Origin of the sequence: Streptomyces sp. LaBMicrA B280 (assembly GCF_049222185.1) — a bacterium.
GTDB classification, from domain to species: Bacteria; Actinomycetota; Actinomycetes; order Streptomycetales; family Streptomycetaceae; genus Streptomyces; species Streptomyces murinus.
Window position 1 is genome coordinate 339,237 of record NZ_JBMJCT010000011.1, and the last position, 109,432, is coordinate 448,668.

A 109,432-nucleotide genomic window follows, 5' to 3' on the forward strand; every position below is an offset into this window, starting at 1 on the left:
CGCCACCTACCAGGTGCTGACGACCAAGCGGAAGGGCGTCTATCCGCACCTGGAGCTGTTCGACTCCCGGGACTGGGGACTGATCGTCTACGACGAGGTGCATCTGCTGCCGGCTCCCGTCTTCAAGTTCACCGCCGATCTCCAGGCACGGCGGCGGCTGGGGCTGACCGCCACGCTGGTGCGCGAGGACGGCCGTGAGTCGGATGTGTTCTCCCTGATCGGGCCCAAGCGGTTCGACGCGCCCTGGAAGGAGATCGAGGCGCAGGGCTATATCGCGCCCGCCGACTGCGTCGAGGTCCGGGTGAATCTGACGGAGTCCGAGCGGCTGGCGTACGCCACGGCCGAGACGGAGGAGAAGTACCGCTTCTGCGCCACCACGGACACCAAGCGGAAGGTCACGGAGGCGATCGTCCGCAGATTCGCCGGGCAGCAGATCCTGGTGATCGGTCAGTACATCGACCAACTCGACGAGCTGGGCGAGCACTTGAACGCCCCGGTGATCAAGGGCGAGACCTCCAACGCCCAGCGCGAGAAGCTCTTCGACGCCTTCCGTGAGGGCGAGATCAATGTGCTGGTGGTGTCCAAGGTCGCGAACTTCTCGATCGACCTGCCCGAGGCCACGGTCGCCATCCAGGTGTCCGGCACCTTCGGCTCCCGCCAGGAGGAGGCCCAGCGGCTCGGCCGGGTGCTGCGGCCCAAGGCCGACGGCCACCAGGCCCACTTCTACTCGGTCGTGGCCCGCGACACCATCGACCAGGACTTCGCCGCCCACCGCCAGCGCTTCCTGGCCGAGCAGGGCTACGCCTACCGGATCATGGACGCGGACGAGATCCTCACGGAGGCGGAGGGCCGGTCCGAGCCGGAGGGCTGACGGGGAGGGCCGGGGGTGCGGGCGGTGCCGTCACACCCGGCGTATGCCCGCTTCCTCGCCGTACTCGCCGAGGACGACGACGCCGAACGCCGCCTGCGCGAACACCTTCAGCGCGCGCAGGGCGCTGCCCAGGAGGTGACGCGGGGCGCCGTCCACGGCCGTGGCGCCGGTCGGGGGGCGGGGAGTGGAGGGGGAGAGGGTTGCTGCGCTCATGACTCCATGGTGGAACTCCGAGGCCCTTCGCGGTATCGGTCCACGGGTCCAATTCCGGCGGCCCCCGTCTGCACCCGGGGGTGGACCCGACCCCGGCCCGCCCCCTACACCCGGCCCGCCCGCGTCCCCTAGGGGCCGTGCGGATAGGGGCCGTGCGGAGTACCGGGCGACTCCGTTCGTATGACCTTGCCGCGATGATCGCCGCGGCCATGTGTCATCGCCGCCACCGGCGGCCCGCCCCGGCGAACATGCCGGGCATGAGCATCCTCACCCGGCGCCTGCGGGCGCTGTGTTCACGTGTGGGCGGCACCGGTGCCTCCTGGGCCGTCGTGGCGACGACCGTGCCCGCGCTCGCCCTCGGCCTCGGTGCCGTACCCGCCGCCGCGGCCACCCTCCCCGGCGGCCTCGGCCCCTGTGTCCCCGGCAGCTGCCCCGACCCGTTCCCGGGCATCAACAACGGCCCGATCGCCGGCCGGGACGCCGCGATCAACATCTTCGTCGGCCATGACTTCCTGGTGCGCGGCCGGGCCGCCGAGGCCGAGGGCCGGGTGGTCGTCCTGAACGACTTCGACCAGCAGAAGCAGGCGGGTGCCAGCGGCCAGTACAACCTCGGCATCGTCGGCGTCGGCTCGCGCGTGCCCCCGCCCAGCGGCTCGGACTTCCTGACCACCGGCGGCGATGTGACCATCGCGAGCGGCCAGCGCCTGGACACCACCGGCGGGATCATCGGCGAGCAGGGCACCGTGCGCTACGCGGGCACCGAGAGCGGCCAGGTCACCGGGCGGCTGGTGCACGACCCGGCGGCGGCACAGCCGTACACCGCCCTGCGGGGCGAGCTGACCGCGGCCAGCCAGTGCTACGCCCGTGTCGACGGGGCGCACCGGCCGCCCACCGGCACGGCGGTCAACCAGGGCTCGCAGACGGTGTTCACCGGCGACGGCACCTCCGCGCTCCAGGTCTTCGACGTGGACTTCGACCTGGCGGGCCCGAACGGCGCCCAGCAGGGCATCGTCTTCCGCGGCGTCCCGGCCGGGGCCACCGTCCTGGTCAACGTCTACGGCGCGAACCGCACCATCCGCACCTACAGCGGCGGCATCGACGACAGCACCGACCCGCTCAACGCCTACCGCGAGCGCCTGCTGTGGAACTTCCCCGACGCCACGACCGTCGATCTCGCCGGCACCGGGCAGATGCAGGGCAGCTTCCTGATCGGCGACCAGGCGTCCATGACCACGGTCACCCTGCCCGGCATCAACGGCCGCTTCTTCACGACCGGTTCGCTCACCCACACCAGTGCCGCGAGCGGGGGCGGCGGCCAGGAGTTCCACGCGTACCCGTTCAACGGCGATCTGCCCGACTGCGCGCCGACCCCGCCGGTGACCGGTGAGGTCCGCGTCCACAAGATCGACGAGGAGACGGGCGCCGCCCTGGCGGGCGCCGAGTTCCAGCTGTGGCGGGAGACCAACGGCGTCCCCGGGCTCCAGACCGGCGGCACCGACCCGGACACGCATGTCACGGACTGCACCACCGGCGCCGACGGCCGGTGCGCCGCCACGACCGACGCCGGTACCTACTACTGGCGCGAGACCGGGGCGCCCGCGGGCTACGACCTGCCCGATCCGGACGTCTTCGGCCCGCTCACGCTGAGCGCCGAGAACGCGTCGGCGGGCGTGGAGGCCACCGTCCGCGACACCCGTACGCCGGTGCCGCCGGTGCCCGGAGCCATCGAGCTGACCAAGACGGACGCGGCGAGCGGCGCCCCGCTGGCCGGGGCCGTCTTCGAGGCCTGGCGGGAGACCAACGGCGTCGACGGCCTCCAGACCACCGGCCCGAACCCGGACACCCGCACGGGCGCCGCCTGCACCACCGACGCCGCGGGCCACTGCGCCTTCGGCGATCTCCCGCTCGGCCTCTACTACCTGCGCGAGACGGCCGTGCCGAACGGCTACGCGCTACCCGCCAACCAGGTCTTCGGCCCCTTCACCGTGACCGAGGAGAGCGGCACCACCCCGGTGGCGGTCTCCGTCACCAACACCCGCCGCGAAGAGGGCGGCGAGTACGGCTACGGCTACGGCCCGGAGGACAAGAAGGGCAGGCACTGACCCCGTAAGAGCCACCGCCACCGGTCCGGCCGCCCAGCTGTGGGCGGCCGGACCGCTGTGTGCAGGCCCCCCGTCGAAGATCCCCCCGTCGAATATCCATTGGCGTTCCCCCCGCCCCCTCACTAAAATCCCCTCTCTTGCCCGCCTCCCTCGCGGAGAGCTGCCGTCCGGACGGAAACCGGGTGGCGCCGTCGTACCGCCCGCAGCAGGCCCACCGGAGGCATCCCCTTGTCCACGTCCGCCCAGGAACAGGCCATCGACCCCGCAGGGGACCCGCTCTCCCGGGAGCGTTCGCACCTCGCCGACTCGCGGGCCGCGCTGCGTGCCATGCGGGAGGACGTGGAGGCGCTGGACATCCGGGACGTCACCGCGAACTGGGTCAACGCGGCGGTGCTCAGCCGCCAGATCGACGACCGCATCAAGGCGCTGGCCGACCTCAGCGGCACCCCGCTGTTCTTCGGCCGGCTCGACTATCTGCACGCGCCCGGCGAGGACCGGGCCGAGGGCGCGTCGGGCGAGCAGTTCTATATCGGGCGCCGGCATGTGCACGACGCCGACGGCGACCCCATGGTCATCGACTGGCGCGCGCCGGTCTCCCAGCCGTTCTACCGGGCGTCCAAGAAGGACCCGATGGACATCGGGCTGCGCCGCCGCTTCGGCTACACCGGCGGGGACCTGACCGCGTACGAGGACGAGCGGCTGTCCGACCCGGCCGAGGAGGCCACCACCAGCAAGCTGCTCCAGCAGGAGATCGAGCGGCCGCGCGTCGGCCCGATGCGGGACATCGTCGCCACCATCCAGCCGGAGCAGGACGAGATCGTCCGCAGCGGGCTCGGCGGCACCGTCTGCGTCCAGGGCGGCCCCGGCACCGGGAAGACCGCCGTCGGCCTGCACCGGGTGGCGTACCTGCTGTACGCGCACCGCGAGCGGCTGGCCCGCACCGGCACCCTGGTCATCGGCCCGAACAAGTCCTTCCTGCACTACATCGAGCAGGTGCTGCCCGCGCTGGGCGAGCTGTCCGTGCAGCAGGCCACCGTGGACGACCTGGTGGCACAGGTCGAGGTGCGCGGCACGGACGAGGCGCCCGCCGCGGTGATCAAGGGCGATGCCCGGATGGCCGAGGTGCTGCGCCGGGCCCTGTACTCGCATGTGTCCCTGCCGACGGAACCGGTCGTGGTCGTGCGCGGCTCCCGGCGCTGGCGGGTTCCGGCGTACGAACTGGAGGAGCTGGTACGGCAGTTGCTGGACCGGGAGATCCGGTACGGCGCCGCCCGCGAGGCCCTGCCGCAGCGGATCGCGCACGCGGTGCTGGTGCAGATGGAGCGGGCCGGGGAGGCGCCGGACGACCGGGTGCAGGACGCGGTGGCGCGCAACAGCGCGGTGAAGGCGGCCGTGAAGGCGGTCTGGCCCGCCGTCGACCCGGCGAAGCTGGTGCTGCGGCTGCTCACCGAGCCGGAGTTCCTCGCCGAGCACGCGGCCGGGCTGCTCGACGAGGACGAGCAGAAGACGATCCGGTGGGCCAAGCCGGTCCGCAGCGTGAAGTCGGCCAAGTGGTCGGCGGCGGACGCGGTGTTGATCGACGAGGCCACCGATCTGATCCAGCGCACGCACTCGCTCGGCCATGTGGTCCTGGACGAGGCGCAGGACCTCTCCCCCATGCAGTACCGGGCGGTGGGCCGCCGCTGCACCACGGGCAGCGCGACCGTCCTCGGCGATCTGGCGCAGGGCACCACGCCCTGGGCGACGCGGAGTTGGGACGAGGCGCTGGGCCACCTGGGCAAACAGGAGGGCGTGATCGAGGAGTTGACGGCCGGTTTCCGGGTGCCGACCGACGTCATCACGTACGCCTCCCGGCTGCTCCCGCACATCGCGCCGGGCCTGACCCCGGTCGCCTCCGTCCGGGAGAACCCGGGCTTCTTCGAGGTCCGCGCGATCGAGGGCGCGGACCATGTCGTCGCCGCCTGCGCGGAGTTGCTGGCCAACGAGGGCTCGACCGGTCTGATCGCCGCCGACGCCCGGATCCCCGCGCTGGCCGAGGCGCTGACCGCGGCCGGGATCGGCTACCTCGCGCCGGGCGAGGAGACGACCCGCGAGAGGCGGCTGACCCTGGTCCCGGCCTCGCTCGCCAAGGGCCTGGAGTACGACTACGTGGTGCTGGACGAGCCGCGGGCGGTGGTCGACGGCGAACCGGACGAGCGGACCGGCCTGCGGCGGCTGTACGTGGCCCTGACCCGTGCGGTCTCCGGCCTCGTGGTGACCCATGCGGCGCCCCTGCCGGAGCAGCTGGCCGGGTCCGTGCACGTGCTGTGACCTCCTGCCCGTTGGTGCACGGGCCGCGGGGGGCTATCGTCGGAATCCTGAGGCCAGCGCGAGGAGGACGGCCGGTGATGACGCAGGACGAGGCCGTGATCGGCTGCACGGGGAAGGTCCTCATCGGAACACGTGGATCCGCGGGACCCGGGGAGGTACTGGTCCGGGTCCGGGGTGGCTCCGAGACGTTTCTCGCCTGGTCGGAGGATCCCCTGCCGCCGGGAGCGACGGTCCTCGTGATCGAATCACGGGGATGCCGCGAGGTCGGCGTCATCGAGTGGGCTGATCCATTGGACGCGCTCGGCGGCGACGCCGTCGACGCCTGCTGAGGAGTACAAGAAGATGTTCGGATACCGCGTACCCGCGCCGGACGAGGCGATGTTGATCTCGGGCGGACGACGGGGACTGGGGGGCGCGCCGTTCCGAGTGGTGACGGGCCACGGCAAGTTCGTGGTCCCGTTCTTCCGCAAGACCCGCTTCCTCTCGCTCGCGATGTGCGAGTCGGAGGTCACCGAGACCTGTGTGACCAAGCAGGGCATCGCCCTGCATGTGCGCGCCGTCATCGCCTTCAAGGTCGGCAATGACGCCGAGAGCATCATCAACGCCGGTCAGCGCTTCCTGTCCGACCAGGACCAGATGTCGGTGCTGACCGGCCGGATCTTCGCCGGTCATCTGCGCGCCATCATCGGCTCGATGACGGTCGAGGAGATCGTCACCGAGCGGCAGAAGCTGGCCGCCGAGGTGCTGGACACCTCCAAGATGGAGATGGCCAAGATCGGTCTGATCGTGGACTCGCTCCAGATCCAGTCGATCGACGACGGGGACACCGGTTACATCGACGCGATGTCCGCCCCGCACAAGGCGGCCATCCAGCGTCAGGCGCAGATCGCCCAGGCGCAGGCCACGCAGGCCGCGGTGGAGGCGGAGCAGGAGGCGGCGCGCCGCCAGGCGGAGTACGCCCGGCAGACCGCCGTCGTCAAGGCCGAGTACTCGGCCGAGGTGGACCGGGCGCAGGCCCAGGCGGCGCAGGCCGGTCCGCTGGCGCAGGCGCACGCGCAGCAGGAAGTGCTGGACGCGCAGACCGAGTTGGCCCAGCGCCAGGCCCTGCTGCGGCAGAAGCAGCTGGTGTCCGAGGTCGTCAAGCCCGCGGAGGCGGAGGCCGAGCGGGTCAGGATCCTCGCGGCGGCCGAGGCCCAGCGGATGAAGATCCAGGCGGAGGCGGCGGCGTCGTACGACCGGGTCGCGCTGGACCGGATGCTGATCGACCAGCTGCCGCAGATCGTGAAGGAGGCGGCCGGCGGTCTCGCGGGCGCCAACGTCAACGTCCTGAACGGCGCGGACGGCCTCGGCGAGATCGCGGCCGGACTGGTCTCCCAGGGCCTGACCATCCTGGACTCGGTCCGCCAGAACCTCGGCGGCCAGGACTCCGAGGGCAACCGCGACGAGCAGCAGCCCCGCGACAACGGCCTGCTCCAGCTCAGCGCCCGCCGCGAGAAGAAGTCGGACGACGGCCCGGTGGACGTCGACTAGCGGCCACCCGGCCGACCACCCGGCACCCGCACCCGACCGCCCCGCTCCCCCGCACCGAGAAATCGGCCGGGGGGCGGGGCGGTTCGCGTCGCCCCCGCGCTACGGCGGCTCGGGCGGCCGGTGTCGTACGACGGCTCAGGCGTCGCCCTCCGGGGCTCCGGTGCCGTCCCCCGCCGCCCCGGCGCGCGCCCTGCGCCGGGCGAGGACGGCGAGGAGGTTGTCGACCAGGCGTTCCGCGTCGGTGTCGGTGCGCAGCGGGTTCGCCAGCAGGGCGTGGGTGTAGGCGGGGGCGAGGATCAGTTCCAGCACGTCCTGGACGTCCAGCTCGCTGGTGCCGGCGGCGGTGAGCACCGCCTCGATCTGGCGGGTGCGGGGTTCGATGAACTGGTTCAGCCCGTCGGCGTCGAGCACCCCCGAGCGCGTCGCGGCGGCGAGGGCCCTGGCCAGCACCAGGTTCCTGTCCTCGCGCAGGTCCGCCAGCAGCCGCCGGGTGTAGACCAGCGCGTCGGCCCGCAGGTCCCCGGTGACGGGGAGCGGCGAGCGGCGGCTCAGCTCCTCGAAGAGGGTGTCGAGGACGAGCCCCTCGGGGGTGCGCCAGCGCCGGTAGATGGTCGCGGGGTGCACCCCGGAGCGCTCGGCCACCTCCGCCACCGTGACCGTGCCGTCCGGGGAGGTGTCGAGCAGCGCCCGGACCGCCGCGTGCACCGCGTCCCGCGTCTTGGCGGATCTGCCTCCCGGACGGATCGTCCCTGCTGCTTGCGTCATGCCCCGATACTACCGCGACTCGCTCGCGTTAGTGGCCGGATATCGCCCCCTAACGCGAGTGACTCGCATTAGGGGGCCTCTGTGGCGTACGCTCAAACGCAAGACATTCGCGTTAGGAAGGTAGGGCTCATGCCTCGGGTACTTGTGGTGGGTGCGGGGATCGCGGGCGACACCGTCGCGCTCATGCTGGGACGGGCCGGCTGGGAGGTCACCGTCGCGGAGATCGCGCCGGAGCTGCGCGGCGGCGGTCAGTCCGTCGATCTGCGCGGCGACTGCCGTGCGGTGCTCGCCCGCCTCGGACTGCTCGACGAGGTCCTCGCCCAGCTGGTGGACCAGCGCGGCGCGGCCTGGGTGGACGGCGACGGACGGCGGCTCGCGGAGATGCCCGTCGAGGCGTTCGGCGGCAACGGCTACGTCTCCAAGGAGGAGCTGCTCCGCTCGGACCTCGCCCGCGTCCTGCACGACGCGGCCGGCGCGCGGGTCACGCATCTCTTCGGGGAGACCGTGGAGGCGCTGGAGGACGCTCCGAACGGGGTGTCGGTACGGTTCCGCCACGCGCCGCCCGCCGAGTTCGACCTGGTGATCGGCGCGGACGGGGCGCACTCCCGGGTGCGTCGGCTGCGCTTCGGGCCTGAGGAGGTGTTCCGCCGCCAACTGGGTCTCGCGCACGCCTGGTTCACCATGGACGAGACCCCGGCGACGCCCCCGGTCGACGGCTGGTTCGTCACCCACAACGCGCCGGGCAGCCGCTCGGTGGAGGCGCGTCCGGGGCATCCGGGCCAGCAGGAGATCGGGCTCACCTTCGCGGCGACGGCGCTGCCGCCGCGGCGCGACCGGGAGGCCCAGTTCGCCCTGCTCGACCAGGTGTTCGCGGACGTGGGCTGGCGCACCCGGGAGTTCCTCGCCGCCGCGCGGCAGGCGCCCGACTTCGCCCTCGACACCTTCGACCAGATCCAGGTGCCGAAGTGGTCCGACGGCCGGGTGGTGCTGCTCGGCGACAGCGCCTGGTGCGCGAGCCCCCTCAGCGGTCTCGGCACCGCCCTGGCGCTGCGCGGCGCGGCGGCGCTGGCCGACGTCGTCGAGGCGGCCGACGCCCTGCGGCTGCCGCACCGCCTCTCGGACGCGCTCACCGCGTACGAGACGGCGATGCGTCCGCGCGTCCGGGAAGCGCAGCGGCTGTTCCCGGGGCGGGTGCGGCAGGCGGCGCCCCGTACCGGACTCGGCATCCACACCGTCGCGTGGCTGATCCGCCAGATCCAGAAGCCCCCGCTGGCGAAGACCTTCACCCGTCTGGCGGCCGAGCGCGGACAGGGGCAGCCGGCCTGAGGGCGCACCGGGACGGCGTCGGCCACGGCCGGCCCGCCCCTTCGGAAAGTCCCTGGTCAGCCCAGGTCGGTGGCGCCGTCCAGCACGCGCCGCCACTCCTTGACGGCGCCTTCCGAGACCGGTCCGTGCCAGCCCTGCGGGCGGGCCGCGCCGCCGATGTGGAAGGCGTCGAGGCCCGCGGCGAGCAGCGGCGGGACATGGTCGAGGCGCAGGCCGCCGCCGACCAGGACGGTCTGGCCGTAGCCCGGCTCACCGCGGCGGCCGTACTCGGCCAGCAGGGTCGGCAGCCCCTCGTCGACGCCGGTGGCGGCGCCCGCGGTGAGGTAGGTGTCGAGGCCGGGCAGGTCGGCGAGCTGTTTGCGCAGGGCGTCGCGGTCGGCGGCGCGGTCGATCGCGCGGTGGAAGGTCCACCGGCAGCCCTCGAGGGCGGCGGCCACCCGCTCCACGGCGGCCAGGTCCACTCCCCCGTCCGCATCGAGGAACCCCAGCACGAACTGGTCGGCGCCGGCCGCCCGCATCTCCTCCACCACCCCCAGCAGCCGGGCCATGTCACCGGCCGCGAACCCGTCCGCCAGGCGGAGCATCACGCGCAGGTCGATGTCGACGGCGGCACGGATGCCGGCGACGGTGGCGGCGGACGGGGTGAGCCCGTCGGCGGCCATCTCGGTGACCAGCTCCAGGCGATCCGCGCCTCCGGCCTGGGCGGCGACCGCGTCCTCGATGTCGAGGGCGATCACCTCCAGGACTGCACGCTTGCTCATGGCACCCCATTCGTCGCGACCAAAGATCCAGTAGAGGTCTAGTCCAATTTAAGAGTACGCGGCCGGGCGCGCCAGTACGCCACGGCCGCGACGGGCCGTGGCGCGGCTCGCACATCCAGGCGGACGGCCCTCGCGGCCGTAAGAGAATGACCCCATGGCCGACCTCGACGCCCTCCGCCTCCGTTTCGTCCGTGCCCTGGACGCCGCCCGTGCCCCCGAGGGCGGTCCGGATCCCGTGCCCTACGTGGAGAATCTCCTCGCCCGCTGGCAGGAACCCCAGCGCCGCTACCACACGCTGACCCACCTCACCGCGGTCCTGGACCGCATCGACGTGCTGGAGACGCACGCGGCCGACCCCGAGGTCGTACGTCTGGCCGCCTGGTTCCACGACGCCGTCTATCTGCCGGAGCGTTCCGAGAACGAGGAGCGTTCGGCGCGGCTGGCCGAGCGCGCGCTGTCCGAGGCCGGGATGGCGCGGGCGAAGGTCGCGGAGGTGGCCCGGCTCGTCCGGCTGACCGTCACGCACGATCCGGCCGAGGACGACCGCGACGGCCAGGTGCTGTGCGACGCCGATCTGGCGATCCTGGCCGCGCCTCCTTCGGCGTACGCCGCCTACGCCGCCGAGGTCCGCGAGGAGTACCACTTCGTGCCCAACGACGCCTTCCGGCAGGGGCGTTCCGACGTACTGCGCCAACTCCTCGCGCTGCCGCGGCTGTTTCACACGCCGTACGGCCGGGAGCACTGGGAGGCCACCGCCCGCTACAACCTCGCCGCCGAGGCGGAAATGCTGTCGCCGTGATGCCGTGCCCCGCCTAGGGTGCGCCCATGCGAGCGATGAACGGGGAACATGTGACCGAGGCCGTGGCCGGCTGCCTGGCCGTCCTGCGCGCGGCGGCCGACCGGGACATGCGGAGCGTCCGCGCCGGGCGGGTGGAGTGGGACTGCCACACCACCGCCGTGCATGTCGCGGACGACCTCGTGGCGTACGCCGCCAATCTGGCCGGGCGCGCCCGGGACGCCTACATACCCTTCGAGCTGAAGCTGGACGAGGGCACCGACCACGCGGGGCTGCTCCAGGTCCTGGAGGCCACCGGCGCGCTGCTCGCCGCCGCCGTGGCCACCGCGCCGCCGGGCGTCCGCGCCTTCCACCCCTACCCGTTCCGCGACGCCGACCGCGAGGGCTTCGCCGCGATGGGCATCGCCGAAGTCCTGCTGCACACCCATGACATGGCCGAGGGCCTCGGCCTGCCCTACGCGCCGTCCGCCGAACTCGCCGACTCCGTCCTGGCCACGATCTTCCCGCACATCCAGCCCGGCCCGGAGCCCTGGCCGACCCTGCTGTGGGCGACCGGCCGCGGTGAGCTGCCCGGCCGGGCGCCGGTCACCGAGTGGCGCTGGTACAACAACCTCGTCCTGCGGTCCGAGCGCCTCACCCTCACCGGCGTCCGCCCGGCCGCCGCCCGCGATCTCGCCCTCGGCGGCGACGGCGGCTTCGACTGGATCGGCGACGGCCCCGAGGAGGGCACCCGGGACGCCGCCAGGATGCTGCTGAAGGCGTACGAAGCGGGCGTCCACCGGCCCGAGTTCACCTCTTTCACCCTGGTGCGCACCGAGGACGGCCGCGCGGTCGGCGCCCTCGGCTTCCACGGCGCCCCGGACGAGGACGGACGGGTGGAGATCGGCTACAACGTGGTCGCGGACGTCCGCGGCCGGGGGTACGCCACAGAGGCGCTGCGCGCGCTGTCCCGGTGGGCGCTGGCCCGCGACGACGTACGGACGCTGTACGCACGGGCGCAGAAGACCAACACCGCCTCCCAGAGGGTCCTCACCCGCGCCGGATTCGCACCGGTGGGCGCGATCGACGACCGGCTCCTGGCCTACGAGCTGCACGCGTGACCGCCACCCGGTGAAGGCGCGGGGCCGGCTACGAAAGCCCCCGCCGCACCAGCCCCTTGGGCCGCCGCAGCCCCGACTGGCGCAGCAGCCGCACCAGTTCCCGACTGCCGACCTCGACCGCACCGGCCGCCACCGCGTCGGCGTACCGATGCGCGGGAAGGTCGTAGTGATCGCGCTCGAAGGCCCGCCGGGGCACCCCCAACCCATCGGCGAACAGCCGGAGTTCGCCGTACGACACATCGCTGACCAGGTGCGACCACAGGCGCCCGTGGCCCGGCCAGGTGGGCGGGTCGATGTACACCGTCACGGGCGCCTCACGAGGACGGGGTCCCACCGATGGCCGAGCCCAGCAGGCCGACGGCCGCGACCCTGACGCCCGCCTGATGGCACACCCAGTGCGGGTCGGGGCCCAGCTCCGGCTCCACGTCCAGCGCGTGCGGGTCGCCCGAGACGCAGACCGGGCACAGCGGCCAGCGGCCGTACCGCTCCAGCAGCGCGTCCTGCACGTCCTGGGCGACCAGACCGGCCACGAAGTGCACGCCGTCCGGCCACTGCTCGACCCACCAGCGCCGCTGCACCACGGAGTCCTCGACCAGCGAGACCACGTCCGCCTCCGCGACCCGGCCGGCCACGAGATCGGCGAGGACCAGGGCACGGGCCGCGTGCAAGGCCTGTTCAAGGGGACTGATGGGCTCCATGCAACCCATTGTGCGCACTCTTGACCCGGACACCGAACCGAAAATATCTTTCAGAGGTGACCCAGGACGTGAAGGAAAGTTTCGGCAGTCCGGTGGGCTCGCTCGCCGCCAAGGTGCGCACCCTCGCGCCGTCGATGACCCGGTCCATGCAGCGCGTCGCCGAGGCCGTCGCGGGCGACCCGGCCGGCTGCGCCGCCCTCACGGTCACCGGCCTCGCCGAGCTGACCGGCACCAGCGAGGCCACCGTCGTCCGCACCGCGCGGCTGCTCGGCTACCCCGGCTACCGGGATCTGCGGCTCGCCCTCGCGGGTCTGGCCGCCCAGCAGCAGTCCGGGCGGGCGCCCGCCATCACCACCGACATCGCCGTGGACGACCCGATCGCCGACGTCGTCACCAAACTGGCGTACGAGGAGCAGCAGACCCTCGCCGACACCGCCGCCGGGCTCGACACCGGCCAGCTCGGCGCGGCCGTCACCGCGCTCGCCGGGGCCCGCCGCACCGATGTGTACGGCATAGGGGCCTCCGGGCTCGTCGCCCAGGACCTCACCCAGAAGCTGCTGCGCATAGGGCTCATAGCGCACGCGCACAGCGATCCGCATCTCGCCGTGACCAACGCCGTCCAGCTCCGCTCGGGCGACGTGGCGATCGCGATCACCCACTCCGGCTCGACGGGGGACGTCATCGAGCCGCTGCGGGCCGCCTTCGAGCGCGGGGCGACCACCGTGGCCATCACCGGCCGCCCCGACTCACCGGTCACCCAGTACGCCGACCACGTACTGACCACGTCCACCTCACGGGAGACCGAGCTGCGCCCGGCCGCGATGTCCTCGCGGACCAGCCAACTGCTCGTGGTGGACTGCCTGTTCGTGGGAGTGGCCCAGCGCACGTACGAGACGGCGGCACCCTCGCTCGCCGCGTCGTACGAGGCGCTGGCGCACCGGCATCGCAGCAACACCAGGTGAGCACCTGCGCCGACACCAGGTGAGCACCGGCACCGGGGGAACACCAACCGGCATTCGAGACCGAGAGAGCCGCTCCCATGACCGCCCATGACCTGCGCAGCCAGCTGGCCTCGCTGACCACCGAGGCCTTCCGACCCGAACTCGCCGACATCGACCGCCTGCCCACCCTCGACATCGCCCGTCTGATGAACGCCGAGGACGCGGGCGTGCCCGCCGCCGTCGCCGGCCAGCTCCCCCGTATCTCCGCCGCCATCGACGCGGTGGCCGCGCGGATGACCCGGGGCGGCCGGCTCATCTACGCCGGGGCGGGGACCGCGGGACGCCTCGGCGTCCTGGACGCCTCCGAGTGCCCGCCCACCTTCAACACCGATCCCGCCCAGGTCGTCGGCCTGATCGCGGGCGGCCCGGAGGCGATGGTCACCTCCGTGGAGGGCGCCGAGGACTCGGACGAGCTGGCCCGCGCCGACCTCGACGCGCTCAAGCTCACCGCCGAGGACAGCGTGGTCGGGGTCTCCGCCTCGGGCCGTACCCCGTACGCCGTCGGCGCGGTCGAGCACGCCCGCGCCCAGGGCGCCCTGACCATCGGGCTCGCCTGCAACGAGCACAGCGCGCTGGCGGCCGCCGCCGAGCACGGCATCGAGATCGTCGTCGGACCGGAGCTGATCACCGGCTCCACCCGGCTCAAGGCGGGCACCGCCCAGAAGCTCGTCCTCAACATGCTGTCGACCATCACGATGATCCGGCTCGGCAAGACGTACGGGAACCTGATGGTCGACGTGCGCGCCTCCAACGCCAAGCTGCGGGCGCGCTCACGCCGGATCGTCGCGCTGGCCACGGGCGCGGGGGACCCGGAGATCGAGCGGGCGCTGACCGAGTCCGGCGGTGAGGTGAAGACCGCGATCCTCGTCCTGCTGGCCGATGTCGACGGCCCGGCGGCCACCCGCCTTCTGGAGGACTCCGGGGGCCATCTGCGCGCAGCGCTGGCCCGCGCGAGCGGCTGACCGCACGCTCAAGGGGTGCACACGGACCCCGCCTCCACCGCGACCGCCGTCCTGACCCACCTCGGCGGCCCCGCCAACGTCACCTCCGTGACCCACTGCATGACCCGGCTGCGGCTCACCCTCGCGGACCCGGACGCGGCGGACGGCACCGGGCTGCGGGCGGTTCCGGGGGTGCTGGGCGTGGTGGCGGACGGGGCCGCGTGGCAGATCGTGCTGGGGCCGGGCGTGGTGGAGACGGTGACGGACCAGGTGCGGGCGCGGATGCGGGAGCAGTCCCCGGCCGGAGCGGCCCTGAAGGAGGATCTGCGCCGCCGTAACTCCACCCCCCTCAAGACCGCCCTGCGCCGCGTCGCGAACGTCTTCGTGCCGCTCATCCCCGCCCTGATCGGCTGCGGCATCCTCGCGGGTCTCAACGGCGTGCTCCAGAACGCCGGTTGGCTGCCCGCTCTCACCCCCGCGCTGACCGCGGTGGCGTCGGCCTTCATGGCGCTGCTCGCGGTGTTCGTCGGCTACAACACCGCCCAGGAGTTCGGCGGCACCCCCATCCTGGGCGCGGCCGTGGCGGCGGTGGTCGTGTACCCGGGCGTGGCCAAGGTGACGGCGTTCGGGACGCAGCTCGCCCCCGGCCAGGGCGGCGTCCTCGGCGCGCTCGCGGCGGCCTTCCTCGCCACCCGGGTGGAACGCTTCTGCCGGGGCCGCGTCCCCGACACCCTGGACGTCCTGCTCACCCCGACGGTGACCGTCCTCGTCCCCGGCCTGCTCACCCTCTACGGCCTGATGTACACGGCCGGTACGGTCGCCACCGCGATCGGCGCCGCCGCGAACTGGCTCCTGACCACGACGGGCGCGCTGGCCGGCCTGCTGCTGGGCGGCCTCTTCCTCCCGCTGGTCATGCTGGGCCTGCACCAGGCCCTGATCCCCATCCACGCCACCCTCATCCAGCAGCAGGGCTACACCGTCCTGCTCCCCCTGCTGTCCATGGCGGGCGCGGGCCAGGTGGGCGCGGCCCTCGCGGTGTACGTCCGGCTGCGCCACGACCGCTCACTGCGGACGACGATCCGCTCGGCCCTGCCCGCCGGACTGCTCGGCGTCGGCGAGCCGCTGATCTACGGCGTCTCCCTCCCCCTCGGCCGCCCCTTCCTGACCGCCTGCGCGGGCGGCGCGGCGGGCGGCGCGTTCATCGGCGCCTTCGCGATGCTCGGCACGAAGGTCGGCGCGACGGCGATCGGCCCCTCCGGCTGGGCCCTCTTCCCCCTGCTGTCCGGCAACCGGAGCCTCGCGGCCACCGCGGCGATCTACGCGGGCGGCCTCCTCACCGGCTACACGGTCGGCTTCCTGGCCACCTGGCTCACCCTCTCCAGGAGCGCGCCACACCAGGGTGTACCGCCAGAAGAACCCCCGCCGCAGCCGGACCCCGGGCAGCAGCCGACGGGCCTGTCCGGCAATCTCTGAGAAGTCCATCTCCGGCCCCTTGACCGGCGCGGTCATGCCCACGGGCCGTTCCGTCGCGGCCCGCCCCCGGTTCTTCACCCAGCCGAACAGCGCGTTGAGCGGCACGGAGAGCATCCCGCGCACGTCCTCGTCCCGGGCGCACCCCACGACGACCAGCGTCCCGCCGGGCGCCAGCTCCGCCCGGAACCGGGCGAGGGTCTCGGCGAAGGGGAGGTGGTGCAGTACGGCGACACAGGTGATGACGTCGTAGGGGCCGGGCGGCAGCCCGTCGGGGGCGGCGGCCAGGGTGTACCGGACGTTCGCGACGGCCCCGCCGTGCTCCCGTGCCCGCTCCAGGATCCCCGGGTCGGCGTCGACCGCCGCCACCCGCTCCGCCCGCCCGGCCAGCAGCCGCGCGAGCTCCCCGGCACCGCACCCCACGTCCAGCGCCCGGCCGAAGCGCCGGGGCAACTGCCGTAACAGCCAGGGGTGATAGTGGGCGTTGTGATCCCAGGGGTGGGCGTCGTTGAACCGCCGCAGCCCCTCGATCAACCGCTCCGTCGAAGTCGCCATGGCCCCACCCCACCACACCCTCCCCTTGGGGAGCACCGGTGAAGCCGCGCCGGTTCCCCGGCGGCATCCTGGACACTGGGGGCGGGGAACGCGCCAGAAATTCGCCTACCGACCGGAATCCACCACCATGAATCACGCCCAGCTGACCGCCCTCGGCCGAGCGCTCCGGCTGCTCGGGGAGCACGGGGAGGCGTTGGCCGCCGACACTCCGGACGGGCGGCTCCAGGAGATCAGGACGGATCTGCGCAGGGCGCTGGACCTGCTGGAGGAGAGCGTCGGGACGAACGCGCCGGCCACCCGGTGCGCCGAGCATCCGCACGGACCGGTGGACGAGAGCGCCCCCGACCTGTGTCTGCTGTGCGAGACCCGGCGCCGGGCCGCCCGCCGCTCGGAGTACGGGGGCCGGGCGAACCCGGCCGAGCCGGTGGCCACCGCGCCCTCGCGGTACGGCGTCCGGGCCGACCGCCCGCAGCCCCAGCAGCGCTGGCTGCCGGAGCTGTGGAACGGCCAGGAGTGGCAGCTGTGCGGCACCCCCCGGCGCGACCGCCGGGAGGCCGAGGCGTATCTCGCCGCCCAGCGGCGCGGGGCGCGGCCCGCGATGGCGTACCGGCTGGTGCACGAGTTCACCGACTACGAGGTGCTCCGGGTGTGGGGCACCCCGGTACGCGTCGACATCGAGCCGCTGAACGGCAATATCGGCGGGATCTGAGCCCGGCCGAGCGTCCTCAGCTGAGCGTCTTGATCGCCGCCGCGTCGTACGGCGCCAGCTCCGACGTCCGGCCCGCGAGCACCTTCGCGGCCCACTCGGGGTCCTGGAGCAGCGCGCGACCGACCGCGATCATGTCGAACTCGTCGGCCTCCAGGCGGTCGAGCAGGTTGTCGATGCCCTGCACCGGGGAGCCCTCACCGGCGAACGCGCCGGTGAAGTCGCCGTCCAGGCCGACCGAGCCGACGGTGATGGTCTGCTTGCCGGTGAGCTTCTTCGTCCAGCCCGCGAGGTTGAGGTCGGAGCCGTCGAACTCGGGCTGCCAGTAGCGGCGGGTGGAGGCGTGGAAGACGTCGACGCCGGCCGCGGCGAGCGGGGCCAGGACCGCCTCCAGCTCCTGCGGGGTCTCGGCGAGCCGGGCGGTGTAGTCCTGCTGCTTCCACTGCGAGTAGCGGAAGAGCACGGGGAAGGTGGCCGAGACCCGCTCGCGGACCGCGGCGACGATCTCCGCGGCGAACCGGGTGCGGGCCACCGGGTCGCCGCCGTAGGCGTCGGTGCGGCGGTTGGTGCCCTCCCACAGGAACTGGTCGAGGAGGTAGCCGTGGGCGCCGTGGAGCTCCACGCCGTCGAAGCCGATGCGCTCGGCGTCCGCGGCCGCCTGGGCGAACGCGGCGATGACGTCGTCCAGGTCCTGCTGGGTCATGGCCCTGCCGGTGGGCTCGGCGCCCGCGGTGACCAGGCCGGAGGGGCCCATCGCGGGGGCAGCCGGGAAGGGGGCGTCGCCGTCCTTGCGGACCATGCCGATGTGCCACAGCTGCGGCACGATGGTGCCGCCCGCCGCGTGCACGTCCTCGGCGACCTTCGCCCAGCCCGCCAGCTGCTCCTCGCCGTGGAACCGCGGCACCCGGTCGCTCTGACCGGCCGAGTCATGGCCGACGTAGGTGCCCTCGGTGACGATCAGGCCGACGCCCGCGGCGGCGCGGCGGGCGTAGTACGAGCGCACGTTCTCGCCGGGGATGCCGCCCGGGGAGAACATCCGGGTCATCGGCGCCATCGCGATCCGGTTGGGGACGGTGAGGCCGTTGAGCGTGATGGGCCGGGAGAGTACCTGGGCCGCGCGGGGGGCGGGCGGCGTGTCGACGGTCACGTGGGGGCTCCTCAGAAGGCTGCTAACCGAGCGGTATGTGAATGCGCATTGTTGTAGCTGCTTAAGTAAGCCGCTGTACAGAGGTCAGCATTCCCGGACCCGGAAGCGGTCGTCTGTGACGCCGGACACGCCCGGGCGGGGCGAAAGCCCGGGAAAAGCCCGAGGGCGGCACCCCCTGTCCCAGACAGGAAGTACCGCCCTCGGTAAGGACGTTGATCAACCAGAGGCCGATCAGAAGTCCATGTCACCGCCCGGCATGCCGCCCGGAGCGGCCGCGGCGGCCTTCTCCGGCTTGTCGGCGATGACGGCCTCGGTGGTGAGGAACAGCGCGGCGATGGAGGCGGCGTTCTGCAGCGCGGAACGGGTCACCTTCGCCGGGTCGATGATGCCCTCGGCGACCAGGTCGACGTACTCGCCGGTCGCGGCGTTCAGGCCGTGGCCCGGGGTCAGGTTGCGCACCTTCTCCACCACGACACCGCCCTCGAGGCCGGCGTTGACGGCGATCTGCTTCAGCGGGGCCTCCAGGGCGATGCGCACGGCGTTGGCGCCGGTCGCCTCGTCACCCTCGAGCTCCAGCTTCTCGAAGACCTGGGAGGCCTGGAGCAGGGCCACGCCACCACCGGCGACGATGCCCTCCTCGACGGCCGCCTTGGCGTTGCGCACGGCGTCCTCGATGCGGTGCTTGCGCTCCTTGAGCTCCACCTCGGTGGCGGCACCGGCCTTGATGACCGCGACGCCGCCCGCGAGCTTGGCCAGGCGCTCCTGGAGCTTCTCGCGGTCGTAGTCCGAGTCGCTGTTCTCGATCTCGGCGCGGATCTGGTTCACCCGGCCGTTGACCTGGTCGGAGGAGCCGGCACCGTCGACGATGGTGGTCTCGTCCTTGGTGATGACGACCTTGCGGGCGCGGCCCAGGAGGTCCAGGGTCGCGTTCTCCAGCTTGAGGCCGACCTCCTCGGAGATGACCTCGCCGCCCGTGAGGATGGCGATGTCGCCGAGCATGGCCTTGCGGCGGTCGCCGAAGCCCGGGGCCTTGACGGCGACGGACTTGAAGGTGCCGCGGATCTTGTTGACGACCAGGGTCGACAGGGCCTCGCCCTCGACGTCCTCGGCGATGATCAGCAGCGGCTTGCCCGACTGCATGACCTTCTCCAGGAGCGGGAGCAGGTCCTTGACGGAGCCGATCTTGGAGTTCGCGATGAGGATGTACGGGTCCTCGAGCGACGCCTCCATGCGCTCCATGTCGGTGGCGAAGTAGGCGGAGATGTAGCCCTTGTCGAAGCGCATGCCCTCGGTGAGCTCGAGCTCCAGACCGAAGGTGTTGCTCTCCTCGACGGTGATGACGCCTTCCTTGCCGACCTTGTCCATCGCCTCGGCGATCAGCTCGCCGATCTGGGTGTCGGCGGCGGAGATGGACGCGGTGGAGGCGATCTGCTCCTTGGTCTCGACGTCCTTCGCCTGCTCCAGCAGGGCGGCGGAGACGGCCTCGACGGCCTTCTCGATACCGCGCTTCAGGGCCATCGGGTTGGCACCGGCGGCGACGTTGCGCAGGCCTTCCTTGACCAGGGCCTGGGCGAGCACGGTCGCGGTGGTCGTACCGTCACCGGCGACGTCGTCCGTCTTCTTGGCGACTTCCTTGACCAGCTCGGCGCCGATCTTCTCGTACGGGTCCTCGAGCTCGATCTCCTTGGCGATGGAGACACCATCGTTGGTGATCGTGGGGGCGCCCCACTTCTTCTCGAGGACGACGTTGCGACCCTTGGGGCCGAGCGTCACCTTGACGGCGTCCGCGAGCTGGTTCATGCCGCGCTCGAGGCCGCGCCGCGCCTCCTCGTCGAACGCGATGATCTTGGCCATGTGAAGTGGTCCCTCCAGGACTGGGGGTGATTCCTTCGGACCGCGCCCGCGCCCGCGACGGACGGTTCGCCGGCCTGTGGTTCCTTGCCCCACATGGCCTGCGGACCTCACCGACCCGGTCCTTCGTTGTCACTCTCACCTTCAGAGTGCTAACGCAATGATTAGCACTCGGCATGGTCGAGTGCAAGCGCCTTGGCCCTCCTCGGGCCACCTCGGCGGCCGGGTCAGCCGGAGGCGAACACGCGCGGGGCCCGGACCCGGGCACGCCGAAGGGCCCGCACCCTGTGCGAGGTGCGGGCCCTTCGGTGGAGAAACGTTCAGACGGCGACGCGAACCATGTCGGCCTGCGGACCCTTCTGGCCCTGCGAGATCTCGAACTCGACTCGCTGGCCCTCCTCCAGGGTGCGGTAGCCGTCCATCTGAATGGCGCTGTAATGGACGAAGACGTCCGCACCACCGTCGACCGCGATGAAGCCGTACCCCTTCTCCGCGTTGAACCACTTGACGGTGCCCTGAGCCATGCCTAACTCCCCTATTACTGGCCCTTGCACAGATCCGCACTTCGCGGACCCGGGTCAGACCTCGCCCCCCGATGTGTCGGGGGCGTGCGCCGGAACGCGTCGACCGCGGCTGAATGTATCTGTCCAACTGCCGTCTGCAACAGGTCAATTGGACGAGAATTCTGGACGCGAACGATCCGGAATGTGGGGAGAATTCATCCGAATGCAGGGCAAGTCGGGCCCCGTAAAAGACACAAAAGCCGCGGAAAGCCCGTGCATTTTGGCTACTTCTTATCGGGCCCGCGGAAGAGAATCGAGGGCTTACCCTCGATCACCGGAGGGCGCGTTCCCCAACTGTACCGCGCTCAATCACGCAGAATTGCCCCCTCCGCTTCTCTCACGGAGAGGGCAATCCGATGCACTTTTGGTGACCGTCATTACCTAAGGTAATGATCGATCATCCGGTCAGCAGCCGCCGGCCACCGCCGGGATGATGGAGACCCCCGCGCCGTCCGGGGTGGAGGTCTGAAGGCCCTGCTCGAAACGGACGTCGTCGTCATTGACGTAGACGTTCACGAACCGGCGCAGCTTGCCCTGGTCGTCCAGAACGCGGGCGGCGATGCCGGTGTGGTTCTTCTCCAGGTCCTCGATGACCTCGCCGAGGGTGGTGCCCTCGGCGGCGACCTCGGCCTGTCCGCCGGTGTAGGTGCGCAGGATGGTGGGGATGCGAACGGTCACGCTCATGCGAGGCCAGCCTCTCGGAAGGAGTCCAGGTTCGGGCGGATGGTGGCGGTCAGGCCGGTGCCGGCCACCGCGTCGAGGGTCTTCAAACCGTCGCCGGTGTTGAGGACGACGGTGGTCTTCGCCGGGTCGAGCGCCCCGCTCTCGATCAGCTTCCGCGTGACGCCGACGGTCACGCCGCCCGCCGTCTCGGCGAAGATGCCCTCGGTGCGGGCCAGCAGCTTGATCGCGGCCACCACCTGCTCGTCCGTCACGTCCTCCACCGCGCCGCCGGTGCGCCGGGCGATGTCCAGGACGTAGGGGCCGTCGGCCGGGTTGCCGATGGCGAGGGACTTGGCGATGGTGTCCGGCTTCTGGGGCCGGACCACGTCGTGGCCCGCCTTGTAGGCCGTCGACACCGGCGAGCAGCCCTCGGCCTGGGCGCCGAAGATCTTGTACGGCCGGTCCTCGACCAACCCCAGCTCGATCAGCTCCCGGAGCCCCTTGTCGATCTTGGTGAGCTGGGAGCCGGAGGCGATCGGGACCACGATCTGGTCCGGCAGCTGCCAGCCGAGCTGCTCGCAGATCTCGTACGCCAGGGTCTTGGAGCCCTCGGCGTAGTACGGCCGCAGATTCACGTTGACGAAGCCCCAGCCCTCGCCGGCCGGGTCGCCGATCAGCTCGGAGCAAAAGCGGTTCACATCGTCGTAGTTGCCCTCGATGCCGACCAGCTCACCGCCGTAGACCGCGGCCATGACGACCTTGCCCTGCTCCAGGTCGTGCGGGATGAACACGCAGGAGCGCAGCCCGGCGCGGGCGGCGGCGGCGCCGACGGCACCGGCCAGGTTGCCGGTGGAGGAGCAGGACAGGGTGGTGAAGCCGAAGGCGCGGGCCGCCTCCAGGGCCTGGGCGACGACCCGGTCCTTGAAGGAGTGGGTCGGGTTGCCGGAGTCGTCCTTGACGTACAGACCGCCGGTGACGCCGAGCTCGCGGGCCAGGTTGTCGGCCTTGACCAGCTTGGTCCAGCCGGGGTTGATGTTCGGCTTGTCCGCGACATCGGCCGGGACCGGCAGCAGCGGGGCGTAGCGCCAGATGTTGGCGGGGCCGTCCTCGATCCGCTTGCGCAGCTCTTCGGTGTCGTAGGCGGAGAAGTCGTAGGCGATCTCCAGCGGGCCGAAGCATTCCGCGCAGGCGAAGACCGGGCCGAGCGGGACGCGGTGGCCGCATTCGCGACAGCTGAGGGCGGCGGCGGGGCCGAGATCGACGGTGGGGGTACCGGAGGTGGCAACTGTCTGCACAGCCATGGGAGGCGAGGCCCTTTCTCCTCATCTTCCTCACGACGCACTTCGCCGTGAGACGGATTTGGCACCTTCCCTAGCCGGGAGCCTCGCTGTGATGAGAACGAGAACCGACTGGAGGGTTGCCGGGGCTTCATCGGGCCGTGTCCCTCTGCCCCTCTGGATGAGCGGTATTCGATTGTGTCCGCAGTGCTGCGGTGTGTCCGCGCGCGACCCCCGACATGCGATGGTCATCGGCGTTGCTCAAGACTGTAACCGAAGGCCTGGAGAGTTGAGATAGTCGTCCGTACCGCGAGACGAGCCGCGAGACGAGCGTGAGGAGCCGGGGACCGTGCTGGAAGAAGTCGAGCGCTGGATGGGCAACCGCTCCTGGTCCGTGCGCGATCGGCCGGCGCACCAGGTCCTGGCGGCGAAGGGGCGCACCGGCCAGACCATCAGCGTGGTGCTGCCCGCGCTCGACGAGGAGGAGACCGTCGGCGAGATCGTCGCGGCGATCCGGCGGGATCTGATGGAGCGGGTGCCGCTCGTCGACGAGGTCCTGGTGATCGACTCCGGCTCCACCGACCGCACCTCCGAGGTGGCCGCCGCGGCGGGCGCCCGGGTGGTGCACCGGGACGCGATCCTGCCCCGGATACCCGCGGTGCGGGGCAAGGGCGAGGTGCTGTGGCGCTCGCTGCTCGTGGCCACCGGGGACCTCATCTGCTTCATCGACGCGGACCTGCGGGAGTTCTCCTCCGACTTCGTCCTCGGCATCGTCGGCCCGCTGCTCACCGAGCCGGACGTGCAGCTGGTCAAGGCGATGTACGACCGTCCGCTCGCCGGTACGGCGGGGCAGGGCGGCCGGGTCACCGAGCTGATGGCGCGCCCGCTGCTGAACATGCACTGGCCGCAGCTCGCGGGCTTCGTGCAGCCGCTGGGCGGGGAGTACGCGGCCCGGCGCTCGCTGCTCGAACAGCTGCCGTTCCCGGTCGGGTACGGGGTCGAGCTGGGCATGCTGGTGGACGCGCTGCACCTGGTGGGCCTGGACGCGCTGGCCCAGGTGGACGTCGGGGTGCGCAAGCACCGGCACCAGGACGGGCAGGCGCTCGGCCGGATGGCGGCGGCCATCTACCGCACGGCCCAGCTGCGGCTGGCCCGCGGCCATCTGGTGCGCCCCGTGCTCACCCAGTTCGAGCGGGGGGTCTCCGGTTTCGAGCCGCGCACCTACGCGGTGGACACCGAGGAGCGGCCGCCGATGACCGAGATCGCGGAGTACGCCCGCCGCCGGGTGGCGTGAAAGCGCAGGTACGGCGCGTTGCGCGGATGTTCCGGAGCGGTCCGCGGGTTTGAGTGTTTCCGGGCCGGGCTAGGTTCTGGACCATGGCTTCCACGCACGGTGCTGAGGTGCTGGTCGCGTCCAATCGCGGCCCGGTTTCGTACGAGACGGGCGAGGACGGCTCGCTGCGCGCCAAGCGGGGCGGCGGCGGACTGGTCTCGGGTCTGTCGGCGATCGGACCGGAGACGAACGCGGTCTGGGTGTGCGCCGCGCTGGGCGACGGCGACCGGGCGGCCGTGCGCCGCGCGGAGGGCGGGCTGCTGCCGGAGGCGGACACCGGCGGGCAGCGGGTGCGGATGCTGGACATCGACCCGGAGGTCTTCGCCGCCGCGTACAACGGGATCGCCAACTCGGTGCTCTGGTTCGTGCACCACATGCTGTACCAGACCCCGCTGGAGCCCGTCTTCGACGCGGAGTTCCGGCGGCGGTGGGCGGCGTACGAGGAGTACAACCGGGCGTTCGCGAAGGCGCTGGCCGAGGAGGCGGGCGAGGGCGCGGCGGTGCTGATCCAGGACTACCACCTGGCGCTCGCCCCGCGGATGCTCCGCAGGCTCCGGCCCGATCTGCGCATCGGCCACTTCTCGCACACGCCGTGGGCGCCCGCGGAGTACTTCCGGCTGCTGCCGGACGACATCGCGGCACAGCTGCTGACCGGGATCCTCGGCGCGGACCGGGCGGCGTTCCTGACCCGGCGCTGGGCGGACGCGTTCACCGAGTGCTGCCACGCGGTGCTGGGGCCCGGGATCCCCGCCGGTACGCGGATCGGGGTGCACGGCCTGGGCGCGGACGCCGAGTTCCTGCGGGAGCGGTCGAACCGGCCGGACGTGGCCGAGCGGATGGCGGCGCTGCGGGCGGAGATCGGCGAGGGCCGCCGGACCGTCGTCCGGGTCGACCGCACCGAGCTGTCCAAGAACATCGTGCGCGGGCTGCTGGCGTACCGGCAGCTGCTGGACGAGCACCCCGAGTGGCGGGAGAGGGTCGTGCACGTCGCGTTCGCGTACCCCTCCCGGCAGGACCTCGCCGTGTACCGGGACTACACGGCTCAGGTGCAGCGGGTCGCCGAGGAGATCAACTCGGCCTACGGGACGCCGGGTTGGATCCCGGTGGTGCTGCATGTGAAGGACGACTTCGCCCGCTCCCTGGCCGCGTACCGGCTGGCCGACGTGGCGCTGGTCAACCCGATCCGGGACGGCATGAACCTGGTCGCCAAGGAGGTGCCGGTCGTCTCCGACGAGGGCTGTGTGCTGGTGCTCTCGCGGGAGGCGGGGGCGCACGAGGAGATGGGCGAGGACGCGCTCACGGTCAACCCGTACGACATCACGGGCACGGCCGAGGCCCTGCACACGGCGCTGACCATGCCGGCGGCGGAGCGGGCCGAGCGCTCGAAGCGGCTGGCCGCGGCGGGCACGGCGCTGCCGCCGGCCCGGTGGTTCCTGGACCAGCTGGGCGCCCTGGACGATCAGTCCAGCTGAGCCGCCAGCGCGGTGAGGAGTGCGACGACGCCCTCGGGGCCGTCGACCACCAGGTCCGCCCGCTCGGCCAGTTCGGTGACCTCCGTGCTGCCGCTGCACACGAGGAGTCCCGGGGTGCCCTCGGAGCGGAGCTTGTCGACGGCGGCGTAGGCGGGGAGGTCGCCGAGGTCGTCACCGGCGTAGAGGACGGATCCGGCGCCGGTCTCGCGGAGGTACGCGCCGAGGGCGACGCCCTTGTCCATGCCGGGCGGGCGCAGTTCGAGGACCATCCGGCCGGGTTCGACGATCAGCCCGTGGCGGGTCGCGAGATCGGCGAGGGGGGCGCGCAGGGCCTCGTACGCGGCCTGCGGGTCCTGCGCGCGGCGCGTGTGCACGGCGACGGCGCGGCCCTTCTCCTCGATCCAGGTGCCCTGCCAGGCGCCGACCCGGTCCAGCAGGCCCGGCAGTTCGGCGCGGACGGCGGCGACGCCGGGGTGCGGGGCGGGGGCGGTGACGGTGCCGGTGGTGGCGTCCCAGCGTTCGGCGCCGTAGTGGCCGAGGACGGTGAGGTGATCGAGGCCGGGGACACCGGCGAAGCCGCCGTAGCGGACCGCGACACCGGCGGGCCGGCCGGTGATCACGGCGACGTGAGCGACCTTGGGGGCGAGGGCGGTGAGCGCGGCGACGGCGGCAGGGTGAGCGCGGGCCTGCTCGGGGTCGGCGACGATGGGGGCGAGGGTGCCGTCGAAGTCCAGGCCGATCACCGCGGCGGTGGGGTTGGCGAGCAGCGCGGCGAGTCCGTCCCGGCCGGCCTGGGTGGCGGGGCTCGGCAGAGGATCCATGTACCGACACTATCCAGCGGGGGCGGTTGTCACGCCTGGCGCCGCTCCTCAGCGCTCCGCGCGTCTGGTCTCCCTGATCCTGCGCAGGCGGTTCACCGTGACCGGGTCGTGGGCCAGGGCGCGCTCGTCGTCGAGGAGGGCGTTCAGGAGCTGGTAGTAGCGGACCGGGGAGAGGTGGAGGTCCTCGCGGACGGCGCGTTCCTTCGCGCCGGGCCCGGCGAAGGACCGGCGCTCCAGTGCGAGGATCTCCTTCTCCCGCTCACCCAGTTCCATGGGGAAACCGTAGCGCTCAGTCGGCGCTGGCCGCGCTGTCCGCCGCCGTGGCCGTGGCCTGGAGGCGGGTGAGGACGCCCGCGGGGTTGCCGCCGGGCGCGACGGCCTGGCCGATGTTCTGCTTCACGGCCGCGCTGACCTGCGCCCAGGAGGTCTTGCCCACCGGATACATCTCGCTCGTGGCCAGCTGGTCCAGGAAGGGGTGCAGGGCCTTGTCGGGCGCCGCGTCCGAGGCGCTCATGGCGTTGGACGCGGAGGTGGTGACCGGGAGCAGCCCGTAGGCGCGGGAGAAGTCGAGGACGTTCTTCTCGCTGTACACGTAGTTCAGGAAGTCGCCGATCTGGTCGGCGTGGCCGTTCTGCTTGAACGCCATCATCCAGTCGGACACCCCCATCGAGGCCCGCGCCCGTCCGGTCCGGCTCGGCGTCGGCACCATGCCGAAGCGCACGCCCTTCGCCTCGGCCTGCTGGATCAGCGTGGGATGCCCGTCGACCATGGCGGCCTGCCCGTCGGCGAACGCCGCGAACGCCTGCGCCCGGTTCAGCTTGCCCGGCGCCACCGGACCGGTCAGCCCCTTGGCGACCAGGTCGTCCTTGAGCCAGGAGAACGTCGCCACGTTCTGCTCGGAGTCGATGGTGTAGGTGCCGATGTCGTCGGTGAAGCCGGTGCCCCCGGTACCGCCGTCGCCGCCGCTGAGCATCCACTGCATCGTCTCGGCCTGCGCCTCCTCGGGGCCCAGCGGCAGCGCGAAGGGGTACTTCACGCCCTTCGCCTTGAGCGCCTTGGCGTCCGCGGCCAGCTCGTCCCAGCTGGTGGGCGGGGTGGTGATGCCGGCGCTCGCGAAGAGCGTCTTGTTGTAGAAGAGCACCCGGGTGGAGGCGGCGAAGGGGATGCCGTACTGCGTATGGCTCCACTGGCCGGCGTCGGACAGCTGGGAGAGGAAGTCCGCCTGGGTGCGGATGGAGAGCAGGTCGGAGGCCGCGTAGAGCTTCCCGGCCGCCGCGTAGTCGGCGTACGCGCCGATCTGCGCCAGGTCCGGCGCGTGCCCGGCGTCGACCATCTCCTTGACCTTGCGGTCGACGTCGTTCCAGGAGTACACGCTGACCTGGACCTTCACCCGCGGGTGCGTCTTCTCGTACTCCTTGACCAGCGAGTCCCAGTACTTCTGCGAGCTGTTGCCCGCCGAGTCGCCGTAGTCCGCGGCCACGAGTCTGAGGGTCACATCGGAGGAGCCGGTGCTCCCGCAGCCGCCGAGGAACGCGGTCATGCCCATGACGGACACCGTCGCGATCATTCCTGCTGTACGCCGACGCACCGTCAAAACCCCAACCCCGCTGTCCGAACAAAAATCAGATGAACGCCTAAGGTCTACACCACGCGAGTGGACTAGACCTCTCGTGGGTCAGCGGGCCACACTGTCCCCGTGAGACATGTCATCGCCCTGGACGTGGGCGGTACCGGGATGAAGGCCGCCCTCGTCGGGGACGACGGCGCCCTGCTGCACCGCGCCCGCCGCGCCACCGGCCGTGAGCGCGGCCCCGACGCGGTGGTCGCGGGCATCCTCGACTTCGCCGCCGAGCTGTACGCGTACGGCACCGAGCACCACGGCCCGCCGGCCGCCGCCGGCATAGCGGTGCCCGGCATCGTCGACGAGGAGCACGGCACCGCCGTCTACGCCGCCAACCTCGGCTGGAAGGACGTACCGCTGCGCGATCTGCTCGCGGAGCGGCTCGGGGTGCCCGTCGCGCTCGGCCACGACGTGCGCACCGGCGGGCTCGCCGAGGGCCGGATCGGCGCGGGCCGGGGCGCCGACCGCTTTCTGTTCGTACCGCTCGGCACCGGCATCGCGGGCGCGATCGGGATCGACGGCCGGGTGGAGTCCGGGGCGCACGGCTTCGCGGGCGAGATCGGCCATGTCGTCGTACGGCCCGGGGGCACGCTCTGCCCCTGCGGGCAGCGCGGCTGTCTGGAGCGGTACGCCTCCGCGGCCGCCGTCAGCGAGGCCTGGGCCACGGCCGGCGGGGACCCGGACGCGGACGCGGCCGACTGCGCGCGGGCCGTGGCGGCGGGCGACCCCGGTGCCCGGCGGGTCTGGCAGGAGGCGGTGGACGCGCTCGCCGACGGCCTGGTCACCGCGCTCACCCTGCTGGACCCGCGCACGCTGATCATCGGTGGCGGTCTCGCCGAGGCGGGGGAAGTGTTGTTCCAGCCCCTGCGGGACGCCGTCCGGCGCCGGGTCACCTTCCAGAAACTGCCGTCCATCGTCCCCGCCGCCCTCGGCGACACCGCCGGCTGCCTCGGCGCGGGCCTGCTCGCGCGGGATCTGCTGACGACCACTTCTACTCCGGAGGTAGACACCTGATGGCCAGTCCAAGAGGAGCCGCGGCGAACCCGCGGGTGCTCACCGGCGCGAACGTGGTGCTTCCCACCGGCACGGTGCGCAGCGGCACCGTGGCCATCGACGGCAAGCGGATCACCGGCGCGCCCCCGGCCGACGCCGCCGTGCTCGACGTGTCCGGCCACTGGCTGGTCCCCGGCTTCGTCGACCTCCACAACCACGGCGGCGGCGGGGCCTCCTTCTCCGGCACCGCCGAGCAGATCCTCACCGCGATCCGCACCCATCGCGCGCACGGCACCACCACCCTCGTCGCCTCCACCGTCACCGACGAGATGGACCTGCTGGCCCATCAGGCCGGCCTGCTCAGCGAGCTGGCCGAGCAGGGCGACATCGCGGGCATCCACTTCGAGGGGCCGTTCATCTCGCCGTGCCGCAAGGGCGCCCACTCCGAGGCGCTGCTGCGCGACCCGGAGCCGGCCGAGGTGCGCAAGCTGATCGACGCGGCGCGCGGGCAGGCCCGGATGCTCACCCTCGCCGCCGAACTGCCGGGCGGCATCGACTCGGTACGGCTGCTCGCCGAGCACGGGGTGATCGCGGCGATCGGGCACACGGACGCGACGTACGAGCAGACGGTGGACGCCATCGAGGCGGGTGCCACGGTCGCCACGCACCTCTTCAACGCGATGCCCGCCCTCGGCCACCGCACCCCGGGCCCGGTCGCGGCGCTCCTGGAGGACGAGCGGGTGACGGTCGAGCTGATCAACGACGGCACGCATCTGCACCCGGCCGCCCTGGAGCTGGCGTTCCATCACGCGGGCGCGGACCGGGTGGCGTTCATCACCGACGCGATGGACGCGGCCGGGTCCGGCGACGGCCGCTACATGCTGGGCCCGCTGGAGGTGGAGGTCAGCGAGGGGGTGGCCCGGCTGGTGGAGGGCGGTTCGATCGCCGGGTCCACGCTGACGCTGGACCGCGCCTTCAAGCGGGCGGTGACCGTGGACCGGCTGCCGGTCGAGGCCGCGGTGAAGGCGCTGTCCGCCAACCCGGCCCGGCTGCTGGGCCTCTCCGACCGGATCGGTTCCCTGGAGCCCGGCAAGGACGCGGACCTGGTGCTGCTGGACGCGGACTTCGACGTACGGGGCGTGATGCGGCACGGCGAGTGGGTGGTCGCTCCCCAACTGGGCTGATACGCCCGGCTTTTCCCCGCGATCGGGGCCGACCCGCATCTGGGTCGGCCGCCGTCTCTTTGGCATGATCAGGGCCCCGGAACGACGGCTTCGAGGGAGGCAGCCCGGGTGATCCTCACGGTCACGCTGAACACCGCTCTCGACCTCACCTACCGGGTGCGGTCGCTGCGCCCGCACGCCTCGCACCGGGTCTCGGAGGTCATCGAGCGCCCGGGCGGCAAAGGGGTGAACGTGGGCCGGGTGCTCGCGGCCCTCGGGCACGAGGTGACGGTCACCGGGTTCGCGGGCGGCTCCACGGGCCGGGCGGTGCGGGACGGGCTCGCCGGGACCGAGCGGCTGACGGACGCGCTGGTGCCGGTGGCGGGGGCGACACGGCGCACCATCGCGGTCGTGGACGAACACTCCGGCGACACCACGCAGTTGAACGAGCCGGGCCCGCAGATCGCGCTCCCGGAGTGGGCCGCCTTCCTGGACCGCTACACGGAGCTGGCCTCCGGCGCCTCGGCGGTGGCCCTGTGCGGCAGCCTGCCACCGGGGGTTCCGGTGGGGGCGTACGCGGGCCTGATCCGCACCGCGCGCTCCCTGGGCGTACCGGTCCTGCTGGACACCAGCGGCGAGCCGCTGCGCCGCGGGGTGGCGGCCCGCCCCGACATCATCAAGCCCAACGCCGACGAACTGGCCGAACTCACCGGCTCCCACGACCCCTTGCGCGCCACCGAATCCGCCCGCCGCCGCGGCGCCCACACGGTCATAGCTTCCCTGGGCCCGAACGGCCTGCTGGCCACGACTCCGGAGGGCCGCTGGCGCGCCACCCCGCCGGGCCGGGTGCACGGCAATCCGACCGGCGCGGGCGACTCGGCGGTCGCCGCGCTGCTGTCCGGCCTGGTGACCCAGCTCCCCTGGCCGACCCGCCTCACCCACGCCATCGCCCTCTCGGCGGCCACCGTGCGGGCAGCCGCGGCGGGCGAGTTCGACCGGCGGACGTACGAGGAGCTGCTGGGCCGGGTCACGGTGACGGGCCAGGCGGGCCGCTGAACCGCGGCGGGCTCAGTTGGTGACCCGGCCCGCCTTGATCCACAGCTGGTCCAGCAGGACGTTGCACTTGTCGCCCGGCTGGCAGGAGATCGAGATGGTGTTGTTGCCCTTCTTGAGGGTGGGCCACACATAGGAGCGGGTCCAGCCCTGGGTGAAGTCGTTGTCGGCGGCGTGCCGCCAGTTCTTCAGCCCGAGCTTGCTGCCGTACTCCTTGCCGTTGATGGTGACCGTCATCGACTGGTCCTCGCCGGTCGCGCTGTACCCGGTGAAGAGGGTGTAGTCGCCGTCCGAGGGGACGTCCACGCTCCAGGTGACGGAGGCGCCGACCTGGTTCAGGCCGCCCACGTACTTGCCGCCCGCGGCCCGTGAGCCCTTGACGTCCGTGGCCGGCGCGGCGCCGCCCGACAGCTGCACCGAGCTGTCCGCGGCATCGGCCTTGGGCAGCTGGCCGCCCGCCGAGCTGCTGCTCGTCGGGGTCGGGTCCGTGGACTGGGACTGGGTCGGGGTGGTGTCGGCCTGGCTGTCGGACTTGTCGTCGGAGTTGCCGTTGAGCATGGCGACGCCGATGCCGATGACCACCGCGGCGACCACCGCGATCGCGCCGATCAGCAGGCCCTTGGTGTTGGGGCCGCGCCGACCGGGGCCGGGCGCCGGGGCGTGGCCCGCGGGCGGGGCGCCGCCGGGGAGCGTCTCCGGGGCCTGGTAGTGCGCGTTCGGCTGGCCGTAGGCACCCTGCTGCGGGACGTAGGGCGACTGCTGCTGGCCGTACTGACGCTCGCCGACCGCGCGCACCCTGCTGACCGAGTTCGGGTAGCCGTAACCACCGGACGGCGGCTGGGCTCCTCTGGCCTGGCCGTCTGCGTACAGATAGCCGAACGGGTCGTCTTCCTCGGGCGTGCTCGCGCCGTTGTCGCCGGGCGTCATCCCTTGGTACTCCTCAACAGGTGCGAACGGATACGGTCATGGCTGGAAAGGCGAGCCTACCCTCCCCCATTCTCGACTTCGCTCGAACGGGGGGACCCCCATCGCTTGCGTCAAACGGGTGACGCAGACCGCATCAAGTCGCTGACCTGGGGCTCATCCCGCGCGGCGATGTTGTTTGGGACGAGATCGTTTCTCTACGTACATCCGCTCGTCGGCGGACTTCAACACTTCGTCGGCCGTCATTCCGCAGTGCGCCCACCCGATGCCGAAGCTCGCCCCCACCCGGACCGCCCGGCCCTCGGCCCGGATCGGCTGGATGATCTCGTTGCGCAGCCGTACCGCCAGGTCCTCGGCGTCCGCGCGGCCGAGCCCGTCGGCGAGGATCACGAACTCGTCGCCGCCGAGCCGGGCCACCGTGTCGCCGTCGCGCACCCCCTGGGACAGCCGTCGCGCGACCTCGATCAGGACGGCGTCACCCGCGTTGTGCCCGAACCGGTCGTTGATCGACTTGAAGCCGTCCAGATCGCAGAAGAGCACCGCGAGGCCCTTGGTGCCGTCGTCCTGCTCGCCCTCGGGCGCGACGGTGTGCACATGGTGGTCGTAGCCGTCGTACGACTCCGCGCCCGGCGCGAAGTCGAAGCCGTGCCCGGTGGGGCCGTCGAAGGCGGGGTGGTGGCCGTAGGCCGCGTCCAGGGACTCCAGGGCGTGCGCCGGACGGCGGCACAGCCGGGCGGCGAGCCGTGAGCGCAGCTCGGCGGAGTTCGGCAGGCCGGTCAGCGAGTCGTGCGAGGCGCGGTGGGCGAGCTGCAGCTCGCGGCGCTTGCGCTCCTCGATGTCCTCGACGTGGGTGAGCAGGAAGCGGGGCCCGTCGGCGGCGTCCGCGACGACGCTGTTGCGCAGCGACACCCACACATAGCTGCCGTCGCGGCGGCCGAGGCGCAGCTCGGCGCGCCCGCCCTCCGCCGAGGTGCGCAGCAGGGTGCCGATGTCCTCGGGGTGCACGAGGTCGGAGAAGGAGTAGCGGCGCATCGCGGAGGCCGGGCGGCCGAGCAGCCGGCACAGGGCGTCGTTGGTGCGCAGGATGCGGCCGTGCTGTTCGCCGCCCATCTCGGCGATGGCCATGCCGGACGGCGCGTACTCGAACGCCTGTCGGAAGCTTTCCTCACTCGCCCGCAGCGCCTGCTGCTCGCGCTCCAGGCGGACCAGGGCGCGCTGCATGTTGGAGCGCAGCCGGGCGTTGCTGATCGCGATGGCGGCCTGGAAGGCGTACATCTGGAGGGCCTCGCGGCCCCAGGCGCCGGGGAGGCGGCCGTTGCGCGGGCGGTCGACGGATATGACGCCGAGCAGCTCACCGCAGGAGCCGCCCGGGGCGCCCGGGGTGTACATGGGGGCGAAGAGGCGGTCGGAGGGGTGCCACTCGTCCTCGAAGCGGGGCGCGGGACCGTCCGTGAACCACTGGGGCACATCGTCGTCGTCCAGCACCCAGCCCTCGGTGTGCGGTATGAAGACGAGGTCGCCCCAGCGCTCACCCATGCCCAGGCGCCGGTCCCAGGCCTCGCGGGAGCCGACCCGGCCGGTGATCAGGGCCTCGGCGGCGGAGTTGCCGGAGAACGCGGCGACGACGAGATCGCCGTCGGGTCGTACGAGGTTCACGCCCGCCATCTCGTACCCGAGGGCGTTGACCACGCCGTCGGCGACGGTCTGCAAGGTGTCCGCCAGGCTGCGCGCCGTGTTCATGTCCGCCATGACCTGGTGCAGCTGCCGCAGGGACGCAAGACGGACGTACGGCTCCGACTCGGTCTCCATGCTCGCCCTCCCCCCGAGACCTCGCAGCGAATCAAGGGTCGTCGTCTTCGGCGCCTCGTGGTTGCTCCAGCAGTTTCACCGCCACTGAATCACAGCGCGCTGCTCACCCGGTACACAGGGTCAACAATTCCTGCCCCTTGTGACTCAAGTCACAGCAAAACGTGAACAATTGGGCGGAGTTTCGGCGTTTTCCATGCGTTCACCGAATGCCTGCTTTCCGGTCGCGCTCCGCCGCTGGTCCTAGGTCCCGGCTCGGCCGGAGGCCCGATGCGGCGGACGTAGAGCGCAGACTAGCGTTTCCGGCGTGCTGAAGACGCCTTCCCCCACCGCCCTCGCCGCTTCCGGGCATGCTGAGGGGGTGAGCAACGACGAGTTCCGGGCCGCGATGTCCCGGCTGGCCGCGGGCGTGGTCCTGGTCACCGCGCAGGAACCGCCGCTCGACCCCGACGACCCGGACGCGCCGGGCGTGGAGGACGTCGGCATGACCGCCACGGCCTTCCTGTCGGTGTCCCTGGATCCGCCGCTGGTGCTGGTCAGCCTGCGGGAGGGCTCGCGCATGGACGACCTGCTCGCCGAACAGCCGCTGTGGGCGGTGTCGGTGCTCGCGGAGAGCCAGCGGCACATCGCGGGCCGCTTCGCCATGAAGGGCCGCATCAGCGACCGGCTCCTGTTCGAGGACCTCGCGTACACCCGCGGCGAGGTCACGCACGCCCCGCTGGTCGGCGGCGCGCTCGCGACGCTGGAGTGCCGCACGGAGCAGCGGGTGGCGGCGGGCGATCACACCCTGGTCGTCGGCCGGGTGCTGACGGCCCGGGTGCCGAGCGCGGAGGGCGGACCGCTGACGTATTTCCGGGGCCGTTACCGGCAGTTGGGCTGAGCCTCCCCTTTATTTCCGTGGTGGCGCGGTCAATTCGCCGCCTAGGGTGCGCGGATGACATCGCGCCTGGAAGAGATCACGCCCCGCAATTTCGAGACGGCGATCGGCATTCGCGTCCGGCCCGGCCAGGAACACGCGGTCGAGCCGGTGGAACGCTCCCTCGCCGAGGCGTACGTCCACCCGCCGGGTGTGGCCTGGCCGCGGCTGATCCTCGACGGCACCCGGCCGGTCGGGTTCCTCATGGCCTTCCTCGACATCGACTGGTACGGCGACGGAAGCGTCCGCCGGTCGGGGCTGTGGCGGCTGAACATCGCGGCGGGCGAGCAGGGGCGGGGACACGGGCGCTTCGCGGTCGCCTCGGTGGGCGCGGAGATCCGGCGCCGGGGCGGTCGCGAGCTGTACGTCACCTGGCATCCCGGGGCGGACGGCCCCGAGGAGTTCTATCTCCGGCTGGGCTTCCGGAAGAACGGGGAGACGAGCGGGGGACAGACGGTGGGGGTGCTGGACCTGGGGGACGCGTAGCCGGAGCGAGAACGGCGAGGGGGCCGCCCTCTCACCCCCAGTCGCGCCCCGAACGCCCGCGCTTGGTGTCGGCGCGCTGCTTCTTCTCCCGCAGCCGGCGCTCGTTGATGCCCCGGGGTATCCGGGTGGGCCTGCGGGGCTTGGGCGGGGGCGCGGTGGCCTCCGCGAGGAGGGCCGCGAGGCGGACGGCGGCGCTCTCGCGGTTGCGCCACTGGGAACGGTGCTCGGACGCGCGCACGGTCACCACCCCGTCGACGAGGCGGGTGGCCAGCCGCTCCAGGGCCCGCTCCTTCCACACCGGCGGCAGCGCCTCGGTGGCCGCGAGGTCGAAGCGCAGCTCCACCTGGGAGTCGCTGGTGTTGACATGCTGCCCGCCCGGACCGGACGACCTGGAAAAACGCCACATCAGCTCGGCCTCGGGGAGCGAGACGGAGCCGCGGATGACGTGAGGACCGGACATGCCCTCCATGTTCCCGGCCCGGGCCCGTCCACGTCACCTGGATTTCCGGATCCGTGGGGAGAAGTGCGGGTAAAAAAGGTAAAGGGGTGCGGAACCATGGGCACCCCCCTCGACGTTGTCCCGGGTGACGGTAGCTTCGTCGGCACGCACAGGTATATCTAGGAAGGGACTCCCAACATGGCTGTAAGCCTGTCCAAGGGTGGCAACGTCTCGCTCTCCAAGGAGGCTCCGGGCCTGACGGCCGTCACCGTGGGCCTCGGCTGGGACGTCCGCACCACCACGGGCACGGACTTCGACCTGGACGCCTCCGCCATCGCGGTCAACGGACAGGGCAAGGTCTACTCGGACGCCCACTTCGTCTTCTTCAACAACAAGCAGACCCCGGACAGCACCATCGTGCACACCGGTGACAACCGCACGGGCGAGGGCGCGGGCGACGACGAGTCGATCAACGTCAACCTGGCCGGTCTCCCGGCCGACATCGACAAGATCGTCTTCCCGGTCTCCATCTACGACGCGGAGAACCGCGGCCAGAACTTCGGCCAGGTGCGCAACGCCTACATCCGCATCGTCAACCAGGCCGGCGGCGCGGAGATCGCCCGCTACGACCTGTCCGAGGACGCCGCCACCGAGACCGCCATGGTCTTCGGCGAGCTGTACCGCAACGGCGCGGAGTGGAAGTTCCGCGCGGTGGGCCAGGGCTACGCCTCCGGCCTGGTCGGCATCGCCCAGGACTTCGGCGTGAACGTCTGACGGACCGCCGTCACCGCCCTTCCCCGCCCGAGGGTCCGGGGAGGGGCGGACATCCCGGCGCGCGCCCCGGTCACGGATGCGCCGGTTTGCCCTCGCCGTACAGCCAGTCCTTCCAGATCTCCCCGAAGTCCTGGTCCGGGAAGCGGTGTTCGACGTACGCCGTGAAGTCACCGGTGCTCGCGTTGCCGTACCGGTGCGCGGCCGGCCAGGCGCGCAGGAAGGCGAAGAAGGCCTTGTCGCCGACCTTCTGCCGGATCTTGTGGAGCACCATCGCGCCGCGCTCGTAGACCGGCGACGCGGAGATGTGGGCCGCGCCGGAGGGGGTCGCGGGCGGGAAGGCCCACAGGGCGCTGTCGTGCTCGTCGTAGTAGTACTGGAAGGTCTTCTCGGCCGAGTCACCGCCATGGTCCTCGTCCCACAGCCACTGCGCGTAGGTCGCGAACCCCTCGTTGAGCCACATGTCCCGCCAGGACTTGGGGGTGACGCAGTCGCCGTACCACTGGTGGGCGAGTTCATGGACGAGGGTGCCCAGTTCGGGGGCGCCGGGGAAGACCGGCCGGTTCTGCGTCTCCAGCGCGTACCCCGCGTCGTCCGGCCGGTCGACGATGGCGCCGACGGAGGAGAAGGGGTACGGCCCGAACGTGTCCTCCTCCCACTTGACGATCTCGGGCAGCCTCGCGAGGACCGCCGCGCTCGCCTTGGCCTGCGTGGGGTCGACCGCGGTGAGCACGGGCAGCCCGCCGGGCCCCTTGGACCGGGTGATGTCGAAGTGGCCGATCGCGACGGTCGCGAGGTAGCTGGCCATCGGCTGGGCGGTGTGCCAGTGGTAGGTCGTACGGCCCGCACGGCTGGACTGATCCGCCAACTCGCCGTTGGACACCGCCTGGAGGCCCTGCGGGACGGTGACGGTGATGTCGTACGTGGCCTTGTCGGAGGGGTGGTCGTTGCCGGGGAACCACGCCATGGACCCGACCGGCTCGCCGAGCCCGAGCGCGCCGTCGGCCGTGGGCAGCCAGCCCTCCGCGGAGCCGTCGGGGTCGGTGAGGGTGCCGGGGACGCCGGAGTAGCGGACGGTCGTACGGAAGGTGGCGCCCTCGCGCAGATCGTCGTGCGGCCGGACGGTGAGTTCCTGCCCGGCCCGGTTGTAGCGGGCGTCCCGGCCGTCGACGCCGACCGAGTCCACCCGCAGCCCGGCGAGGTCCAGATCGAACGCGGACAGGTCCTTGGTGGCGCGCGCCGTGATGACCGCCGTGCCGGTGAGGCGGTGGGTGGCCGGGGTGTAGTCCAGGGTGAGGGCGTAGTGGCCGACGTCGTACCCGCCGTTGCCCGCCTTCGGGAAATACGGGTCCCGCACCCCCGGGCCCCCCGGGGTGCCGTGCACCCCGCCCCCGCACCCGGTACCGGCGAGAACGAGCGCCAACGCGACCGAGGCGGCCGATACCAGGCGTACGGATCTGGACATGTCAGCGATCTTAGGCGGAAGCGGATCACCGGGGGGAGCCGTCTCCGGGGCGAGGGCCCGGGGGTCCCCGTCGCCCGCTCCCGGTCCCGCCTCTCGTCCTCACCTCTCGTCGCGGTGCGTGAGGTGTCCGTCGGCGAGCCGCCAGTAGTGCTGGTGATCGGTCAGCCGCCAGGTCTCGTCGGCGGCGATCGCCCGGGTGATCCACGCGTGGAGCTGCGGGAGGGCGTGCGCCCGCAGCACGGCGCGGACAGCGGCGCGGCCGGTGGCGTCGACCGGGTGGACGTCCACGCGGAAGCCGACCGTGTCCGGATGGCGGCCGCGACCGTAGCCGCGCGGGGCCGGGGCGACCCATGCCGCGCCGAGGACGATGGTGCCGCTGTCCTGTCCCGTGAGGAACCGCAGATCCGTGACTCGGCTCCGGTGCGGGCCGAGACACGCGTCGATGTCGGTGGCGGTCAGGGGCCAGGAGCGGTGCCGGGGCAGTCTTCGATCGCGTGCGGGCATGGCAGGCATGATGGCGAAGGGGCCGCCACCGCGCCCACCGTTTTTCCGGCGGCCCGCGCCGGGACCGGCACCGCCCCCGGGGTCCCCGCGGCGCCGTGACACCATCGATCCGTGCTCGATATCGGCTACGCCCTCTCCAACCGGTTCCCGGACCCCCCGCAGACCGACTACCGCCGCGCGGACGTGCGCGCGCTGCGGCACGATCTGTTCTGCGGGGACGTGTATCTCGCGGACACCCGGTCGGACCGGGAGCTGTCCACAGCCTGGGGATGGGTGCCGGTGCTGGACTTCGCGTGGGCGCTGTGCGACATCGTGGAGCGGCTGGACCGGGACCCGATGGGCTCCCGCGCCGCCCGTCCGCAGCGGGCGGAGCTGGACTTCACCGAGTCCAGTGACCGGCTGCTGTTCGAGCGCCGCTTCGGCTGGGTCGACATCGCGGCCGACTGGCAGCCGCGGGACGAGGCCCCGCTCTCCTTCGCGCACGCCGAACTGCGCCGCGAGGCACGGGACTTCCTCCAGGACCTGGTCGCCGATCTCGTCGACCTGCACGAGGACCTGGGCGAGAACCCGGCGATCTGGACCCTCCAGTCCCGCTTTCCCCGCGTCGCGTAACGGGCTCGCTCACTCCACGCGTATCCCGAGCGCCGCCGCCAGCGCCGGGGCCAGGTCGAGCAGCTGGGCCGGGCCGATCACCGCGCCGGACAGCCGGTCGAGGCCCCGGGCGATCTCCAGCGGGGCGGCGCCGCGCAGATCGACGTCCTTCAGCGTGGCCCCGGTGAAGTCCGCCCCCTTCAGCGCGCAGTCCACGAACTCCACCCGCTCCAGGCGCGCGCCGCCGAAGTCGGGTTCGACCAGGACGCAGGACTCGAAGACCACGTCCCGCAACCGGGCCATGCGCAGATTCAGATAGTCGATCTTGCCGCCGCGCACCACGACCCGCTCCAGCACGGCGCCGTGCAACTGGGTGCCGCCGAGGCGCGGATCGGTCAGCTCGACATCGCGCAGGGTGGCCTCGGACAGATCCGTGCCGACCCCGCGGGGACCGGTGAGCGCGGTGTCCAGCACCCGGGCGTGCCGCAGCTTCGTCCCGTCGACGGCGCAGCCGCGCAGCGCGCAGTCCATGAACCGGGCGCCCGCCGCGTCCTGGCCCGTGAGGTCCGCGTCCGCGAACTCGAGGCCGTCGTAGTCCCCGTCGGGCTCCAGTCCGCCGCCGGCCCACGGCTCCAGCGGCGGCAGCCGCAGCTCCGGCCGCCGTGCGCCCCGTCCCACCCGGCTCCCGCCGGTCGTTCCCCTCGCCATGGGTCCCATGCTGCACCCCACCACTGACAATCACCGAAAAGCGCGGCGCGGGCGCCGGAAGATCGCCGCACCGTCGGAAAGGTCGTACCGGAACCCTGAGAAAACCCTGAGAATCAGGGCGAAGTCACCCAGATGCGGCACCTCCCGATCCATGGTGTTCTGGCCAGATGAGCATCGGCCGAACGGGTGAGTCCCGGGCCGCCGCGGAGGGTACGGATCCGCACCGCTGGTGGGGGCTGGTCGTCATCGCCCTGGCCCAGCTGATGGTGGTCCTGGACGCCACGATCGTGAACATCGCGCTCCCCTCCGCGCAGCGCGCCCTGCACATGTCCGACGGCAACCGGCAATGGGTGATCACCGCGTACACCCTTGCCTTCGGCGGGCTGCTCCTGCTGGGCGGCCGGATCGCCGATCTCGTGGGGCGAAAACGCACCTTCGTGATCGGCCTGGCCGGCTTCGCGCTCGCCTCGGCGCTCGGCGGGGCCGCGACCGGCTCCGGGATGCTCTTCGGCGCCCGCGCGCTGCAAGGGGTCTTCGCCGCCGTGCTCGCGCCCTCCGCGCTGTCCCTGCTGACCACGATGTTCACCGACCCCCGCGAGCGCGGCAAGGCGTTCGGGGTCTACAGCGCGCTGGCGGGCAGCGGTTCGGCGATCGGGCTGATCGTCGGCGGGGTGCTCACCGAGTACCTGACCTGGCGCTGGTGCCTGTACGTCAACGTGCCCATCGCGGCGCTCGCGGTCTTCGGCGCGTTCACGCTGCTGCACGACCGGCCGGGGCACCAGGACGTCCGGCTCGACGTGCCCGGTGTGCTGCTGGGCTGCGGGGGCCTGGTCGCGATCGTCTACGGCTTCGGCGAGGCCCAGCCGCGCGGCTGGTCGGACCCGCTGGTGCTCGCCATGCTGGCGGCCGGGGTGCTGCTGCTCGTGGCGTTCGTGTGGTGGCAGGCGCGGGCGCCGAGCCCGCTGCTGCCGCTGCGGATCCTGCGCAGCCGGGACCGGGCGGGCTGCCTGCTGACGATGACGTTCGCGGTGATCGGCATGTTCGGGCTGTTCCTGTTCATGACCTACTACCTCCAGGTCGTCCTCGGCTACTCGCCGGTCCGCACGGGTCTGGCGTTCCTGCCGATGACCGCCGCGATCGTCGCCGGGTCCACACAGATCTCGGCGCGGCTGCTGCCCCATGTGCCGCCGCGGCGGCTGCTGGTGCCGGGCATGCTGCTGGCGACCGGCGGGCTGCTGCTGCTCACCCGGCTGACCCCGCACTCCGCCTACGCCGGGGAGATCCTGCCCTCCCTGGTGCTGCTGGGGCTCGGCCTGGGGCTGACCTTCATGCCGGTGTTCGCCACGGCGACGGCGGGGGTCGCGCCGCGGGACGCCGGGGTCACCTCCGCGACCGTCAACACGGCCCAGCAGGTCGGCGGTTCGATCGGTACGGCGCTGCTGAACACGATCGCCACCACCAGCGCCGCCGCCTACATCGCCGCCCGCCCGCACCGGCCGGACACGGTCCCGGCCGGGGTCGTGCACGGCTACACCGTGGCCATCGCCTGGGCCGCCGTGATCATGCTCGTCGCCGCCCTGACCGCGGGCCTGATGGTGACCGCCCCGGCCCCGAAGCACGCCACCCCGGCCGGCAGTCAGGTGCGGGAGTCAGTGGGCTGAGACGGGAACGCGCCCCGCCGACGACGGCCGAGGCCTCGTCGACGGGGCGCGCCCCGTTCCGCGTCCGTCAGTCGAGCGGGACGTCGAAGTTCTTCGCGGTGATGTTCGTGCCGTCGGACGCCTTGGCCGCCAGGCGCTTGTAGCGCAGGACGAGCTTGTCCGCGTCCTTGGTGGGCGTGAAGACGACCCAGCCGGTCGAGGTCTTGCCGGTCTCGGCGTCCTTCAGCGGCGGGTAACCGGCCGCCTTGATCTCGTCGTCCAGGATGGTGGTGCTCGCCTGGTCGATGCCGTTGGGCATGCCGGTGAGGTAGAAGGACGTGGCGCCGAAGCTGTCGTAGTACTTCGAGCTCGCGGTGACCGTGACGTCGACCAGGACGACCTTCTCGTCCGCCAGCGCCGAGAACTTGGCCTTCGCCGCCGCCGACGGCTGGAAGTCCTTGATGTACTTGACGACGGTGGCCTTCTCGCCCATCACGTCGTCGTTGATCGTCTTGTTCACCGGCACGGCGGTGCCGGTGGCCGCGCCCCCGTTCCCTGCGGCCGACTGCGAGGGCGACGCCGCCGGGGAGGAGTCACCGGCCGTGGCCGACGCGGTCGGCGTGGGCGAGGACGCGGAGTCGGCGCCCGAGCCGGAATCGTCGTTGCACCCGGTGAGCAGCAGGGCGCACGCGGCCATCGCGGCGACGGCAGGAACGCTGGTGGCGACCCGTATACGCATGAAAAGAGAACCTCTCCCCGTAGAAGAAATGCGGGCCCGCCGCACGGTTGCCGTGGCAAAGCGGACCCGGTCATTCATCTGGTTGATGTGCAGCGGGGATCATACTGGCCGCCCCAGGTCGCGTTTTTGTCATGGTCCCGTTCCGCTTTCGTCAGGGGACCAACGCCCGGCGCCTCAGTGCCGTCCCGCCACCCGGTCCGCCGCCTTGGCCAGCCGCGAGGACTCCGCCGCCGGGTGAAGGCGTTCCCGGTGATCGGCCGTGTGGTAGGTGGCGTACATGCCGTGGACGCCGAGCCAGCGCAGCGGCTCGGGCTCCCACTTGCGCACCTGGTGGCCGACCCAGGGCAGCTCGGTGAGCGCGGTGCGGCCGGCCTGTCCGGAGTCCTGCTGGACGAGGTCGCGCAGGGTGCGGGCGGCGAGGTTGGTGGTGGCGACGCCGGAGCCGACATAGCCGCCCGCCCAGCCGAGCCCGGTGGCGCGGTCGAGGGTGACGGTGGCGCACCAGTCGCGCGGCACCCCGAGGACGCCGGACCAGGCGTGGGTGACGGCGACCCCGGCCAGGGACGGGAAGAAGCGCACCAGGATGTCCCGCAGCGCCTCGACGGTCGCCCGCTGGGTGCGGCCGTCGTTGTCCGTGCGGGAGCCGAAGCGGTACGGCACCCCGCGCCCGCCGAGCGCGATCCGGCCGTCGGCGGTGCGCTGCGCGTACATGTAGGCGTGCGCCATGTCGCCCAGCGTCTCCCGGCCCGCCCAGCCGATCGCCGCCCACTGCGCCTCGGTCAGCGGCTCGGTGGCGATCATCGAGGAGTTCATCGGCAGCCAGGTCCGCCTCTGGCCCTTGAGGGAGGCGGTGAAGCCCTCGGTGCAGCGCAGCACGTAGGGGGCGCGGACGGTGCCGTAGGGGGTGACGGCGTGCTGGGGGCGGATCTCGGTGACCGGGGTCATCTCATGGATCACCACGCCCAGCGCCTCGACCGTCGCCGCCAGGCCCTTCACCAGCTTCACCGGGTTCAGCCGGGCGCCGTGCGGGGTCCAGGCGGAGCCGACGGCGTCCGCGACCCGGATCCGCTCGGCCGTCTCCCGGGCGCCGTACAGCTCCCGGTCCTTCTCGCCGTACGACAGTTCGTGCGCGTGGAACGCCCGCAGCCGGGCCAGCTGCGCGGGGGTCGTGGCCACCTCCAGGACGCCGCCCTTGTGCAGATCGGCGTCGATGCCCTCCGCCCCGGCGACGGCGATCACCTCGTCCACGGTGTCGTTCATCGCCTGCTGGAGACGGACCGCGGCCTCCTTGCCGTGCAGCTTCGCGTAGCGGTCGCGGCCCGCGATGCCGTTGTACAGCCAGCCGCCGTTGCGGCCGGAGGCGCCGTATCCGCAGAACTTCTGCTCCAGGACGGTGATCCGCAGGAAGGGCGCGGCCTTCTTCAGGTAGTACGCGGTCCACAGGCCGGTGTACCCGCCGCCGACGATCACCACGTCCGCCGTGGCGTCCCCGGGCAGCGGTTCCCGTACCGCCGGGAGGCCGTCGTCCACGTACCAGAAGGAGATGCCACCGTTCACGACACTGCTCGCCGAGCTGCTCATGGCGGGGAACCTAACCCCTGAGCGCGGTCAGTGTCTCCTTCGGATTCCATGCTTTTCCGCGGCCTCTGGTCAGCGGATAGCAGGCCAGACCGATCAGCAGCGCGAGGAAATGTCCGATGTCGGTGAAGGTGGGCGCCTCGGTCAGGGGCAGCGCGAAGACGAGGGCGACGACGGCGAGGTAGGCGTAGCGCCAGGGGGCCGCGATGCGGTAGGTGAGGACGCCGACGACCCCGGCCAGGGCGTAACTGACGCCGATGTCCAGGGTGTTGGCCGCCGAGTGCGGCGCGATGCCGTCCCGGATCGCCTTCAGCAGCAGGCCCTCGCTGACCAGGGACGCGAGCACATGGGCCGCCACGCACACCAGCAGCCAGCGGGCGGTGCCGAGCCAGCGCTCGGCCGGGGCGTGGAAGACGGTGTACAGGAACGCGTACGGCAGCCAGCGCCCGCCGTCGATCCACATCGCGCTGGTGACCAGCACCCGCAGCGGGGTGCGGGACAGCTCGTGGATGTTGGTGGACCTGCGGCGCAGGAAATGCTGCTCGAAGCCGGGCGACATGTGGTGCACCGCGACGGTGGTGACGAACAGGACCGCCAGCCAGACGTAGGTGCCCGGGGCGCCGCGGACATAGCCCGCGACCGCCCCGAGTCCACGGCGGAGGGGGTTGACCCGGGTCACGTCGCCAGTATGCGTCCCCGCGCGCGGACACGCCGCCGATTGGCGTATCCACACATCTACGGATTATTCGGTCATAACGTACCCAGTATGAAGAGATGTCACATCGCTTACGCCGCGAGTGCCGTCGCGGCACTCGTCGGTTCGGGAATCGGTCTGGGCGCCTCCCCCGCGGCCGCCCTCCACCAGACCCTCGTGGTCCACCGGGGTGAATCGATCCAGAAGGCCGTGAACAGCGCGCGGCCCGGCGACACCGTGCTCGTGCTCCCCGGCACCTACAAGGAGAGCGTCACCATCAGCACGCCCCGGGTCACCCTGCGCGGGCTGGGCCCGGGCACGGTGCTCGAACCCGCCAAGAAGACGACGGGCGCGGCCCCGAGCAAGAACACCAAGGCCACCAAGAGCTGTGCCGAGGGCGGCAACGGCATCTGTGTGATCGGCACCAAGACGACGAACGTCGAGGGCGTCACCGTCGCCGATCTGAAGGTGACCGGCTTCAGCCGCGCCGGGGTGTTCGGCATGGCGACCGACACCATGACCGTACGGGGCGTCCAGGCCGTCAAGAACGCCGTCTGGGGCATCGCCCAGGAGCGTTCCGTGCACGGGCACATCATGGGCAACTACGCGCAGGGCAACGGCGACGCGGGGGTCTTCCTCGCCAACACCATCACCGAGGAGGCCGGTGCCCTCGACACCCGGCGGACGGTGATCGACCACAACCGGCTGGAGGGCAACCGCATCGGCGTCACCGTGCGGCGGCTGCGCAACCTCTCGGTGGCCGAGAACTACATCGCGGGCAACTGCGCCGGTGTGTTCGTCGTCGGCGACGAGAACAAGCCCAAGGCCGGTGACCTGGAGGTCGCCTTCAACGACGTCACCGAGAACAACAAGTCCTGCCCCAAGACCGACCGGCTGCCCGCCATCCAGGGCTCCGGCATCGTGCTGACCGGCGCCGAGAAGACCGTGGTGGACGGCAACCGGGTCACCGGCAACTCGGGCAGCTCCCCGCTGTCCGGCGGCATCGTGCTGTTCAAGAGCTTCGTGGGCGTCACCAACGACCAGAACCGCGTCAGCGGCAACGCGCTGGCCGGCAACGGGCCCGCGGACCTGGTCAACACCGAGACCAAGGGCATCGGCAACACCTTCGACCACAACGCCTGCCGGGTCTCCAAGCCCGCCGGCCTGTGCTGACCGCCCCACCACCGACCCGCTGGACCGACGCACGCCGAGAACGAAGGAAGGCGGCAGATGACCACCGCTGAGACGGCACCGCCGAACCGGGCCACCGACCAGGCCCCGACCGCCCCGCCCCCGCCGATGCGGCTGCGCGAACTCGTCTTCGGGGCGGCCCTGTCCGCCGCCGTACGGGCCGCCGCCCGCCTCGGTGTGCCGGACGCCCTCGGGGACACCCCGCTGAGCGCCGAGGCCCTCGCGGCCAAGGTGCGCACCGAACCCAAGCCGCTGCGCCGCATGCTGCGGGCCCTGGCCTGCTACGGCGTCTTCACCGAGCGGCCCGACGGCACCTTCGCGCACACCGACATGTCCCGGCTGCTGCGCGAGGACGACCCGAACAGCCTGCGCGCCATCGCGCTGTGGTGCACCGAGCCCTGGACCTGGGCCGCCTGGCCCAAGCTGGACGAGGCGGTGCGCAGCGGCCGCAACGTGGTGGAGGGCCTGTTCGGCAAGGAGTTCTTCACCTATCTGAACGAGGACGCGCCCCAGTCCGCGAACGTCTTCAACCAGGCGATGACCCGCTCCAGCGAGCAGTCGGCGCGGGAGGTCGCGGCCCTGCTCGACCTGTCGGGGTCCGCGTCCGTCGCCGACCTCGGCGGCGGCCAGGGCCATGTGGTGGCCTGCCTGCTGGACAAGTACCCGCAGATGCACGGCAGTCTGCTGGACCTGCCCCGGGTGGTGGAGAACGCGCTGCCGAGGCTGCGCGAGGGCGGCGACCTGGCCGGCCGCGCGCAGATCGTGCCGGGCGACGTCCGCGAGGCGATCCCGGTCAAGGCCGACGTCTACGTCATCAAGAACATCCTGGAGTGGGACGACGAGAGCACGGCCCGGCTGCTGCACAACGTCGTCCAGGCGGGCGGGCCCGGCACCCGGGTGATCGTCATCGAGAACCTGGTCGACGACACCCCGTCGATGCGGTTCAGCACCGCGATGGACCTGCTGCTGCTCCTCAACGTCGGCGGCGCCAAGCACACCACCGACAGCATGGTGAGCCGGCTCACCGCGGCGGGGCTCGCGGTGGACACCGTCCGGCCGGTGAACCCGTACCTGCACGCGTTCGAGTGCCGGGTGGGCGCCTGACGAGCGAGGCCGTACGAGAACGCCGGTCGCCGGGCCCGCTGCACCGCGGGCCCGGCGACCGGCTTTCCTGTGGACGCGAACCCGCGTATCAGGAGCGCTCCCAGAGGTAGAAGCGGCGCGCCATCGCGTCCTTGGGGGAGCGCCAGGTCTCCGGGTCGTACGCGCTGACGTATGCCGTCAGCCGTTCGCTGACGCCCCGGAACTCGGGGTGTTCGGTGACCTTGGCGATGGCCGGGCCCGGTTCGCGCTCGGACTCGATGAGGTGCATGTACACATCGCCGAACTGGAAGAGGCTGCGCCGGGTGACGCCCACGAGGTGGGGCAGCTCCCCCCGGTCGGACTCCTCGAAGATCTTCGCGATGTCGGGGGCCGAGCCCGGGGCCATCCGGGCGACGATCAGGGCCTGGTGCACGGTGATGCCTCCCTTGCGGTGCGGTGGCGCTCAGTCGGCGAGCGCCGGGGCGGGCCGGTGTCCGGCGGCGGCCTTCTCGATCTTGTCCCGGATCAGGGCCATCTGGACCTTGGAGTTCTTGTTGATGTTGTCGGTCATCCAGTCGTCGTCGACCGGTGCCTGGGGCTTCATCGCGAAGTCCTGCGTCCACACCATGCGGGTGCCGGCCGGGACCTCCTCGTAGGCCCAGTGGATGTCCATGTGGGCGAACGGACCGGTCTCCACCCGGCGCGCCTTGACGGTGCGGGTGGCGCGGTCGGGCTCGCGCTCGGAGACCCAGCTCCAGACGGTGCCGTTCTCGTCCGGGTGCATGGTGAGCCGGAAGGTGGTCTTCTCGCCCTCGCGCTTGAGCACCTCGACGGCCGCGTACTCGCTGAACAGCTGGGGCCAGCGCTCCAGGTCGTTGGTCATGTCCCAGACCAGGTCGAGCGGGGCCGCGACGGTGATCTCGTTCTGGGTGTGTCCTGCCATGTCAGGCTCCTGCCATCAGCGTGTTGTTGACGAGGTTGAGGAACTGCTGAGGGGTCTTGCAGCGCTCGGCGTCCACCGGCATCGGGGTGCCGTGCTCGTTCTCCAGCTCGCCGACGATGCCGAGCAGGCCGAGCGAGTCGACGCCGAGGACGTCGAAGCCGGTGTCCGGCTTGTCGTTGAGCTGCTGGGGGCTGACGGTGACCCCGGCCGCCTTCTTCATGAGGGCTGCGAGTTCTTCGACGGTGATCTTGGACATTGCTCTCCTCCTTTGCTGTTCACCGCGCGCTGGGGTGCCGCAGCACCAGCGCCGAGTTCGACCCCATGAGGCCCCGGCTGAGGACCAGCGCGGTGCGCGGTTCGGCGACCCGGGCGCGGCCGGTGACGAGGTCGAGGTCATGGCAGACGTCGTGGACGTTCGGGGTCGGCGGGATCAGCCCGTGCTCCATCGCGAGCACGGCCGCCGCGGTGTCCAGCACGGGGGCCGCGCAGTAGCCGCGGCCGGTGCCGGTCTTGGGCGCGGTGACCGGCACCCGGGTGCCATGGGCGCCGAGGGCGTCGGCGATGGCCAGTGCCTCGGCCCGGTCGGCCGCCGGTACCCCGAGGGCGTCGGCGAAGACGACGTCGACCTCCTCGGGCGCGCACTCCGCCTCGGCCAGCGCCTGCCGGATGGCCTGGGCGAGTCCCGCGCGGGACTCCGCCCAGCGGGAGGCGCCGGTGAAGGTGGCCGCGTGCCCGGCGACGTAGGCCCGGATGTCGGCGCCCCGCGCACGGGCCGCGTCGGCGGCCTCCACCACGAGCATCGCGCCGCCCTCGGCGGGCACGAACCCGCACGCGTCCTTCGTGAACGGCCGGTAGGCGCGCTCCGGTTCGCTCTCCCGGCTCAGCTCCTCGTAGCCGAGCTGGCAGACCACCGAGTACGGCGCGAGCGGCGCCTCGGTGGAGCCGGCCACGATCGCGTCGGTGCCGCGCCGCACCGCGCGGGCCGCGTGCGCGAGGGCGTCCAGACCGCCGGCCTCGTCGGAGGCGACGACCGAGCAGGGGCCCTTGAAGCCGCGGCGGATGGAGACCTGGCCGGTGCTCGCGGCGTAGAACCAGGCGATGGACTGGTACGGCCCCACGAACCGGCTGCCCTTGCCCCACAGCCGCTGGAGCTCGCGCTGGCCGAACTCGCCGCCGCCGGAGCCCGCGGCGGTGACCACGCCGATGGAGTACGGCGACTGGTCGGTGTCGGCCTGGCCGAGCCGGGCGTCGGTGAGGGCGAAGTCGGCCGCGGCCATGGCGTAGTGGGTGAAGCGGTCGGTCTGGACGAGGAAGCGCTCCTCGATGGTGTCCGCCGCCTCGAAGGCGCGGACCTCGCCGGCCACCTTCAGCGGCAGGCGCTCACACCCCTCGCGGGTCACCCGGTCCAGGACGCTGAGTCCCTCGTGGGTGGCCTTCCAGAAGGTGTCGGTGCTGATGCCGTTGGGCGCGACCACGCCGATGCCGGTGACGGCCGCGCGCCGGTCCTGGGGTTCGCTCATCTCGTCCTCACTCCCTCGGCCGGGTCAGGATCACCGCGGACTGGAAGCCGCCGAACCCGCTGCCCACGGAGAGCACGCTGGTCAGCTTCCGCTCGCGGGCGGTACGCGGCACGTAGTCGAGGTCGCACTCGGGGTCGGGGGTCTCGTAGTTCGCGGTCGGCGGTACGGCCTGCTCGGCCAGGGCCAGCACGCAGGCGACCAGTTCGATGGCGCCGATCGCCCCGAGGGAGTGGCCCACCATGGATTTGATGGAGCTCATCGGGGTGTCGTAGGCGTGCTGCCCGAGCGCCCGCTTGACGGCCGCCGTCTCATGGCGGTCGTTCTGCCGGGTGCCGGAGCCGTGCGCGTTGACGTAGTCGATCGCCGTGGGGTCGAGCCGGGCCTGGTCGAGGGCGGTCGAGATGGCCCGCGCCATCTCCAGGCCCTCCTTGGTCAGACCGGTCATGTGGTAGGCGTTGCCGAAGGTCGCGTAGCCGCCGAACTCGCAGTAGACGTGCGCGCCGCGGGCCCGTGCGTGCTCCAGCTCCTCCAGGACGAGCACCGCGCCGCCCTCGCCCATGACGAAGCCGTCACGGTTGTTGTCGAAGGGCTTGGAGGCGTGCGCGGGGTCGTCGTTGTTCGGTGACGTGGCCTTGATCGCGTCGAAGCACGCCATCGTGATGGGGGATATGGGCGAGTCCGACGCACCGGCTATGCAGATGTCGGCCCGGCCCTCCTGGACGGTGTGGAAGGCGTATCCGACGGCGTCCAGGCCCGAGGTGCAGCCGGTGGAGACGGTCTGCACCGGACCCTGGGCGCCGAATCGTTCCGCCACCGCGGAGGCGGCGGTGCTCGGGGAGAACGCCCGGTGCAGCTGGGGCCGCGCCCGCTCGTGGTCCACGTCCCAGCGCTCGCCGCCATGACTGACCAGCACGTAGTCGTTCTCCAGGCGGGTGGTGCCGCCGACCGCGGTGCCCACCGACACCGCGATCCGCCAGGGGTCCTCCCGCGCCAGGTCGAGACCGGAGTCGCGGACCGCCTCGTCGCCCGCGACCAGCGCGAACTGGATGTAGCGGTCCGCCCGTTCCACCTGCTCGGCGTCCAGGCCGTGCGCCGCCGGGTCGAAGTCGCACTCGGCGGCGATCCGCGAGCGCAGCTGGGAGGGGTCGAAGAAGGTGATGCCCCGCGTCGCGGTCCGGCCGTGCGTGAGCAGATCCCAGAACGCGGGGGTGCCGATGCCGCCCGGGGCGACGATGCCTATGCCGGTGACCGCCACGCGCCGGGTCATGACCTGACCCCTCCGCCGTCGGCGCCCGCCCCGGCCGGCTCGGTCAGCACCGCGGCCGCGCCGATCACCGACGTCTCCTCGGTGTCGACGTGCCCGAGCTGCGGGCGGGGCGCCAGCGGGCCGAGGTGGAAGACCATCCGGGCCTCCACCGTGCCGACGTTGCGGAACCGGTGGCGCATGTCGATGGGGATCATCAGGCCCTGCTCCGGGCGCAGTACGTGCGGCTCGCCGTCCAGGTCGACCTCCAGCTCACCGCAGACGACGTAGACGAACTCCTCGGAGTAGGGGTGGTAGTGCTCACCGATGCGGTCGCCGGGCTGCACGATGGCCACACCCATGAAGCCGCTGGTGGAACCGACCGTGGCCGGGGTGAGCATGGCGCGCAGATCGCCGCCGCGCCGCGTGTTGGGCTCGGTCTCGCTGAGATCCACGATTCTCGGACGGGGTTTGATCACGACGTTCCTCCGGTGGATGTGATCGGGCTTCTGGGTGTGGCTCCCGGGAGCGGACGGGCCGCTCAGACCTCTGGCGAGCGGCGGTCGGTGACCAGCTCCATGCCGGCGGTCTCACCGGCCAGCAGCTCGCGCAGCTCGGCGGCAAGCGCCGGGTCCCGGGGCAGCGGGTCCACGTCCGCGCCCTCGGCGGCGAGGTCCACCAGCCGCACCACGACGTCCTCGCGCTCGAAGACCGTGCTGCGCAGCACCTGGCTCGACGGGTCGTCGGTGGCCGCCGAGTCCGCCTTGGCGAGCAGCTCCGCGAGCTTCATCCCGCGGCCCGCCTTGGCCGGGTAGTACAGGGCCCGCCGGGTGCCCTCGGGCCGGTCGTCCGCCATCACGTGGTGCACGGCGGGCAGCGCCGCCCGGGTGAAGAACAGCCGGGCCGACTCCTGGTCGTTCAGGTCCCGGTCCTGCTCCAGGTAGGGGTTGATGGCCTCCTCCACGGCCCGCACCTCGGGCGAGCGCGAGACATGGCGCAGGGCGGCCAGCAGATCGCCGCGCACCTCGATGGCCCGCACCACCCGGTTGCCGTGCATGAACAGCGAGGTGCGCAGAAGCCGCGTGGAGTCGTCCACCCGCGGCTCGGGCGCCGCGTAGTCGGCGAGCAGCTTGGCGACCTTGTCCTCGGTGCCCGGCTTCACGGTGAAGGTCAGCGCGTGCCGGATCACTCCGTCACCGATGCGCACCTCCGTCTGGAGCCGGCCCCGGGCGGGCGCGTCGGTCTCGTAGGCGCGGCCGGTCTCGCGGACGATGTGGAAGCGCAGCGAGCGGGTGTTGCGCACGCAGGAGTGCAGCGGCTCCACCATCCGCACGTGCTCCTCGCTGTTCACCCAGGTGAGGAACGGCGGGGCGCTCTCCCACTCGCTGGTGATGAGCCATTGGGATGGATTCTCGATGGACTGGCAGAGTTGGTCGCTGACATGGCCGGGAACCGACGCAACCTGGTTGCAGAGCTGCTCGTACGCCTCCAGGAACTGCTGCTGCGCGCCGTCGAAGACATCGACCAGCAGAACGACCCGGAGCCGCGAGCCGTCGAACACGGACTGGGAGACACGCTTCGACGCGTCGCGCGCCGGTGCTTCTGACAGACGTTCAGAGGTGGTGGTCATGGTGCGGGCATCTCCTTGGCGGGGGATCTCGGGTGCGCCGGTCACCGCCGTGACGCGACGTCAGCGCTTCTTGATCCTGTGCCGCTGGCCGTAAGCCCGCGACTCGTAGGAACCACGTGGGTGATCCCGCGCGCAAATGGCCCCAACAACGGTGATACCGGGCATGAGACTCACAGGCGCCTTGTACGCACCCCTGCCTCTGGAGGCTCGATGCATCACACAGCCGACCACCGGGTTCCCGTCCTCATCGTGGGCGGCTCACTGGTGGGCCTGTCCACGTCCCTGTTCCTCGGCCGCCTCGGCGTGCGCCACATGCTGGTGGAGCGGCACTCCGGGACCTCGCACCACCCGCGCGGACGCGGCAACAACGTCCGCACGATGGAACTCTTCCGGGTGGCCGGCATCGAGCCGGACATCAAGGCGGCGGCCTCCCTGCTCGCCGACAATCACGGCATCCTGCAGACCCCGACCCTGGTCGGCGAGGCCGGCGAGTGGCTGTTCAAGGAGATCGACCCCGGCGGCGGCCTGCGGAGGTTCAGCCCCACCGCCTGGAACCTGTGCAGCCAGAACGACCTCGAACCCGTCCTCGTGGACGGCGCCCGCGAACTCGGCGGCGACCTGCGCTACCACCACGAGATGGAGTCCTTCGAACAGGACGCCGACGGGGTGACCGCGATCGTCCGCGACCGCTCCACCGAGGAGCGCTACACCGTGCGCGCCGACTACCTCGTCGCCGCCGACGGCCCCCGCAGCCCCGTCCGCCATGCCCTCGGCATCGGCCAGAGCGGCCCCGGCGAGCTGTTCGCCAACGTCAGCGTCACCTTCCGCTCCACCCGTCTGGCCGACGTGGTCGGCGACCGCCGCTTCATCTGCTGCTACCTCACCCACCCCGACGCCGACGGCGCCCTGCTCCCCGTCGACAACAAGGAGCGCTGGGTCTTCCACGCCCCCTGGCACCCCGAACTCGGCGAATCCCTGGACGAGTTCACCGAGGAGCGGCTCCAGCGGCACATCGCCGCCGCGGTCGGCGTGCCGGACCTCGATGTGAGGATCACCGGAATGGCGTCCTGGCGCGCCGCCGAACGGGTCGCCGACTCCTACGCGGCGGGCCGGGTCTTCCTCGTCGGCGACTCCGCCCACGAGATGTCCCCCACCGGCGCGTTCGGCTCCAACACCGGCATCCAGGACGCCCACAACCTCGCCTGGAAGCTCGCCGCCGTCCTCGACGGCTGGGCCGGCCCCGCGCTCCTCGACAGCTACGGCGCCGAGCGCCGCCCGGTCGCCGTCGCCACCAGCGCCCGCGCCTCCGCCCGCTCCGTCGAGCACAGCCACCCCGGCTTCGCCCCGGCCCCCGGCGTCGGCGGCGCCAAGCGCGGCGGCATCCTCAACGTCGTCCTCGGCTACCACTACCCCGAGGGCGCCGCCGTGGGCACCGACCCCGAGGCGCCGATCGTCCCCGACGCGCTCTCCCTCACCGGCCGCCCCGGCACCCGCGCCCCGCACCTGTGGCTGCGCCAGGCCGCCCGCCGGCTGTCCACCCTGGACCTCTACGAGCGCTCCATGGTGCTGCTCACCGACGCCCCGGACGACGCGGGCTGGTACGACGCCGCCCGGCGCGTGGCCGCCCTGGACGGGGTACGGCTGGACGCCTACCGGATCGGCCCCGGCGGCGACGCCGACCTGATGTACGACACCGAGGGCGACGACTGGGCCGAGCTGCACGGCGTCGGCGCCGACGGCGCGGTCCTGGTCCGCCCCGACGGCTTCGTCGCCTGGCGCGCCCAGGGCGCCTCCCCCGACCCCCAGGCGGCCCTCAGGGACGCCCTGAAGGCCGTACTGCACCGGGTCTGAGCCGCAGAAGAAGCCGCAGGGAAAAGGGAAAACGGCACAGGGCCGCCCGGGGGACGGCCCTGTGCCAGGGGAGGCCTCCCGATCACACCGGGTCCGCCGACCGGGGGTTTTTCGGCGAGTCGGCGGGAAGGGGAGGCCTGGTCTCGTTTCCGGCGCGCCGCGGCAGGAAGCGGTCCGCACCGGCGATCAGCAGCGCCACGCAGGTGAGGGCGGTGGCGCCGTAGAGGCTGTGGCTGGTGGCGCGCGGGAAATCGCCGCGGGTGGCGGCCAGCCGGTTGTAGAAGAGGGTGGCGGCGACGGCGGTGCCCAGCGAGGTGCCGACGCGCTGTCCGGTCTGCAGCACGGCGGCGGCGGTGCCGCTGCGGGCGGGGGGTACGTCGGCGAGGGCGAGGGTCTGGTTGGGGCCGATGACCAGGCCGCTGCCGAGACCGGCGACGAGCAGGGGGCCGAGTACGTACAGCCAGACCTGGCCGTGCGGGTGATGGCCGATGACGGCGGCGGTGCCGCCGAGGCCGAGGGCGACGGCGGCGATCCCGGCGACGACCATGGTGCGGCCGGCCCGGAAGACGGCACGGCCGCCCAGGGTGGAGGTGACGGCGGAGCCGAGGGCGAAGGGCAGCCCGGTGGCGCCGGCCGCGAGGGCGGAATAGCCGTGCCCCTGCTGGAGGTAGAGCGTCAGCACCAGCAGCAGACCGGTGTATCCGGCGAAGTACACCGAGCCGACGGCGCTGCCGGCCCCGAAGGAGCGGGCCCGCAGCAGCGACAGGTCGACCAGCGGTTCGCGCCCCGCCCGCCGCCACACCGTCTCCCATCCGACGAAACAGGCGAGCAGGGCGGCCGCGAGACCGAGCAGCCACCAGCGCACCGACACGCTCCGCTGCTCCTGTTCGATCATCGGCAGCAGGACTGCGGCGACGCCCCCGCCGAGCAGCAGGACGCCCACCAGGTCCAGGCCGCGACCGGTGCCGCGGGCCGCCGTCCGCGGCAGCCACAGGGCGCCCAGCACCACGGCCAGCAGCCCGATGGGCAGGTTGACCAGGAACACCCAGCGCCATCCGCTGTGCACCCCGGCCGCCTGGATCAGCAGCCCGCCGGCGAGGGGCCCGACGGCGGTGGAGATCGCGATCGAGGCGCCGTACAGACCGAAGGCCCGGCCCCGCTCCGGTCCCCGGAACAACTGCTGGACCATGCCGATGACCTGCGGATTGAGCAGTCCGCCCGCCACCCCTTGGAGCAGCCGCGCGACGACCAGCCAGGTGGGGTTCGGCGAGAGGGCGCACAGCACGCTCACCGCGGTGAAGAAGGCGAGGCCGCCCAGGAACATCGTCTTGCGGCCGAGGAGGTCGCCGAGCTTGCCCGCCGGGACGAGCGCGAGCCCGAAGGTCAGGGTGTACCCGGAGACGACCCAGGACACGTCCGCGGGCGAGGCGCCGAGCCCCCGCTGCATCGAGGGCAGGGCCACGTTGACGATGCTGACGTCGAGCAGGGTCATGAACCCGGCGATCAGGCAGACCGCCAGGGCCCGCCAGCGGCGGGGATCAAGGGCCCCGGCGTCGTTCGCGGGGACGCGCTGTGGTGTCATGCTTACACCGTACACGGACATGCTTACGCCGTAAATTCACGGTAACGTCGTACACATGGATGCTGACCGAGCCCACAGCCGCGCCGCCGGGCGGGACGCCGCCGGATCCGCGGCCGAGCCCGCGATGTCCGTCTGGCAGCGGCTGGCCCAGCCGACCCCGTCCCAGCGCCCGGTCCTCACGCACGCCCGGATCGTGGCGGCCGCGCTCCGCGTCGCGGACACCGACGGCCTCGACGCCGTCTCCATGCGCCGGCTGGCCACGGAGCTCGGGGTCTCCGCCATGACCTGCTACCGGTATGTCTCCGGCAAGGAGGACATCATCGAGCTGATGCTCGACAAGGTCCGCGCGGAGATGCTCCTGGAGCGGCCGGGCGGCTCCTGGCACGAGGTGCTGCGGGACTCGGCGCTGCGCTTTCGCCAGGTGGTCCTGCGGCATCCGTGGATGACGGAGGTGCCGGGCCGGATCCTGTTCGCCCCGACGCCCGCGCATCTGGCGCTGGTGGAGCAGCAGTTCACCGCGCTGGACGGCCTCGGCCTGACGATGGAGCAGATGGCCGACATCGCGGGCGCGGTCACCGCGTACGCACGCGCGCGCACCCATGACGAGATCACCCGCGCCCGGCTGCGCGCCCCGGAGGGCTGGACCAGCGGCGGGGAGGCCCGGGAGGCGAACCTGGCCCGGCTGTCGTTCCTCCTCGAAGCCGGTGACTACCCGCTCTACCAGCGCTACGTCCGCGAGGCCTCACCCCACGAGGACGAGGACGCCCGCTTCACCTTCGGCCTGGACTGCCTCCTGGACGGCATAGCCGCCCGCCTTGACCTTCCCCGGCGGGCCCCCCGCTGACGCCGGGCGCACGGCTCGCGGGCCCCCGTCGAAGGCCGCGGCGTGGGCGCGGGACTGGGCTTCGGGGCCGGTTCAGCTCCCCGTGGCGCGGGCGCCGGTCAGAAGGTGTTCGCGGCTCATCCGAAGCGCGCGGGCCGGAACGCGGCCAGCTCCGGCGCCTCGCGATCGTCGACGAGTTCGCCCGCGACCAGCTCGGCGAGGTGCGGCGCGAGCGTGACCCCGCTGTGCGTGACCAGCACATAGAGGCCGGGCAGGCGTTCGGTGAAGCCCGCCACGGTGAGGCCGTCCGCGGGCAGCGGCCTGACCCCCACCCGTACCCGCTCGACGGGAACGTCCGCGAACGCCGGAAACACCTTGCGGGCCCGGTCGATGAGCATCGGTCCGAGACCGAAGACGCCCTGATCGCTCCGGGGCACGCGGGAGCCCGCGCCGTCGCCGCCGAGGACCGCACGACCGGTGGCGGTGGGCCGCAGACCCATGTCGGGAGTGTGCAGGATCCGGCGCAGCGGTACCCGCAGCGCGGCGGTGTCGGCGAGCCCGCCCACCGCGAGATAGCGCTCGTCGCCGGGGCCGCGCGAACGCCGGTCCCCCTCCTCGATCAGGGGGACGGTGATCGAGGAGGCCGCGAGGAGCCGCTGGGTGGCCGCGCCCGCGGCGCACACCACCTGATCGGCCAGGATCTCTTCGCCGTCGGCGAGCACGACCTTGGTGCGCGCGCCCGAGGGCTCGAACCGGGCCACCGGGCAGTGCGCGCGGATCTCGGCCCCGGCCGCCCCGGCCTGGTCGAGCAGGTCGGCGATCATGCGTTCGGTGTCCACCCAGCCCTCGGCGGGGAACCATGCCGCGTCCAGCGCGCGCCCGGGATCGATCACCGGGTCCAGCTCCGCGGCCTGCCGGGCCGTGATCCGCTCGGCCCGGTAGCCGCGCGCGGCCAGATCGGCGACGACGGCGTCCAGGGCGGCGGACGACGCGGCGTCCGTGGCGATCTCCACGTTTCCCACCCCGTGGAACCAGCGCCGTCCTGCGGCGTGCTCCGCCAGGCGGTGGTAGGCGGCGAGGCCGTCGGCGTTGAGCCGGAAGTACGCGTCGGGCTTTTTCTTCTGGGCGTTCGCCCAGGCGAACGTCGAGGCGCTGGCGCCCGACCCGGGCGTCGCCGCCTCCAGCAAGGTCACCGGGACCGATCGCGCGGCCAGCGCGTTCGCCACGCCCGCGCCGAGCAGTCCGCCGCCCACGATCACCACACGGGATCGCTTCATATGAGAGCACCTTCCTCGGTCCAGGTAGTGGTGGAGGCGGGCACCTGCGCGACCGGCCGGTCGCCGCCGGTCAGATTCACGAGGGCCACCGAGTCCGGGGTCAGGGTGCCGTCCTCGGCCGCCCGCATGACACCGGCGAGCGCTGTGGCGCTGGCGAAGCAGCCGCGCACACCGGCCATGTCGAGGAGCAGCCGGCGTGCCCGCCTGATCCGGTCCTCCTCGGCCGCGAGGATCTGCCCGCCGCTGTTGCGGCACAGATCCCTGATGTACGGATAGGTCGCGGTCGGGTCGCCGCGCAGGATCGCGTAGGCCAGGCCCTGCGGGTTCCTGATCACATGGCGGGGCTCGATCCGTTCCGCGTCCTCCCCGAAGGCATGGGCCATGGGGGCGCAGGACGCCTGCTGCACCGCCATGAAGGCCGGGAGCTTGCCGAGGCGTCCCAGTTCCCGGTACTCGACCGCGCCCTTGAGTGCGCCGAGCAGGCCCATGCCGCTGCTGACGGCCTGGAAGACGAAGTCCGGCTCGACCGGCATCTGGTCGAACGCCTCCAGGTACGCCAGCTTGAGCCCTTCCCTGCGGGCCAGGTTGAAGAAGCCGCCCTCCCAGAAGTGGCCCTGCTCGCGCGCGAACCGCTGGGCGACCTTGCCGGCCATGACGAACTCACCGTCCACGACGTGCGTGGTCACATTGGGGTGGTCCGGGTAGTTGAGCCGGCTGACGAAGGCACGGCCGACGAAGATGTGCAGCCGGAAGCCGGGAAACAGCGCGGCCGCCCGCGCGTAGGCGGTGGAGGTGTTGCCGGTCGAGGACAGCACGAGTTCGTGAATGCCCAGTTCCGCGAAGCGGGACAGGCACAGGGACGCGACCCGGTCCTTGGTCGACCGGGTCGGGTTGGCCGACTCGTCCTTGACGAACAGCCGGCCGACGCCGATGGCCGCGGCGAGTTCCGGCACCTCGAAGCACGGCGTGTTGCCCTCTCCGCCCCAGCGGCCCGAGGCGCGGTCGCGCAGCGGCAGCAGCGAGAAGTAGTGCTGCAGGGGGTCCGGCCCCTGGCGCGTCTCCGGTACGGCCGCCTGGTCCAGGTCGTAGAAGGCGTCCAGGGCGCCGTCGCAGGCGGCGCAGCGGGTGCTCGGCGACTCGGGCTGCTCCCGGCCGCACAACAGACAGAAGTAGCGGACGACTTTGTCCGGTCCGGTCGCGGAGCCGCGTATCTTGCGTATCAGGCTCTCGTAGTTGGCGGTGATGCTCTCGTGGTTTCCGGTATCGGCTGACAATGGCCTCATCCTTACGATGGCATGCGAAGAACGCTCCGTCAGGAGAGAGCAGGGCAGGGCCCTTCCGGGCGGAGAGTGTGTGCGGGTGTCAGATGGGCTGGTGCGCGCTTTGGCCGTCAGTCCGCCGCGAGCACCGCCGTGTCCCCGGGGGCCGTGGCAAGGCCGCGCTCGCGGACCAGCCGACGGTCCACCTTGCCGCTGCCGTTGACCGGGAACCGCCGCCAGCGCACGAAGCGGACCGGCGCGTGCGTCGGTGTCATCGCCTCGGCCACGTGGGCGCGCAGCGCCTCGAAGGCCGGCGGGTCGTCGGACCGCAGGACCACGGCCGCGTGCAGCTCCTCGATCAGGTCGGAGCTCCGATGGGGGTACACGTACGCGTCGATCACGCCCCGGTGGCCGACGAGGACCTTCTCGACCTCGCTGGGGTGGACCTTCGTGTCATGCACCTTGACGACGTCGTTCATACGGCCGCTCAGCCGCAGCCGGCCGTCTTCGTCCAGGCGGCCGAAGTCCCCGGTGTGGACCCACCCGTCACGCAGCACCTGGGCGGTCAGCTCCGGATCGGCGGCATAGCCCGTCATGACGAGCGGGCTGCGGACGACCACCTCACCGGTCTCTCCCCGGGGCAGTTCCCGGCCGGTCCTGGGGTCCTGGACGACCACCTCGACACCGGGCCGCGGGCGTCCCACGCTGGACAGCCGCTCGGGTATGTCGTGGTCGGCCGGGGTCAGCATGGAGATCTGCCCGGTCTCGGTCGTCCCGTAGGAATGGTGGAGCACTCCGGGAAAGAGCTTGACGGCTTCCCGGACCCGTTCCGGGGAGGCCGGGCATCCCACGTACAGCAGGCGCCGCAGCGAGGAGAGATCGGCGGTGCCGACACCGGGGTGGTTGACCAGCTCGTAGAACTGGGGGACTCCCATGAGCGTGTCCGTGACGCGGTACTCCTCGATGTCCGCAAGGAGCGCACCGGGGTCGAACCCGGTGCGCAGCACCACGCTTCCCCCGGCGGCGACGGCCGTGTCCACCAGCAGTCCGCCGGTGTGCGTGACCGCGCTCATCGCGAGGAAGACCTTGTCGTGGTCGAGGGTGGACGACTCGGCCAGCACCACCCTGTTCCAGGCCGCGAAGGGCTTGACCACGCCCTTGGGCCGGCCCGTGCTTCCGCTGGTGTAGAGCACCAGGGCGTGCGCGGGAACGCGTGCGGAGAAGCCCGGCGGCGGCCCCTCGACGGGGTGCCCGTCGGCGGTCACCGGGCCGGAGAGCGGTGCGCCGAGCTCGCACAGGCCGGTGCCGTCGGGCAGCAGGGCCCGCATGCGCGCGGCTTCCTCGCGCTGCGACTCGTCGTGGACCAGCACGCGCGCACCGCACTCGCGTGCCATGCGGACACGGCTTCGCGTGTCCAACTGATGCGTGGTGGTTCCGTGGTTGGCCCCGGACACGGCGACCACCGTGCCGCCCATGAGGTGCACGGCGTACCGGGCCGCCAGCAGCCAGGGGCTGTTCACCTCGGTCAGGAGGGCGACGGCGGCGCCGGGGCGGACATCGAGTGCGGTCAGCGCGCCGACGACGCGCAGGACGGCCGCGCGCAGTTCGGACCCGGAGATCACGGTCTCGCCCCAGTGGACGACCGGGCGTTCGCCGCCGTCGAGCCGGTCGAGGATGCGGAGCGCGTAGTGCGCGTCTTCGGTGCTCTTGGTGCTTGTCATGATGTGGCTACCGTTCCTCGGCTGGTGGGGGTGGTGGCCGGCGCGGGCCACCGAGCCATCGGGCTTCCGCTGAGATAGGCGCCCTGCCCGGAGAGAGCCGCCGACGGACCGTCGAGCAGGAAGAGGGCGTACTGGGCGATGTCGTCCGGGTAGCTCCCGGTGTCCGTCGGCGGTGGAGCGCCGATCGGCGGGCGGGCGCCGGGCCGGAGTCCGGCCGGTGCGGCGAAATGGACGGTGATGCCCAAGGGGGCCAGTTCCGGTGCGAGGGAGGCGGTGAAACCGGCCGTCCCGGCGACCACGGTCCGGTCCCCGCGCCCGCCTCCCCGCTCCGGTGACGAGGGGCGGACGACATTGAGGATCCGGCCGCCGCCGCGCAGCATCTCCCGGGCGACGGCCCGGTTGGTGACGAAGAGGGTCCGCAGGGCACGCCGGGCCGCCGCGTACCTCTCCGCCGCGCCGCCATGGTCGTTTCCGGCGTCCTCCGTGCCGCCGACGCAGGTCAGCAGGACGCTCGGCCTGCCGAGCACGGATCGGACATGTGCGAGGGCGGCTGAGAACGCGGCGGTGTCGGACGGGTCCGCCGCCACCGTGACGCATCGCCGGCCGGTGGCACCGATCCGCCGCAGCGCCTCCTCGGCCGGGGCCCTGGGGCCGGGGTCCACCAGCGCGATGTCCATGCCGGACGCCGCGAGGCGCACGGCGGTGGCCAGCCCCGCGCCCTCGGCCGCCCCCGCCAGGAGGGCCACTCTCCCGGCACGTACCGGCTCCTCGTTCATGGCTGTCCCCCGTCGACGTACACGGTCTGTCCGGTCAGGAAGCCGGAGTCCGGGCCGGTGAGAAAGGCCACCACCCCGGCGATGTCCTCGACGGAGCCGACCCGGCCGAGCGCGGACCGGGCGGCGGCCTGGTCCAGGAACTCGCCGCGGTCGACCCCGAGCCGCTCGGCCAGGGCGTCCACCATGGGGGTGGCGACGAAGCCCGGGGCGACGGCGTTGACGGTGATGCCGCTCGGGCCCAGTTCGGCGGCCAGGTCGTGGGTGAGTCCCGTGACCGCGGCCTTGGCCGCCGCGTAGTTGGACTGGCCGGGGTTCCCGTCGGCGGCGACGGACGCGAAGTTGACGATGTGTCCGCCGCGCTGCCGCCGCATCTGCTCCACGGCGGTCAGGCACCACAGCAGGGTCCCGCCGAGGTTGACGTCCAGGACCGCGTCCCATTCGTCGTCCTCCATGGTCAGCAGGAGCCGGTCCCGGGTGATGCCCGCGCAGTTGACGAGGACGTCCAGCCGGCCGAAGACCCGGACGACCTCCCGCACGGCCGCGCCCACCTGGCCGGTGTCCGCCACGTCGCAGCCCAGGCCGAGCGCCGTGCCACCGGCGGCCCGGAGCGCCGCCACCGTCCGGGCGGTGTCGTCCTCGGTCCTGTCGACCACGACGACCGAGGCCCCCGCCGCGGCGAGCCGCGCCGCGACGGCGGCTAGATCGGAAGAGCACACGTCGCCGCGACGGCGGCTCCGATCCCGCGGCCCGCGCCCGTGACGACCGCCACGCGGCCCGCCCCGGCCCGGCCGGACGGCGGTGCCGTACCCGGTGCGGTCATCGCCCGGTGCTCGGTTCGCCCGTCTCCAGGTACCTGAGGCAATCGGCCCGGCCGACCGGACCGTGGACGGTCTGCCAGCCGCTGGGAACGTCGGTCCCGGACGGCCACAGCGACTGGTGTCCGGCATCGTTGCGCAGCACCAGATAGCTGCGCTGTTCGTCCTCGAACGCGCTCATGGTTTCGCTGTCCCTCCTGACATGGTGCGGACGGTCTTCGGTACGGACGCTCAGGCGCTGAGGCGCACCGGCAGCGAACTCATGCCGTGCAGGATGCTGGAGTAGATCCACTTCTCGTCCCCGACCTGCTCCAGACCGCCGACCAGCCGGCGCAGCCCGTCGAGCACCGCGCGGACCTCCATGCGCCCGAGGTGATGTCCCAGGCAGTAGTGGGTGCCGTAGGCGAAGGTGAAGTGCTTGTTCGGGGTACGGGCGAGGTCGAACTCGTCGGGTCGGTCGAAGACCGCCTCGTCCCGGTTGGCGGAGTAGATCCAGACGCTCACCACGTCACCGGCCTTGATCTGCTCGCCGTTGACGACGACGTCGCCGGTGGCGGTACGGCCGCCGTGCAGCGACGGCACGGTCCAGCGCAGTACCTCCTCGGTCGCGGTGTCGAGGTCGACGTCCCCGTTCTTCAGGGCGCGCCACTGGTCGGGGTGCTGGATGAGCGCGAGGACCGCGCCGGTGATGGCGTGCCGCCCGGTCTCGTCACCGCCGATCATGAGGCCGTAGCAATTGGCCATCATCTCCACGGAGTTGAGGGGGTCGCCGTCGATACGGCAGTTGGCCAGCAGGCTGACCATGTCGTCGTTGTCGCTGCCCACGCGTTCCCGGCACAGCTTGCTGAAGTAGAGGAGGATCTCGTTCTTCGCGATCCAGTTGTCCTCCGGCCGCGCGTCGGCGTCGTCGGAACTCCAGGCGTGCGCGGTCTGGCCGAGCAGGAACCTGCGGTCGGATTCGGGGATTTCGAGCAGGTCGCAGATGGCGCCGAGCGGCACGTTCGCCGAGACGTCGTGGGCGGCGTCGCACTCGCCCTTCTCCAGGGCGTCCAGCAACAGCCTGTCCACGCTCTGCTGGAGGGAGTGTTCGATGAGGTTCAGGGTGCGGCGCGAGAAGCCCTTGTTCAGCACGTTGCGGATCTGATGGTGGCGCACGCCGTCGGTGACCGCCAGCATGGTGCCGGACGCGGAGTCGCCTCCGGTGAGCAAGGTGGCCAGCGCGTTGCCGTTCTCGGTGGTGAAGTGGGCCTTGTCCTGGTAGACGCTGTTGACGTCGGCATAGCGGGAGATCACCCAGAAGCCGGGGCGGTCCTCTCGCGGGGGCTGCCAGTAGACCGGCCGGTTGGTCCGCAGATGGCGCCAGACCTCGTCCAGTTCGTTCTCGGCGTACAGATGCGGTGAGGCGAGGTCGATCCGGTCGATGTCCTCGGGACTGACCATGGGGCGGCTGGTCATCCGTCACTCCTTGCCGCCGCTATCGCGGCGAGTGCTTCGATGGTCGGGTTGTCGATGACGTCGCGCGGTGAGAAGTCCAGCCCGGCCTCCTGGGCCCGCTGGATGAAGAAGATGGCGAGGATGCTCGTACCGCCGAGTTCGAAGAAGCTGCTGTCGACACCGATCGACGCGCTCTCGAACAGCTCGCAGAAAATCTCGCAGAGGGCCTTCTCGGCCGGGGTGCTCGGCTCCCGGTGCCCGGTCCGCGGCAGGACGCCCGGCGCGGGCAGGGCCGCGCGGTCCACCTTGCCGTTCGGGCTGAGCGGCAGGGCGGCGAGCGTCGAGTAGACGGCCGGGACCATGAAGTCGGGCAGACTGCGCAGCATGTGTTCGCGCAGTTCGGCGGGGGTGGGCGCGGCGCCCTCGACGGGCACCGCGTAGGCGGCGAGCTGCGGGACCCCGTGGTCGGTGCGCAGCACGGCCACGGCCTGGGCCACCTGTGGGTGCCGGCCGAGTACGGCCTCCACCTCACCGAGTTCGATCCGGAAGCCGCGGAGCTTGACCTGGTCGTCCGCCCGGCCGTGGAAGAGAAGCTGCCCGTCGGAGCGCCGCGAGGCCAGGTCACCCGTGCGGAACATGCGCGCGCCCGGCGCCCCGAACGGGTTGGCGACGAAGCGCTCGGCGGTCATGGCGGGGCGGTTGAGGTAACCGCGCGCCAGCCCGGGGCCCGCGATGAACAGTTCCCCGATCTCGCCGACCGGTACCTGGCGCAGCTCGTCGTCCAGGACGTGCGCTTCCAGCCCTGGCAGGGGGCGGCCGATGGTCACCTCGTCACCGGCCGAGAGGGGGCCGGTCATCGTGGCGCAGACGGTGCCCTCCGTCGGACCGTACGCGTTGAGCAGCCGCACCCGCGGGGCCCAGCGCTCGACGAGGTCCGGCGGACATGCCTCGCCCGCGACCACCAGGGTGCGCAGCGCGGGGAAGCGCCTGGGGGCGACCGTCAGGGCGGCGGTGGGCGGAAGCACGGCGTGGCTGATCCGGTGGTCCAGCAGAGCCGCTTCGAGGGTGTCCGCCGCGAGGGTGCCGGCCGTCGGCACGATCAAGGCCGCGCCGCTGGTGAAGGCCGCCAGCAGTTCGGTCAGGAACGCGTCGAAACTCGGTGAGGCGAACTGCAGCACCCGGCTGTCCGGCTCCACGGCCATCCCGGCGACCTTGGCGGCCGCGAGCGCCGCGAGCCCGGTGTGGGTGACGGCGACGCCCTTGGGGCGGCCGGTGGAGCCGGATGTGTAGATGACGTAGGCAAGGTGGTCCGGGAGCAGCGGGGCCGTCCGCTCCTCCGGTGCGACGTCCGTCCCCTCGGCCCCGCGCAGCCGGTCGAGGAATCGCGGGTCGTCGACGACGAGGCGCGGGACGGTGAGTTCCGGGGAGAGGGCCGCGCGCGACGCATCGGTCGTGCAGAGGAGCGCGGGCGCCGCGTCCTCGATGATGTAGGACGTCCGCTCCGCCGGATAGGCGGCGTCGACGGGCAGGAAGGCGGCTCCCGCCTTGGCTGTGGCCAGCACGCCGATCACCATCTCGGGCGACCGCGGCAGCGCCAGCCCGACCAGCTTTTCCGGGCCCGCTCCGTGCTCGATGAAAACGCGCGCCAACCGGTTCGCGCTGGCGTTCACGTCCGCATAGGAGAGGGTTGTTCCTTCGGAGATGATCGCGGGATTGTGCGGGAACTTCCGTACCGTCCGTTCCCATAGCTCCACAAGAGTTCGCAGCGTCAATTCGCTAACCTCCGGGAAATATAACTTCATCAGATGGGCAGCCGTCATCGCGCTTTCCGCCCGGCTGTTTTCGGCCAGCGCAAAGCGACGCGATCAGGCGTCTTCCGCGCATCAGGAAGGGCCGCCGAAGCGTTCGGATGCAGGTCGCGTCACGGGCGCGTCATGGGCGCCACGGACACGTCATGGAGTGAAGCGTGCAGAATCCACTGCCGGCCTGAAAGAGGACAGGACTCGGGCGGCCGCGCCTCGCGCCGGCACATGTGGGGAGATGGGCGTCCGGGACGCCTACAAGCAGAACCTGCCGTCCCGCTGCCAAAGCAGCAGAACCGTCCCCCGTGTACTGCGTGACATTCCCCCGTCCCCCTCTGCTTCAAAGCGGTGCACCCTCGAACCCGGGGTCGCCGCTTAGTTTCATTAGGCCGTCACTTTATTTCACAACCATCAGGCCGACGTCAACGGTGATCATTACGTGCCGAAGCCCGACCCCGGCCCGAACAGCTCGACGCGACTTCGGCTTTGCGATTTCTTTCACCTTCGGCAACTCCGCGCGCATTACCGAAGCGGAGCCGAGGCTGCCGCCCGGTTTACGCTGTTCACGTGGCAGTTTACGGCGTTACACGAGTGTCCGGCGGCGGCGCGGAGCGGCCGGGAGCGCGGCGGGGCGGTGTGCATCGCGGCGGCTTTCGTCCAGCGCGGGCAAAGCCTCGCAAAAACCGAGCAAAGCGGGCGGCGCACGGCCGATACCCGCCCCCACGGGGGCCCGTGGGCGTCCGGCGGCACCCGGGCCGCACCCGGAAGACCCGGGCAGCCGGGCAGCCGGGCAGCCGGGCAGCCGGGCAGCCGGGCAGCCGGGCAGCCGGGCAGCCGGGCAGAAGAAGAGGCCCAGACCGGTTCGGCCTGGACCTCGGTGGAGCCCCCTGTCGGATTCGAACCGACGACCTTCGCTTTACAAGAGCGGCGCTCTGACCAGCTGAGCTAAGGAGGCCCGTCGCGCGTGCTGCGCGGACGTGCCTGTGCAGTGTACCCACGTCACCTCGTGGGCCCGGCGAAAATTTCCGCGAAGTTCACCGTCGTCCATGTACTGACAGATCGCGTGAACGCCGGGTACCGTCTCGAAACGGTTCACTCGCGTGGACTACACCAACCACCTTCCTACAACGGATCGTCCGGCACGTTCCTGCCGGTAGAAGGGGGCCCCTTCACCATGGCCACTGTCACGTTCGACAAGGCGACCCGGATCTACCCGGGTTCCACCAAGCCCGCCGTCGACGCGCTCGACATCGCGATCGAGGACGGCGAGTTCCTCGTCCTGGTCGGCCCGTCGGGCTGCGGAAAGTCCACCTCGCTGCGGATGCTCGCGGGTCTGGAGGACGTCAACGGCGGCGCCATCCGCATCGGCGACCGCGACGTCACCCACCTGCCGCCCAAGGACCGGGACATCGCCATGGTGTTCCAGAACTACGCGCTCTACCCGCACATGTCGGTCGCCGACAACATGGGCTTCGCGCTCAAGATCGCCGGTGTCAACAAGGCGGAGATCCGGCAGAAGGTCGAGGAGGCCGCGAAGATCCTCGACCTCACCGAGTACCTCGACCGCAAGCCGAAGGCCCTGTCCGGCGGCCAGCGCCAGCGTGTCGCGATGGGCCGCGCGATCGTGCGCGAGCCCCAGGTCTTCCTCATGGACGAGCCGCTGTCCAACCTGGACGCCAAGCTCCGCGTCTCCACCCGCACCCAGATCGCCTCGCTCCAGCGCCGGCTCGGCATCACCACCGTCTACGTCACCCACGACCAGGTCGAGGCCATGACGATGGGCGACCGGGTGGCCGTCCTCAAGGACGGTCTGCTCCAGCAGATCGACACCCCGCGCAACATGTACGACAAGCCCGCCAACCTCTTCGTCGCCGGCTTCATCGGCTCCCCGGCCATGAACCTGGTCGAGGTCCCGATCACCGACGGCGGCGTGAAGTTCGGCAACAGCGTGGTGCCCGTCAACCGCGAGGCCCTCAAGGCCGCCACCGACAAGGGTGACCGCACGGTGACCGTGGGCGTGCGCCCCGAGCACTTCGACGTCGTGGAGCACGGCGGCGCCGCCGCGGCCTCCCTCACCAAGGACGCCGCGGACGCCCCGGCCGGCCTCGCCGTCTCGGTGAACGTCGTCGAGGAACTGGGCGCCGACGGCTACGTGTACGGCAGCGCCGACATCGACGGCGGCCTGAAGGACCTGGTCGTGCGCGTGAACGGCCGCCAGGTGCCGGAGAAGGGCGCCACCCTGCACGTCGTGCCGCGCCCCGGCGAGACCCATGTGTTCTCCACGTCCACCGGCGAGCGCCTGTCCGACTGAGCACCGTCCGGACACCGTCCCGGCAGAGGGCCCCGCGATACGCCGCGGGGCCCTCTTCGCATGATCGTTCCGGCGCGAGCGTCAACCCCCTACCCCGAAAACCGCACTTTCTCATCCCCCGTAAGGGTGACGGAATGTCCTCGCGTCATTACCGGCCGCTACCCTCACACGCGTGAAGCACTCCATCACCACTCAGACGCGACGCAGCCACCGGGGCCCTGCCCGCCGGGTCGGCCGCTCCCTCGCCCTCGCCCTGCCCGTCGTCCTGGTGCTCTCGGGAACCCTCGCGGTCACCCGGGTCAACTGGACCGGAAGCCCCGCCGGCTCGGTGCTCACCGCCTCCGACATCACGTCGGTGCAGTCCGCGCCCAAGACGGTCGCCCACGCCCCCGAGGACGTGCTGCGCGACCGCCTGATGAGCGAACTGCACGAGAAGAACCCGGGCGTGGTCCTCACCCACCTCCAGGAGGCCGTCAACGGCCATCCCTCGCTCGCCCGGCACTGCACCTCCATCGCCCGCTCCCTCGGCCGGGCCGCGGTGCGCATCTACGGCGCCTCGCGCGCCCAGTCGTACGCGCGCCCGGTGTGCGACACCTCCTTCGCGACCGGGGTGCTGGCCGCACGCGGCTGAACCCGGCCCGGGGCGCCACGTACAGTGCGGGTCATGACCCATCCGAACGCCGCGTCGCGCCCCACTCAAGCCGTGATCCTGGCCGGCGGCCAGGGCTCCCGGCTGCGCCCGTACACCGACGACCGGCCCAAGCCGATGGTCGAGATCCCCGGCACGGGCACTCCGATCATCGGCCACCAGCTCGCCTGGCTCGCCGAGGAGGGTGTGACGGACGTGGTGGTCTCCTGCGGCCACCTCGCCGAGGTCCTCCAGGACTGGCTGGACTCGGCACAGCTGCCGGTCTCCGTGCGCACCGTCGTGGAGACCGAGCCCCTCGGCCGCGGCGGCGGCCTCAAGTTCGCCGCCGCGCACCTCCCCCACCCGGACCGGCCCTGGTACGCCACCAACGGCGACATCTGGACCCGCTTCTCGCTGCGGGACATGGCCGACTTCCACACCGAGCGGGACGCCGTGGCGACGCTGGCGCTGGCCCGGCCGCGGATCCCCTGGGGCGCGGTGCGGACCGACGGCTTTGGACACATCACGGACTTCATCGAGGCCCCGCCGTCCACGTTCGAGATCAACGCCGGTGTGTACGTCTTCTCGCCGGAGTTCACCACCCTGCTGCCCGAGCGCGGCGACCATGAGCGCACGACGTTCCCCGGGCTCGCCCGCGAACGGAAGCTCGCGGGCTTCCCGTTGCCGCAGGGCGCGTACTGGCGGGCCATCGACACGGCGAAGGATCTGACGGAGGCGGCCAAGGAGTTGGCGGCCCTGGGCCGGTAGCCGGGCGAGCGTCCGCACAGAAACAGCGCACAGAAACAGCGCACAGGAACAACGCACAGGAACAAGGGTCCCGGCACCTTTCGCGGTACCGGGCCCCTTTCCTGTCGCCCTGCTCAGCCCAACAGGCCGCCCAGCACGCCCGGTTGGCCCGTGGAGGCGCCGCCGCTCGACGTGGAGGTGCCGCCCGGGGAGGAGCCGCCGGAGGTGGTGGAGGTGCCACCGGTGCCGGTCGGGCCCGCCGTGGTGCTGGGGGCGCCGCCGGTGGGGGCGGACTGACGGGACGGGATCCGGCCCGTGGTGCCCTGGGTCGCGCTCGGGGTGGTGGTCGTACCGCCCGCCGTGCGGTTCGCGCCCGGGGTGGTGGCCGAGCCGGAGGGGCTCGCGCCGGCCGTGGCGCCGCCCGAGGGGGAGGTGGGCGCGGACGGGGTGCGCCGGTGCCCGGTGCCGGGCTCGCCGGGGAGCGGGGAGCCGGGGACGTTGTTGCGGGGGGCCTCGCCGGGGCCGGGGACGACCACCCGGCTGGAGTCGCGGACCGCGCCGCCGAGCAGCGAGCCCACCAGCAGGGTGAGGCCGACGGTCACCGCGGTGATCAGGGCGCCGCGGCGCAGTACGTAGCGCCGCAGCTCCCAGATGTCGGAGCGGGGGCCGAGCCGCCGCCAGGCGCTGCCCGCGAGACGGCCGTCCACCGAGTAGACGGGGGCACCGGCGATGATCAGCGGGGACCAGGCGGCCAGGTAGATGATGTCCGGGGCGTCGTACGCCGGGACCGTCTTCCAGCTGACCGTGACGATCAGCGCGGCCGACAGCAGCACGCCGACCACCGCGGCCACCCGCTGCCAGCAGCCGAGGACCGTCAGCACGCCCACCACGACCTGGAGGAAGGCGATCACCAGGCCCGAGCCGACCGGGTGGTGCAGCGCGAACTGGCGCAGCGGCTCGGCGACCTCCCACGGGTGCAGGGTGTTGAGCCAGGTGACCATGGAGCCGCGCTTGCCGCCGTCGAAGTAGACGGGGTCGCACAGCTTGCCCATGCCGGCGTAGATCGAGATGAAGCCCAGGAAGATCCGCAGCGGGAGCAGCACCACGCCGAGGTTCATCCGGCGGCCGGGGTAGTAGGCGTGCCGGCCCAGGTCGTCGGCGCCGCGCCGCAGGGGGCGCGGGGTGTCGAGGTCGTCCTCGTCGTCGGCGGCGTAGGGCGGGAACGACTCGGTGGGCTCGTCGCCGTACTCGTCGTATCCGTCGTACCCGTCCTGGCGGCCGAAGTCCGGTCGCGGGTACGGCGGTTGGTCGTACGAGCCGCTGCGCATGTGCGGCAGGAGGCGGGTGCCCCCGTCGTCGGCGGAGGTGCGCTGATGGCCGACGACGGGGGTCTCGACGGTCTGGTCCAGCGCGTCGTACGTCTCGTCGTACGTCTCGTCGTAGCCGGTGGTGCCGACGCGCGGGATGACGCGGGTGGCGCCGGTGTCGGGCTCCTCGGCATGGCGGACGATGCTGCCCCGCACGGCCTGGAGGAGCCGGTGGGCGCCGGTGTCGTCGGGCGCGGAGCGGCCGCTCCACACGACCGGACGGCGACGGCCGGCACCGGCCCGCGCCGCCTGGCCCGCGACGGGCATCCGGGCGGTGTCCTGGGCGGCGCTGAGATGGCGGGCGATCCGGGCGGACCGGGTGCGCCCGGCCGTCCCGCCCAGCTGCACGCGGAAGCTGGCGTGGTTGACGATGATCTGCGCCGGGTCGCTCGGCACCTTCACCATGCTCAGCGCGGGAGCGTCGTCGAATCCCGACGAGCGGTCCCCCGTGGGTGTGCGGGGTGTTCTGGTGTCCACACTCATCTAACCGAGTGACGTGGGGATAGGACACTGCTTTGACCGGCCGGATGTGTCCGGGCCCCGTCAAAGCAGCGTCGAACGCCATATGGACGCCGGAATTCCCGCGTAAGGGTGAAGTTCCGGACGGGTGTTCAGACCCGTCGGCGTGGCGCTTCGGCCGCCACGCCGCTCCCGTCAGCTCCGCCTACGGGATGCCTCGTAGAGCACGATGCCCGCGGCCACACCGGCGTTGAGGGACTCGGTGCCGCCCGGCATCGGGATGCGGACGCGGTAGTCGCAGGTCTCGCCGACGAGCCGGGACAGGCCCTTGCCCTCGCTGCCGACCACGATCACGACCGGGCCCGACAGGGCCGCCAGCTCGCCGATCTCGGCCTCGCCGTCCGCGGCCAGGCCGACGACCGCGACGCCCGCCTTCTTGTACTGCTCAAGGACGCGGGTGAGGTTGGTGGCGCGGGCCACCGGGGTGCGGGCGGCCGCACCGGCGGAGGTCTTCCAGGCACCGGCGGTCATACCGGCCGAGCGGCGCTCGGGCACGACCACGCCATGGCCGCCGAACGCGGAGACCGAGCGGACGACCGCGCCGAGGTTGCGCGGGTCGGTGACCCCGTCGAGCGCGACGACCAGCGGGTCCGCGCCCTCGTCGGCGGCGGCGTCGAGCAGGTCCTCGGGGTGCGCGTACTCGTACGGCGGGACCTGGAGGACCAGACCCTGGTGGTTCAGGCCGTTGGTCATGCGGTCCAGCTCGGGGCGCGGCGCCTCCATGAGGTTGATGCCGCCGCGCTCGGCGGCGAGCTGGAGGGCCTCGCGGACGCGCTCGTCGTTGTCGATGAACTGCTGCACATAGAGGGTCGACGCGGGGACGCCCTCGCGCAGCGCCTCGACCACCGGGTTACGGCCGACGACCAGCTCGGACGCCGACTTGCCGCCGCCCCGGCGCGGCTGCGGGCGGCCGCCCTGCGCGCGGCGGACCTTGGCGGCGGCGGCGCGCTGCTTGACGTGCCCCTTGCGCATCTCGGCGGGCGGGGTCGGGCCCTTGCCCTCCAGGCCCCGGCGTCGCTGGCCGCCACTGCCGACCTGCGCGCCCTTCTTGCCGGACATGCGGCGGTTGTTCGCGGCCATGAGTCACCTGTTCCGTGAGCTTTGTTCGTACGTACGTCTTATGCAGTGTGCCGCCCGGGGGGCCGGGCGGCACAATCGATCAAGGGGCGCCCGCGCCGGGTCAGCGCGCGCCCAGGGTCCAGCGCGGGCCCTGCGGGCTGTCCTCGATGGCCAGTCCGGCCTGGGCGAGCTGGTCGCGGATGGCGTCGGCGGTGGCCCAGTCCTTGCGGGCGCGGGCGGACTCGCGCTGGTCGAGGACGAGCCGTACGAGGCTGTCGACGACCCCGTGCAGGTCCTCGCTCTCCTCGGACGCCCCGGCCCACTGCTCGTCCAGCGGGTCGAGGCCGAGGACGCCGAGCATGGCGCGGACCTCGGCGGAGCGGGCGACCGCGGCGTCCTTGTCGTCGGCGGCGAGCGCGCTGTTGCCCTGGCGGACGGTGGTGTGCACCACGGCGAGGGCCTGGGGGACGCCCAGGTCGTCGTCCATCGCCTCGGCGAAGGCGGGCGGGACCTCGGCGGCGGGCTCGACGGTCTTGCCGGCCAGCTCGGTCACCCGCTGCAGGAAGCCCTCGATCCGGCCGAAGGCGGCCTCGGCCTCGCGCAGGGCCTCCTCGCTGTACTCGATGGTCGAGCGGTAGTGCGGGGTGCCCAGGTAGTAGCGGAGCACGATGGGGCGCCACTGCTTGACCATCTCGGAGACCAGCACGCTGTTGCCGAGCGACTTGGACATCTTCTCGCCGCTCATGGTGACCCAGGCGTTGTGCACCCAGTACCGGGCGAACGCGTCGCCGAAGGCCTTGGCCTGCGCGATCTCGTTCTCGTGGTGCGGGAAGATCAGGTCGAGGCCGCCGCCGTGCACGTCGAAGACGGAGCCCAGGTACTTGTGGGCCATCGCCGAGCACTCCAGGTGCCAGCCGGGGCGGCCGCGGCCCCAGGGAGTCTCCCAGTCGGGCTCGCCGGGCTTGGTGGCCTTCCACATGGCGAAGTCGCGGGGGTCGCGCTTGCCGGTGATGCCCTCCTCGGTGGGCTGGCGCATCTCGTCCAGGTCCTGCTTGGACAGCTCCAGGTAGTCGGGCCAGGAGCGGACGTCGAAGTAGACGCTGCCGTCGGCCTCGTAGGCGTGTCCGCGCTCGATGAGGGTGCGCATCATCTCGACCATCTCGGTGACATGGCCGGTGGCGCGGGGCTCGTAGGTCGGCGGGAGGCAGCCGAGGGCGGTGTAGCCGTCGTTGAACGCTCGCTCGTTCTCGTAGCCGATGGACCACCACGGGCGGCCCTGTTCCCGGGCCTTGGTGATGATCTTGTCGTCGATGTCGGTGACATTCCGGACGAACGTCACCTCGTAGCCGCGGTACTCGAACCAGCGGCGCATGATGTCGAAGTTGAGGCCCGAGCGGATGTGCCCGATGTGCGGGGCCGCCTGCACGGTGGCACCACACAGGTAGATCGAGACACAGCCCGGCTTGACCGGGTCGAAGTCACGGATCTGCCGGGCGCTGGTGTCGTACAGGCGAATAGTCACCACTCCAGAGTAGTGGTCGCGACCGGGTGCCTCACGCCCCTTCCCCGGTTTGTGCCGCCTCCAGGCTGTGAGACGGAGCGCCGCCGTACACGGGTCTCAGACAGGCAGGCTCCAGGACGGCCCTTCGGGGCTGCCGAGCCAGACCCGTTGGGTGCCGTCCGCCTCCACCGTCATGCCGAAGCCGGACAGCGTGGGTGAGCCCGCGTTCTGCCAGATGGTGAGGGCGCCTTCCACCTGGTCCCACAGCCGGAGCGGACCATGCTGGTGCACGGTCCACCCCTCCCCCGCGGGCTCGGTCCATGCCTGGGATCCGGTGGCGACGTCCGCCAGGATCACGCCCGTACCGGTGGTCATGAGCTCGGCGGACGGCGCGGCGAGCTGGGCGAGGAACTGCCCGGTCCAGTCCTCCAGGAGCGCGGGCTTCACCCGGGTGGGGCGAGTGCTGCCCGGGTGCTGATGGAAGGTGGGGCGGGGCGGTCGTTCGTGGGGGCGGGCGAGCATGTAGCTGATCCGGTCGGTGTGGAAGCGTCCGGTGGCCGTTCCGTCGTCGTGGACGGTGAGGCGGACGAGCCCGGAGGCCGGAAGCCATCCGCCGACGGTGGTGGTGACGGTGCCGCCGTCGCGTACCTGGTGGAGCCAGGCCGGGGGGATGTGGCGCACGGCGCAGGTGGCCACGATGTGGTCGTATGCGGCGCCGTCCCGGTGTCCGGCGAGGCCGTCACCGGTGAGGAGAGCGGGGTGGTGGCCGACCGCGTGGATGCGATCGGCCGCTGTGGCGGCGAGGTGAGGGTCGTACTCGATGGAGTACACGTTCTTGTCGCCGAGGCGAGTGCACAGGATGGCGGTGGAGTAGCCGGTTCCGGTGCCGATCTCCAGCACCTTGTCGCCGTCGCCGATACGGGCGACGTCGAGCATGCGCACGATCAGGGAGGGCAGCGTGCTGGACGAGGTGGGGCGGCCGGTGACCGGGGCGGTGGCGTCGGCGGCGGCGGCGATGCCGTCGACCTGGGTCACCCAGGTGGTGTCCTGGTGGACGAGGCGCAGCCACTCGGCGGGGTCGGTCCGGTCGCGGTGGAGGGGGGTCCAGCGATGGCCGTCGAAGCGGAACAGGCCGTCACCGATGAAGAGTTCACGGGGCACGGTCTCCAGGGCGGTGCGCCATGCCGGGTCGTCCACGGGGACGGCGGCCGCGAGTCGGCGGCGCAGGTCGTCGGGGTTGGTCATGCGGGGGCTCCGTGCTGTAGCTGGTCGGCGATGGCGCGGGTGATCGGGGCGGTGATGCGGTCGGGGAACCAGGCCCATTGGCCGTTCGGGTTGCACTCGTACCAATGCCACCGGCCGTCGTGGTCCAGGCCGAAGTCGAAGGCTCCGAAGACGAGCCCGAAGGCGTCGAGGTAGGCGCGGACGCTCTCGGCGATCTCGGGCGGGACCGGTACGGCGGTGTAGGTGAGCTGGTCGTAGTGGCGGCGCCAGTCGATCCCGGGCGAGCCGCTGATACGGACGGCGCAGAGATGGTCACCGACAGCGGTCAGACGGATGTCGGCGGTCTTGCCGACGCGCTGCTGGAAGAGGTGGGCGGTGTGACGTACCCGCTGGTCGATCTGGCTGGGGGTGACGTCCTCGATCCAGACCGTCAGCGCGCGGCCGGTGCTGTCGGTGTACTCGGTCTCCCGGAGCGGCTTGTAGATCACGGGCCCGTGCTCCGCGATGAAGGCGCGGGCGCGGTCGGGGTCGTTGGTGACGAGCGTGGGCGGCACGGTGAAACCGGAGACGGCGGCGGCGGCCAGTTGCGCCGGTTTGTACTCGGCGTCCCGGTTGCGCCATGGGTGGTTCAGGTAGTGGGCACCGGGAAGGGCGGCGAGGACGCCGCCGAGTCCGTAGCGGGTTTCTTCGACGCTCCATCGTGCGGCCGGGTCGTCCATGGCACGGTCGGCGGTGTAAGGGGTGGGCCGCCGCCAGTACACCGAGCGGACGTTCCCCACGTCGAGGGTGCGGGAGGCGGTGGCGAGAGTGCCACCGGGCCCGATGCTGTCGAAGGTGCTCGACAGACGGATCTCGGCGGGGAAATCCCCGGGGTCCAGACGGACCACCGGCACGCGGCGCAGGTTCAGTTCACCGATCACACCGTCCGCGGTGGCGTCGTCCAGACGCGTGACGACGAGGACGGGCGGCCCACCCGGGGCCATCAGTCGGTGTCGCCGTTCTGGTCGCTGCCCTGGTCAGGAGTGCCGTCCAGACTGGTCTTCGTGCTCGTCTCCCGCGACGTCTCGGACCGTTTGTGCCTGGTCTCCACCGCCAGGGGCGTCCCGTCAGGGGCGACCCAGGCGGGAACTTGCGTACCCGGGTCGAGGAACGGCCGGGCGGCGGGGAGGACCGCCGCCGCGGGGTAGGGCCGCATACGTCCGAGTCCCCAGGGCTTGACCTGATCCGGTGATGCTGAGGGCTGCATGGGTCTCCTCGTCTCTCAGACGGTCCGGCGGTGACGCCCACCGCCGGGGGTTCGGGATGATCAGTGACGACGCCGTCCCCTCACGCATCGGCCAGTAGCTCGGCCCAGACCGTCTTACCGGTGCGGGACGGCCGCACCAGCCAACGGGCCGCCAGTTCGTCCACCACCGCCAGCCCACGACCGGACTCCGCGCCGTCGGCGGGCTCCCGGCGTACGAGCCGTCGCCCCGACGGGTCCGCGACCGACACCCACACCGTTCCTGGCCCGGGACGCTCCAGCGTCAGACGGCAGTTGCCCGGCCCCTCCGGCGGCGCGCAGGCCGGGCGAGCGTGTCGCACCGCGTTCGTCACGAGTTCCGAGACGACCAGCACGACGTCGTCCGTCATGCCCACGAGACCCCAACACGCCAGCGTGGTACGGACGCTCGCCCGCGCCACCGCCACCGACGAGGGGCGAAGAGGCAACGTCTGCGCGTAGCCGGGTACGGGCCCCGTCAGAGGCCGCAGGACAGATGGTGTGGAGCGAGCCGTCGTGGTCATCGTCGCCTCTTCGTCGTCTTCTGCCCGCCCGGCCCTCCGGGAGTGAGCGCCGAGCGGCCGGTAATCACTCAACACCTGTGCGCGACCACGGGTAAGCGAGCACAGTGGACGGTGAGTTGCACAGGTTGCACACGCTCGGGGGTCACGATGGGACGACAGTCACTCATGCCGAACGACGTCCTGGCGGCGCTGATGCGAGAGGGGAACATCCAGAACGACCAGCTGGCACGCCGAGTCAATGCCGCCGGCACCGAACTCGGCCTCAGCCTGACCTACACCAAAACGGCCGTCTCGCAGTGGTTGAAAGGGCACCGGCCGAAGAGAGAAGCGCGCCCTGCCGTCGCCGAAGCGCTCTCACGTCTGCTCGCGCGGCCCGTCACGTCGGCGGAACTCGGCTGGGACAGCGACACCGCCGAGCCCCCGGCCATGGGGTCGGGAATCGTCGACCTCGGAAGGGCTGACATGGACCCGTCCCGGCGCGCCGTGCTCGGCGCGGGCCTGTACTCGGCGGCACTGGCCATCCCCCGTTACGACGACATCGCAGGCCGGACAGATCATGTATCGGCCGGTCCCACCACCCGTATCGGCCGGTCCGACGTGGAGACCGTGAAGCGGATGACGGAGCGGATCGCGGACATCCTCGACGACCTCGGGGGTGGCCATGCCCGTCCCATGGCAGCGGCGTTCCTCGTCAACACCGTGGGGCCCTATCTGCGTGCGGACGGAACGCAGGAGGTGAAGCGCGCGATGCGGGCCGCGGCCTCGGATCTCACGTACCTCACCGGGTGGATGGCCATGTACGAGCGCCAACACGGGGTCGGCCAGCGGTACTACGTGACGGCGCTCAAACTCGCCGGCGCCGCCGAGGACCATGTGACGTACTGCCGCACCCTGCGCGGTATGGCGTTGCAGGCGTCGAACCTGGGTCACGGCCCGAAGGCCCTCGAACTCGCCGACTCGGCCGCGCAAGCCGCCCCGGCCTCAGGGCCGCGCCTGGTGGCGTTCCTGCGCGGCCAGCAGGCGCACGGGGCTGCCATGGTCGGCGACCGGCGGCAGGCGTTCGACCGGCTCCGGGAGACCGAAGAGGCGCTCTCGCAGGCCGACGGCCGCAACGACCACCTCGGCGGTTACGACCGCGCTGCCTACGAGTTCCACCTCGCCCACGTTCTGTGGGAACTCGGTGACCGGCCCGGATCGGTCAAAGCCCTGCGCCGGTCCGGCAAGGCGCGTCCTTCCGGCGAGCGGCAGGGCCGCGTGCACGCCACCGGTCTCCTCGCCACCCGGCTCATGGAGATGAGGCACGTGGAAGAGGCGTCCCGGGAGTGGAACTCGTTCCTGGACGACTACACCGGCGTCAGCAGCGCACGGGGGGACGAACACTTCGCGACCCTGCGGGCTTCCATCCGGCCGTACGCATCGCTACCGGCCGTACGTGCGCTGGACGCGCGGGCCCGCGACGTGGCCCGGCAGAAAACGGCAGCCTGACCGGCAGGACGGCGCCCTCCTTCCACCCGGAAGGAGGGCGCCGTCTCGTGTCCGACGGACGAGGGTGAAGACCTCAGAGCCGTCCGACCACCTTGCGTGGGGTGATCCGGACGACCACCCGTTCCGCGTCCTGTGCGGACTCCGGGTTGAACTCGGCGTACTTCTTGCCCGTGTACTTGAGGCTCAGCTCGTCGATGAGGGACTGGCCGCCGTCGGTGGTCAGTTCGGCGGTGCCGCGGAGTTCGGCGTACTCGTAGGGCTGGTCGGGGTTCATGACGACGACGGTGACGCGGGGGTCGCGGTCGAGGTTCAGCTTCTTGCGGCGGTCGACCGTGGTGGAGAAGAGGAGGTGCTCGCCGTCGCGCTTCACCCACACCGGGGACATCTGCGGGCTGCCGTCGGGCTGGAGGGTGCCGACGACGATGAACACCTTGCCGTCGAGCAGGGACTTGAGCCGGTCGGACAGGGCGGCGGACATGGGTACCTCCGAAAGGCCGCGGACGGTGACTCTCCGGATACCCTCGCACGCTCTCGGCTCACCCGCACCAGGAGGCCGCGGGATTCAGGCCGCCCGCGCCACCAGCGCCGTCGCCACCGCCATCAGCCCCTCGTCGCGCCCCGGGAAGCCGAGGCCGTCCGTCGTCGCGCCGGAGACCGACACCGGCGCGCCGGCCGCCTCGGAGAGGATCTTCTGGGCCTCGTCGCGCCGCTTGCCGATCTTCGGGCGGGGGCCGATCACCTGCACGGCGACATTGCCGATCACGAAGCCCGCCGCGCGCACGATCCGCGCGGCCTCGGTGAGCAGCGTGACCCCCGACGCGCCGGACCACTCGGGCCGCCCGGTGCCGAAGTGCTGCCCGAGGTCGCCGAGCCCGGCCGCGGAGAACAGCGCGTTGCAGGCGGCGTGCGCGACCACGTCCGCGTCGGAGTGCCCGGCGAGCCCCGGTCCCTCGCCCTCCCACTTCAGGCCCGCGCACCACAGCTCGCGGCCCTCCTCGAAGGCATGGATGTCGGTGCCGATGCCGACCTGGGGCAGCACCGTCCCGGTGGTCTCAGTAGCCATCGTTGAGCCTCCTGCGGGCCAGGACCGCCTCGGCGAGGACCAGGTCCAGCGGTCGGGTCACCTTGAACGCCTCCTCGTGGCCGGGAACCGTCACCACGGGCAGGCCGAGCTGCTCCACCATGCTCGCGTCGTCCGTGACGTCCTCGGTCACGGTCTCGTGCGCGCGCACCAGCGTCGCCCGGTCGAACCCCTGCGGCGTCTGCACGGCCCGCAGCCGGGCCCGCTCGGGCGTGGCCACGACCGGCTCGGGCGCGCCGGGCTCGGTGGCCGGCTCGACCTCCTTGACGGTGTCGGCCAGCGGCAGCGCGGGGACGACCGCCGGAGCGCCGTCGCGCACGGCCTCGATCACCGCGTCGACGGTGTCGACCGGGACCAGCGGGCGGGCCGCGTCATGGACGAGGACGACGCCGTACTCGGGCGGTACGGCCGCGAGGCCGAGCGCCACCGACTCCTGGCGGCTCTCGCCGCCGGGCACCACCACGAAGTCGGTGCGCTCGGGCAGCGCGTGCGCGTCGAGCAGCGACTTCACCTCGCCGGGGCCGTCCGCCGGGGCGACCACGACGACGAGCGAGACATGGCGGGAGGCGGCCAGGGAGTGGACCGCGTGGATGAGCATCGGCGTGCCGTTGAGCGCCCGCAGCGCCTTGGGCGCGCCCGGTCCGAGCCGTACGCCGCGGCCGGCGGCCGGAATGACGGCGGCGACGGGGGCCTGCGCGGGCGCGGAGGGCGGCCCGGTGGGCGAGGGACGCGATTCGTCAGACATCGGTTCCTGTCAGGTTTGTGTGCTCGACCTAGTTGGGTATGGCCTTCAGGAGCGCCGGGCGCAACGCCTTGACCGGACCCTTTCCGTGACCCTGGTCGAGCCGTCCACCCCGGCCCGGCACATCGAGTATCGGGGGCCCGCTTCCGTTTTCAGGGGCTTTCCGGGGGGTACGCCACAGACGGCGCCGCGGGGACGAACATGCCGCAGCGCCCGGCGACAGAATCGAGTGTCATCGGGCACCGCGGCATTTTCGCTGTGCTGAGAATGCTGTGCTGAGAATATGGCTGAGATGTGCGAGAGCACCGTGTGAGCGTGCGGGGAGTGGGGGCGAGGGGCAGGACCGATCAGAACATCAGCCGTTGACCGGGGTTCGCCGCCCACGGCACGGGCACGTCAGGAGGCGAGCACCTCGTCGAGCAGGGCCTCGGCCTTGTCCTCGTTCGTGTTCTCCGCGAGAGCCAGCTCGCTCACCAGGATCTGGCGGGCCTTGGCGAGCATGCGCTTCTCACCGGCGGACAGTCCGCGCTCACGCTCGCGACGCCACAGGTCACGCACGACTTCCGCGACCTTGATGACATCGCCGGAGGCGAGCTTCTCCAGGTTTGCCTTGTAGCGACGGGACCAGTTCGTGGGCTCCTCGGCGTACGGCGCGCGCAGCACCTCGAAGACCCGGTCGAGTCCGTCCTGACCGACCACATCACGCACACCGACGAACTCCGCATTGTCCGCTGGCACACGCACCGTGAGGTCACCCTGGGCGACCTTCAGCACCAAGTAGGTCTTGTCCACGCCTTTGATCTGGCGAGTTTCGATGGCCTCGATCAGCGCGGCCCCGTGATGGGGATAGACCACGGTGTCGCCAACCTTGAACGTCATGTGACAGGTACCCCTTCCGTGGCTATCCAGGGTAACACGGATACGGCGTCTTCTGAATGGCGTTTTCGCAGGTCAGGGCATATCTCGGGGCTTGACAACAGCAACCGGAACGTGCTGCGAAGGCCCTCCGGGAGCGGGTATTCGCAGGTGGGAGGGGCTGTCCGTACAGGGCGAAACGCGTACGCCGGGCACCTCACGGGCACACTCCAAGTGGGCGAACGTCCCGATTTGTCCGGTTCCTAGCGTACGACTTCCGCTACTCCGTTCGGAGGCCGCGGGCCCATGTGGACCGTTTCCAAAATTGATCAGTGACGGCCGGACGGGTGATCCGTTGATCAATTTCGGGGCGGCCGTACATTCCTTCACGGAAATTTTGCGCGCGGTTATGCGAATGGCGTACCGCGACCTCGGCAAAGTGGCCGAAGAGACCGTTGTGACCGCTGAGGCACCTGAGGTGTTGTCCGGGCCGCGTACCCCCACCTGGCGGGAAGCCCGGCGCAGGGGGAGGGTCGGGTGCGATCGCGTGGGAACGGCTCGGTAACCTGAAGCCGCTGACAGACACTTAGGGTGGCTTTACAAGGAAGCCGCCCCTGCGTTAGGAGTTGCCGCCGCCGTGAGCAGCAGCCTTCGACGCGGCGCCCTCGCCGCTTCTGCCATTGCCTTCTCGATCGCCTCGCTCGCCGCCTGCGGCGCCGGCAACGACTCCCAGACCCTTGAGGTCAAGCCGGACAACGCGGCGACCAGCGTCGGCGACATCAAGGTCCAGAACGCCCTGGTCATCACCCAGCCGGACCCGAAGGCGACCGGCCCGGCCGTGGTCTCCGCGACGCTGTTCAACTCGGGCACCACCGACGAGACCCTTCAGTCGATCAGCATCCCGGGCACCAGCGACACCGTGAAGCTGACCCCGGCCAAGGGCGGCAGCCTGACCGTCCCGGCGCTGGGCTCCCTGGTCCTGGGCGGCCCGAACAACGCCTCCGCCGAGATCCCCGGCGGCCACCAGAGCGTGCAGGACGGCAACGCCCAGCCGGTCACCTTCACCTTCAGCAAGGCGGGCGCGGTGAGCCTGCGCGCCTTCGTGGTCCCGGCCACCAGCTACTTCGACAAGTGGGGCCCGTCCAAGGTCCCGGCCGCCCCCACCGGCTCCCCGGCCGCCGGCGCCACCGCCTCCGGCAGCGCCAAGCCGGGCAAGCACGAGGGGGCGAACCCCTCGTCGAGCGCGAGCACGGGCACGACCGGCGCCACGGGCACCACGGGCACCACCGGCACCACGGGTGGCGACGTGACCCCGAGCGACTCGGCCTCCCAGTCGGCCGGCGCGGGTCACTGAGCGGTCGTACGACCCCGGCCGCCGAGCGGTCGTACGACCGGCCGCTGAGCCGTCGTAGAACGCACGGACGACGCGAAGGGCGGCACCCTCTCGGGGGTGCCGCCCTTCGCGTTGTCGTCCGTGGCCCTCGATCGACGACGGCCCTCGGTTTACGGCTCGAACTTGTAGCCCAGGCCGCGCACCGTCACCAGGTAGCGCGGGGCGCCCGGGTCCGGCTCGATCTTCGCGCGCAGGCGCTTGACGTGGACGTCCAGGGTCTTGGTGTCGCCCACGTAGTCGGCGCCCCAGACCCGGTCGATCAGCTGCATCCGGGTCAGCACCCGGCCGGCGTTGCGCAGCAGCATCTCCAGCAGGTCGAACTCCTTGAGCGGGAGGTCGACCTTGGCGCCGCCGACCGTCACCACGTGCCGGTCGACGTCCATGCGGACCGGACCGGCCTCCAGCGCGGCCGGGGTGACCTCCTCCGGCTCGCCGCGGCGGCGCAGCACCGCGCGGATGCGGGCGACCAGCTCGCGGGAGGAGAAGGGCTTGGTGACGTAGTCGTCGGCTCCTATCTCCAGCCCGACGACCTTGTCGATCTCGCTGTCCTTCGCGGTCACCATGATCACGGGGACGTTCGAGCGGCCGCGCAGCTGGCGGCACACCTCGGTGCCGGGCAGGCCCGGCAGCATCAGGTCGAGCAGGACGAGGTCGGCGCCGTTGCGCTCGAACTCGTCGAGGCCGTCGGGGCCGGTGGCCGCCACGGCGACCTCGAAGCCCTCCTTGCGCAGCATGTAGGACAGAGCGTCGGAGAAGGACTCCTCGTCCTCGACGACGAGCACTCGGGTCACGGAAGGACCTCCGGGGAGGGAAGCGGTTCGTACGGGGATGGCTCGGTGGGACCGACCTCGTCATCAAGGCCGGGGTCCGGGTGCTGGAGCGCGCGGTCGCGGGCGGCGGCCGCCTCCGGCAGCCTGAGGGTGAAGGTGGAGCCCTGGCCTTCGGCACTCCAGACCGTGACCTCCCCGCCGTGCGAGGCGACCACGTGCTTGACGATGGCGAGACCCAGGCCGGTGCCGCCGGTGGCCCGGGAGCGGGCCGGGTCGACGCGGTAGAAGCGCTCGAAGATGCGCTCCTTGTCCTTGTCCGAGATGCCGATGCCCTGGTCGGTCACGGCCAGCTCGATCATGTCACCCCCGGGGGCGCTCACCCGACGGGCGGCGATGCCCACCCGGGTGCGGGCCGGGGAGTAGTTCACCGCGTTCTCGACCAGGTTGCCGAGGGCGGCGGCCAGCTGGCCCCGGTTTCCCCAGACGTGCAGGTCGGCGGTGCCGCCGGCGGCCATGGTGATCTGCTTGGTGCCCGCCTGGTGGCGGCAGCGGTCCACGGCCTCGGCGACCAGCTCGTCCACCTGGACGGACTCGGCGTCCTCCAGGGGGTCGTCGTTCTGCACCCGGGACAGGTCGATGAGCTCCTGCACCAGGTTGGTCAGCCGGGTCGCCTCGATCTGCATCCGGCCCGCGAAGCGCTCCACGGCCTCGGGGTCGTCGGAGGCGTCCATGACGGCCTCGGACAGCAGGGAGAGGGCGCCGACCGGAGTCTTCAGCTCATGGCTCACATTCGCCACGAAGTCGCGTCGTACGGCCTCGATCCGGCGGGCCTCGGTCAGATCCTCGACCAGCAGCAGGACCAGGCGGGAGCCGAGCGGCGCGACCCGCGCGGAGACGGCGAGGGCCTCGCCGCGTCCGCTGCCGCGCCGGGGCAGATCCAGCTCGACCTGGCGTATCTCACCGTCACGCCGGGTGTCGCGGGCCATCTGCAGCATGGGCTCGATGGAGAGTTTGCCGCCGCGCACCAGCCCGAGGGCGTAGGCGGCGGAGCTGGCCTTGACGACGGCGTCGGCCTCGTCGAGGACCACTGCGGAGGAGCGGAGCACCGAGAGAACGGTGTCCACGCCGGGCGGGAGTACGGGATCGGTGTGCAAGGAAGTCCTGGTCGGTCGCTTCTGGTCGCGTTCGCTCCAGCGGAACGCCAGCATGGCGATGACACCGGTGAGCACCCCGGCGATCGCTGCCGCTGCGGCGACCGCCGCGTTCACGTCCATGCATCCAGGTTAGGCATGGTGGCCGACCTACCCACAGCCGATCGGGTGCGACCTCGAACACTCGTCGCCCAGAGTTCACCTAGGGGCCAGTACCGGTTCATTTGGGAAGCCGGAAACGGACGCGTACGGGGCACAACGTGGGAGCGTGGGGTTCGCACCGCCGGTTCTGCCGCCGGGCCCCCGGACAACGACCCCCAGAAGTACGTATACGAGAGGGAACCCTGATGCGGGACGCGTACCACGAGGAACTGGACTCGATCGGCGACGGTCTGGTGGAGATGGCCCGGCTGGTCGGCTCGGCGATCGGACGCGCCACGACCGCCATGCTGGACGCCGATCTCAAGCTCGCCGAGAGCGTGATCGAGGCGGACCAGAAGGTCGACGAGCTCCAGCACGACCTGGAGGCCCGGGCGATAGCCCTGCTGGCGCGGCAGCAGCCGGTGGCGACGGACCTGCGCATCGTCGTCACGTCGCTGCGCATGTCGGCCGACCTGGAGCGCTCAGGCGACCTCGCCCAGCACGTGGCGAAGCTGACCCGGCTGCGCTTCCCGCAGCGTGCCGTCCCGCAGGACCTGCACGCGACCATCCTGGAGATGGGCCAGCTCGCGCAGCGCCTGATGGCGAAGGCCGCCGAGGTCATCGTGACCAAGGACGTCGACCTCGCGCTCCAGCTGGAGCAGGACGACGACGAGATGGACCTGCTGCACCGCACCCTCTTCCAGCACCTCATCGACGATCGCTGGAAGCACGGCATCGAGACGGCCGTCGATGTCACCCTGCTCGGCCGCTACTACGAGCGCTACGCCGACCACGCGGTCGCCGTCGCCAAGCGGGTGGTGTACCTGGTGACCGGTGAGCACGCGGACGAGATCCAGTCGGACATCCAGCCGGTGACGGGGGTGGAGGGCGCGTAGCCCCGGCCGGGCGGGGGGCGGATCTGGTCGGGGGGCCGGGCCGTCCCGGTGCCGGGTGCTGGGGCGGGCCCACGGGTGGTGCGGCAAGCCCGAAGCCGCGGACCCGGCAGTTGGGCTCCGACGGCCGAGGGACAAGTACGACGCCTCCGTGCGCCGTTGATGCGCCCGGTCGGTTGGGCATGAAATGGGTGAGGGCATGCCTGCCCCGGCAACTAGGCCCCGGCGTCTAGGAGGGACCCATGACCGACTCCCCCAGCACCACCCCCGACCCCACGCAGGAGCGCGAGACCGAGCAGCCCGCCAAGATCAGGGGGCTGCCGCTGATCGCCGCGTGCGGCTGTGGCTCCGGCTGCGGCTGCGGCTGCCAGTCGGGCGCGCCCTGCCAGTGCGGCTGACGGCGAACCCGTCGTACGACCGTCACCGGGGCCGGTGCGAACTCCCTTCGCACCGGCCCCGCTTGTACGACGGCGACGCCCGGCCTGAACGACGATCGCACTCGCCGCACCGGCCCCGCGTGCCACGCCGTACTCGCTGTTGGCCTCCTCCTCTGATCACCGGGGACGCGTAAGGGGGCGCACGTGGGATTCAAGCGGCTGTTCGGGATCGGGGACCCGGACGAGACGATCGAGGCGGACACGGTGGTCCAGGGGCCGATGTATCCGGGCGGCACCGTGAAGGGCGAGATCCTGCTCAGGGGCGGGGCACGTGACACGCACATCGAGGGCATCCAACTGCGCTTCGTCATCCGGGCCTTGCGGGCCGGCGGCGAGGAGCGCGAGTACGCCTTCACCACCTGCGGTGCCAGTCGCTCGGACTTCACCCTGCGCAAGGGCGCCGAGGAACGGCTCACCTTCTCCGAACGGCTCTCCTGGGAGACACCGGTGACCGAACTGGGCGGACGGGCCCTGGGCGTGGTCGTCTCGGTGGAGAGCCGACTCCGGCGCGAGTGGGGCGACGACGGCATCGAGATCGACAACGACCTGCTGCACATCTCGGCCCTGCCGCTGCACGAGGCCGTCCTGGACGCCTTCGCGGAGGAGGGCTACTACTGCGACTCCTCGCACATCGCCGACGACTCCATCCCGGGCGCGGAGCAGCACCACTACCACCACCAGTGCTTCGTCCTCACGGACCGGGCACCGGGCCCCGGCCGGCCGGACCAGCTGGAGGTCGTCTTCCAGACGAACGTCGTCGGGGCCCTGGTCCACGTCCGACGCGCCGCACCCGACGTACACGGCTGGAACCGCAAACCCCCGGCCCGCCACTTCCCCGCCGCCCACCACGAGGTCGGCCACGTCGGCTGGCACCCGCGGATACGCAAGGTCCTGGAGGAACTCGCACTCCTGGACAACGGCTGAGTCCAGGCCGACGACGTGACGCCGCCCGGCCGCTACGTCCGCCTGAACCCGTGACTCCGCTCCACCTTCGCCACGTGCAGCGTGTACCGCTCGTACCACTCGGCCCGCCCGCGCTCCTGCGCCGCCCGGTGCTCGGCGTCGTCCCGCCACTGCGCGAGGGCGTCCGTGTCACGGAAGTACGCGACGGTGATGGACAGCCCGCCGGGAGTCCGCGCGTGGTCCGCCCCCAGGTACCCGGGGACGTCCTTCACCAAGTCTTCCATGCGCGCGTTGGTCTCGCCGTAGCCGCTCCGGTCCTCGGTCGGGATCGCGGTGAACACGGCGACGTAGTACGGCGGTTCGAAGGCCTCGACCGGCGCGACAGCCACCTCTGATTGATCACTCATGACGTCACTGTGCGTCAGCCCCGCCCCAACGATCCAGCGTCTTTCCCGAACGGGATCCCTCAGGGATCCGTCTCTTTGCCAAACCTGCGCCGGGCGTCCGCTCGAAAGCCGAGCCGAGCGACGGCCGTCCGCCTCGCCGGTCCCTCGCCGGCCCTTCGCACGCCCTCCTTCGTCGTGCCCGCCGGCCACGACGTCCTCCGGCCCCGGGGCTGGGGCCGCTCCGGTGCACCGGCCGCGCGGGATCCGGCCGGCCTGGTCCCGTCGCCGCCACGAAGCCGAGCGCTGTCCTCGGCCCGCCGGGCGATTCGTCGGGCCGTGACTCTCCTCGGGCCGTGGAGCCGTCGAGCCGTCGGCCCGCCGTGGCGCCCGTGGCGCCCGGGGCGCCGTACAGGGCCGCCCGGGTTCTCAGCCGGAGCCGGAACCGCCCGCCGCCCTGGCCGCGGAGCGGCGGTACTCGGCGTTGATGCGCTGTGCTTCCTCGAGCTGGTCCTCAAGGATGACGATGCGGCAGGCGGCCTCGATCGGGGTTCCCTTGTCGACGAGTTCGCGAGCGCGCGCGGCGATCCGCAGCTGGTAGCGGGAGTACCGGCGGTGTCCCCCCTCCGAGCGGAGGGGAGTGATCAGCCGGGCCTCGCCGATGGCCCGGAGGAAGGCTGGGGTGGTGCCGAGCATCTCCGCTGCCCGGCCCATCGTGTATGCGGGGTAGTCGTCGTCGTCCAGACGATCATTCAGTGGGTTGTCCGATGTCATGTCACCTCGCTGTGCAACGCGTCGAGGGGCCCTGGTGCCGTACGGCACCAGGGCCCCGAAGGAAATTCAACACCATCTGCCGGCACTACTGCGGTGCCGACCTTCTCTTTTCCGCTACCCGGCCCGACAGGGCGGAGCGGGGGATCGCAGCTGCGTGACCGGGGACCACCATCCATTCCGGGGTCTTGCGGTACCCGGACCGAGTGCCTCTCGGACCGGGCGATCCTGATGGTGTCTGCTCCTCCTCTTCTCTCTCTTCTCTCCGAACCAACCACTGTGTGTGAACCGGTACCGCTGTCGGCGGCTCCTCGACCCGCGAGCCACCCAGTGCGGCCCCCAGCCTCGTCGCCGCTCTGGCAACACCTTGGCTTCGAGGCTCGGGAGCCGCACCGACTTGCGTACTTCGTCTTCAGCCACCCGCCAGTTCATGTCTGGCCGGTCTCGCTCGACCATCTCTACGGGAAGAAGCCTACCCACGCCTGAGAAAAAATGTCTACTGGCAACTATAGATTTCACTCTCCGAGTGGAGCAGGAGTTCCCGTGGCCGGCTCTCGCCCCCGGGCCGGGTCCGCCTCCTGGCGTACCCGCGCGCGGCCCTACCGGGCCACGGGGATACCGGCCCGGCCGCGGCGAGGCGCCCACGCATCTGCACTTCCCTCTCGCCCGGATCCTGCAAGGCAGCCTCGGGCTCCCGGAGACGGGCGGGATGTACCGGGTCGCGATCAAGGACGTCAGCGCGTGGACCGTGGGCGACCTCAGCTACTCCGACCACTGAGCCGCCGCCCGCGCCCCCTCCTCCCGTAGCCGTAAGCGGGGCCTCCGAGGAGTGCGGGCGCGGGCTTCCTGACGTACTCGTCCCCGCCTACTGATCCGCCTTGCCCCGATCGGCCCGTTCCGTCTTCTCCCGCTCATTCCCCTGTAAGGCGTCATGCGCTGTGTCATCGCCCGGTATCCGGGCGTGAGCGGCCCCTCCCCGCTCCGAGCGGGCCGTACCCGCCGACCCCCTCGGCGTGGCCGCCGGGCGAGGGCGGCGCTTCGGTGAGGACGTCGCGGACCGAAGAAGGGGTCACCGCGAGGTCCCGTTACCGCCGGGGACGGGTCTGAGGTCGGACCAAGTCCTTTCTTCCGGATCTTGTCGGGGTCGCGGGACGGCGACGAGGCACCGTCGGCCGGAGCCGGCCTGATCCGAGAGACCGGAGCCGACCGGACCTTGGAAGAAGGGCCCTAAGCGGCCGAGTTGCCGCCCCGCGCCCGACCGCCCACGGCCCGGTCCTGGCCGGTGCGGCCCCGGCGGCCCCGGGACGGCGAGGACGTACGACGGGGGCGTTCCACGGCCGGTGCGGCGATGACCACCGGGACTCCGGAGGGTGCCTGCGCGCCCGTGATGCGGCTCAGTTCCGCCTCGCCGGAGCGGACCGCCGTGATGCGCGGGGTGATACCGGCCGACGCCATCAGCCGGGTGATGTCGCGGCGCTGGCCGGGCGTCACGAGGGTGACGACGCTGCCGGACTCACCGGCGCGGGCCGTACGGCCGCCGCGGTGCAGATAGTCCTTGTGGTCGCTCGGCGGATCCACGTTGACGACCAGGTCGAGGCTGTCGACGTGGATGCCGCGGGCCGCGACGTTGGTGGCCACCAGGACGGTGACGTGTCCGTCCTTGAACTGGGCGAGGGTCCGGGTGCGCTGCGGCTGGGTCCTGCCACCGTGCAGGGCCGCGGCGCGGACACCGCTGTCCAGCAGGTGCCTGGTCAGCCGGTCCACGGCGTGCTTGGTGTCCAGGAACATGATGACCCGGCCGTCCCTGGCCGCGATCTCGGTGGTCGTGCGGTGCTTGTCGGCGTCGTGCACATGGAGCACGTGGTGCTCCATGGTGGTGACGGCACCGGCCGACGGGTCGACGGAGTGGACCACCGGATCGGTCAGGTAGCGGCGGACCAGCAGGTCGACGTTGCGGTCCAGGGTGGCCGAGAAAAGCAACCGCTGGCCCTCCCGGCGTACCAGGTCGAGCAGGGCGGTGACCTGGGGCATGAAGCCCATGTCGGTCATCTGGTCGGCCTCGTCCAGAACCGTGATGCCGACGTCGTCGAGCCGGCAGTCGCCCCGCTCGACGAGGTCACGGAGCCGACCGGGCGTCGCGACCACCACCTCCGCGCCACCGCGCAGGGCACCGGCCTGCCTGCCGATGGACATGCCGCCGACGACGGTGGCGAGCCGCAGCCGCACCGAGCGGGCGTAGGGCGCGAGGGCGTCGGTGACCTGCTGGGCCAGCTCTCGGGTGGGCACGAGGATCAGGGCCAGTGGCCGCCGCGGCTCGGCGCGCCGCCCGGCCGTACGGGCCAGTACCGCCAGGCCGAAGGCCAGGGTCTTGCCCGATCCGGTGCGACCGCGACCGAGTACGTCACGGCCGGCCAGGGAGTTCGGCAGGGTCGCCGCCTGGATCGGGAACGGCACGGTCACACCCTCGTGGGCGAGCGTGGTCAGCAGTGGTGCCGGCATGGCGAGATCGGCGAACGACTCGACGGCGGGCAGCGCGGGCGTGTCCGTCTTCGGCGGCGCGAATTCGCCTTGCGCGGGTTGCCGTTTTCCGTAACCGCCGGAGCGGCGCGGAACACGGGAACGGTCCTCGCCGGAACGTCCGTCGAAGCGGTCGTATGTGCGAGCGTTGCGTAGGTGAGTGGAACGTGTGCGACTGGAGCGCGTGCGGTTCATTCGGAACCTTCCTCGATGGGCACGTATCAAGGAATTTCCGCAGCGGAATGAGCGGCGCAGAGAGTCGCGAGAACGGGCCGGAAAAGCCGGGTCGGACAACCCGGAAAACAAAGCGAGCTGGGGCCCGCACCCCAAGGTGCGGGCCCCAGCTGCGAAGTACGCGTCAGAAGTACGCGTCAGTGGCGCATCGTCAGGCGGGAACGATGTTCTCGGCCGTCGGGCCCTTCTGGCCCTGCGCGATGTCGAACGACACCTTCTGGCCCTCCTGGAGCTCGCGGAAGCCCTGGGTGGCGATGTTCGAGTAGTGGGCGAAGACGTCGGGGCCGCCGCCGTCCTGCTCGATGAAGCCGAAGCCCTTTTCCGCGTTGAACCACTTCACGGTGCCGGTAGCCATTTGTTCTCCTTCGGGACGGTGTCAGGAACACGCCCTGTGCGTATTCCGTGTCGCCGTGATGATCGGCCGTCGGAAAAACCTTCTGGCAACCACACCTGCAACTGATGACGACGGTAGCACGTCGAAGCCGACCCTGCCGGGTGCATAATTTCGCGCCGACTCCGATCACAGGAATAGTCACCGTGTGCCGTGCCGATTTCTTATGTCGCGACCATAGATATTGTCCTCGGGGGTGCCGCATGAAAATTCCCGCAGCCTGAGCCCGGGCAGTGCTCGCGCGGTCGCGGTACGACTTCTGCGGAGGGCTTCCGCGGCAGGCTTCCGTGGCGGGCTCCGCCAGGCCCGCGGCAGGTCAGGCCGTTCGGTTCACTGACCGCAGGCGCATTCGGCGGCCGTGGGGACGGTTTCCTCGGCGACCTGGCCGGTGCGGCAGCCGTCGCCGGGCGCGTCCGGGTCGGCGCTCCTGCCGAGGGTGTCGGCGCCGGCCTTCACGACGTACACCTCCCACGGCTCCTTGCCGGGGCCGTGCACCCACACCTTGTCCTGGAGGGCGTAGCGGCAGGAGGTGTCGTTCTCCTCGAACGTGGCGAGACCGGCCGCCTTGAGCCGGTCGGTGGCGGCGGTGACCTCCCCGGTGGATCCGACCTCGACGCCGAGGTGGTCGAGGCGGGTCTCCTCGCCGGGCTCGCCCTGGAGGAGGACGAGCTTGAGCGGCGCTCGGCTGGTTCTACCTGTCCGTACTGCCCGGCTGGCTGGGCCTGCCCCGGACCGACCTCGACGTGTCGACATGGCAGATCGCCCGCAGCGTCCTCATCTTCCTCGGCATCCCCCTGGCCGTCGGCTACCTCACCCGCCGGATCGGCGAGCGGACCAAGGGCCGTACCTGGTACGAGTCCCGACTCCTCCCCCGCATCGGCCCCTTCGCCCTCTACGGCCTCCTCTTCACAGTCGTCCTCCTCTTCGCCCTGCAAGGCGACGCCATCACCTCACGCCCCCTGGACGTCGCCCGCATCGCGTTGCCGCTGCTGGTCTACTTCGCCGTCATGTGGGCGGGCTCGATGTTTTTGGCCCGTGCCATCGACCTGGACTATCCCCGCGCCACGACGCTGGCCTTCACCGCCGCGGGCAACAACTTCGAGCTGGCCATCGCCGTCGCGATCGCCACCTTCGGCGCCTCCTCCGGCCAGGCCCTCGCCGGTGTCGTCGGCCCCCTGATCGAGGTACCGGCCCTGATCGCCCTCGTCCACGTCGCGCTGCGCACCCGCCGCCACTTCACCGCTCAGGAAGCCCCCACCCATGCCTGACCTGCCTCCGTCCTCTTCGTCTGCGTCCACAACGCAGGCCGCTCCCGGATGGCCGCCGCCTTCCTCACCCACCTCGCGGGCGACCACGTCCAGGTCCGCTCGGCCGGCTCCGCCCCCGCCGACATGGTCAACCCGGCCGTCGTAGCGGCGATGGTGGAGTCGGGCATCGACATCTCCGCCGAGATCCCGAAGATCCTCACCGCCGAAGCCGTCCGGTCCTCCGACGTGGTCATCACCATGGGCTGCGGCGACACCTGCCCCCGGTCTTCCCGGGCAAGCGCTACCTCGACTGGCAACTCCCGGGCCCTGCCGGCCAGGGCGTCACCGCGGTGCGCCCGATCCGCGACGAGATCGAACGCCGGGTACGGGACTTGCTCGCCGAGCTCACGCAGACGTCGTAACGGCGCTTCCGGGACCTACGCCCGCCCGCTTGTACCCGTGACTCCGCTCCACCTTCGCCACGTGCAGCGTGTAGCTCCGGTACCACTCGGCCCGCCCGCGCTCCTGCGCCGCACGGTGCTCGGCATTGCTCCGCCACTGGGTGAGGGCGTCCGCGTCACGGAAGTACCCGACGGTGATGGACAACCCACCAGGAGTCTGCGCGTGATCCGCCCCGAGATACCCGGGGACCTCCTTCACCAGGTCCTCCATGCGCGCGTTGGTCTCGCCGTAGCCACTGCGGTCGTCGGTCGGCACCGCGGTGAACACTGCGACGTAGTACGGCGGTTCGAAGGCCTCGACAGGCGCGACAGCCACCTCTGATTGATCACTCATGACGTCACTGTGCGTCAGCCCTAGCCCAACGATCCAGGGTCTTTCCCGAACGAGATCCATAGGGGAGCCGCCTCTTGACCAAGGAGTCATCCCGCGATGCGGGCGCCCGGACCTTCACCGAGCTGATGCCGTCGGCACAGTCGAGGAAGTTCCGCCAGGCGGCCATGGCACCGTCCACATCGCCTTGGCGGAAGGACAACGGGACAGGGCTCAGGATTCGAACTCCGTCGCAATCCGCCACAGGGGCACGTCGTACTGTTCCGGGCAATTGTCGATGAGCAACTGGCCCAGCTCCTGGCGCTGGTTGCCGCCGAGTCCCAGCGCCTCGGCGATACGACGGAACGTCGTATGGGTGACTCCACGCTTTCGGGCCTCGGCCTCGAACTGGGTGAGCTGGGACAGGATCATCTCTGGGTTCAGCGGCACCGACGGCTGGCCCTTGAGGCGGGCGGACTTGGCGCGTTCATAGTCGATCTCCGAGGAGCCGGTGACTTTCCGGCTGTACACCTCGGCTTCGTCCAGGGTCGCGGTCGTCAGGATGGAGCGGGCGAGGGCGTTGCGGGCCAACGCCTCGTCCAGATCGGCTTCGTGGACCGTAGGCCCCTCGTCGGTCAGTGGTACGGGTAGACCGGCGTCGCGTACCTCGCATGTGCCCCGTACTCCTCGGGCTGTCGCCGCGAGCATTCCCGTCGCTTCTGAGGGGTGCCACTCCAGTACGGAGGAGATCGTCTCCACGTCTCCTGGCGTGAAGGTGTGTACGAGAGGACCCAGCAGGTCGTGGAGGTCGGCTGCGGGAAGTTCGCCGTCCAGGCCGGGGCCCGCGACCAGCAGCCGGACCGGTGCGTTCACCTGGCAGCACGCCGCCAAGGTGAGGGCATCGGCAAGAGGGCTCTTCAGTGTCGGCTCGTCACCTCGGGCGAGGATGTCGCCACCCACGTCCAGGAGGTCGATCGACTCCGGTTCCAAGTGGCGGACCAGCTCTTCGAGTTGGCGGGCGATGCCCTCGGCGCCGTGGTACGGGTCGATCAGGGCGAAGGTATGCGGGAGGTCTGCGGCGAGCCGGGGGAGCGTCGAAGCCGCTGGAGCGAGCGGACGAGCCGTGGCCGGTACCGACCAGGCGGCCGGGGTGAGGGAAACGAGGCCCGTGAAGTCGGCCGCGCCTCTGGGGCCGGGCAGCGGGTCGACCAGGAGGCGGTCCCACGCGTACGTGAAGATCACCGCCCTGCTGTCGTCGCCGTACAGGGCTGCATCGAGCATTGCGGCGGCGACCGCGTCGCCCCCTCCCCCTGCCGCGACGATCAATCGCGTCATACAGCCAGCGTACGAGTTTGAGGGTTGGCCACTCACCCTATAGTGGTAAGAGGCCATAGCCACTTGGACGAGGAGGGGGCATGCCTCAGATTGAAGAGGCCCTGCCGAAGTATCTCCAGATCGCGCACTTCATCCGCGATCAGATCCTTCGCGGGGACCTGCGACCAGGCGACGAGGTCCCCTCGGAGCGACAGCTGGCGGCGGACTGGAAGGTGTCTCGGCCGACCGCAGCCCGCTCGCTCGAAGCGCTGAGTCATCAGGGACTGGTCGAGAAGCGGCAGGGGTCGGGCACGTACGTCCGAAGCCTGGAAGTGAACCGGCGCGCACGCGAGTTGTACGGACGAGCCCGCCAGACAGGGAAGATCTACACGGCCGGTGAGTACGCGGTCATCACGTCGGCCGGCTGGCTCGATGCGCCGGACCACGTCGCCGAGGCGCTGGGGTTGGTCAAGGACCGTCGGGCTGTGCACCGGCGGCGGGTGACCAACAACCAGGACGGCCCCATCACGCTGTCCACCTCGTGGTTCGCGCCGGACATCGGACAGAGGGCCCCGAAGCTCATGGATCCCGCGCGGATTCAGGAGGGCACCCTGATGTACGTCGAGAACGCGACCGGGCGCCAAGGGAGTTACGCGGAAGACCGCATGTGTGCCCGTACCGCGACGGACGAAGAGGCCGCCGACCTTCGACTGGAACCCGGTTCAGCCGTCCTGGTCGTCCATCACGTCGTCTTCGACCTCCAGGACCAACCTCTGGAGTTCGCCGAGGCCACCTACCCGCCGCACCGCTGGGCGTTCGAACAGGGATACCCACTCACCTGACCCGGTGCCAGTTAGCGCGAACCGCTTACGCACCGTAATTGGCCAATGCCACTATCCAGTAAGTGGCTAAGGCCACTTACTGGATAGTGGCAGGGTGCGCTGGTCGGCTGCCTCAAACGGACCGTGCTCATGCCGCTTGGAAGCGACGGTGTCTCGTCCACGACGACACCGGCAGGGAGTGAGCACGCATGACCTACACGATCGACCGCGCCCCCAGCCCGGAGTCGCCGCGGCTCGGAGCGATGACCTTGCACCCGACGCCGGAGTCGGTCTCCCGGGCCCGGCGCTGGTTCTTGAAGTTCATCGCCCCGTACGGCCCGGCCTGCTCGGTCGAGGACTGCGCGCTGATGATCTCCGAACTGGTCACCAACGCCATCGTCTACGGTCGGTCCGACGAAACCTGGTTCGTCCGCGTGGAGTGGTTCCGCGATGGGACCGCGCTGCGGGTCGAGGTGCCGGCCGGACGCCGAGGAGACGCACGGTCGGGACTCCTTCTCGTCGACGCCATCGCCGACTCTTGGCACGTCGGCCTGAGCCCCTTCGGCGGGACGGTGGTCTCCTTCACCGTCGCAGAGGCATGGCCCGACTGACGCGGCATCGAGACGCCTCTAGCCGGGTCCGCATGAAAAACGCCCCTCACTCGCATTGAACGCGCAGGTGAGGGGCGTAATCACCAGAACTGTTTCTTCCCCCTCCGGGCCGTGCCGTGGATCTCAGTGACCAGGGGTTTACCTGCCCAAAAGCGGTGGGATCGTGCACCTGGTGAACGTCGTTGGCTGACATTGGCTGCTGGTGAGCGGCCCCGGGCGGCCCCGCTTCGCTCGACGTCGAGCCGCGTGCGGCTGGCAGCAGGACAGCAAGTCGCGACGCGCGGTCCGCCTCGGGGTTCCCAAGCCCCAAAGCTTGGGAACCCCGAGGAGACAACATCATCCCCGTGGCCTGCGCCAGCGCAGTGCCCAGTCGCAGCCGGGGGTTGCCCACATGACCCTGCGCGGGTCTGGCACAGACTTCTCGTCCCGAAACTACCGGAGGGGCAGTCGTCGAAGGAGTCTCTGCGTTGCTCCGCTCTGGCATCGCGACGCCACAGCACCGGCAGACGAGCGGGGAGGTGAAGCCAGTGGCTGCTGTGTGAGTATCACGGTAGTACTCGTAAACGCAGGCAGGTGTGTCGCACACTGAGCGTACGCCGACCTCGAAGGCGCGCCAGCCGTATCACAAGGAATCCCAATCGGCACGGCAAGCCGTTCGCTGACTAGCGCAGTATTGGCCACACTGGTGGCTCACACCGCAGGGGAGAGGCAACCACCATGGGAACCGTAGGCTTGGAGACCCAGCCGAGCGCGACAACTTACGATCTTGAAGATCTCATCGCCAACGCCTGGTCTGGCAAGGTTCGCGTCCCACACTTCCAGCGGGACTTCCGCTGGGCAACACAGGACGTCCTGCGCCTCTTTGACAGCATTGTCAAGGGCTATCCGATCGGCAGCTTGCTTCTCTGGGTACGCAAGTCACCGGCGCAAACTCTTACGCTCGGTCGTCTCGCTATCGAGGCTCCCGCTTACGAAGACACACTGTGGGTCGTAGACGGCCAGCAGCGCATCACCAGTCTTGCCAATGCTCTACACCCACAGGGCAACATGCATGCTCCATTCAGCGTGTACTACGATCTCGCGGAGCGTCAGTTCATCTCTCAGCCAACCACCCGGGAGCCGCAGCATATCCCGCTGCCCATTCTCTTTGATTTGGAAAAATTGATCGGCTGGTTTGCCGATGAAGGCCGCACTGCGTCCGAGCACTTCAAAGAAGCCCAGCGAGTGGCAAAGGTACTAAGACAGTTCAAGGTACCCGCCTACCTTGTACGGCAAGATGACGAAAGAGTTCTGACTGACATCTTCGACCGAATGAATAATTACGGAAAGAGGCTTAGTCGCGCTGAGATCTTCTCCGCGCTTTTTGCGGGTCCGGAAGAAGGATCACAGAATCGATTGTCGCTGTCCCGGATCGCCGACCGAGTGGCAGATCGTACTGGTTTCGGCACAATTGACACGGACACCATCCTGGCGTCAATCCTGGCTCGACGTGGACCGGACCCGGCTCGAGACATCCGGAACGAGTTCGATCTAGCTGGACGTCGGAGGGCTCCGGAGTTTCCATCAGAGGACCGGGATACCGCCTACGCTCAGGGAGAGGAGGCATTGGTCCGCGCAGTCGAGTTCCTTCAGAACCACGCTGGAGTACCGCATCTCTCTCTGCTCGTATACCGCGCTCTTCTCGTCGTACTGAGCCGTTTCTTTGCACATTTCCCGGAACCCGAGGCGAACACCCTGCGCCTATTGCGCAGACTTTACTGGCGCGTAGCCGTCTCTGGTCCGGCCGTTTTCAAGGGCAGCTTCACGCAGGTCGGCCGCGTGCTTTCAGCTCGAATTAAAAAGGATGACGAACGTGGTTCGATTATGGGGCTGATGGAGGCAATGGCCGAAGCGCAACCTACCGTGCCGAATCCTGAACGGTTCAAGACCAACGAGGCCACGGCGAAAGTTGTCCTAGGCGCCTGGTGGTCTCTTTCCCCTCGCTCGCTGGTCAGCGGAAAACCCTTCGACGCTCAGGACCTCAGTACCCTTCTAGGTGATCAGACAACGGCGGCCACGGTCGCCTACAGGATTTTCCCCCGCGGCCTATCGCCTCAGCAGCAATTGCTCGCCGCCAACCGGCTATTCCTTCCCACTGGTAGTGAACCCGTAGATGAGATCCCTCTGTTGTTGAGTCAACAGCCCGTAGACCTTGACGACGAGACCTGGGACGCGGTGCTGACCTCGCATTGCCTCGACCGCTCTATGACCAAACTCCTCGCACAGGGCGAGCGGGGCCAGTTCTTGTCCCTGCGACAAGAGGCTATCGCAAACCAATTGCGCGACTTTCTTGACCGAATGGCTGAGTGGAGCTACGAAGACACGCCAGCACTGGACTCTCTCGATTTGGACGAATTGGACGATCTGCACGAATGATCAGGATCGACGAGAAATACTACGCAGTCCTGCTTCACGGACGCCGCATCGGAACCCTCTGCCAGAAGGGTGACTACACCCGCTTCATCCTGAATGAATCATATCTAAGCGACACGCAACGCCCCGTGCTCGGCTTGCGATTCGAAGAAAATCTCCGTCTGCCGTACGCTTCTGCACTGCGCCTTCCTAGATGGTTCTCCAACCTTCTTCCCGAAGGGCCGCTGAGAGAATGGGTTGCCCAGGATCGAGGGGTGTCTCTCGATAGAGAAATGGAACTCCTCGCCCAAGTTGGACATGATCTTCCAGGGGCTGTTCAGGTTATGCCGGCTGAGGGCCCAGACGAGCAATGGGAGTGGCCAGATGGAGAAAACCCCGACGTCGCCCGCGGACACGGTGTCATGTCAACAGAATCTCCATGGCGGTTTTCTCTGGCCGGAGTCGCACTAAAGTTTTCCATGCTGGCACAGGGCGACCGGCTCACAGTACCCACTGGGGGCACGCACGGTGACTGGTTGGTAAAGTTTCCGGATTATAGACACCCTAATGTTCCGCGTAATGAATTCGCCATGATGTCACTGGCGGGTAAGGTGGGCATCGAAGTCCCAGATGTACGACTTGTCCACCGTGATGAACTTGACGGAGTGCCATCGCGCATGTGGCCTAATGCCGAGGAGTGGGCCTACGCGGTTCGTCGATTCGACCGACTATCAGATGATCATCGCTCCTCGATTCATATCGAGGATTTCGCCCAGGTTCGCGACAAGTATCCGCAGGCCAAGTATGAGGGGTCATTTGAGACGGTAGCTGCCCTTGCATACCGTGGCCGCGACCTGGCGGCCTTGTCAGAAGCAGTCCGCCGAATCGCATTTTGCGTGATCATCGGCAATGGTGATGCTCACCTGAAGAATTGGTCGCTAATTTATAGGGACCGATGCCTGCCAACACTATCCCCGGCTTACGACCTTGTCTCCACAGCCCCTTACGCGCCGCAAGATGAACCCGAAGACCTCGGCCTTAAATTCGGCGGCAGTAAACAATTCGAGAACGTCAGTCTGGCAACCTTTAAACAGCTACAGAACCGCTTGGAACATCGCCTGGGTCACATCGGTATCAGCTTGGAAGCAATTGCTGCAGGGACTGCAGAGAGCATCCTTTTTCACTGGCCGAATCATGCAGAAGTTCTTGCTACTAATCCAATCCTCAAAGATAGGATCGCAAATTGGATCAGTGAACATGCAGCTACCTTGCTGAGGTCCTCATAGCCCCCACCTACCGCACCGCCGCCAACGCCTTACAACTGGCTTGAGTGGGGCAGCCGATCCCTCCTGCCCCCTCCCACGGCGGACCTTAAACGTGCTCCTGCTCCGTCCGAGCGGGGCCGGGGGTGTGGAAGCGGAGCCTCGCTCTGCCGGCAACTTGCGGGCTGGCGTTCGGACTGTCGCTTTGCGGCGCCGTTCGGAGCGCGGGCCGTAGCAGAGCAGAGGCAAGAGCAGCGGCACGCGGGCCGGACAAGCGCTGCGCTTGCGCGGCGCCTTGAACTGGTGGAGAAAGTTGCAACTCACTCTGTCGATCGGGGCTTGATTTCGTTCGCAGCCGGAAGTTCGGCGCCTGGCGGTGCGCAAGAGGAAGGAAAGCACTGGTCTGATCATCCACGTGATCCGGGTGCTGGCGTGGGTCACTGACACCGTGCACGGTTCCGTCCGTAACGGGGCTCGTCGGGGCTCGATGCGGCCCTCGTACAGCCACCCACGCTTCGTCCGATGCATCAGTATCCGGTGCCGGGGAGATCGTCCGGAGTGCAACCGATACCCAACGGCTTGTCAGCGGTGCCGAGTAGGCGTCGAACGATGCCAGCAGTGCCGCTGCCCGCTGCTGCTCGGCCAGGTCCTCGGTCCAGCAGCACTCACATCAGAAGCCCCCGCTTCACACCTCCCAACCAAGGGCCCGCGTACAGCTCTGCGGTGACCGCCGTGAGGCGCTAGGCGCTGCTATGCACGACCCTCGGTGAGCGATGGCACTTTCACGGCGTGATCCGCCGCGACGGGCCTGGCCTTGGCTTCCGTCGAACTGCTCGCCGACGCCATCGGAGGCGTCGCTGCCAGTGTCCGCGTCGACGACCCGGTCATCGACGGCCGCGCCCAACTCCTGACGACCTGGTGGAGATGTTCGAGCTGCCCAGTGTCGAGACGGTCTATCAATGGCGCCATAAGCGCACCGGTCCTTGGGGCTTCCGGGTCGGCCGGCACCTGCGGTTCAATCCGGACGACGTACGCGCCTGGGTGGAGTCCCAGATCAAGGGGGCCGCTGCCTGATGGCCGGACACATCCAGGACCGCTGGTACAAGGAAGAGAAGGGGCCGGACGGCAGGACTCGCAAGGTCAAGACTGAGCGCTACGGCACGGGCATGCGCTACCGCGCCCGCTACGTGGGCCCAGACGGCACCGAGAAGTCCAAGAGCTTCCCCGACCGTCAGAAGCGGCTTGCCGAACAGTGGCTCTCGCAGACCGAGGCGGAGATGGCACGGGGGTAGTACATCGACCCCCGCGCGGCCCGGATCACCTTCCAGCAGTACGCCGAGAAGTGGGTGACCCACGCTCCGGACCCGAACACGCAGGCTTCGATGGAATCGCAGCTCCGGTTACACGCCTACCCCTACCTGGGATCGCGTCCGCTCGGCTCCTTCCAGCCCGCCCACATCCGCGACTGGGTGCGGCAGCTCCAGGAGAACGGTGTCCGTGGCTCGTATGCCCGGACGATCTACTCCAACGTGCGTGCCGCCCTGAGCGCGGCCGTGGACGACGGGCACCTTCCCCGGAATCCGTGCGCCCCTCGCTCGGTCCGTCCACCGGCTGTGGACAACAAGCGCGTCGTGCCCTGGACGCCGGAACGGGACTTCGCCGTCCGGGCCGGCATGCCCGAGCGCTACCAAGCCATGGTTGACCTGGGCGACGGCTGCGGACTTCGACAGGGCGAGATCCTGGGCGTGGCCGTCGACGCGATCGACTTCGAGTCGGACACCCTCCACGTGGTCCAGCAGCTCAAGCTGAGCCGCAGCAAGCCAGTCTTTGCCCCGCCGAAGGGGGGCAGGCTCCGGGACGTACCGCTCTTCGGTCCAGTCGCTGACGCCCTCTGCGCCCACATGAAGCGGTTCCCGCCGGTCGACATCAACTTGCCGTGGAAGGTGGCGGGCGGGCCTCCGGTGACCAAGCGGCTGATCTTCACCGGGCCGCGCGGTGGTCACGTCTGGCGGACATCGCTCAACGAGGAGGCGTGGAAGCGGGCGCTTGCCTCGGCCGGGGTGATCCCTGAGCGGGAGCCTGGCGAGCCGTACGCCGAGTCCCGCGAGAACGGCATGCACGCACTCCGTCACTTCTACGCCTCGGTGCTCCTGGACGCTGGAGAGAACATCAAGGCCCTCGCCGAGTACCTCGGCCACTCGGACCCGGGTCTGACGCTGCGCGTGTACGCGCATCTGATGCCTTCCAGCCAGGAGCGCACACGCAAGGCGGTCGCTGCCGTCTTCGGTGCTTCGTAGGCGCAAACTTTCCGCTTGCTTCGCCCGCAGATTGTTGCAGCAGATTCGTTCACCGAAGATGGACGCTATGCGATTCACATTACGCGATTCCAAATCATGCATCGTGATTACGCCCTCAAATCACGCCTTCCAAATCCGCTTCAATTCACGTTTGACAATCCCAAATGCTCTCCGCGCGAATCATGAAGCAATGTTTGAGGCCGCATCGCCTCTCAATCGATCTGACCTCTCGGGCAGTCTCAGCAGGACATCAAGGGGTGACACTTCCCTGACGGGCCATCCGAGAGACGCGCTGGCGAGCAGTCGCCTGCATTAGAGCCCTGGGGGTACCCGATAGGCCTCGGCGGCTAATAGGGTAGATATAGCACCTGAGCTTGGCTTTTGGAATTACCTGGGAAGCGGAGTAGGGTCCTGACTGTCCCGAATAACGGAAAGGCCGCCCGGGCATGGGCGGCCTCTCCTCTCCATGGGCACATTCGACACCCCTACCAACGGAGAAACTATGAACCGCGTGGAGAAGTCCATCGTGCCACGAAGCAGCCTGCGCATCGAGCTCACCCCACGGCCACTGCCGTTCGGGCTGATCGGCGGGAGCGAGGCCGCACTCGGTCTGTGGTCTGGGGTTCACCCTGCCCTCGTGCTGACGATGGCCTTCATCGTGTCCGTCCGTATGACCGTCCGCCTCGTTTAGCTTCGACGGCCCAGCGGCGGCCCAGGCCCATCAAGAAGCCCCCTACTGGCGGAAAACCCGCAGGTAGGGGGCCTGTTCGTAGGCGCTTACTTCTTCTTCCCCTGGTTCTTGACCGCCTCGATCGCCGCCGCGGCCGCGGCCGGGTCGAGGTACTTGCCGCCCGGGGTGAGGGGCTTGAAGTCGGAGTCGAGGTCGTAGGCGAGGGGGATGCCCGTGGGGATGTTCAGGCCCGCGATGTCGGCGTCGGAGATGCCGTCCAGGTGCTTGACCAGGGCGCGCAGGGAGTTGCCGTGGGCGGCGACGAGGACCGTGCGGCCGGTCAGGAGGTCCGGGACGATCGCGTCGTACCAGTAGGGGAGCATCCGGACGACGACGTCCTTCAGGCACTCGGTCCGGGGGCGCAGCTCCGGCGGGAGGGTCGCGTAGCGCGCGTCGTCGAACTGGGAGAACTCCGAGTCGTCCGGCAGCGGCGGCGGCGGGGTGTCGTACGAGCGGCGCCAGAGCATGAACTGCTCCTCGCCGAACTCGGCCAGCGTGGCGGCCTTGTCCTTGCCCTGGAGGGCGCCGTAGTGGCGCTCGTTCAGGCGCCAGCTGCGGTGGACCGGGACCCAGTGGCGGTCCGCGGCCTCGAGGGCCAGCTGGGCGGTGCGGATCGCGCGCTTCTGGAGGGACGTGTGGACCACGTCGGGCAGCAGGTCGGCGTCCTTCAGGAGCTCGCCACCGCGGACTGCCTCCTTCTCGCCCTTCTCGTTCAGGTTGACGTCCACCCAGCCGGTGAACAGGTTCTTCGCGTTCCACTCGCTCTCGCCGTGGCGGAGGAGGATCAGCTTGTACGGTGCGTCGGCCATGCCTCAGAGCGTAATCCACGGCCCCCGGGCGCCGACGCGGGCGACCGGTGGGCGGGATGGGGAGCGGGACCGGGAGGGGGCGGGGAGGGGGCGCGCTCGCTCGGCCGCCGGTAAATCCGTTGGGCGATGTCAGACCCCGTTAGTAAGTTGTGCGAGCGCCATCAGCCACTTACCGGCCTCACCGGCCTTGGTATCAGCCACTTACCGCTCCAGGGGGTCCCCTCATGCCCGCCGCCCGTCTCGGCCGCGCCGCCCGGGAAGCCGTGTCCGGGCTCCCCCGTGAGTTCTGGTGGCTGTGGACCAGCACCCTCGTCAACCGGCTCGGCGCCTTCGTGGCCACCTTCCTGGCCCTCTACCTCACCCTCGACCGCGGCTACTCCGCCTCGTACGCCGGGCTCGTCGCCGCCCTGCTCGGGCTGGGCGGGGTCGTCTCCGCCCTGGTGGGCGGGGTGATGGCCGACCGCATCGGGCGGCGGCCCACGCTGCTCGTCGCCCAGTCCGGCACCGCCGTCTTCGTCGCGCTGCTCGGGTTCATGACCGACCCGGTCGCCATCGCCGGTGTCGCCTTCCTCGTCGGCATGGCGTCCAACGCCTCACGCCCGGCCGTGCAGGCGATGATGGCCGACATCGTGCGGCCCGAGGACCGGGTGCGGGCCTTCTCGCTCAACTACTGGGCCATCAACCTCGGGTTCGCCGTCTCCGCCGCGGCCGCCGGGTTCATCGCCGAGTTCAGCTATCTCGCCGGGTTCCTGATCGAGGCCGGTATGACGGCCGTCTGCGCGCTCGTCGTCTTCCTGAAGGTGCCCGAGTCGCGGCCCGCCGCCCCGGTCCACAAGGACGAGCCCCAGATCGGCCTCGACACCGTACTGCGCGACGGGCGCTACATGGCCGTCGTCGGCCTGTCCTTCCTCGTCGCCCTGATCTTCCAGCAGGGCTCGGTCGCGCTGCCGGTCGCCATGGGCCGCGCCGGGTTCACGCCCGCCGACTACGGCCTCGCCATCGCCGTCAACGGCGTCCTGATCGTGGCCCTCCAGATTCCCGTCACCCGGTTCATCGAGCACCGCGACCCGCGCACCCTGCTCGTCGTCTCCTCGGTCCTCGCCGGGTACGGCTTCGGGCTCACCGCGTTCGCCGGGTCCGTCGGCGTCTTCATGGCCACCGTCTGCGTGTGGACCCTCGCCGAGATCGTCAACGCGCCGACCCAGACCGGTCTCGTCGTCCGCCTCTCCCCCGTCCACGGCCGCGGCCGCTACCAGGGCATGTACACCCTGTCCTGGTCCGTCGCCGCCCTGGTCGCGCCGCTGATGTCGGGGCAGGTCATCGACCGGTTCGGGGCGAAGTGGCTGTGGGGCGGCTGCGCCGTCCTGGGGATGGTCGCGGGGCTCGGATACGCGCTGCTGATGCGCGGACCGGAGGTCGGCAAGGGCGCGGACAGCCCCGTGGCCGCCGCCGGTGACACCGCTCCGGAGCCCGCTCCGGTTGTGTGACCGGGGTCACACTCAACCCTGTCACATTGCCCGCGTCCGCTCCGTCCATGAGGTGTAGCCAGCGGTACGACCCACACAGGAGCGCATCACCATGGACGCCCGTCTGAACCTGATGACCAACCCTGTCGCCGGCAGGTTCCTCAAGTACGTCAACTCGGCGGGGAAGGCCCTGTCGGACTCCACCCTCCCGGCCGCGACGCAGGAGCTGGTGAAGCTCCGGGCCAGCCAGATCAACGGCTGCGGGTTCTGCACCGACATGCACAGCAAGGACGCCGAGGCCGCCGGGGAGAGCACACAGCGGCTGCACCTGGTCGCCGCCTGGCGCGAGGCCACGGTGTTCACGGAGGCCGAGCGCGCCGCGCTGGAGCTCACCGAGCAGGGCACCCGGATCGCGGACGCGGCCGGCGGGGTCACCGACGAGGCCTGGGCGGAGGCCGCCCGGCACTACGACGAGGAGCAGCTCACCGCCCTCGTGGGCCTGATCGCGGTCATCAACCTGTACAACCGTGTGAACGTCATCGTCCGGCAGCCCGCGGGCGACTACCAGCCCGGCATGTTCGACTGACCGCGGCGGACCATGGCGGACAGGAGGCGGCCGGTACGGGGGTCCGGCCGCACCCGCTGAGGGGGGGCGCGCGTCAGGGATGCATGCGCGCCCCCTTCAGCACCTTGTCCACCCCGCCCCGCGGCCCGTACACCGCGAGCCCGACCAGATCCAGATCGGCCGTCGGTACGGCGCGCACCGCCGCGCGGTTGTCGCGGTCGTTGCCGGTGGCGAACAGGTCCGCGGTGAACACCGCGCAGGGCAGGGCCCGGCCGAGCGCCCGCCCGTGGGCCGCGCGCAGGGTCTCCTTCTCGCCCTCGAAGACCAGCACCGGCTGCCGGAACATGGGCAGGTACCGGGTGCCGTCCGCGTCCTCGTAGGGCTCCCCGATCACCTCGGGCAGCGTCGCGCCGAGGCCGCTGACCAGGAACGCGGTGACGTTCAGCCGCTGCCAGGGGGCCAGATCCGCGCGCAGCAGCACGGCGATCCTGGTGTCGAAGCGAATGGGTTCGGCGGGCTCGAAGGGGGCCGGGGCGGAGGTCGAGGTGTTCATGGGGCGAGACTGCCGATCCCGGCCCGGCGGCGTCTTGTACGTTGTTTGCATGGCCGTGAGCAGGGCGGCGAACGGGTCCGCGCGCGGAGCCCCGGGCGAGGAAGTGAGCGCGTGGCGACCCCGGGTGCCGGGCGTCACCGAGGTCTTCCACGCCCATTTCACCGAGTACGCCTACCCGATGCATGTCCATGACGCCTGGACGCTGCTCATCGTGGACGACGGCGCGGTCCGCTACGACCTCGGCCGGCACGCGCACGGCACCCCGCTCGACACGGTCAGCCTGCTGCCCCCGCATGTGCCGCACAACGGCTCTCCCGCGACCCCCGGCGGCTTCCGCAAGCGGGTCGTCTACCTCGACAGCAGCCGGCTCGGCGAGGAGCTGATCGGGGCGGCCGTCGACGGGCCCGATCTGCGCGACCCCGTGCTGCGGCTGCGGGTCGGACAGCTGCACGCGGCCCTCGCCCGGCGCGGCGACGAACTGGAGGCGGAGAGCAGGCTGACCCTCGTCGGGGAGCGGCTGCGGGAGCATCTGCGACGGCGCGGCGAGCCGCCGAGTCCGCGCCGGGATCATCCGCAACTCGCCCGGCAGTTGAGGGAGTTGCTGGACTCCCGGCTCACCGACGGTGTCTCGCTCGCGGAGGCGGCCGGGCTGCTGGGCGCCCATCCCGCCCATCTCGTACGGGCGTTCAGCGGTGCGTACGGCATCGCCCCGCACCAGTATGTGATGTCACGCCGGGTCGGGCGGGCCCGTGGGCTGCTGCTGGACGGGCTGCCGCCGGGCGAGGTGGCGGTCCTGACCGGGTTCTACGACCAGGCCCATCTCACCCGCCACTTCCGGAAGTTGGTCGGGGTGCCGCCCGGCCGCTATCGGAGCGGGGCGCGCCGGGCGCCGTAGCCCGCACGGCTCACTCGGCCGGGCGCTCGATCAGATGCTGGAAGGCGTCCAGGTTGCGGGTGGACTCGCCGCGGGAGACGCGCCAGGCGTACTCCTTGCGGATGGAGGTCGCGAAGCCCAGCTCCAGCAGGGAGTTGAAGGCGCCGTCGGCCGCCTCCAGGACCTGGCCGAGGAGGCGGTCGATCTCGTCGGGGGTGACGGAGGCGAGCGGGAGGCGCGCGGTGACGTAGACGTCGCCGAGGCGGTCGATGGCGTAACTCACGCCGTACAGCTTGAGGTTGCGCTCCAGGAGCCAGCGGTGGACGCCCGCCTCGTTCTCGTCGGGGTGGCGCACGACGAAGGCGTTGAGGGAGAGGGAGTGCCGGCCGACGAGGAAGGAGACGGTCGTGGACAGCTTGTGGGTGCCGGGCAGCTTGACCACGTAGGTCCCCCGCTCGGGGTTCTCCCACTCCAGTTCGGCGTCCTGGAGGGCAGCCGCCAGGACCTGTCCCGCCTTCTCGACATCACCCATGGTGGGAGCGTACGCGACGGCGGTACGACTGGGTCGCGGCCGTGTAGACGTCCGCGGTCGCCGCGGCCGCCGCGTCCCAGCCGAAGGACCGGGCGTGCCGGGCGGCGGCGTCGCCCATGCGTGAGGTGAGGGCCTGCTCGTCGGCGAACCGGGCGAGGACGCGCGCGTAGTCGGCCGGTTCATGGCCCTCGACCAGGAAGCCGGTCTCGCCGTCGCGCACCGCCACCGGCAGTCCGCCGACCGAGGCGGCGAGCACCGGGGTGCCGGCCGCCTGCGCCTCGATGGCGACCAGCCCGAAGGACTCGCTGTAGGACGGCATGACCAGCACGGACGCGGCCCGGAACCAGTCCGCGAGCTGCTCCTGGCCGACCGGCGGGCGGAACCGTACGACATCCGCGATGCCGAGCCGGGCGGCCAGCTTCTGGAGGCCCTCGGGCTTGGCGAGGCCGCTGCCGCTGGGGCCGCCGACGACGGGCACCAGGATCCTGGAGCGCAGCTCGGGGCGTTCGTCGAGGAGGACGGCGACCGCGCGCAGCAGCACGTCCGGGGCCTTCAGGGGCTGTATGCGGCCCGCGAAGAGGGGGATCAGGGCGTCCTTCGGCAGGCCGAGGCGGGCGCGGGCGGCGGCCCGGCCGTCGGCGGGGCGGAAGCGCTCCAGGTTGACGCCGGGGTGGACGACGGCGACCGCGCCGGGGTCGGCGTCGTAGTGCCGGACCAGTTCGCCGGCCTCGTCGTCGGTGTTGGCGATCAGCCGGTCGGCGGCGGCGACGATCTGGGTCTCGCCGATGACCCGGGCGGCGGGCTCGGGGCGGTCACCGGCGGCCAGGTTGGCGTTCTTGACCTTGGCCATGGTGTGCATGGCGTGCACCAGGGGGACGCCCCAGCGCTGGGCGGCGAGCCAGCCGACATGGCCGGAGAGCCAGTAGTGGGAGTGGACCAGGTCGTAGTAGCCGGGGCGGTGCCCGGCCCACGCCTGCATCACGCCGTGCGTGAAGGCGCACAGCTGGGCGGGCAGCTCCTCCTTGGCGAGGCCCTCGTAGGGGCCCGCGTCGACGTGCCGGACCAGGACTCCGGGGGCGAGCTGGACGGTGGGCGGCAGATCGCCCGCGGTGGCCCGGGTGAAGACCTCCACCTCGATGCCGAGCGCGGCGAGCCGCTGGGCCAGCTCCACGATGTAGACGTTCATGCCGCCCGCGTCGCCGGTGCCGGGCTGGTGCAGGGGTGAGGTGTGCACGGAGAGCATCGCGACCCTGCGGGGCCTGCGGAGCAGCCGTAGCCGGGGCGCGGCGGACGGGGAGCGGCGCCCGAGCCTGCTGGCGTACTGGCTCACGTGGCGGTCCTCCTTGCTGCGGGCATGCCGGACGGGAGGGCTCGCCTGCGCCCTCCAAGGGGGTGCAACAGCGGGCGGGGGGCCGGCCATTTCCGGAACAAGCCGCTTTGCCGAATCATTACCCTTCTTGGCTCAACCTGGTCCCCGACCTGTCCCGCCCCCGTCCCCCTTTACCCTCGTACTCATGGCAGCCCGCGCATCCACCCTCCGCCCCGTGGGGACCGTGACGCGCGGCACCACCAACCCCAACCGGCTGCGCCGCATGGACCGCTGGATCGCGGCCGTGCACGGCGCCGAGCTGCGCCGCGCGGCCGAGCCGATCGCCGTCGACCTCGGGTACGGCGCCGCCCCCTGGACCGCCGTGGAACTGCTCGGCAGGCTGCGCACCGCCGCCCCCCGCACCCGTGTCGTCGGCATCGAGATCGAGCCGGCGCGGGTCGCGGCGGCGCGGCCGTACGAGCGCGAGGGGCTGGTCTTCCGGCACGGCGGCTTCGAGGTCCCGGTGCCCGGCCGGCCGCTGCTGATCCGCGCGGCGAATGTGCTGCGCCAGTACGACGAGGACCAGGTCGCCGCCGTCTGGGAGCGGCTGTGCGCGCGACTGGCCCCGGCGGGCGGCGGCTCGCGCGGGGGGCTGCTGGTCGAGGGGACGTGCGACGAGATCGGGCGGCGGCACGTCTGGGTGGCGCTCGGGCCCGAGGGGCCGCGGACCGTCACCTTCGCCACCCGGCTCGGCTCCCTGGACCGCCCCTCCGACCTCGCCGAACGGCTGCCGAAGGCGCTGATCCACCGCAATGTCCCGGGCGAGCCGGTGCACGCCTTCCTGCGCGACTTCGACCGCGCCTGGGCGGCGGCCGCGCCGTACGCCGCGTACGGCGCCCGGCAGCGCTGGCTGCACACGGTGCGCGACCTCACCGCGGACTGGCCGGTGACGGACGCGCCGGTCCGCTGGCGGCAGGGTGAAGTGACCGTGGCGTGGGGGGCGTTGACTCCGCAAGGCCGCTGATTCCGGGCCGGAACCGCTGAAACCACCCCTTCGGGTGGCGGGCGACGGAACGATCTCCGCGCGCCGTTCGTCAGACGGGCGAGGTGATCGTCGTCTTGGCCGGACACGGGGGGAATCCGACTTTCCTCATGACCTCTGTCGCTTTGCGCGCGGTCGTGGCACGATCCCTCAGGCGTCATTAAGTTACTGACGGTAAATCAGCTGGGGGGTAGGTATGGGTACGGGCAAGCGCGGTCTGATCGCGGCCGCCCTGAC

107 protein-coding genes, 1 tRNA gene, 5 pseudogenes and 1 riboswitch (2 of these 114 only partly in view) are annotated in these 109,432 nt (G+C 71.1%); of the genes and pseudogenes, 48 read left to right on the forward strand and 65 right to left on the reverse strand.

Annotated features, from left to right (window positions below; translation table 11 throughout):
* Positions 1 to 871 carry the 3' portion of a DNA repair helicase XPB gene (locus ACLF5H_RS11790; protein WP_421676008.1) on the forward strand. 797 nt of this gene lie to the left of the window's left edge, so 871 of the gene's 1,668 nt are visible here — the last part of the coding sequence; the start codon falls outside the window, past its left edge; its stop codon occupies positions 869 to 871.
* A gap of 30 nt (positions 872 to 901) precedes the next feature.
* On the opposite strand, the gene ACLF5H_RS11795 is transcribed toward ACLF5H_RS11790, so the two are convergent.
* A complete protein-coding gene (locus tag ACLF5H_RS11795) occupies positions 902 to 1,084 on the reverse strand; it encodes a hypothetical protein (protein ID WP_421676009.1) in 183 nt (60 codons plus the stop codon).
* A gap of 257 nt (positions 1,085 to 1,341) precedes the next feature.
* Between ACLF5H_RS11795 and ACLF5H_RS11800 the strand changes: the two genes are divergently transcribed.
* The 4 genes from ACLF5H_RS11800 to ACLF5H_RS11815 all read left to right on the forward strand — a co-directional run bounded on the left by ACLF5H_RS11800 (position 1,342) and on the right by ACLF5H_RS11815 (position 7,026).
* Entirely contained in the window at positions 1,342 to 3,186 is a 1,845-nt protein-coding gene (locus ACLF5H_RS11800; RefSeq protein ID WP_421676010.1) for a choice-of-anchor A family protein, read from the forward strand.
* A 327-nt stretch (positions 3,187 to 3,513) separates the two neighbouring features.
* Positions 3,514 to 5,496, forward strand: coding sequence for a HelD family protein (locus ACLF5H_RS11805; protein WP_421676181.1), 1,983 nt, complete (start codon positions 3,514 to 3,516; stop codon positions 5,494 to 5,496).
* A 77-nt stretch (positions 5,497 to 5,573) separates the two neighbouring features.
* Complete coding sequence (locus ACLF5H_RS11810) at positions 5,574 to 5,825, forward strand: hypothetical protein (RefSeq protein ID WP_037653337.1); 252 nt, start codon at positions 5,574 to 5,576, stop codon at positions 5,823 to 5,825.
* A 13-nt stretch (positions 5,826 to 5,838) separates the two neighbouring features.
* A complete protein-coding gene (locus tag ACLF5H_RS11815; protein WP_421676011.1) occupies positions 5,839 to 7,026 on the forward strand; it encodes an SPFH domain-containing protein in 1,188 nt (395 codons plus the stop codon).
* Positions 7,027 to 7,161: 135 nt separating this feature from the next.
* On the opposite strand, the gene ACLF5H_RS11820 is transcribed toward ACLF5H_RS11815, so the two are convergent.
* On the reverse strand, positions 7,162 to 7,791 hold the full coding sequence (locus ACLF5H_RS11820; protein WP_421676012.1) for a TetR/AcrR family transcriptional regulator: 630 nt from the start codon (positions 7,789 to 7,791) through the stop codon (positions 7,162 to 7,164).
* 129 nt (positions 7,792 to 7,920) lie between these two features.
* Here ACLF5H_RS11820 and ACLF5H_RS11825 point away from each other — a divergent pair, with 129 nt between their 5' ends.
* Positions 7,921 to 9,117 carry an FAD-dependent monooxygenase gene (locus ACLF5H_RS11825; protein ID WP_421676013.1) on the forward strand — a complete coding sequence of 399 codons (1,197 nt, stop codon included), beginning with the start codon at positions 7,921 to 7,923 and terminating at the stop codon, positions 9,115 to 9,117.
* A 56-nt stretch (positions 9,118 to 9,173) separates the two neighbouring features.
* Here the strand turns inward: ACLF5H_RS11825 and ACLF5H_RS11830 are convergent, their stop codons facing one another.
* Complete coding sequence (locus ACLF5H_RS11830) at positions 9,174 to 9,878, reverse strand: copper homeostasis protein CutC (RefSeq protein WP_421676014.1); 705 nt, start codon at positions 9,876 to 9,878, stop codon at positions 9,174 to 9,176.
* Positions 9,879 to 10,032: 154 nt separating this feature from the next.
* Between ACLF5H_RS11830 and ACLF5H_RS11835 the strand changes: the two genes are divergently transcribed.
* Positions 10,033 to 10,677: a hypothetical protein gene (locus ACLF5H_RS11835; protein ID WP_421676015.1), complete on the forward strand. Its 645-nt coding sequence runs from the start codon at positions 10,033 to 10,035 to the stop codon at positions 10,675 to 10,677.
* 26 nt (positions 10,678 to 10,703) lie between these two features.
* A complete protein-coding gene (locus ACLF5H_RS11840; RefSeq protein ID WP_421676016.1) occupies positions 10,704 to 11,774 on the forward strand; it encodes a GNAT family N-acetyltransferase in 1,071 nt (356 codons plus the stop codon).
* Positions 11,775 to 11,802: 28 nt separating this feature from the next.
* Here ACLF5H_RS11840 and ACLF5H_RS11845 read toward each other — a convergent pair whose 3' ends face one another.
* Positions 11,803 to 12,081: a DUF4031 domain-containing protein gene (locus ACLF5H_RS11845; RefSeq protein ID WP_421676017.1), complete on the reverse strand. Its 279-nt coding sequence runs from the start codon at positions 12,079 to 12,081 to the stop codon at positions 11,803 to 11,805.
* A gap of 7 nt (positions 12,082 to 12,088) precedes the next feature.
* Positions 12,089 to 12,472: a hypothetical protein gene (locus ACLF5H_RS11850; RefSeq protein ID WP_421676018.1), complete on the reverse strand. Its 384-nt coding sequence runs from the start codon at positions 12,470 to 12,472 to the stop codon at positions 12,089 to 12,091.
* Positions 12,473 to 12,528: 56 nt separating this feature from the next.
* Between ACLF5H_RS11850 and ACLF5H_RS11855 the strand changes: the two genes are divergently transcribed.
* From ACLF5H_RS11855 to ACLF5H_RS11865, 3 genes are all read left to right on the forward strand, one after another.
* Positions 12,529 to 13,434 (forward strand): MurR/RpiR family transcriptional regulator, encoded by a 906-nt coding sequence (locus ACLF5H_RS11855; RefSeq protein WP_365201094.1) that lies wholly within the window; start codon positions 12,529 to 12,531, stop codon positions 13,432 to 13,434.
* A gap of 77 nt (positions 13,435 to 13,511) precedes the next feature.
* Positions 13,512 to 14,435 (forward strand): N-acetylmuramic acid 6-phosphate etherase, encoded by a 924-nt coding sequence (murQ, locus tag ACLF5H_RS11860; RefSeq protein WP_421676019.1) that lies wholly within the window; start codon positions 13,512 to 13,514, stop codon positions 14,433 to 14,435.
* Between the two features lie 15 nt (positions 14,436 to 14,450).
* Positions 14,451 to 15,887: a PTS transporter subunit EIIC gene (locus ACLF5H_RS11865; RefSeq protein ID WP_421676020.1), complete on the forward strand. Its 1,437-nt coding sequence runs from the start codon at positions 14,451 to 14,453 to the stop codon at positions 15,885 to 15,887.
* Between the two features lie 132 nt (positions 15,888 to 16,019).
* Here ACLF5H_RS11865 and ACLF5H_RS11870 read toward each other — a convergent pair.
* Positions 16,020 to 16,439 (reverse strand): annotated as a pseudogene (locus ACLF5H_RS11870) (class I SAM-dependent methyltransferase); the annotation flags it as partial.
* A 127-nt stretch (positions 16,440 to 16,566) separates the two neighbouring features.
* Between ACLF5H_RS11870 and ACLF5H_RS11875 the strand changes: the two are divergent.
* Positions 16,567 to 17,148, forward strand: coding sequence for a hypothetical protein (locus tag ACLF5H_RS11875; protein ID WP_421676021.1), 582 nt, complete (start codon positions 16,567 to 16,569; stop codon positions 17,146 to 17,148).
* A gap of 16 nt (positions 17,149 to 17,164) precedes the next feature.
* On the opposite strand, the gene ACLF5H_RS11880 is transcribed toward ACLF5H_RS11875, so the two are convergent.
* The 5 genes from ACLF5H_RS11880 to thrC form a co-directional block, all read right to left on the reverse strand.
* Positions 17,165 to 18,292 carry an NADH:flavin oxidoreductase gene (locus tag ACLF5H_RS11880; RefSeq protein ID WP_421676022.1) on the reverse strand — a complete coding sequence of 376 codons (1,128 nt, stop codon included), beginning with the start codon at positions 18,290 to 18,292 and terminating at the stop codon, positions 17,165 to 17,167.
* Positions 18,293 to 18,523: 231 nt separating this feature from the next.
* A complete protein-coding gene (gene groL / locus ACLF5H_RS11885; RefSeq protein ID WP_421676023.1) occupies positions 18,524 to 20,146 on the reverse strand; it encodes a chaperonin GroEL in 1,623 nt (540 codons plus the stop codon).
* Between the two features lie 317 nt (positions 20,147 to 20,463).
* A complete protein-coding gene (locus ACLF5H_RS11890) occupies positions 20,464 to 20,667 on the reverse strand; it encodes a cold-shock protein (protein WP_037653356.1) in 204 nt (67 codons plus the stop codon).
* A gap of 444 nt (positions 20,668 to 21,111) precedes the next feature.
* Positions 21,112 to 21,390, reverse strand: coding sequence for a MoaD/ThiS family protein (locus ACLF5H_RS11895; protein WP_037653358.1), 279 nt, complete (start codon positions 21,388 to 21,390; stop codon positions 21,112 to 21,114).
* Positions 21,387 to 22,670, reverse strand: coding sequence for a threonine synthase (thrC, locus tag ACLF5H_RS11900; RefSeq protein WP_421676024.1), 1,284 nt, complete (start codon positions 22,668 to 22,670; stop codon positions 21,387 to 21,389). Before thrC ends, ACLF5H_RS11895 begins: the two co-directional genes overlap by 4 nt.
* A gap of 18 nt (positions 22,671 to 22,688) precedes the next feature.
* Positions 22,689 to 22,834, reverse strand: a riboswitch (SAM riboswitch).
* Positions 22,835 to 22,995: 161 nt separating this feature from the next.
* Between thrC and ACLF5H_RS11905 the strand changes: the two genes are divergently transcribed.
* Together ACLF5H_RS11905 and ACLF5H_RS11910 are read left to right on the forward strand one after the other, a co-directional pair.
* Complete coding sequence (locus ACLF5H_RS11905; protein ID WP_421676025.1) at positions 22,996 to 23,940, forward strand: glucosyl-3-phosphoglycerate synthase; 945 nt, start codon at positions 22,996 to 22,998, stop codon at positions 23,938 to 23,940.
* A gap of 83 nt (positions 23,941 to 24,023) precedes the next feature.
* A complete protein-coding gene (locus ACLF5H_RS11910) occupies positions 24,024 to 25,451 on the forward strand; it encodes an alpha,alpha-trehalose-phosphate synthase (UDP-forming) (protein ID WP_421676026.1) in 1,428 nt (475 codons plus the stop codon).
* On the opposite strand, the gene otsB is transcribed toward ACLF5H_RS11910, so the two are convergent.
* From otsB to ACLF5H_RS11925, 3 genes are read right to left on the reverse strand one after another with little or no spacing between them, the layout of a single operon-like run.
* Positions 25,439 to 26,272 (reverse strand): trehalose-phosphatase, encoded by an 834-nt coding sequence (otsB, locus tag ACLF5H_RS11915; RefSeq protein ID WP_421676027.1) that lies wholly within the window; start codon positions 26,270 to 26,272, stop codon positions 25,439 to 25,441. The two genes, ACLF5H_RS11910 and otsB, sit on opposite strands and share 13 nt — an antisense overlap.
* A gap of 48 nt (positions 26,273 to 26,320) precedes the next feature.
* Positions 26,321 to 26,545 carry a DUF3263 domain-containing protein gene (locus ACLF5H_RS11920; protein ID WP_421676028.1) on the reverse strand — a complete coding sequence of 75 codons (225 nt, stop codon included), beginning with the start codon at positions 26,543 to 26,545 and terminating at the stop codon, positions 26,321 to 26,323.
* A gap of 16 nt (positions 26,546 to 26,561) precedes the next feature.
* Positions 26,562 to 27,818: an extracellular solute-binding protein gene (locus ACLF5H_RS11925; RefSeq protein WP_421676029.1), complete on the reverse strand. Its 1,257-nt coding sequence runs from the start codon at positions 27,816 to 27,818 to the stop codon at positions 26,562 to 26,564.
* Between the two features lie 150 nt (positions 27,819 to 27,968).
* Here ACLF5H_RS11925 and ACLF5H_RS11930 point away from each other — a divergent pair, with 150 nt between their 5' ends.
* From ACLF5H_RS11930 to ACLF5H_RS11940, 3 genes are all read left to right on the forward strand, one after another.
* Positions 27,969 to 28,907, forward strand: coding sequence for an ROK family protein (locus tag ACLF5H_RS11930; protein WP_421676030.1), 939 nt, complete (start codon positions 27,969 to 27,971; stop codon positions 28,905 to 28,907).
* Positions 28,907 to 30,070 carry an N-acetylglucosamine-6-phosphate deacetylase gene (gene nagA / locus ACLF5H_RS11935; protein ID WP_421676031.1) on the forward strand — a complete coding sequence of 388 codons (1,164 nt, stop codon included), beginning with the start codon at positions 28,907 to 28,909 and terminating at the stop codon, positions 30,068 to 30,070. The genes ACLF5H_RS11930 and nagA overlap by 1 nt, the downstream gene beginning before the upstream one ends.
* 108 nt (positions 30,071 to 30,178) lie before the next feature.
* The gene (locus tag ACLF5H_RS11940; protein WP_421676032.1) at positions 30,179 to 31,105 is read left to right on the forward strand and encodes a 1-phosphofructokinase family hexose kinase; all 927 of its coding nucleotides are present in this window, start codon (positions 30,179 to 30,181) and stop codon (positions 31,103 to 31,105) included.
* 12 nt (positions 31,106 to 31,117) lie between these two features.
* Here ACLF5H_RS11940 and ACLF5H_RS11945 read toward each other — a convergent pair whose 3' ends face one another.
* A complete protein-coding gene (locus tag ACLF5H_RS11945; protein ID WP_421676033.1) occupies positions 31,118 to 32,029 on the reverse strand; it encodes a carbohydrate-binding protein in 912 nt (303 codons plus the stop codon).
* 153 nt (positions 32,030 to 32,182) lie between these two features.
* A complete protein-coding gene (cdgB, locus tag ACLF5H_RS11950; RefSeq protein ID WP_421676034.1) occupies positions 32,183 to 33,835 on the reverse strand; it encodes a diguanylate cyclase CdgB in 1,653 nt (550 codons plus the stop codon).
* A gap of 304 nt (positions 33,836 to 34,139) precedes the next feature.
* Between cdgB and ACLF5H_RS11955 the strand changes: the two genes are divergently transcribed.
* On the forward strand, positions 34,140 to 34,712 hold the full coding sequence (locus ACLF5H_RS11955; RefSeq protein WP_421676035.1) for a flavin reductase family protein: 573 nt from the start codon (positions 34,140 to 34,142) through the stop codon (positions 34,710 to 34,712).
* A 54-nt stretch (positions 34,713 to 34,766) separates the two neighbouring features.
* The gene (locus ACLF5H_RS11960; RefSeq protein ID WP_421676036.1) at positions 34,767 to 35,234 is read left to right on the forward strand and encodes a GNAT family N-acetyltransferase; all 468 of its coding nucleotides are present in this window, start codon (positions 34,767 to 34,769) and stop codon (positions 35,232 to 35,234) included.
* Between the two features lie 31 nt (positions 35,235 to 35,265).
* Here the strand turns inward: ACLF5H_RS11960 and arfB are convergent, their stop codons facing one another.
* Entirely contained in the window at positions 35,266 to 35,694 is a 429-nt protein-coding gene (arfB, locus tag ACLF5H_RS11965; RefSeq protein WP_421676037.1) for an alternative ribosome rescue aminoacyl-tRNA hydrolase ArfB, read from the reverse strand.
* 177 nt (positions 35,695 to 35,871) lie between these two features.
* Here arfB and ACLF5H_RS11970 point away from each other — a divergent pair, with 177 nt between their 5' ends.
* Complete coding sequence (locus tag ACLF5H_RS11970) at positions 35,872 to 36,447, forward strand: TerD family protein (protein WP_421676038.1); 576 nt, start codon at positions 35,872 to 35,874, stop codon at positions 36,445 to 36,447.
* 70 nt (positions 36,448 to 36,517) lie between these two features.
* Here the strand turns inward: ACLF5H_RS11970 and ACLF5H_RS11975 are convergent, their stop codons facing one another.
* Both ACLF5H_RS11975 and ACLF5H_RS11980 read right to left on the reverse strand, forming a co-directional pair.
* Positions 36,518 to 37,909: a M1 family metallopeptidase gene (locus tag ACLF5H_RS11975; protein WP_421676039.1), complete on the reverse strand. Its 1,392-nt coding sequence runs from the start codon at positions 37,907 to 37,909 to the stop codon at positions 36,518 to 36,520.
* Between the two features lie 99 nt (positions 37,910 to 38,008).
* On the reverse strand, positions 38,009 to 38,413 hold the full coding sequence (locus ACLF5H_RS11980) for a hypothetical protein (RefSeq protein ID WP_421676040.1): 405 nt from the start codon (positions 38,411 to 38,413) through the stop codon (positions 38,009 to 38,011).
* 111 nt (positions 38,414 to 38,524) lie between these two features.
* Between ACLF5H_RS11980 and ACLF5H_RS11985 the strand changes: the two genes are divergently transcribed.
* A complete protein-coding gene (locus ACLF5H_RS11985; protein WP_421676041.1) occupies positions 38,525 to 39,025 on the forward strand; it encodes a hypothetical protein in 501 nt (166 codons plus the stop codon).
* 9 nt (positions 39,026 to 39,034) lie between these two features.
* Here ACLF5H_RS11985 and ACLF5H_RS11990 read toward each other — a convergent pair whose 3' ends face one another.
* Complete coding sequence (locus ACLF5H_RS11990; RefSeq protein WP_421676042.1) at positions 39,035 to 39,712, reverse strand: pentapeptide repeat-containing protein; 678 nt, start codon at positions 39,710 to 39,712, stop codon at positions 39,035 to 39,037.
* Between the two features lie 167 nt (positions 39,713 to 39,879).
* Here ACLF5H_RS11990 and ACLF5H_RS11995 point away from each other — a divergent pair, with 167 nt between their 5' ends.
* Positions 39,880 to 41,373, forward strand: coding sequence for an MFS transporter (locus ACLF5H_RS11995; RefSeq protein ID WP_421676043.1), 1,494 nt, complete (start codon positions 39,880 to 39,882; stop codon positions 41,371 to 41,373).
* A gap of 67 nt (positions 41,374 to 41,440) precedes the next feature.
* On the opposite strand, the gene ACLF5H_RS12000 is transcribed toward ACLF5H_RS11995, so the two are convergent.
* From ACLF5H_RS12000 to ACLF5H_RS12010, 3 genes are all read right to left on the reverse strand, one after another.
* On the reverse strand, positions 41,441 to 42,091 hold the full coding sequence (locus ACLF5H_RS12000) for a hypothetical protein (protein WP_421676044.1): 651 nt from the start codon (positions 42,089 to 42,091) through the stop codon (positions 41,441 to 41,443).
* A gap of 174 nt (positions 42,092 to 42,265) precedes the next feature.
* Complete coding sequence (locus ACLF5H_RS12005) at positions 42,266 to 43,672, reverse strand: NAD(P)/FAD-dependent oxidoreductase (RefSeq protein WP_421676045.1); 1,407 nt, start codon at positions 43,670 to 43,672, stop codon at positions 42,266 to 42,268.
* Between the two features lie 10 nt (positions 43,673 to 43,682).
* Positions 43,683 to 44,348: a rhomboid-like protein gene (locus tag ACLF5H_RS12010; RefSeq protein ID WP_421676046.1), complete on the reverse strand. Its 666-nt coding sequence runs from the start codon at positions 44,346 to 44,348 to the stop codon at positions 43,683 to 43,685.
* An 87-nt stretch (positions 44,349 to 44,435) separates the two neighbouring features.
* On the opposite strand from ACLF5H_RS12010, the gene ACLF5H_RS12015 reads away from it, so the two are divergent.
* Together ACLF5H_RS12015 and ACLF5H_RS12020 are read left to right on the forward strand one after the other, a co-directional pair.
* On the forward strand, positions 44,436 to 45,536 hold the full coding sequence (locus ACLF5H_RS12015; protein WP_421676047.1) for a right-handed parallel beta-helix repeat-containing protein: 1,101 nt from the start codon (positions 44,436 to 44,438) through the stop codon (positions 45,534 to 45,536).
* A 57-nt stretch (positions 45,537 to 45,593) separates the two neighbouring features.
* Positions 45,594 to 46,658: a methyltransferase gene (locus ACLF5H_RS12020; RefSeq protein WP_421676048.1), complete on the forward strand. Its 1,065-nt coding sequence runs from the start codon at positions 45,594 to 45,596 to the stop codon at positions 46,656 to 46,658.
* 88 nt (positions 46,659 to 46,746) lie between these two features.
* On the opposite strand, the gene ACLF5H_RS12025 is transcribed toward ACLF5H_RS12020, so the two are convergent.
* The 7 genes from ACLF5H_RS12025 to ACLF5H_RS12055 form a co-directional block, all read right to left on the reverse strand.
* Complete coding sequence (locus tag ACLF5H_RS12025) at positions 46,747 to 47,070, reverse strand: TcmI family type II polyketide cyclase (protein ID WP_086805941.1); 324 nt, start codon at positions 47,068 to 47,070, stop codon at positions 46,747 to 46,749.
* A gap of 30 nt (positions 47,071 to 47,100) precedes the next feature.
* The gene (locus ACLF5H_RS12030; protein WP_421676049.1) at positions 47,101 to 47,580 is read right to left on the reverse strand and encodes an SRPBCC family protein; all 480 of its coding nucleotides are present in this window, start codon (positions 47,578 to 47,580) and stop codon (positions 47,101 to 47,103) included.
* A 1-nt stretch (position 47,581) separates the two neighbouring features.
* Entirely contained in the window at positions 47,582 to 47,836 is a 255-nt protein-coding gene (locus ACLF5H_RS12035) for an acyl carrier protein (RefSeq protein ID WP_046422178.1), read from the reverse strand.
* Between the two features lie 19 nt (positions 47,837 to 47,855).
* Positions 47,856 to 49,100: a ketosynthase chain-length factor gene (locus ACLF5H_RS12040; RefSeq protein ID WP_421676050.1), complete on the reverse strand. Its 1,245-nt coding sequence runs from the start codon at positions 49,098 to 49,100 to the stop codon at positions 47,856 to 47,858.
* Between the two features lie 7 nt (positions 49,101 to 49,107).
* The gene (locus ACLF5H_RS12045) at positions 49,108 to 50,367 is read right to left on the reverse strand and encodes a beta-ketoacyl-[acyl-carrier-protein] synthase family protein (protein ID WP_421676051.1); all 1,260 of its coding nucleotides are present in this window, start codon (positions 50,365 to 50,367) and stop codon (positions 49,108 to 49,110) included.
* Positions 50,364 to 50,822 (reverse strand): cupin domain-containing protein, encoded by a 459-nt coding sequence (locus ACLF5H_RS12050; protein WP_421676052.1) that lies wholly within the window; start codon positions 50,820 to 50,822, stop codon positions 50,364 to 50,366. The genes ACLF5H_RS12045 and ACLF5H_RS12050 overlap by 4 nt, the downstream gene beginning before the upstream one ends.
* 62 nt (positions 50,823 to 50,884) lie before the next feature.
* Positions 50,885 to 51,973 (reverse strand): SchA/CurD-like domain-containing protein, encoded by a 1,089-nt coding sequence (locus tag ACLF5H_RS12055; RefSeq protein ID WP_421676053.1) that lies wholly within the window; start codon positions 51,971 to 51,973, stop codon positions 50,885 to 50,887.
* A gap of 210 nt (positions 51,974 to 52,183) precedes the next feature.
* On the opposite strand from ACLF5H_RS12055, the gene ACLF5H_RS12060 reads away from it, so the two are divergent.
* Positions 52,184 to 53,824 carry an FAD-dependent oxidoreductase gene (locus ACLF5H_RS12060; protein WP_421676054.1) on the forward strand — a complete coding sequence of 547 codons (1,641 nt, stop codon included), beginning with the start codon at positions 52,184 to 52,186 and terminating at the stop codon, positions 53,822 to 53,824.
* An 82-nt stretch (positions 53,825 to 53,906) separates the two neighbouring features.
* Here the strand turns inward: ACLF5H_RS12060 and ACLF5H_RS12065 are convergent, their stop codons facing one another.
* Positions 53,907 to 55,406 (reverse strand): MFS transporter, encoded by a 1,500-nt coding sequence (locus ACLF5H_RS12065; RefSeq protein WP_421676055.1) that lies wholly within the window; start codon positions 55,404 to 55,406, stop codon positions 53,907 to 53,909.
* Between the two features lie 55 nt (positions 55,407 to 55,461).
* Here ACLF5H_RS12065 and ACLF5H_RS12070 point away from each other — a divergent pair, with 55 nt between their 5' ends.
* Complete coding sequence (locus ACLF5H_RS12070; protein WP_421676056.1) at positions 55,462 to 56,250, forward strand: TetR/AcrR family transcriptional regulator; 789 nt, start codon at positions 55,462 to 55,464, stop codon at positions 56,248 to 56,250.
* Between the two features lie 116 nt (positions 56,251 to 56,366).
* Here ACLF5H_RS12070 and ACLF5H_RS12075 read toward each other — a convergent pair whose 3' ends face one another.
* The 9 genes from ACLF5H_RS12075 to ACLF5H_RS12115 form a co-directional block, all read right to left on the reverse strand.
* Positions 56,367 to 57,506, reverse strand: a complete 1,140-nt coding sequence (locus ACLF5H_RS12075) for an NAD(P)/FAD-dependent oxidoreductase (RefSeq protein WP_421676057.1) — start codon at positions 57,504 to 57,506, stop codon at positions 56,367 to 56,369.
* Positions 57,503 to 58,780 carry a threonine synthase gene (locus ACLF5H_RS12080; RefSeq protein WP_421676058.1) on the reverse strand — a complete coding sequence of 426 codons (1,278 nt, stop codon included), beginning with the start codon at positions 58,778 to 58,780 and terminating at the stop codon, positions 57,503 to 57,505. Before ACLF5H_RS12080 ends, ACLF5H_RS12075 begins: the two co-directional genes overlap by 4 nt.
* Positions 58,781 to 58,896: 116 nt before the next feature.
* Positions 58,897 to 60,486, reverse strand: a complete 1,590-nt coding sequence (locus ACLF5H_RS12085; RefSeq protein ID WP_421676059.1) for a class I adenylate-forming enzyme family protein — start codon at positions 60,484 to 60,486, stop codon at positions 58,897 to 58,899.
* A complete protein-coding gene (locus ACLF5H_RS12090) occupies positions 60,483 to 61,262 on the reverse strand; it encodes an SDR family NAD(P)-dependent oxidoreductase (RefSeq protein ID WP_421676060.1) in 780 nt (259 codons plus the stop codon). Before ACLF5H_RS12090 ends, ACLF5H_RS12085 begins: the two co-directional genes overlap by 4 nt.
* Positions 61,259 to 61,978 (reverse strand): SDR family oxidoreductase, encoded by a 720-nt coding sequence (locus tag ACLF5H_RS12095; RefSeq protein ID WP_421676061.1) that lies wholly within the window; start codon positions 61,976 to 61,978, stop codon positions 61,259 to 61,261. Before ACLF5H_RS12095 ends, ACLF5H_RS12090 begins: the two co-directional genes overlap by 4 nt.
* A gap of 100 nt (positions 61,979 to 62,078) precedes the next feature.
* The gene (locus ACLF5H_RS12100) at positions 62,079 to 62,258 is read right to left on the reverse strand and encodes an MbtH family protein (RefSeq protein ID WP_421676062.1); all 180 of its coding nucleotides are present in this window, start codon (positions 62,256 to 62,258) and stop codon (positions 62,079 to 62,081) included.
* Between the two features lie 50 nt (positions 62,259 to 62,308).
* Positions 62,309 to 63,532, reverse strand: a complete 1,224-nt coding sequence (locus ACLF5H_RS12105) for a cytochrome P450 (RefSeq protein ID WP_421676063.1) — start codon at positions 63,530 to 63,532, stop codon at positions 62,309 to 62,311.
* Positions 63,529 to 65,331, reverse strand: coding sequence for a non-ribosomal peptide synthetase (locus ACLF5H_RS12110; RefSeq protein WP_421676064.1), 1,803 nt, complete (start codon positions 65,329 to 65,331; stop codon positions 63,529 to 63,531). The genes ACLF5H_RS12105 and ACLF5H_RS12110 overlap by 4 nt, the downstream gene beginning before the upstream one ends.
* 860 nt (positions 65,332 to 66,191) lie before the next feature.
* A tRNA-Thr gene (locus ACLF5H_RS12115) sits at positions 66,192 to 66,268 on the reverse strand.
* Between the two features lie 219 nt (positions 66,269 to 66,487).
* Here ACLF5H_RS12115 and ACLF5H_RS12120 point away from each other — a divergent pair.
* From ACLF5H_RS12120 to ACLF5H_RS12130, 3 genes are all read left to right on the forward strand, one after another.
* A complete protein-coding gene (locus ACLF5H_RS12120) occupies positions 66,488 to 67,624 on the forward strand; it encodes an ABC transporter ATP-binding protein (protein ID WP_128790643.1) in 1,137 nt (378 codons plus the stop codon).
* 172 nt (positions 67,625 to 67,796) lie between these two features.
* Positions 67,797 to 68,255, forward strand: coding sequence for a hypothetical protein (locus ACLF5H_RS12125; RefSeq protein ID WP_421676065.1), 459 nt, complete (start codon positions 67,797 to 67,799; stop codon positions 68,253 to 68,255).
* A 33-nt stretch (positions 68,256 to 68,288) separates the two neighbouring features.
* On the forward strand, positions 68,289 to 69,020 hold the full coding sequence (locus ACLF5H_RS12130; RefSeq protein WP_037653395.1) for a nucleotidyltransferase family protein: 732 nt from the start codon (positions 68,289 to 68,291) through the stop codon (positions 69,018 to 69,020).
* A gap of 113 nt (positions 69,021 to 69,133) precedes the next feature.
* Here ACLF5H_RS12130 and ACLF5H_RS12135 read toward each other — a convergent pair whose 3' ends face one another.
* From ACLF5H_RS12135 to ACLF5H_RS12165, 7 genes are all read right to left on the reverse strand, one after another.
* On the reverse strand, positions 69,134 to 70,849 hold the full coding sequence (locus tag ACLF5H_RS12135; RefSeq protein WP_421676066.1) for a DoxX family membrane protein: 1,716 nt from the start codon (positions 70,847 to 70,849) through the stop codon (positions 69,134 to 69,136).
* Between the two features lie 171 nt (positions 70,850 to 71,020).
* Complete coding sequence (gene rlmB, locus ACLF5H_RS12140; protein WP_421676067.1) at positions 71,021 to 71,965, reverse strand: 23S rRNA (guanosine(2251)-2'-O)-methyltransferase RlmB; 945 nt, start codon at positions 71,963 to 71,965, stop codon at positions 71,021 to 71,023.
* Between the two features lie 100 nt (positions 71,966 to 72,065).
* A complete protein-coding gene (gene cysS / locus ACLF5H_RS12145) occupies positions 72,066 to 73,466 on the reverse strand; it encodes a cysteine--tRNA ligase (protein WP_421676068.1) in 1,401 nt (466 codons plus the stop codon).
* 96 nt (positions 73,467 to 73,562) lie between these two features.
* Entirely contained in the window at positions 73,563 to 74,690 is a 1,128-nt protein-coding gene (gene tgmC / locus ACLF5H_RS12150) for an ATP-grasp peptide maturase system methyltransferase (protein WP_421676069.1), read from the reverse strand.
* The gene (tgmB, locus tag ACLF5H_RS12155) at positions 74,687 to 75,652 is read right to left on the reverse strand and encodes an ATP-grasp ribosomal peptide maturase (protein ID WP_421676070.1); all 966 of its coding nucleotides are present in this window, start codon (positions 75,650 to 75,652) and stop codon (positions 74,687 to 74,689) included. The genes tgmC and tgmB overlap by 4 nt, the downstream gene beginning before the upstream one ends.
* A complete protein-coding gene (tgmA, locus tag ACLF5H_RS12160) occupies positions 75,652 to 75,864 on the reverse strand; it encodes a putative ATP-grasp-modified RiPP (protein WP_421676071.1) in 213 nt (70 codons plus the stop codon). Before tgmA ends, tgmB begins: the two co-directional genes overlap by 1 nt.
* A gap of 131 nt (positions 75,865 to 75,995) precedes the next feature.
* On the reverse strand, positions 75,996 to 76,454 hold the full coding sequence (locus ACLF5H_RS12165; protein WP_421676072.1) for an ATP-binding protein: 459 nt from the start codon (positions 76,452 to 76,454) through the stop codon (positions 75,996 to 75,998).
* Between the two features lie 165 nt (positions 76,455 to 76,619).
* Between ACLF5H_RS12165 and ACLF5H_RS12170 the strand changes: the two genes are divergently transcribed.
* Positions 76,620 to 77,939, forward strand: coding sequence for a hypothetical protein (locus ACLF5H_RS12170; RefSeq protein ID WP_421676073.1), 1,320 nt, complete (start codon positions 76,620 to 76,622; stop codon positions 77,937 to 77,939).
* Positions 77,940 to 78,012: 73 nt separating this feature from the next.
* Here ACLF5H_RS12170 and ACLF5H_RS12175 read toward each other — a convergent pair whose 3' ends face one another.
* The 4 genes from ACLF5H_RS12175 to ACLF5H_RS12190 all read right to left on the reverse strand — a co-directional run bounded on the left by ACLF5H_RS12175 (position 78,013) and on the right by ACLF5H_RS12190 (position 80,641).
* A complete protein-coding gene (locus tag ACLF5H_RS12175) occupies positions 78,013 to 78,417 on the reverse strand; it encodes a PPOX class F420-dependent oxidoreductase (RefSeq protein WP_421676074.1) in 405 nt (134 codons plus the stop codon).
* 84 nt (positions 78,418 to 78,501) lie between these two features.
* Positions 78,502 to 79,002, reverse strand: coding sequence for a 2-C-methyl-D-erythritol 2,4-cyclodiphosphate synthase (gene ispF, locus ACLF5H_RS12180; RefSeq protein ID WP_421676075.1), 501 nt, complete (start codon positions 79,000 to 79,002; stop codon positions 78,502 to 78,504).
* Entirely contained in the window at positions 78,992 to 79,765 is a 774-nt protein-coding gene (gene ispD, locus ACLF5H_RS12185; protein WP_421676076.1) for a 2-C-methyl-D-erythritol 4-phosphate cytidylyltransferase, read from the reverse strand. The genes ispF and ispD overlap by 11 nt, the downstream gene beginning before the upstream one ends.
* Before the next feature lie 393 nt (positions 79,766 to 80,158).
* Positions 80,159 to 80,641: a CarD family transcriptional regulator gene (locus ACLF5H_RS12190; protein WP_003953493.1), complete on the reverse strand. Its 483-nt coding sequence runs from the start codon at positions 80,639 to 80,641 to the stop codon at positions 80,159 to 80,161.
* A gap of 613 nt (positions 80,642 to 81,254) precedes the next feature.
* Between ACLF5H_RS12190 and ACLF5H_RS12195 the strand changes: the two genes are divergently transcribed.
* Positions 81,255 to 81,971, forward strand: coding sequence for a DUF461 domain-containing protein (locus tag ACLF5H_RS12195; RefSeq protein WP_421676077.1), 717 nt, complete (start codon positions 81,255 to 81,257; stop codon positions 81,969 to 81,971).
* A gap of 149 nt (positions 81,972 to 82,120) precedes the next feature.
* On the opposite strand, the gene ACLF5H_RS12200 is transcribed toward ACLF5H_RS12195, so the two are convergent.
* Positions 82,121 to 82,801 carry a response regulator transcription factor gene (locus ACLF5H_RS12200; RefSeq protein ID WP_037653407.1) on the reverse strand — a complete coding sequence of 227 codons (681 nt, stop codon included), beginning with the start codon at positions 82,799 to 82,801 and terminating at the stop codon, positions 82,121 to 82,123.
* The gene (locus tag ACLF5H_RS12205) at positions 82,798 to 84,054 is read right to left on the reverse strand and encodes a sensor histidine kinase (protein WP_128790652.1); all 1,257 of its coding nucleotides are present in this window, start codon (positions 84,052 to 84,054) and stop codon (positions 82,798 to 82,800) included. Before ACLF5H_RS12205 ends, ACLF5H_RS12200 begins: the two co-directional genes overlap by 4 nt.
* 224 nt (positions 84,055 to 84,278) lie before the next feature.
* Between ACLF5H_RS12205 and phoU the strand changes: the two genes are divergently transcribed.
* From phoU to ACLF5H_RS12220, 3 genes are all read left to right on the forward strand, one after another.
* Positions 84,279 to 84,968 carry a phosphate signaling complex protein PhoU gene (phoU, locus tag ACLF5H_RS12210; RefSeq protein WP_145485837.1) on the forward strand — a complete coding sequence of 230 codons (690 nt, stop codon included), beginning with the start codon at positions 84,279 to 84,281 and terminating at the stop codon, positions 84,966 to 84,968.
* 239 nt (positions 84,969 to 85,207) lie between these two features.
* Positions 85,208 to 85,363, forward strand: coding sequence for a hypothetical protein (locus tag ACLF5H_RS12215; protein WP_421676078.1), 156 nt, complete (start codon positions 85,208 to 85,210; stop codon positions 85,361 to 85,363).
* A 183-nt stretch (positions 85,364 to 85,546) separates the two neighbouring features.
* Complete coding sequence (locus tag ACLF5H_RS12220) at positions 85,547 to 86,326, forward strand: sporulation protein (RefSeq protein ID WP_421676079.1); 780 nt, start codon at positions 85,547 to 85,549, stop codon at positions 86,324 to 86,326.
* A 32-nt stretch (positions 86,327 to 86,358) separates the two neighbouring features.
* Here the strand turns inward: ACLF5H_RS12220 and ACLF5H_RS12225 are convergent, their stop codons facing one another.
* The 5 genes from ACLF5H_RS12225 to ACLF5H_RS12245 form a co-directional block, all read right to left on the reverse strand.
* The gene (locus tag ACLF5H_RS12225; RefSeq protein ID WP_421676080.1) at positions 86,359 to 86,712 is read right to left on the reverse strand and encodes an antibiotic biosynthesis monooxygenase family protein; all 354 of its coding nucleotides are present in this window, start codon (positions 86,710 to 86,712) and stop codon (positions 86,359 to 86,361) included.
* 405 nt (positions 86,713 to 87,117) lie between these two features.
* Positions 87,118 to 87,462: a MerR family transcriptional regulator gene (locus ACLF5H_RS12230; protein WP_421676081.1), complete on the reverse strand. Its 345-nt coding sequence runs from the start codon at positions 87,460 to 87,462 to the stop codon at positions 87,118 to 87,120.
* Between the two features lie 1,224 nt (positions 87,463 to 88,686).
* Complete coding sequence (locus ACLF5H_RS12235) at positions 88,687 to 90,171, reverse strand: DEAD/DEAH box helicase (RefSeq protein ID WP_421676082.1); 1,485 nt, start codon at positions 90,169 to 90,171, stop codon at positions 88,687 to 88,689.
* 190 nt (positions 90,172 to 90,361) lie between these two features.
* On the reverse strand, positions 90,362 to 90,565 hold the full coding sequence (locus tag ACLF5H_RS12240; protein WP_030600152.1) for a cold-shock protein: 204 nt from the start codon (positions 90,563 to 90,565) through the stop codon (positions 90,362 to 90,364).
* A gap of 366 nt (positions 90,566 to 90,931) precedes the next feature.
* Positions 90,932 to 91,354, reverse strand: coding sequence for a glyoxalase/bleomycin resistance/dioxygenase family protein (locus ACLF5H_RS12245; RefSeq protein WP_421676083.1), 423 nt, complete (start codon positions 91,352 to 91,354; stop codon positions 90,932 to 90,934).
* On the opposite strand from ACLF5H_RS12245, the pseudogene ACLF5H_RS12250 reads away from it, so the two are divergent.
* Positions 91,276 to 91,869: pseudogene (locus ACLF5H_RS12250) on the forward strand (arsenic resistance protein); the annotation flags it as partial. The gene ACLF5H_RS12245 and the pseudogene ACLF5H_RS12250 overlap by 79 nt on opposite strands.
* A 48-nt stretch (positions 91,870 to 91,917) precedes the next feature.
* Positions 91,918 to 92,270, forward strand: a pseudogene (locus tag ACLF5H_RS12255) (phosphotyrosine protein phosphatase).
* On the opposite strand, the gene ACLF5H_RS12260 reads toward ACLF5H_RS12255, so the two are convergent.
* Together ACLF5H_RS12260 and ACLF5H_RS12265 are read right to left on the reverse strand one after the other, a co-directional pair.
* Complete coding sequence (locus tag ACLF5H_RS12260) at positions 92,254 to 92,643, reverse strand: antibiotic biosynthesis monooxygenase family protein (protein ID WP_421676084.1); 390 nt, start codon at positions 92,641 to 92,643, stop codon at positions 92,254 to 92,256. The pseudogene ACLF5H_RS12255 and the gene ACLF5H_RS12260 overlap by 17 nt on opposite strands.
* Before the next feature lie 210 nt (positions 92,644 to 92,853).
* Positions 92,854 to 93,954: a DUF1152 domain-containing protein gene (locus ACLF5H_RS12265; protein WP_421676085.1), complete on the reverse strand. Its 1,101-nt coding sequence runs from the start codon at positions 93,952 to 93,954 to the stop codon at positions 92,854 to 92,856.
* An 80-nt stretch (positions 93,955 to 94,034) separates the two neighbouring features.
* Between ACLF5H_RS12265 and ACLF5H_RS12270 the strand changes: the two genes are divergently transcribed.
* The 4 genes from ACLF5H_RS12270 (at position 94,035) to ACLF5H_RS12285 (ending at position 99,042) form a co-directional block, all read left to right on the forward strand.
* Positions 94,035 to 94,775 (forward strand): GntR family transcriptional regulator, encoded by a 741-nt coding sequence (locus tag ACLF5H_RS12270; protein ID WP_421676086.1) that lies wholly within the window; start codon positions 94,035 to 94,037, stop codon positions 94,773 to 94,775.
* Between the two features lie 188 nt (positions 94,776 to 94,963).
* Complete coding sequence (locus tag ACLF5H_RS12275; protein WP_421676087.1) at positions 94,964 to 95,365, forward strand: ATP-binding protein; 402 nt, start codon at positions 94,964 to 94,966, stop codon at positions 95,363 to 95,365.
* A gap of 732 nt (positions 95,366 to 96,097) precedes the next feature.
* Complete coding sequence (locus ACLF5H_RS12280) at positions 96,098 to 97,780, forward strand: DUF262 domain-containing protein (RefSeq protein ID WP_421676088.1); 1,683 nt, start codon at positions 96,098 to 96,100, stop codon at positions 97,778 to 97,780.
* Positions 97,777 to 99,042, forward strand: a complete 1,266-nt coding sequence (locus ACLF5H_RS12285) for a type II toxin-antitoxin system HipA family toxin (RefSeq protein WP_421676089.1) — start codon at positions 97,777 to 97,779, stop codon at positions 99,040 to 99,042. The genes ACLF5H_RS12280 and ACLF5H_RS12285 overlap by 4 nt, the downstream gene beginning before the upstream one ends.
* Positions 99,043 to 99,338: 296 nt before the next feature.
* Here the strand turns inward: ACLF5H_RS12285 and ACLF5H_RS12290 are convergent.
* Positions 99,339 to 99,664 (reverse strand): annotated as a pseudogene (locus tag ACLF5H_RS12290) (hypothetical protein).
* A gap of 146 nt (positions 99,665 to 99,810) precedes the next feature.
* Here ACLF5H_RS12290 and ACLF5H_RS12295 point away from each other — a divergent pair.
* The 3 genes and pseudogenes from ACLF5H_RS12295 (at position 99,811) to ACLF5H_RS12305 (ending at position 102,006) form a co-directional block, all read left to right on the forward strand.
* On the forward strand, positions 99,811 to 100,092 hold the full coding sequence (locus ACLF5H_RS12295; RefSeq protein WP_421676182.1) for a helix-turn-helix domain-containing protein: 282 nt from the start codon (positions 99,811 to 99,813) through the stop codon (positions 100,090 to 100,092).
* Positions 100,092 to 101,315, forward strand: a pseudogene (locus ACLF5H_RS12300) (tyrosine-type recombinase/integrase). Before ACLF5H_RS12295 ends, ACLF5H_RS12300 begins: the two are co-directional and overlap by 1 nt.
* Before the next feature lie 511 nt (positions 101,316 to 101,826).
* Positions 101,827 to 102,006, forward strand: a complete 180-nt coding sequence (locus ACLF5H_RS12305) for a hypothetical protein (RefSeq protein ID WP_421676090.1) — start codon at positions 101,827 to 101,829, stop codon at positions 102,004 to 102,006.
* 86 nt (positions 102,007 to 102,092) lie between these two features.
* On the opposite strand, the gene ACLF5H_RS12310 is transcribed toward ACLF5H_RS12305, so the two are convergent.
* The gene (locus ACLF5H_RS12310; protein ID WP_346078239.1) at positions 102,093 to 102,854 is read right to left on the reverse strand and encodes a phosphoglyceromutase; all 762 of its coding nucleotides are present in this window, start codon (positions 102,852 to 102,854) and stop codon (positions 102,093 to 102,095) included.
* Between the two features lie 224 nt (positions 102,855 to 103,078).
* Between ACLF5H_RS12310 and ACLF5H_RS12315 the strand changes: the two genes are divergently transcribed.
* Entirely contained in the window at positions 103,079 to 104,341 is a 1,263-nt protein-coding gene (locus ACLF5H_RS12315; protein ID WP_421676091.1) for an MDR family MFS transporter, read from the forward strand.
* Positions 104,342 to 104,432: 91 nt separating this feature from the next.
* A complete protein-coding gene (locus ACLF5H_RS12320) occupies positions 104,433 to 104,906 on the forward strand; it encodes a carboxymuconolactone decarboxylase family protein (RefSeq protein WP_421676092.1) in 474 nt (157 codons plus the stop codon).
* A 73-nt stretch (positions 104,907 to 104,979) separates the two neighbouring features.
* Here ACLF5H_RS12320 and ACLF5H_RS12325 read toward each other — a convergent pair whose 3' ends face one another.
* On the reverse strand, positions 104,980 to 105,438 hold the full coding sequence (locus tag ACLF5H_RS12325; RefSeq protein ID WP_421676093.1) for a DUF2000 family protein: 459 nt from the start codon (positions 105,436 to 105,438) through the stop codon (positions 104,980 to 104,982).
* A 49-nt stretch (positions 105,439 to 105,487) separates the two neighbouring features.
* Between ACLF5H_RS12325 and ACLF5H_RS12330 the strand changes: the two genes are divergently transcribed.
* On the forward strand, positions 105,488 to 106,333 hold the full coding sequence (locus tag ACLF5H_RS12330; RefSeq protein WP_421676094.1) for an AraC family transcriptional regulator: 846 nt from the start codon (positions 105,488 to 105,490) through the stop codon (positions 106,331 to 106,333).
* 10 nt (positions 106,334 to 106,343) lie between these two features.
* Here ACLF5H_RS12330 and ACLF5H_RS12335 read toward each other — a convergent pair whose 3' ends face one another.
* Both ACLF5H_RS12335 and mshA read right to left on the reverse strand, forming a co-directional pair.
* On the reverse strand, positions 106,344 to 106,844 hold the full coding sequence (locus ACLF5H_RS12335) for a YbjN domain-containing protein (protein WP_421676095.1): 501 nt from the start codon (positions 106,842 to 106,844) through the stop codon (positions 106,344 to 106,346).
* Entirely contained in the window at positions 106,837 to 108,174 is a 1,338-nt protein-coding gene (gene mshA, locus ACLF5H_RS12340) for a D-inositol-3-phosphate glycosyltransferase (protein WP_421676096.1), read from the reverse strand. The genes ACLF5H_RS12335 and mshA overlap by 8 nt, the downstream gene beginning before the upstream one ends.
* A gap of 184 nt (positions 108,175 to 108,358) precedes the next feature.
* On the opposite strand from mshA, the gene ACLF5H_RS12345 reads away from it, so the two are divergent.
* A complete protein-coding gene (locus tag ACLF5H_RS12345; RefSeq protein ID WP_421676097.1) occupies positions 108,359 to 109,177 on the forward strand; it encodes a class I SAM-dependent methyltransferase in 819 nt (272 codons plus the stop codon).
* 214 nt (positions 109,178 to 109,391) lie between these two features.
* Positions 109,392 to 109,432, forward strand: partial view of an NlpC/P60 family protein gene (locus tag ACLF5H_RS12350; RefSeq protein ID WP_421676098.1) — the 5' end (the start) only. It continues 1,045 nt past the right edge of the window; only the first 41 of its 1,086 coding nucleotides appear in the window; its start codon is at positions 109,392 to 109,394; its stop codon lies beyond the right edge, outside the window.

Excerpts from the sequence above, each read along its gene's own strand:
- ACLF5H_RS11795 (WP_421676009.1), bottom strand. The coding sequence starts at position 1,084 with ATGAGCGCAGCAACCCTCTCCCCCTCCACTCCCCGCCCCCCGACCGGC.
- ACLF5H_RS11800 (WP_421676010.1), top strand. The coding sequence starts at position 1,342 with ATGAGCATCCTCACCCGGCGCCTGCGGGCGCTGTGTTCACGTGTGGGC.
- ACLF5H_RS11805 (WP_421676181.1), top strand. The coding sequence starts at position 3,514 with ATGCGGGAGGACGTGGAGGCGCTGGACATCCGGGACGTCACCGCGAAC.
- ACLF5H_RS11810 (WP_037653337.1), top strand. The coding sequence starts at position 5,574 with ATGACGCAGGACGAGGCCGTGATCGGCTGCACGGGGAAGGTCCTCATC.
- ACLF5H_RS11815 (WP_421676011.1), top strand. The coding sequence starts at position 5,839 with ATGTTCGGATACCGCGTACCCGCGCCGGACGAGGCGATGTTGATCTCG.
- ACLF5H_RS11820 (WP_421676012.1), bottom strand. The coding sequence starts at position 7,791 with ATGACGCAAGCAGCAGGGACGATCCGTCCGGGAGGCAGATCCGCCAAG.
- ACLF5H_RS11825 (WP_421676013.1), top strand. The coding sequence starts at position 7,921 with ATGCCTCGGGTACTTGTGGTGGGTGCGGGGATCGCGGGCGACACCGTC.
- ACLF5H_RS11830 (WP_421676014.1), bottom strand. The coding sequence starts at position 9,878 with ATGAGCAAGCGTGCAGTCCTGGAGGTGATCGCCCTCGACATCGAGGAC.
- ACLF5H_RS11835 (WP_421676015.1), top strand. The coding sequence starts at position 10,033 with ATGGCCGACCTCGACGCCCTCCGCCTCCGTTTCGTCCGTGCCCTGGAC.
- ACLF5H_RS11840 (WP_421676016.1), top strand. The coding sequence starts at position 10,704 with ATGCGAGCGATGAACGGGGAACATGTGACCGAGGCCGTGGCCGGCTGC.
- ACLF5H_RS11850 (WP_421676018.1), bottom strand. The coding sequence starts at position 12,472 with ATGGAGCCCATCAGTCCCCTTGAACAGGCCTTGCACGCGGCCCGTGCC.
- murQ (WP_421676019.1), top strand. The coding sequence starts at position 13,512 with ATGACCGCCCATGACCTGCGCAGCCAGCTGGCCTCGCTGACCACCGAG.
- ACLF5H_RS11875 (WP_421676021.1), top strand. The coding sequence starts at position 16,567 with ATGAATCACGCCCAGCTGACCGCCCTCGGCCGAGCGCTCCGGCTGCTC.
- groL (WP_421676023.1), bottom strand. The coding sequence starts at position 20,146 with ATGGCCAAGATCATCGCGTTCGACGAGGAGGCGCGGCGCGGCCTCGAG.
- ACLF5H_RS11890 (WP_037653356.1), bottom strand. The coding sequence starts at position 20,667 with ATGGCTCAGGGCACCGTCAAGTGGTTCAACGCGGAGAAGGGGTACGGC.
- ACLF5H_RS11895 (WP_037653358.1), bottom strand. The coding sequence starts at position 21,390 with ATGAGCGTGACCGTTCGCATCCCCACCATCCTGCGCACCTACACCGGC.
- thrC (WP_421676024.1), bottom strand. The coding sequence starts at position 22,670 with ATGGCTGTGCAGACAGTTGCCACCTCCGGTACCCCCACCGTCGATCTC.
- ACLF5H_RS11910 (WP_421676026.1), top strand. The coding sequence starts at position 24,024 with ATGGCTTCCACGCACGGTGCTGAGGTGCTGGTCGCGTCCAATCGCGGC.
- otsB (WP_421676027.1), bottom strand. The coding sequence starts at position 26,272 with ATGGATCCTCTGCCGAGCCCCGCCACCCAGGCCGGCCGGGACGGACTC.
- ACLF5H_RS11920 (WP_421676028.1), bottom strand. The coding sequence starts at position 26,545 with ATGGAACTGGGTGAGCGGGAGAAGGAGATCCTCGCACTGGAGCGCCGG.
- ACLF5H_RS11925 (WP_421676029.1), bottom strand. The coding sequence starts at position 27,818 with ATGGGCATGACCGCGTTCCTCGGCGGCTGCGGGAGCACCGGCTCCTCC.
- nagA (WP_421676031.1), top strand. The coding sequence starts at position 28,907 with ATGGCCAGTCCAAGAGGAGCCGCGGCGAACCCGCGGGTGCTCACCGGC.
- ACLF5H_RS11945 (WP_421676033.1), bottom strand. The coding sequence starts at position 32,029 with ATGACGCCCGGCGACAACGGCGCGAGCACGCCCGAGGAAGACGACCCG.
- cdgB (WP_421676034.1), bottom strand. The coding sequence starts at position 33,835 with ATGGAGACCGAGTCGGAGCCGTACGTCCGTCTTGCGTCCCTGCGGCAG.
- ACLF5H_RS11960 (WP_421676036.1), top strand. The coding sequence starts at position 34,767 with ATGACATCGCGCCTGGAAGAGATCACGCCCCGCAATTTCGAGACGGCG.
- arfB (WP_421676037.1), bottom strand. The coding sequence starts at position 35,694 with ATGTCCGGTCCTCACGTCATCCGCGGCTCCGTCTCGCTCCCCGAGGCC.
- ACLF5H_RS11970 (WP_421676038.1), top strand. The coding sequence starts at position 35,872 with ATGGCTGTAAGCCTGTCCAAGGGTGGCAACGTCTCGCTCTCCAAGGAG.
- ACLF5H_RS11975 (WP_421676039.1), bottom strand. The coding sequence starts at position 37,909 with ATGTCCAGATCCGTACGCCTGGTATCGGCCGCCTCGGTCGCGTTGGCG.
- ACLF5H_RS11980 (WP_421676040.1), bottom strand. The coding sequence starts at position 38,413 with ATGCCCGCACGCGATCGAAGACTGCCCCGGCACCGCTCCTGGCCCCTG.
- ACLF5H_RS11990 (WP_421676042.1), bottom strand. The coding sequence starts at position 39,712 with ATGGCGAGGGGAACGACCGGCGGGAGCCGGGTGGGACGGGGCGCACGG.
- ACLF5H_RS11995 (WP_421676043.1), top strand. The coding sequence starts at position 39,880 with ATGAGCATCGGCCGAACGGGTGAGTCCCGGGCCGCCGCGGAGGGTACG.
- ACLF5H_RS12000 (WP_421676044.1), bottom strand. The coding sequence starts at position 42,091 with ATGCGTATACGGGTCGCCACCAGCGTTCCTGCCGTCGCCGCGATGGCC.
- ACLF5H_RS12005 (WP_421676045.1), bottom strand. The coding sequence starts at position 43,672 with ATGAGCAGCTCGGCGAGCAGTGTCGTGAACGGTGGCATCTCCTTCTGG.
- ACLF5H_RS12015 (WP_421676047.1), top strand. The coding sequence starts at position 44,436 with ATGAAGAGATGTCACATCGCTTACGCCGCGAGTGCCGTCGCGGCACTC.
- ACLF5H_RS12020 (WP_421676048.1), top strand. The coding sequence starts at position 45,594 with ATGACCACCGCTGAGACGGCACCGCCGAACCGGGCCACCGACCAGGCC.
- ACLF5H_RS12030 (WP_421676049.1), bottom strand. The coding sequence starts at position 47,580 with ATGGCAGGACACACCCAGAACGAGATCACCGTCGCGGCCCCGCTCGAC.
- ACLF5H_RS12035 (WP_046422178.1), bottom strand. The coding sequence starts at position 47,836 with ATGTCCAAGATCACCGTCGAAGAACTCGCAGCCCTCATGAAGAAGGCG.
- ACLF5H_RS12040 (WP_421676050.1), bottom strand. The coding sequence starts at position 49,100 with ATGAGCGAACCCCAGGACCGGCGCGCGGCCGTCACCGGCATCGGCGTG.
- ACLF5H_RS12045 (WP_421676051.1), bottom strand. The coding sequence starts at position 50,367 with ATGACCCGGCGCGTGGCGGTCACCGGCATAGGCATCGTCGCCCCGGGC.
- ACLF5H_RS12055 (WP_421676053.1), bottom strand. The coding sequence starts at position 51,973 with ATGACCACCACCTCTGAACGTCTGTCAGAAGCACCGGCGCGCGACGCG.
- ACLF5H_RS12060 (WP_421676054.1), top strand. The coding sequence starts at position 52,184 with ATGCATCACACAGCCGACCACCGGGTTCCCGTCCTCATCGTGGGCGGC.
- ACLF5H_RS12065 (WP_421676055.1), bottom strand. The coding sequence starts at position 55,406 with ATGACACCACAGCGCGTCCCCGCGAACGACGCCGGGGCCCTTGATCCC.
- ACLF5H_RS12070 (WP_421676056.1), top strand. The coding sequence starts at position 55,462 with ATGGATGCTGACCGAGCCCACAGCCGCGCCGCCGGGCGGGACGCCGCC.
- ACLF5H_RS12075 (WP_421676057.1), bottom strand. The coding sequence starts at position 57,506 with ATGAAGCGATCCCGTGTGGTGATCGTGGGCGGCGGACTGCTCGGCGCG.
- ACLF5H_RS12085 (WP_421676059.1), bottom strand. The coding sequence starts at position 60,486 with ATGACAAGCACCAAGAGCACCGAAGACGCGCACTACGCGCTCCGCATC.
- ACLF5H_RS12090 (WP_421676060.1), bottom strand. The coding sequence starts at position 61,262 with ATGAACGAGGAGCCGGTACGTGCCGGGAGAGTGGCCCTCCTGGCGGGG.
- ACLF5H_RS12100 (WP_421676062.1), bottom strand. The coding sequence starts at position 62,258 with ATGAGCGCGTTCGAGGACGAACAGCGCAGCTATCTGGTGCTGCGCAAC.
- ACLF5H_RS12105 (WP_421676063.1), bottom strand. The coding sequence starts at position 63,532 with ATGACCAGCCGCCCCATGGTCAGTCCCGAGGACATCGACCGGATCGAC.
- ACLF5H_RS12110 (WP_421676064.1), bottom strand. The coding sequence starts at position 65,331 with ATGACGGCTGCCCATCTGATGAAGTTATATTTCCCGGAGGTTAGCGAA.
- ACLF5H_RS12120 (WP_128790643.1), top strand. The coding sequence starts at position 66,488 with ATGGCCACTGTCACGTTCGACAAGGCGACCCGGATCTACCCGGGTTCC.
- ACLF5H_RS12130 (WP_037653395.1), top strand. The coding sequence starts at position 68,289 with ATGACCCATCCGAACGCCGCGTCGCGCCCCACTCAAGCCGTGATCCTG.
- ACLF5H_RS12135 (WP_421676066.1), bottom strand. The coding sequence starts at position 70,849 with ATGAGTGTGGACACCAGAACACCCCGCACACCCACGGGGGACCGCTCG.
- rlmB (WP_421676067.1), bottom strand. The coding sequence starts at position 71,965 with ATGGCCGCGAACAACCGCCGCATGTCCGGCAAGAAGGGCGCGCAGGTC.
- tgmC (WP_421676069.1), bottom strand. The coding sequence starts at position 74,690 with ATGACCAACCCCGACGACCTGCGCCGCCGACTCGCGGCCGCCGTCCCC.
- tgmB (WP_421676070.1), bottom strand. The coding sequence starts at position 75,652 with ATGGCCCCGGGTGGGCCGCCCGTCCTCGTCGTCACGCGTCTGGACGAC.
- tgmA (WP_421676071.1), bottom strand. The coding sequence starts at position 75,864 with ATGCGGCCCTACCCCGCGGCGGCGGTCCTCCCCGCCGCCCGGCCGTTC.
- ACLF5H_RS12165 (WP_421676072.1), bottom strand. The coding sequence starts at position 76,454 with ATGACCACGACGGCTCGCTCCACACCATCTGTCCTGCGGCCTCTGACG.
- ACLF5H_RS12170 (WP_421676073.1), top strand. The coding sequence starts at position 76,620 with ATGCCGAACGACGTCCTGGCGGCGCTGATGCGAGAGGGGAACATCCAG.
- ACLF5H_RS12175 (WP_421676074.1), bottom strand. The coding sequence starts at position 78,417 with ATGTCCGCCGCCCTGTCCGACCGGCTCAAGTCCCTGCTCGACGGCAAG.
- ispF (WP_421676075.1), bottom strand. The coding sequence starts at position 79,002 with ATGGCTACTGAGACCACCGGGACGGTGCTGCCCCAGGTCGGCATCGGC.
- ispD (WP_421676076.1), bottom strand. The coding sequence starts at position 79,765 with ATGTCTGACGAATCGCGTCCCTCGCCCACCGGGCCGCCCTCCGCGCCC.
- ACLF5H_RS12190 (WP_003953493.1), bottom strand. The coding sequence starts at position 80,641 with ATGACGTTCAAGGTTGGCGACACCGTGGTCTATCCCCATCACGGGGCC.
- ACLF5H_RS12205 (WP_128790652.1), bottom strand. The coding sequence starts at position 84,054 with ATGGACGTGAACGCGGCGGTCGCCGCAGCGGCAGCGATCGCCGGGGTG.
- phoU (WP_145485837.1), top strand. The coding sequence starts at position 84,279 with ATGCGGGACGCGTACCACGAGGAACTGGACTCGATCGGCGACGGTCTG.
- ACLF5H_RS12215 (WP_421676078.1), top strand. The coding sequence starts at position 85,208 with ATGACCGACTCCCCCAGCACCACCCCCGACCCCACGCAGGAGCGCGAG.
- ACLF5H_RS12225 (WP_421676080.1), bottom strand. The coding sequence starts at position 86,712 with ATGAGTGATCAATCAGAGGTGGCTGTCGCGCCGGTCGAGGCCTTCGAA.
- ACLF5H_RS12230 (WP_421676081.1), bottom strand. The coding sequence starts at position 87,462 with ATGACATCGGACAACCCACTGAATGATCGTCTGGACGACGACGACTAC.
- ACLF5H_RS12235 (WP_421676082.1), bottom strand. The coding sequence starts at position 90,171 with ATGAACCGCACGCGCTCCAGTCGCACACGTTCCACTCACCTACGCAAC.
- ACLF5H_RS12240 (WP_030600152.1), bottom strand. The coding sequence starts at position 90,565 with ATGGCTACCGGCACCGTGAAGTGGTTCAACGCGGAAAAGGGCTTCGGC.
- ACLF5H_RS12245 (WP_421676083.1), bottom strand. The coding sequence starts at position 91,354 with ATGTCGACACGTCGAGGTCGGTCCGGGGCAGGCCCAGCCAGCCGGGCA.
- ACLF5H_RS12260 (WP_421676084.1), bottom strand. The coding sequence starts at position 92,643 with ATGAGTGATCAATCAGAGGTGGCTGTCGCGCCTGTCGAGGCCTTCGAA.
- ACLF5H_RS12265 (WP_421676085.1), bottom strand. The coding sequence starts at position 93,954 with ATGACGCGATTGATCGTCGCGGCAGGGGGAGGGGGCGACGCGGTCGCC.
- ACLF5H_RS12270 (WP_421676086.1), top strand. The coding sequence starts at position 94,035 with ATGCCTCAGATTGAAGAGGCCCTGCCGAAGTATCTCCAGATCGCGCAC.
- ACLF5H_RS12275 (WP_421676087.1), top strand. The coding sequence starts at position 94,964 with ATGACCTACACGATCGACCGCGCCCCCAGCCCGGAGTCGCCGCGGCTC.
- ACLF5H_RS12285 (WP_421676089.1), top strand. The coding sequence starts at position 97,777 with ATGATCAGGATCGACGAGAAATACTACGCAGTCCTGCTTCACGGACGC.
- ACLF5H_RS12310 (WP_346078239.1), bottom strand. The coding sequence starts at position 102,854 with ATGGCCGACGCACCGTACAAGCTGATCCTCCTCCGCCACGGCGAGAGC.
- ACLF5H_RS12315 (WP_421676091.1), top strand. The coding sequence starts at position 103,079 with ATGCCCGCCGCCCGTCTCGGCCGCGCCGCCCGGGAAGCCGTGTCCGGG.
- ACLF5H_RS12320 (WP_421676092.1), top strand. The coding sequence starts at position 104,433 with ATGGACGCCCGTCTGAACCTGATGACCAACCCTGTCGCCGGCAGGTTC.
- ACLF5H_RS12325 (WP_421676093.1), bottom strand. The coding sequence starts at position 105,438 with ATGAACACCTCGACCTCCGCCCCGGCCCCCTTCGAGCCCGCCGAACCC.
- ACLF5H_RS12330 (WP_421676094.1), top strand. The coding sequence starts at position 105,488 with ATGGCCGTGAGCAGGGCGGCGAACGGGTCCGCGCGCGGAGCCCCGGGC.
- ACLF5H_RS12335 (WP_421676095.1), bottom strand. The coding sequence starts at position 106,844 with ATGGGTGATGTCGAGAAGGCGGGACAGGTCCTGGCGGCTGCCCTCCAG.
- ACLF5H_RS12345 (WP_421676097.1), top strand. The coding sequence starts at position 108,359 with ATGGCAGCCCGCGCATCCACCCTCCGCCCCGTGGGGACCGTGACGCGC.